Source organism: Bacillus sp. NPDC094064, assembly GCF_050279585.1.
GTDB lineage: Bacteria > Bacillota > Bacilli > Bacillales > Bacillaceae_G > Bacillus_A.
On the sequence record NZ_JBNNUI010000005.1, the window covers coordinates 1 to 114,368 of the forward strand.

General features: G+C 37.0%; 130 protein-coding genes, 5 pseudogenes, 1 riboswitch and 2 other annotated features (1 of these 138 running past the window's edge). Of the genes and pseudogenes, 51 read left to right on the forward strand and 84 right to left on the reverse strand.

The features are described 5' to 3' along the window. Positions 1–378 precede the first annotated feature (378 nt). Positions 379–1,059: an MgtC/SapB family protein gene (locus tag ACQKNI_RS12655; protein ID WP_088232184.1), complete on the forward strand. Its 681-nt coding sequence runs from the start codon at positions 379–381 to the stop codon at positions 1,057–1,059. Positions 1,060–1,153: 94 nt separating this feature from the next. After that, entirely contained in the window at positions 1,154–2,149 is a 996-nt protein-coding gene (locus tag ACQKNI_RS12660) for a potassium channel family protein (RefSeq protein ID WP_098841348.1), read from the forward strand. On the opposite strand, the gene ACQKNI_RS12665 is transcribed toward ACQKNI_RS12660, so the two are convergent. After that, entirely contained in the window at positions 2,136–2,549 is a 414-nt protein-coding gene (locus ACQKNI_RS12665; RefSeq protein WP_098253203.1) for a YugN-like family protein, read from the reverse strand. The two genes, ACQKNI_RS12660 and ACQKNI_RS12665, sit on opposite strands and share 14 nt — an antisense overlap. A gap of 107 nt (positions 2,550–2,656) precedes the next feature. After that, on the reverse strand, positions 2,657–4,009 hold the full coding sequence (locus ACQKNI_RS12670; protein ID WP_098253204.1) for a glucose-6-phosphate isomerase: 1,353 nt from the start codon (positions 4,007–4,009) through the stop codon (positions 2,657–2,659). A gap of 275 nt (positions 4,010–4,284) precedes the next feature. Between ACQKNI_RS12670 and ACQKNI_RS12675 the strand changes: the two genes are divergently transcribed. Then, positions 4,285–4,518, forward strand: a complete 234-nt coding sequence (locus ACQKNI_RS12675) for a DUF378 domain-containing protein (protein WP_000105788.1) — start codon at positions 4,285–4,287, stop codon at positions 4,516–4,518. A 112-nt stretch (positions 4,519–4,630) separates the two neighbouring features. On the opposite strand, the gene yugI is transcribed toward ACQKNI_RS12675, so the two are convergent. The 3 genes from yugI to ACQKNI_RS12690 form a co-directional block, all read right to left on the reverse strand. Then, entirely contained in the window at positions 4,631–4,975 is a 345-nt protein-coding gene (yugI, locus tag ACQKNI_RS12680; protein WP_000003765.1) for a S1 domain-containing post-transcriptional regulator GSP13, read from the reverse strand. A 255-nt stretch (positions 4,976–5,230) separates the two neighbouring features. Further along, a complete protein-coding gene (locus tag ACQKNI_RS12685; protein WP_088232179.1) occupies positions 5,231–6,421 on the reverse strand; it encodes an aminotransferase in 1,191 nt (396 codons plus the stop codon). Next, positions 6,418–6,915 carry an Lrp/AsnC family transcriptional regulator gene (locus ACQKNI_RS12690; RefSeq protein ID WP_141524794.1) on the reverse strand — a complete coding sequence of 166 codons (498 nt, stop codon included), beginning with the start codon at positions 6,913–6,915 and terminating at the stop codon, positions 6,418–6,420. Before ACQKNI_RS12690 ends, ACQKNI_RS12685 begins: the two co-directional genes overlap by 4 nt. A gap of 118 nt (positions 6,916–7,033) precedes the next feature. On the opposite strand from ACQKNI_RS12690, the gene ACQKNI_RS12695 reads away from it, so the two are divergent. Continuing rightward, complete coding sequence (locus ACQKNI_RS12695; RefSeq protein ID WP_427282415.1) at positions 7,034–8,026, forward strand: 2-hydroxyacid dehydrogenase; 993 nt, start codon at positions 7,034–7,036, stop codon at positions 8,024–8,026. A 109-nt stretch (positions 8,027–8,135) separates the two neighbouring features. Continuing rightward, positions 8,136–8,975 carry an alpha/beta fold hydrolase gene (locus ACQKNI_RS12700; protein WP_088232176.1) on the forward strand — a complete coding sequence of 280 codons (840 nt, stop codon included), beginning with the start codon at positions 8,136–8,138 and terminating at the stop codon, positions 8,973–8,975. Positions 8,976–9,006: 31 nt separating this feature from the next. On the opposite strand, the gene ACQKNI_RS12705 is transcribed toward ACQKNI_RS12700, so the two are convergent. After that, positions 9,007–9,258 carry a YugE family protein gene (locus ACQKNI_RS12705; RefSeq protein ID WP_061680261.1) on the reverse strand — a complete coding sequence of 84 codons (252 nt, stop codon included), beginning with the start codon at positions 9,256–9,258 and terminating at the stop codon, positions 9,007–9,009. 116 nt (positions 9,259–9,374) lie between these two features. Between ACQKNI_RS12705 and ACQKNI_RS12710 the strand changes: the two genes are divergently transcribed. Continuing rightward, positions 9,375–10,526, forward strand: a complete 1,152-nt coding sequence (locus ACQKNI_RS12710) for a MalY/PatB family protein (RefSeq protein WP_088232175.1) — start codon at positions 9,375–9,377, stop codon at positions 10,524–10,526. A 97-nt stretch (positions 10,527–10,623) separates the two neighbouring features. On the opposite strand, the gene sodC is transcribed toward ACQKNI_RS12710, so the two are convergent. Continuing rightward, complete coding sequence (gene sodC / locus ACQKNI_RS12715; RefSeq protein WP_088232174.1) at positions 10,624–11,163, reverse strand: superoxide dismutase [Cu-Zn]; 540 nt, start codon at positions 11,161–11,163, stop codon at positions 10,624–10,626. A 68-nt stretch (positions 11,164–11,231) separates the two neighbouring features. Next, positions 11,232–11,408, reverse strand: coding sequence for a hypothetical protein (locus tag ACQKNI_RS12720; RefSeq protein ID WP_088232173.1), 177 nt, complete (start codon positions 11,406–11,408; stop codon positions 11,232–11,234). Between the two features lie 165 nt (positions 11,409–11,573). Here ACQKNI_RS12720 and ACQKNI_RS12725 point away from each other — a divergent pair, with 165 nt between their 5' ends. Beyond that, a complete protein-coding gene (locus ACQKNI_RS12725) occupies positions 11,574–11,957 on the forward strand; it encodes a kinase-associated lipoprotein B (protein WP_088232172.1) in 384 nt (127 codons plus the stop codon). 40 nt (positions 11,958–11,997) lie between these two features. Here the strand turns inward: ACQKNI_RS12725 and kapD are convergent, their stop codons facing one another. Next, positions 11,998–12,621: a 3'-5' exonuclease KapD gene (kapD, locus tag ACQKNI_RS12730; protein ID WP_088232171.1), complete on the reverse strand. Its 624-nt coding sequence runs from the start codon at positions 12,619–12,621 to the stop codon at positions 11,998–12,000. Between the two features lie 289 nt (positions 12,622–12,910). On the opposite strand from kapD, the gene ACQKNI_RS12735 reads away from it, so the two are divergent. Beyond that, positions 12,911–14,236 (forward strand): ArsB/NhaD family transporter, encoded by a 1,326-nt coding sequence (locus tag ACQKNI_RS12735; protein WP_140417456.1) that lies wholly within the window; start codon positions 12,911–12,913, stop codon positions 14,234–14,236. A 55-nt stretch (positions 14,237–14,291) separates the two neighbouring features. Here the strand turns inward: ACQKNI_RS12735 and ACQKNI_RS12740 are convergent, their stop codons facing one another. Beyond that, positions 14,292–14,759, reverse strand: coding sequence for a hypothetical protein (locus tag ACQKNI_RS12740; RefSeq protein WP_088232169.1), 468 nt, complete (start codon positions 14,757–14,759; stop codon positions 14,292–14,294). 118 nt (positions 14,760–14,877) lie between these two features. Between ACQKNI_RS12740 and ACQKNI_RS12745 the strand changes: the two genes are divergently transcribed. Continuing rightward, the gene (locus ACQKNI_RS12745; protein WP_088232168.1) at positions 14,878–15,591 is read left to right on the forward strand and encodes a DNA alkylation repair protein; all 714 of its coding nucleotides are present in this window, start codon (positions 14,878–14,880) and stop codon (positions 15,589–15,591) included. A gap of 346 nt (positions 15,592–15,937) precedes the next feature. After that, the gene (locus tag ACQKNI_RS12750) at positions 15,938–17,314 is read left to right on the forward strand and encodes a glycine--tRNA ligase (protein ID WP_000287143.1); all 1,377 of its coding nucleotides are present in this window, start codon (positions 15,938–15,940) and stop codon (positions 17,312–17,314) included. A 38-nt stretch (positions 17,315–17,352) separates the two neighbouring features. On the opposite strand, the gene ACQKNI_RS12755 is transcribed toward ACQKNI_RS12750, so the two are convergent. Next, complete coding sequence (locus ACQKNI_RS12755) at positions 17,353–17,736, reverse strand: hotdog fold thioesterase (protein ID WP_088232166.1); 384 nt, start codon at positions 17,734–17,736, stop codon at positions 17,353–17,355. A 95-nt stretch (positions 17,737–17,831) separates the two neighbouring features. On the opposite strand from ACQKNI_RS12755, the gene ACQKNI_RS12760 reads away from it, so the two are divergent. The 3 genes from ACQKNI_RS12760 to ACQKNI_RS12770 all read left to right on the forward strand — a co-directional run bounded on the left by ACQKNI_RS12760 (position 17,832) and on the right by ACQKNI_RS12770 (position 20,204). Then, on the forward strand, positions 17,832–18,575 hold the full coding sequence (locus tag ACQKNI_RS12760; protein ID WP_088232165.1) for a DUF3298 and DUF4163 domain-containing protein: 744 nt from the start codon (positions 17,832–17,834) through the stop codon (positions 18,573–18,575). Positions 18,576–18,625: 50 nt separating this feature from the next. Further along, the gene (locus ACQKNI_RS12765; protein WP_088232164.1) at positions 18,626–19,219 is read left to right on the forward strand and encodes a biotin transporter BioY; all 594 of its coding nucleotides are present in this window, start codon (positions 18,626–18,628) and stop codon (positions 19,217–19,219) included. A 148-nt stretch (positions 19,220–19,367) separates the two neighbouring features. After that, positions 19,368–20,204: a hypothetical protein gene (locus ACQKNI_RS12770; protein ID WP_088232163.1), complete on the forward strand. Its 837-nt coding sequence runs from the start codon at positions 19,368–19,370 to the stop codon at positions 20,202–20,204. A 111-nt stretch (positions 20,205–20,315) separates the two neighbouring features. On the opposite strand, the gene galU is transcribed toward ACQKNI_RS12770, so the two are convergent. Next, positions 20,316–21,194 carry a UTP--glucose-1-phosphate uridylyltransferase GalU gene (gene galU, locus ACQKNI_RS12775; RefSeq protein WP_088232190.1) on the reverse strand — a complete coding sequence of 293 codons (879 nt, stop codon included), beginning with the start codon at positions 21,192–21,194 and terminating at the stop codon, positions 20,316–20,318. A 108-nt stretch (positions 21,195–21,302) separates the two neighbouring features. Then, positions 21,303–23,027: a phospho-sugar mutase gene (locus ACQKNI_RS12780; protein ID WP_088232162.1), complete on the reverse strand. Its 1,725-nt coding sequence runs from the start codon at positions 23,025–23,027 to the stop codon at positions 21,303–21,305. 143 nt (positions 23,028–23,170) lie between these two features. On the opposite strand from ACQKNI_RS12780, the gene cdaS reads away from it, so the two are divergent. Beyond that, complete coding sequence (gene cdaS / locus ACQKNI_RS12785; protein WP_088232161.1) at positions 23,171–23,776, forward strand: sporulation-specific diadenylate cyclase CdaS; 606 nt, start codon at positions 23,171–23,173, stop codon at positions 23,774–23,776. 133 nt (positions 23,777–23,909) lie between these two features. Here cdaS and pepA read toward each other — a convergent pair whose 3' ends face one another. From pepA to ACQKNI_RS12805, 4 genes are all read right to left on the reverse strand, one after another. Then, the gene (pepA, locus tag ACQKNI_RS12790) at positions 23,910–25,394 is read right to left on the reverse strand and encodes a cytosol aminopeptidase (protein ID WP_088232160.1); all 1,485 of its coding nucleotides are present in this window, start codon (positions 25,392–25,394) and stop codon (positions 23,910–23,912) included. A gap of 165 nt (positions 25,395–25,559) precedes the next feature. Then, positions 25,560–26,186, reverse strand: a complete 627-nt coding sequence (locus ACQKNI_RS12795; RefSeq protein WP_140417455.1) for a 3D domain-containing protein — start codon at positions 26,184–26,186, stop codon at positions 25,560–25,562. A gap of 86 nt (positions 26,187–26,272) precedes the next feature. After that, positions 26,273–26,590, reverse strand: coding sequence for a YuiB family protein (locus ACQKNI_RS12800; RefSeq protein WP_000027019.1), 318 nt, complete (start codon positions 26,588–26,590; stop codon positions 26,273–26,275). Beyond that, the gene (locus ACQKNI_RS12805) at positions 26,587–27,093 is read right to left on the reverse strand and encodes an NUDIX hydrolase (protein WP_088232158.1); all 507 of its coding nucleotides are present in this window, start codon (positions 27,091–27,093) and stop codon (positions 26,587–26,589) included. Before ACQKNI_RS12805 ends, ACQKNI_RS12800 begins: the two co-directional genes overlap by 4 nt. A gap of 317 nt (positions 27,094–27,410) precedes the next feature. Here ACQKNI_RS12805 and ACQKNI_RS12810 point away from each other — a divergent pair, with 317 nt between their 5' ends. Continuing rightward, positions 27,411–28,457, forward strand: a complete 1,047-nt coding sequence (locus ACQKNI_RS12810; RefSeq protein ID WP_088232157.1) for an FUSC family protein — start codon at positions 27,411–27,413, stop codon at positions 28,455–28,457. Positions 28,458–28,775: 318 nt separating this feature from the next. Here the strand turns inward: ACQKNI_RS12810 and ACQKNI_RS12815 are convergent, their stop codons facing one another. Beyond that, entirely contained in the window at positions 28,776–29,984 is a 1,209-nt protein-coding gene (locus tag ACQKNI_RS12815) for an NAD(P)/FAD-dependent oxidoreductase (RefSeq protein WP_140417453.1), read from the reverse strand. Between the two features lie 460 nt (positions 29,985–30,444). Here ACQKNI_RS12815 and ACQKNI_RS12820 point away from each other — a divergent pair, with 460 nt between their 5' ends. From ACQKNI_RS12820 to ACQKNI_RS12830, 3 genes are all read left to right on the forward strand, one after another. Continuing rightward, a complete protein-coding gene (locus ACQKNI_RS12820) occupies positions 30,445–31,434 on the forward strand; it encodes an NAD(P)/FAD-dependent oxidoreductase (protein ID WP_427282420.1) in 990 nt (329 codons plus the stop codon). Positions 31,435–31,555: 121 nt separating this feature from the next. After that, entirely contained in the window at positions 31,556–32,032 is a 477-nt protein-coding gene (locus tag ACQKNI_RS12825) for a GyrI-like domain-containing protein (protein ID WP_088232153.1), read from the forward strand. Positions 32,033–32,196: 164 nt separating this feature from the next. Next, positions 32,197–33,444 carry an MFS transporter gene (locus tag ACQKNI_RS12830; protein WP_088232152.1) on the forward strand — a complete coding sequence of 416 codons (1,248 nt, stop codon included), beginning with the start codon at positions 32,197–32,199 and terminating at the stop codon, positions 33,442–33,444. Between the two features lie 17 nt (positions 33,445–33,461). Here ACQKNI_RS12830 and ACQKNI_RS12835 read toward each other — a convergent pair whose 3' ends face one another. Next, positions 33,462–34,343: a helix-turn-helix domain-containing protein gene (locus tag ACQKNI_RS12835; protein ID WP_088232151.1), complete on the reverse strand. Its 882-nt coding sequence runs from the start codon at positions 34,341–34,343 to the stop codon at positions 33,462–33,464. 80 nt (positions 34,344–34,423) lie between these two features. On the opposite strand from ACQKNI_RS12835, the gene ACQKNI_RS12840 reads away from it, so the two are divergent. Next, positions 34,424–34,885: a DUF523 domain-containing protein gene (locus ACQKNI_RS12840; RefSeq protein WP_088232150.1), complete on the forward strand. Its 462-nt coding sequence runs from the start codon at positions 34,424–34,426 to the stop codon at positions 34,883–34,885. A 30-nt stretch (positions 34,886–34,915) separates the two neighbouring features. Here ACQKNI_RS12840 and ACQKNI_RS12845 read toward each other — a convergent pair whose 3' ends face one another. Then, positions 34,916–35,269, reverse strand: a complete 354-nt coding sequence (locus tag ACQKNI_RS12845) for a YxeA family protein (RefSeq protein ID WP_088232149.1) — start codon at positions 35,267–35,269, stop codon at positions 34,916–34,918. Between the two features lie 106 nt (positions 35,270–35,375). Next, positions 35,376–35,517: pseudogene (locus ACQKNI_RS12850) on the reverse strand (methyltransferase); the annotation flags it as partial. A gap of 237 nt (positions 35,518–35,754) precedes the next feature. Here ACQKNI_RS12850 and ACQKNI_RS12855 point away from each other — a divergent pair. Continuing rightward, complete coding sequence (locus tag ACQKNI_RS12855; protein ID WP_088232148.1) at positions 35,755–36,318, forward strand: GNAT family N-acetyltransferase; 564 nt, start codon at positions 35,755–35,757, stop codon at positions 36,316–36,318. Positions 36,319–36,423: 105 nt separating this feature from the next. Here ACQKNI_RS12855 and ACQKNI_RS12860 read toward each other — a convergent pair whose 3' ends face one another. The 3 genes from ACQKNI_RS12860 to ACQKNI_RS12870 form a co-directional block, all read right to left on the reverse strand. Further along, complete coding sequence (locus ACQKNI_RS12860; RefSeq protein ID WP_000573825.1) at positions 36,424–36,777, reverse strand: HesB/IscA family protein; 354 nt, start codon at positions 36,775–36,777, stop codon at positions 36,424–36,426. 41 nt (positions 36,778–36,818) lie between these two features. Continuing rightward, positions 36,819–37,685, reverse strand: a complete 867-nt coding sequence (gene dapF, locus ACQKNI_RS12865; RefSeq protein WP_088232147.1) for a diaminopimelate epimerase — start codon at positions 37,683–37,685, stop codon at positions 36,819–36,821. Between the two features lie 245 nt (positions 37,686–37,930). After that, positions 37,931–38,170: a YuzB family protein gene (locus tag ACQKNI_RS12870; RefSeq protein WP_000595025.1), complete on the reverse strand. Its 240-nt coding sequence runs from the start codon at positions 38,168–38,170 to the stop codon at positions 37,931–37,933. Positions 38,171–38,538: 368 nt separating this feature from the next. On the opposite strand from ACQKNI_RS12870, the gene ACQKNI_RS12875 reads away from it, so the two are divergent. The 4 genes from ACQKNI_RS12875 (at position 38,539) to ACQKNI_RS12890 (ending at position 41,522) form a co-directional block, all read left to right on the forward strand. After that, positions 38,539–39,609 carry an NAD(P)/FAD-dependent oxidoreductase gene (locus ACQKNI_RS12875; RefSeq protein WP_088232146.1) on the forward strand — a complete coding sequence of 357 codons (1,071 nt, stop codon included), beginning with the start codon at positions 38,539–38,541 and terminating at the stop codon, positions 39,607–39,609. A 234-nt stretch (positions 39,610–39,843) separates the two neighbouring features. Beyond that, positions 39,844–40,017: an aspartyl-phosphate phosphatase Spo0E family protein gene (locus ACQKNI_RS12880; protein WP_088232145.1), complete on the forward strand. Its 174-nt coding sequence runs from the start codon at positions 39,844–39,846 to the stop codon at positions 40,015–40,017. A gap of 64 nt (positions 40,018–40,081) precedes the next feature. Beyond that, positions 40,082–40,741 carry an ABC transporter ATP-binding protein gene (locus ACQKNI_RS12885; RefSeq protein WP_088232144.1) on the forward strand — a complete coding sequence of 220 codons (660 nt, stop codon included), beginning with the start codon at positions 40,082–40,084 and terminating at the stop codon, positions 40,739–40,741. Next, positions 40,725–41,522, forward strand: coding sequence for an ABC transporter permease (locus tag ACQKNI_RS12890; protein ID WP_088232143.1), 798 nt, complete (start codon positions 40,725–40,727; stop codon positions 41,520–41,522). Before ACQKNI_RS12885 ends, ACQKNI_RS12890 begins: the two co-directional genes overlap by 17 nt. Before the next feature lie 216 nt (positions 41,523–41,738). On the opposite strand, the gene phnA is transcribed toward ACQKNI_RS12890, so the two are convergent. The 5 genes and pseudogenes from phnA to ACQKNI_RS12915 all read right to left on the reverse strand — a co-directional run bounded on the left by phnA (position 41,739) and on the right by ACQKNI_RS12915 (position 44,665). Continuing rightward, on the reverse strand, positions 41,739–42,080 hold the full coding sequence (gene phnA / locus ACQKNI_RS12895) for an alkylphosphonate utilization operon protein PhnA (protein ID WP_000212737.1): 342 nt from the start codon (positions 42,078–42,080) through the stop codon (positions 41,739–41,741). Positions 42,081–42,315: 235 nt separating this feature from the next. After that, positions 42,316–43,098, reverse strand: coding sequence for a DUF2628 domain-containing protein (locus tag ACQKNI_RS12900; protein ID WP_170952779.1), 783 nt, complete (start codon positions 43,096–43,098; stop codon positions 42,316–42,318). 293 nt (positions 43,099–43,391) lie between these two features. After that, positions 43,392–43,472, reverse strand: a pseudogene (locus ACQKNI_RS12905) (CPBP family intramembrane glutamate endopeptidase); the annotation flags it as partial. 37 nt (positions 43,473–43,509) lie between these two features. Next, a complete protein-coding gene (locus ACQKNI_RS12910; protein WP_098841354.1) occupies positions 43,510–44,388 on the reverse strand; it encodes a nucleotidyltransferase domain-containing protein in 879 nt (292 codons plus the stop codon). Beyond that, on the reverse strand, positions 44,357–44,665 hold the full coding sequence (locus ACQKNI_RS12915) for a YuzD family protein (protein ID WP_000248590.1): 309 nt from the start codon (positions 44,663–44,665) through the stop codon (positions 44,357–44,359). The genes ACQKNI_RS12910 and ACQKNI_RS12915 overlap by 32 nt, the downstream gene beginning before the upstream one ends. A gap of 206 nt (positions 44,666–44,871) precedes the next feature. On the opposite strand from ACQKNI_RS12915, the gene ACQKNI_RS12920 reads away from it, so the two are divergent. Beyond that, positions 44,872–45,108 carry a NifU family protein gene (locus tag ACQKNI_RS12920; RefSeq protein ID WP_000431159.1) on the forward strand — a complete coding sequence of 79 codons (237 nt, stop codon included), beginning with the start codon at positions 44,872–44,874 and terminating at the stop codon, positions 45,106–45,108. A gap of 316 nt (positions 45,109–45,424) precedes the next feature. Beyond that, positions 45,425–45,640: a carbonic anhydrase gene (locus ACQKNI_RS12925; RefSeq protein WP_088232141.1), complete on the forward strand. Its 216-nt coding sequence runs from the start codon at positions 45,425–45,427 to the stop codon at positions 45,638–45,640. Positions 45,641–45,701: 61 nt separating this feature from the next. On the opposite strand, the gene yutH is transcribed toward ACQKNI_RS12925, so the two are convergent. After that, entirely contained in the window at positions 45,702–46,703 is a 1,002-nt protein-coding gene (gene yutH / locus ACQKNI_RS12930; protein ID WP_088232140.1) for a spore coat putative kinase YutH, read from the reverse strand. A 120-nt stretch (positions 46,704–46,823) separates the two neighbouring features. On the opposite strand from yutH, the gene ACQKNI_RS12935 reads away from it, so the two are divergent. Further along, complete coding sequence (locus tag ACQKNI_RS12935; protein WP_000665105.1) at positions 46,824–47,315, forward strand: phosphatidylglycerophosphatase A family protein; 492 nt, start codon at positions 46,824–46,826, stop codon at positions 47,313–47,315. A gap of 19 nt (positions 47,316–47,334) precedes the next feature. Here ACQKNI_RS12935 and ACQKNI_RS12940 read toward each other — a convergent pair whose 3' ends face one another. Next, entirely contained in the window at positions 47,335–47,814 is a 480-nt protein-coding gene (locus ACQKNI_RS12940; RefSeq protein ID WP_098253210.1) for a GNAT family N-acetyltransferase, read from the reverse strand. 599 nt (positions 47,815–48,413) lie between these two features. Between ACQKNI_RS12940 and ACQKNI_RS12945 the strand changes: the two genes are divergently transcribed. After that, positions 48,414–48,995 (forward strand): NAD(P)H-dependent oxidoreductase, encoded by a 582-nt coding sequence (locus ACQKNI_RS12945; protein WP_098253211.1) that lies wholly within the window; start codon positions 48,414–48,416, stop codon positions 48,993–48,995. A 32-nt stretch (positions 48,996–49,027) separates the two neighbouring features. On the opposite strand, the gene ACQKNI_RS12950 is transcribed toward ACQKNI_RS12945, so the two are convergent. The 4 genes from ACQKNI_RS12950 to ACQKNI_RS12965 all read right to left on the reverse strand — a co-directional run bounded on the left by ACQKNI_RS12950 (position 49,028) and on the right by ACQKNI_RS12965 (position 51,703). Further along, complete coding sequence (locus ACQKNI_RS12950) at positions 49,028–49,558, reverse strand: iron ABC transporter substrate-binding protein (protein ID WP_088232137.1); 531 nt, start codon at positions 49,556–49,558, stop codon at positions 49,028–49,030. 117 nt (positions 49,559–49,675) lie between these two features. Then, entirely contained in the window at positions 49,676–50,440 is a 765-nt protein-coding gene (locus ACQKNI_RS12955; protein WP_098253212.1) for a TIGR01457 family HAD-type hydrolase, read from the reverse strand. Between the two features lie 108 nt (positions 50,441–50,548). Then, positions 50,549–51,181 (reverse strand): helix-turn-helix transcriptional regulator, encoded by a 633-nt coding sequence (locus ACQKNI_RS12960; RefSeq protein ID WP_098253213.1) that lies wholly within the window; start codon positions 51,179–51,181, stop codon positions 50,549–50,551. Between the two features lie 81 nt (positions 51,182–51,262). Further along, positions 51,263–51,703, reverse strand: coding sequence for a DUF86 domain-containing protein (locus ACQKNI_RS12965; RefSeq protein WP_088232134.1), 441 nt, complete (start codon positions 51,701–51,703; stop codon positions 51,263–51,265). A 147-nt stretch (positions 51,704–51,850) separates the two neighbouring features. Between ACQKNI_RS12965 and glpX the strand changes: the two genes are divergently transcribed. From glpX to ACQKNI_RS12980, 3 genes are all read left to right on the forward strand, one after another. Then, complete coding sequence (glpX, locus tag ACQKNI_RS12970; RefSeq protein WP_088232133.1) at positions 51,851–52,822, forward strand: class II fructose-bisphosphatase; 972 nt, start codon at positions 51,851–51,853, stop codon at positions 52,820–52,822. 17 nt (positions 52,823–52,839) lie between these two features. Next, positions 52,840–53,106, forward strand: a complete 267-nt coding sequence (locus ACQKNI_RS12975) for a DUF3055 domain-containing protein (RefSeq protein ID WP_088232132.1) — start codon at positions 52,840–52,842, stop codon at positions 53,104–53,106. Positions 53,107–53,481: 375 nt separating this feature from the next. Then, positions 53,482–53,979, forward strand: a complete 498-nt coding sequence (locus ACQKNI_RS12980; RefSeq protein WP_088232130.1) for a cytoplasmic protein — start codon at positions 53,482–53,484, stop codon at positions 53,977–53,979. A 44-nt stretch (positions 53,980–54,023) separates the two neighbouring features. On the opposite strand, the gene ACQKNI_RS12985 is transcribed toward ACQKNI_RS12980, so the two are convergent. Next, positions 54,024–54,332: a YutD family protein gene (locus tag ACQKNI_RS12985; protein WP_140417451.1), complete on the reverse strand. Its 309-nt coding sequence runs from the start codon at positions 54,330–54,332 to the stop codon at positions 54,024–54,026. Positions 54,333–54,450: 118 nt separating this feature from the next. Here ACQKNI_RS12985 and ACQKNI_RS12990 point away from each other — a divergent pair, with 118 nt between their 5' ends. Next, entirely contained in the window at positions 54,451–55,029 is a 579-nt protein-coding gene (locus tag ACQKNI_RS12990; RefSeq protein WP_088232128.1) for a YhcN/YlaJ family sporulation lipoprotein, read from the forward strand. Positions 55,030–55,055: 26 nt separating this feature from the next. On the opposite strand, the gene ACQKNI_RS12995 is transcribed toward ACQKNI_RS12990, so the two are convergent. Further along, on the reverse strand, positions 55,056–55,790 hold the full coding sequence (locus ACQKNI_RS12995; protein ID WP_088232127.1) for a MerR family transcriptional regulator: 735 nt from the start codon (positions 55,788–55,790) through the stop codon (positions 55,056–55,058). 108 nt (positions 55,791–55,898) lie between these two features. Here ACQKNI_RS12995 and ACQKNI_RS13000 point away from each other — a divergent pair, with 108 nt between their 5' ends. Further along, the gene (locus ACQKNI_RS13000) at positions 55,899–56,729 is read left to right on the forward strand and encodes a YhfC family intramembrane metalloprotease (RefSeq protein ID WP_098253219.1); all 831 of its coding nucleotides are present in this window, start codon (positions 55,899–55,901) and stop codon (positions 56,727–56,729) included. 23 nt (positions 56,730–56,752) lie between these two features. On the opposite strand, the gene ACQKNI_RS13005 is transcribed toward ACQKNI_RS13000, so the two are convergent. Next, on the reverse strand, positions 56,753–57,196 hold the full coding sequence (locus ACQKNI_RS13005) for a hypothetical protein (protein ID WP_140417450.1): 444 nt from the start codon (positions 57,194–57,196) through the stop codon (positions 56,753–56,755). 131 nt (positions 57,197–57,327) lie between these two features. Between ACQKNI_RS13005 and ACQKNI_RS13010 the strand changes: the two genes are divergently transcribed. Continuing rightward, on the forward strand, positions 57,328–57,882 hold the full coding sequence (locus ACQKNI_RS13010) for a histidine phosphatase family protein (protein ID WP_088232125.1): 555 nt from the start codon (positions 57,328–57,330) through the stop codon (positions 57,880–57,882). 74 nt (positions 57,883–57,956) lie between these two features. After that, positions 57,957–58,436: a YbaK/EbsC family protein gene (locus tag ACQKNI_RS13015; RefSeq protein ID WP_088232124.1), complete on the forward strand. Its 480-nt coding sequence runs from the start codon at positions 57,957–57,959 to the stop codon at positions 58,434–58,436. 20 nt (positions 58,437–58,456) lie between these two features. Here ACQKNI_RS13015 and lipA read toward each other — a convergent pair whose 3' ends face one another. Further along, positions 58,457–59,353: a lipoyl synthase gene (gene lipA, locus ACQKNI_RS13020; protein ID WP_088232123.1), complete on the reverse strand. Its 897-nt coding sequence runs from the start codon at positions 59,351–59,353 to the stop codon at positions 58,457–58,459. Positions 59,354–59,542: 189 nt separating this feature from the next. On the opposite strand from lipA, the gene ACQKNI_RS13025 reads away from it, so the two are divergent. Next, positions 59,543–60,526 (forward strand): M23 family metallopeptidase, encoded by a 984-nt coding sequence (locus tag ACQKNI_RS13025; protein WP_098858895.1) that lies wholly within the window; start codon positions 59,543–59,545, stop codon positions 60,524–60,526. A gap of 35 nt (positions 60,527–60,561) precedes the next feature. On the opposite strand, the gene yunB is transcribed toward ACQKNI_RS13025, so the two are convergent. The 3 genes from yunB to ACQKNI_RS13040 form a co-directional block, all read right to left on the reverse strand. Beyond that, entirely contained in the window at positions 60,562–61,293 is a 732-nt protein-coding gene (yunB, locus tag ACQKNI_RS13030) for a sporulation protein YunB (RefSeq protein ID WP_098858894.1), read from the reverse strand. A 54-nt stretch (positions 61,294–61,347) separates the two neighbouring features. Continuing rightward, positions 61,348–61,650: a YunC family protein gene (locus ACQKNI_RS13035; RefSeq protein WP_000248467.1), complete on the reverse strand. Its 303-nt coding sequence runs from the start codon at positions 61,648–61,650 to the stop codon at positions 61,348–61,350. A gap of 65 nt (positions 61,651–61,715) precedes the next feature. Further along, on the reverse strand, positions 61,716–63,131 hold the full coding sequence (locus ACQKNI_RS13040; protein ID WP_427282475.1) for a bifunctional metallophosphatase/5'-nucleotidase: 1,416 nt from the start codon (positions 63,129–63,131) through the stop codon (positions 61,716–61,718). A 186-nt stretch (positions 63,132–63,317) separates the two neighbouring features. On the opposite strand from ACQKNI_RS13040, the gene ACQKNI_RS13045 reads away from it, so the two are divergent. Continuing rightward, entirely contained in the window at positions 63,318–63,443 is a 126-nt protein-coding gene (locus ACQKNI_RS13045) for a hypothetical protein (RefSeq protein WP_427282421.1), read from the forward strand. Between the two features lie 415 nt (positions 63,444–63,858). On the opposite strand, the gene sufB is transcribed toward ACQKNI_RS13045, so the two are convergent. From sufB to ACQKNI_RS13120, 15 genes are all read right to left on the reverse strand, one after another. After that, the gene (gene sufB, locus ACQKNI_RS13050) at positions 63,859–65,256 is read right to left on the reverse strand and encodes a Fe-S cluster assembly protein SufB (RefSeq protein WP_088232119.1); all 1,398 of its coding nucleotides are present in this window, start codon (positions 65,254–65,256) and stop codon (positions 63,859–63,861) included. A 48-nt stretch (positions 65,257–65,304) separates the two neighbouring features. After that, positions 65,305–65,736: a Fe-S cluster assembly sulfur transfer protein SufU gene (sufU, locus tag ACQKNI_RS13055; protein WP_000009523.1), complete on the reverse strand. Its 432-nt coding sequence runs from the start codon at positions 65,734–65,736 to the stop codon at positions 65,305–65,307. Beyond that, positions 65,726–66,946, reverse strand: coding sequence for a cysteine desulfurase SufS (gene sufS, locus ACQKNI_RS13060; protein ID WP_001020767.1), 1,221 nt, complete (start codon positions 66,944–66,946; stop codon positions 65,726–65,728). The genes sufU and sufS overlap by 11 nt, the downstream gene beginning before the upstream one ends. Further along, entirely contained in the window at positions 66,946–68,238 is a 1,293-nt protein-coding gene (gene sufD, locus ACQKNI_RS13065; RefSeq protein ID WP_088232118.1) for a Fe-S cluster assembly protein SufD, read from the reverse strand. The genes sufS and sufD overlap by 1 nt, the downstream gene beginning before the upstream one ends. Before the next feature lie 15 nt (positions 68,239–68,253). Beyond that, on the reverse strand, positions 68,254–69,039 hold the full coding sequence (sufC, locus tag ACQKNI_RS13070) for a Fe-S cluster assembly ATPase SufC (protein WP_000929160.1): 786 nt from the start codon (positions 69,037–69,039) through the stop codon (positions 68,254–68,256). Positions 69,040–69,277: 238 nt separating this feature from the next. Further along, on the reverse strand, positions 69,278–70,084 hold the full coding sequence (gene metQ / locus ACQKNI_RS13075) for a methionine ABC transporter substrate-binding lipoprotein MetQ (protein ID WP_000722401.1): 807 nt from the start codon (positions 70,082–70,084) through the stop codon (positions 69,278–69,280). A gap of 72 nt (positions 70,085–70,156) precedes the next feature. Beyond that, positions 70,157–70,969 (reverse strand): methionine ABC transporter substrate-binding lipoprotein MetQ, encoded by an 813-nt coding sequence (gene metQ / locus ACQKNI_RS13080; RefSeq protein ID WP_098841360.1) that lies wholly within the window; start codon positions 70,967–70,969, stop codon positions 70,157–70,159. A gap of 22 nt (positions 70,970–70,991) precedes the next feature. Beyond that, positions 70,992–71,657 carry a methionine ABC transporter permease gene (locus ACQKNI_RS13085; protein ID WP_000359553.1) on the reverse strand — a complete coding sequence of 222 codons (666 nt, stop codon included), beginning with the start codon at positions 71,655–71,657 and terminating at the stop codon, positions 70,992–70,994. Then, entirely contained in the window at positions 71,650–72,675 is a 1,026-nt protein-coding gene (locus ACQKNI_RS13090) for a methionine ABC transporter ATP-binding protein (protein ID WP_088232116.1), read from the reverse strand. The genes ACQKNI_RS13085 and ACQKNI_RS13090 overlap by 8 nt, the downstream gene beginning before the upstream one ends. A 298-nt stretch (positions 72,676–72,973) precedes the next feature. Further along, a riboswitch (SAM riboswitch) is annotated at positions 72,974–73,081 on the reverse strand. 125 nt (positions 73,082–73,206) lie between these two features. After that, positions 73,207–73,551 carry a hypothetical protein gene (locus tag ACQKNI_RS13095; protein WP_088232115.1) on the reverse strand — a complete coding sequence of 115 codons (345 nt, stop codon included), beginning with the start codon at positions 73,549–73,551 and terminating at the stop codon, positions 73,207–73,209. Between the two features lie 152 nt (positions 73,552–73,703). Beyond that, positions 73,704–74,012: a thioredoxin family protein gene (locus ACQKNI_RS13100; RefSeq protein ID WP_002008881.1), complete on the reverse strand. Its 309-nt coding sequence runs from the start codon at positions 74,010–74,012 to the stop codon at positions 73,704–73,706. 3 nt (positions 74,013–74,015) lie between these two features. After that, positions 74,016–74,360, reverse strand: coding sequence for a toprim domain-containing protein (locus ACQKNI_RS13105; RefSeq protein WP_000640869.1), 345 nt, complete (start codon positions 74,358–74,360; stop codon positions 74,016–74,018). A gap of 826 nt (positions 74,361–75,186) precedes the next feature. Further along, entirely contained in the window at positions 75,187–75,570 is a 384-nt protein-coding gene (gene gcvH / locus ACQKNI_RS13110) for a glycine cleavage system protein GcvH (RefSeq protein WP_000026896.1), read from the reverse strand. Positions 75,571–75,611: 41 nt separating this feature from the next. Then, a complete protein-coding gene (locus tag ACQKNI_RS13115) occupies positions 75,612–75,977 on the reverse strand; it encodes an arsenate reductase family protein (protein ID WP_002129756.1) in 366 nt (121 codons plus the stop codon). Between the two features lie 479 nt (positions 75,978–76,456). Continuing rightward, positions 76,457–76,987, reverse strand: a complete 531-nt coding sequence (locus tag ACQKNI_RS13120; RefSeq protein ID WP_088232114.1) for a hypothetical protein — start codon at positions 76,985–76,987, stop codon at positions 76,457–76,459. A 146-nt stretch (positions 76,988–77,133) separates the two neighbouring features. Here ACQKNI_RS13120 and ACQKNI_RS13125 point away from each other — a divergent pair, with 146 nt between their 5' ends. After that, the gene (locus tag ACQKNI_RS13125) at positions 77,134–77,781 is read left to right on the forward strand and encodes a phosphatase PAP2 family protein (protein ID WP_098253518.1); all 648 of its coding nucleotides are present in this window, start codon (positions 77,134–77,136) and stop codon (positions 77,779–77,781) included. Between the two features lie 66 nt (positions 77,782–77,847). Here the strand turns inward: ACQKNI_RS13125 and ACQKNI_RS13130 are convergent, their stop codons facing one another. From ACQKNI_RS13130 to ACQKNI_RS13170, 9 genes are all read right to left on the reverse strand, one after another. Then, positions 77,848–78,861: a PTS transporter subunit IIC gene (locus ACQKNI_RS13130; protein ID WP_088232112.1), complete on the reverse strand. Its 1,014-nt coding sequence runs from the start codon at positions 78,859–78,861 to the stop codon at positions 77,848–77,850. A gap of 22 nt (positions 78,862–78,883) precedes the next feature. Beyond that, positions 78,884–79,834, reverse strand: coding sequence for an L-lactate dehydrogenase (locus ACQKNI_RS13135; RefSeq protein WP_088232111.1), 951 nt, complete (start codon positions 79,832–79,834; stop codon positions 78,884–78,886). Positions 79,835–80,083: 249 nt separating this feature from the next. Further along, positions 80,084–80,332, reverse strand: coding sequence for a spore coat protein (locus tag ACQKNI_RS13140; protein ID WP_001002991.1), 249 nt, complete (start codon positions 80,330–80,332; stop codon positions 80,084–80,086). A 13-nt stretch (positions 80,333–80,345) separates the two neighbouring features. Then, a complete protein-coding gene (locus tag ACQKNI_RS13145; protein ID WP_001180552.1) occupies positions 80,346–80,531 on the reverse strand; it encodes a hypothetical protein in 186 nt (61 codons plus the stop codon). 626 nt (positions 80,532–81,157) lie between these two features. Further along, positions 81,158–81,877, reverse strand: coding sequence for an MBL fold metallo-hydrolase (locus ACQKNI_RS13150; RefSeq protein ID WP_088232108.1), 720 nt, complete (start codon positions 81,875–81,877; stop codon positions 81,158–81,160). 115 nt (positions 81,878–81,992) lie between these two features. Beyond that, a complete protein-coding gene (locus ACQKNI_RS13155) occupies positions 81,993–83,795 on the reverse strand; it encodes an acyl-CoA dehydrogenase family protein (RefSeq protein ID WP_276307242.1) in 1,803 nt (600 codons plus the stop codon). A 48-nt stretch (positions 83,796–83,843) separates the two neighbouring features. Continuing rightward, positions 83,844–84,038 (reverse strand): hypothetical protein, encoded by a 195-nt coding sequence (locus ACQKNI_RS13160; protein WP_176548514.1) that lies wholly within the window; start codon positions 84,036–84,038, stop codon positions 83,844–83,846. Between the two features lie 129 nt (positions 84,039–84,167). Then, positions 84,168–85,340: an acetyl-CoA C-acetyltransferase gene (locus ACQKNI_RS13165; protein ID WP_280147347.1), complete on the reverse strand. Its 1,173-nt coding sequence runs from the start codon at positions 85,338–85,340 to the stop codon at positions 84,168–84,170. A gap of 21 nt (positions 85,341–85,361) precedes the next feature. Then, entirely contained in the window at positions 85,362–87,743 is a 2,382-nt protein-coding gene (locus ACQKNI_RS13170) for a 3-hydroxyacyl-CoA dehydrogenase/enoyl-CoA hydratase family protein (protein WP_088232105.1), read from the reverse strand. A gap of 235 nt (positions 87,744–87,978) precedes the next feature. Here ACQKNI_RS13170 and ACQKNI_RS13175 point away from each other — a divergent pair, with 235 nt between their 5' ends. Next, a complete protein-coding gene (locus tag ACQKNI_RS13175) occupies positions 87,979–88,125 on the forward strand; it encodes a YuzL family protein (protein WP_001096344.1) in 147 nt (48 codons plus the stop codon). An 87-nt stretch (positions 88,126–88,212) separates the two neighbouring features. Then, on the forward strand, positions 88,213–89,052 hold the full coding sequence (locus ACQKNI_RS13180) for a D-alanyl-D-alanine carboxypeptidase family protein (protein WP_098357249.1): 840 nt from the start codon (positions 88,213–88,215) through the stop codon (positions 89,050–89,052). Between the two features lie 21 nt (positions 89,053–89,073). On the opposite strand, the gene ACQKNI_RS13185 is transcribed toward ACQKNI_RS13180, so the two are convergent. The 4 genes from ACQKNI_RS13185 to ACQKNI_RS13200 all read right to left on the reverse strand — a co-directional run bounded on the left by ACQKNI_RS13185 (position 89,074) and on the right by ACQKNI_RS13200 (position 91,150). Further along, the gene (locus tag ACQKNI_RS13185) at positions 89,074–89,991 is read right to left on the reverse strand and encodes a proline dehydrogenase family protein (RefSeq protein ID WP_088232103.1); all 918 of its coding nucleotides are present in this window, start codon (positions 89,989–89,991) and stop codon (positions 89,074–89,076) included. A 311-nt stretch (positions 89,992–90,302) separates the two neighbouring features. Then, on the reverse strand, positions 90,303–90,548 hold the full coding sequence (locus ACQKNI_RS13190) for a YusU family protein (RefSeq protein WP_088232102.1): 246 nt from the start codon (positions 90,546–90,548) through the stop codon (positions 90,303–90,305). Between the two features lie 48 nt (positions 90,549–90,596). Next, complete coding sequence (locus ACQKNI_RS13195) at positions 90,597–90,899, reverse strand: MTH1187 family thiamine-binding protein (RefSeq protein WP_001018860.1); 303 nt, start codon at positions 90,897–90,899, stop codon at positions 90,597–90,599. 77 nt (positions 90,900–90,976) lie between these two features. Continuing rightward, complete coding sequence (locus ACQKNI_RS13200; protein ID WP_140417446.1) at positions 90,977–91,150, reverse strand: V-type ATPase 116kDa subunit family protein; 174 nt, start codon at positions 91,148–91,150, stop codon at positions 90,977–90,979. 363 nt (positions 91,151–91,513) lie between these two features. Here ACQKNI_RS13200 and ACQKNI_RS13205 point away from each other — a divergent pair, with 363 nt between their 5' ends. Beyond that, positions 91,514–92,272 (forward strand): TrmB family transcriptional regulator, encoded by a 759-nt coding sequence (locus ACQKNI_RS13205; protein WP_088232101.1) that lies wholly within the window; start codon positions 91,514–91,516, stop codon positions 92,270–92,272. Positions 92,273–92,351: 79 nt separating this feature from the next. Here ACQKNI_RS13205 and ACQKNI_RS13210 read toward each other — a convergent pair whose 3' ends face one another. From ACQKNI_RS13210 to ACQKNI_RS13240, 7 genes are all read right to left on the reverse strand, one after another. Continuing rightward, a complete protein-coding gene (locus tag ACQKNI_RS13210) occupies positions 92,352–92,864 on the reverse strand; it encodes a TerB family tellurite resistance protein (RefSeq protein ID WP_088232100.1) in 513 nt (170 codons plus the stop codon). A 105-nt stretch (positions 92,865–92,969) separates the two neighbouring features. Beyond that, positions 92,970–93,137: a hypothetical protein gene (locus ACQKNI_RS13215; RefSeq protein WP_088232099.1), complete on the reverse strand. Its 168-nt coding sequence runs from the start codon at positions 93,135–93,137 to the stop codon at positions 92,970–92,972. A 79-nt stretch (positions 93,138–93,216) separates the two neighbouring features. Then, positions 93,217–94,401: an MFS transporter gene (locus tag ACQKNI_RS13220; RefSeq protein WP_427282422.1), complete on the reverse strand. Its 1,185-nt coding sequence runs from the start codon at positions 94,399–94,401 to the stop codon at positions 93,217–93,219. Positions 94,402–94,508: 107 nt separating this feature from the next. Next, positions 94,509–95,825, reverse strand: coding sequence for an APC family permease (locus ACQKNI_RS13225; protein ID WP_088232097.1), 1,317 nt, complete (start codon positions 95,823–95,825; stop codon positions 94,509–94,511). Between the two features lie 65 nt (positions 95,826–95,890). Continuing rightward, positions 95,891–96,127 (reverse strand) — a binding site (T-box leader). 290 nt (positions 96,128–96,417) lie between these two features. Beyond that, positions 96,418–97,233, reverse strand: coding sequence for a hypothetical protein (locus ACQKNI_RS13230; RefSeq protein ID WP_088232096.1), 816 nt, complete (start codon positions 97,231–97,233; stop codon positions 96,418–96,420). A 130-nt stretch (positions 97,234–97,363) separates the two neighbouring features. Next, a complete protein-coding gene (locus ACQKNI_RS13235) occupies positions 97,364–98,146 on the reverse strand; it encodes a membrane protein insertase YidC (RefSeq protein WP_088232095.1) in 783 nt (260 codons plus the stop codon). 28 nt (positions 98,147–98,174) lie between these two features. Then, on the reverse strand, positions 98,175–98,459 hold the full coding sequence (locus ACQKNI_RS13240; RefSeq protein WP_088232094.1) for a hypothetical protein: 285 nt from the start codon (positions 98,457–98,459) through the stop codon (positions 98,175–98,177). 276 nt (positions 98,460–98,735) lie between these two features. Here ACQKNI_RS13240 and ACQKNI_RS13245 point away from each other — a divergent pair, with 276 nt between their 5' ends. Then, complete coding sequence (locus tag ACQKNI_RS13245) at positions 98,736–99,629, forward strand: YitT family protein (RefSeq protein ID WP_071712722.1); 894 nt, start codon at positions 98,736–98,738, stop codon at positions 99,627–99,629. 262 nt (positions 99,630–99,891) lie between these two features. Beyond that, positions 99,892–100,278 (forward strand): DUF3938 domain-containing protein, encoded by a 387-nt coding sequence (locus tag ACQKNI_RS13250; protein WP_088232093.1) that lies wholly within the window; start codon positions 99,892–99,894, stop codon positions 100,276–100,278. Positions 100,279–100,675: 397 nt separating this feature from the next. Here the strand turns inward: ACQKNI_RS13250 and ACQKNI_RS13255 are convergent, their stop codons facing one another. From ACQKNI_RS13255 to ACQKNI_RS13275, 5 genes and pseudogenes are all read right to left on the reverse strand, one after another. Then, positions 100,676–100,816 carry a DUF3985 family protein gene (locus tag ACQKNI_RS13255; protein WP_000404781.1) on the reverse strand — a complete coding sequence of 47 codons (141 nt, stop codon included), beginning with the start codon at positions 100,814–100,816 and terminating at the stop codon, positions 100,676–100,678. Between the two features lie 96 nt (positions 100,817–100,912). Continuing rightward, positions 100,913–101,995, reverse strand: a complete 1,083-nt coding sequence (locus tag ACQKNI_RS13260; protein ID WP_088232091.1) for a M50 family metallopeptidase — start codon at positions 101,993–101,995, stop codon at positions 100,913–100,915. Between the two features lie 12 nt (positions 101,996–102,007). Continuing rightward, positions 102,008–102,112, reverse strand: a pseudogene (locus ACQKNI_RS13265) (DUF3169 family protein); the annotation flags it as partial. Beyond that, a pseudogene (locus ACQKNI_RS13270) lies at positions 102,113–102,220 on the reverse strand (helix-turn-helix transcriptional regulator); the annotation flags it as partial. It lies immediately after the preceding pseudogene. Between the two features lie 999 nt (positions 102,221–103,219). Further along, entirely contained in the window at positions 103,220–103,834 is a 615-nt protein-coding gene (locus ACQKNI_RS13275; protein ID WP_088232088.1) for a DedA family protein, read from the reverse strand. A gap of 387 nt (positions 103,835–104,221) precedes the next feature. Between ACQKNI_RS13275 and ACQKNI_RS13280 the strand changes: the two genes are divergently transcribed. The 5 genes from ACQKNI_RS13280 (at position 104,222) to ACQKNI_RS13300 (ending at position 108,643) form a co-directional block, all read left to right on the forward strand. Then, positions 104,222–104,665, forward strand: coding sequence for a DUF3978 family protein (locus tag ACQKNI_RS13280; protein WP_088232087.1), 444 nt, complete (start codon positions 104,222–104,224; stop codon positions 104,663–104,665). Positions 104,666–104,694: 29 nt separating this feature from the next. Further along, positions 104,695–105,156, forward strand: a complete 462-nt coding sequence (locus ACQKNI_RS13285; protein ID WP_088232086.1) for a L,D-transpeptidase — start codon at positions 104,695–104,697, stop codon at positions 105,154–105,156. A gap of 366 nt (positions 105,157–105,522) precedes the next feature. Then, the gene (locus ACQKNI_RS13290) at positions 105,523–106,188 is read left to right on the forward strand and encodes a response regulator transcription factor (RefSeq protein ID WP_000148837.1); all 666 of its coding nucleotides are present in this window, start codon (positions 105,523–105,525) and stop codon (positions 106,186–106,188) included. Then, the gene (locus ACQKNI_RS13295; protein ID WP_098357395.1) at positions 106,166–107,602 is read left to right on the forward strand and encodes a sensor histidine kinase; all 1,437 of its coding nucleotides are present in this window, start codon (positions 106,166–106,168) and stop codon (positions 107,600–107,602) included. The genes ACQKNI_RS13290 and ACQKNI_RS13295 overlap by 23 nt, the downstream gene beginning before the upstream one ends. Positions 107,603–107,740: 138 nt before the next feature. Further along, positions 107,741–108,643: an EamA family transporter gene (locus ACQKNI_RS13300; protein WP_098253508.1), complete on the forward strand. Its 903-nt coding sequence runs from the start codon at positions 107,741–107,743 to the stop codon at positions 108,641–108,643. Between the two features lie 41 nt (positions 108,644–108,684). Here the strand turns inward: ACQKNI_RS13300 and metG are convergent, their stop codons facing one another. Continuing rightward, complete coding sequence (gene metG / locus ACQKNI_RS13305) at positions 108,685–110,319, reverse strand: methionine--tRNA ligase (protein WP_088232083.1); 1,635 nt, start codon at positions 110,317–110,319, stop codon at positions 108,685–108,687. Between the two features lie 50 nt (positions 110,320–110,369). After that, positions 110,370–110,640: a binding site (T-box leader), on the reverse strand. A 113-nt stretch (positions 110,641–110,753) separates the two neighbouring features. Here metG and ACQKNI_RS13310 point away from each other — a divergent pair. The 3 genes and pseudogenes from ACQKNI_RS13310 to ACQKNI_RS13320 all read left to right on the forward strand — a co-directional run bounded on the left by ACQKNI_RS13310 (position 110,754) and on the right by ACQKNI_RS13320 (position 112,761). Beyond that, the gene (locus ACQKNI_RS13310; RefSeq protein WP_088232082.1) at positions 110,754–111,572 is read left to right on the forward strand and encodes a class I SAM-dependent methyltransferase; all 819 of its coding nucleotides are present in this window, start codon (positions 110,754–110,756) and stop codon (positions 111,570–111,572) included. A 484-nt stretch (positions 111,573–112,056) separates the two neighbouring features. Next, a pseudogene (locus ACQKNI_RS13315) lies at positions 112,057–112,299 on the forward strand (CHASE3 domain-containing protein); the annotation flags it as partial. Positions 112,300–112,443: 144 nt separating this feature from the next. Next, positions 112,444–112,761 (forward strand): metal-sulfur cluster assembly factor, encoded by a 318-nt coding sequence (locus tag ACQKNI_RS13320; RefSeq protein ID WP_144559751.1) that lies wholly within the window; start codon positions 112,444–112,446, stop codon positions 112,759–112,761. Between the two features lie 121 nt (positions 112,762–112,882). On the opposite strand, the gene nprB is transcribed toward ACQKNI_RS13320, so the two are convergent. Beyond that, positions 112,883–114,368, reverse strand: partial view of a neutral protease NprB gene (gene nprB / locus ACQKNI_RS13325; RefSeq protein WP_140417444.1) — the 3' portion only. Its footprint extends 164 nt past the window's final position; the window shows 1,486 of its 1,650 coding nt (coding positions 165–1,650); its start codon lies beyond the right edge, outside the window; its stop codon occupies positions 112,883–112,885.

Sequence of the window (114,368 nt, forward strand, 5' to 3'; positions counted from 1 at the left end):
AAAATTGACGTTTCACGTTGTTTGTTTCGTTCAGTTTTCAAAGAACTACTTGGTCGCTCATTTGCGACTTCCTTATGTTAACATCTTCGTTTTTCAATGTCAACTAAGTTTTTCAATTTCTTTTTTGTCGTTTTCTGCGTTTCCGCATCAGCGACGGTTATTAATATATCATGCAGAAAAATGAAATGCAACACCTTTTATAAACTTTTTTTAAAACTACCCACATTTCTTTTTTAATATCATATACTTAAACGAAATATCTCTTTCATGTATGAGTAATTTCTACATATATTCTATATAAAGTCACTCTATCCCAAAACGTTTCTTTCTATAATAAACGTTTTATTCATATACCATATCATACAAGGAGGAATACATATGGACTATACCGATTTATTAATCAAACTAGGTCTTTCAGCTATTTTAGGATTCGCTATCGGTTTAGAGCGCGAATTAAAACGAAAACCACTCGGTTTAAAAACGTGCTTAGTTATATCTATTATTAGTTGCCTCCTAACAATCGTTTCTATTAAAGCAGCTTACAACTTACCACATACTGATCATATGAATATGGATCCGCTTCGCCTTGCTGCTCAAATTGTGTCTGGCATTGGTTTTTTAGGTGCCGGCGTTATTTTACGAAGAGGAAATGATAGTATTGCAGGACTAACAACTGCCGCTATGATTTGGGGGGCTTCTGGTATTGGTATTGCCGTTGGAGCCGGATTTTATATCGAAGCAATTTTCGGAATGTGCTTCCTTATGATTAGTGTAGAACTTATACCACTCACGATGAAATATGTAGGCCCTAGATCATTTCGACAACGTGATATCGCGGTGAAACTTGTTGTGCGAAATATGGACAATATCCCAATTGTCATTGAAGAAATAAAAGAAATGGATATAAAAGTTAAGAATATGAAGCTTAAAACATTAGAAAATGGTTCTCACTATTTACATCTTAAATTATGTATCGATCAAAAAAGACATACTGCTGATGTTTACTACGCTCTCCAACATCTTGAAAGTGTCCAACAAACTGAAGTGGAAAGTATGTAATGTAAAACAAACTCTCTTTTAAATTAGAGAGTTTTTCTTTTTTCTATAATGGTAACAATGAATGTAGTCCTGCAAAGTAAGGAGGAATAAGCAATTGAAATCCCGTCCGAATTTAGTAGATACATTTCGTGATTCCATTATTTTTCGTTTAATTTGTTTTATTGTTGTACTTACTACTTTTTCTGGCTTTCTTATACATAAGTCAGAGCCATCTCATTTCATCACGTGGTTTGATGGCATTTGGTGGTCTATTGTTACCATTTTCACTGTTGGGTATGGTGATTTCGCACCACATACAACGGTAGGAAAAATTATTGGTATGGGCATTATTTTATTAGGAACTGGATTCTGTTCTTATTATATGGTTCTATTTGCTACAGACATGATCAATAAACAATATATGAAAATTAAAGGAGAAGAAGCTGCTACCTCTAACGGTCATATGATTATCGTTGGCTGGAATGAGCGAGCAAAACATGTTGTAAAACAAATGCACATATTACAACCAAACCTTGATATCGTTTTAATTGATGAAACACTTTCTTTACTCCCAAAACCATTTCATCATTTAGAATTTATAAAAGGTTGTCCGCATCATGATCAAACTTTATTAAAAGCGAATATTACAACTGCTCACACTATATTAATAACAGCCGATAAAGAGAAAAACGAAAGCTTAGCTGATACAGAGTCTATTTTAAATATTTTAACTGCAAAAGGACTGAACCCAAACATTCACTGCATCGCTGAACTTCTTACTACGGAACAAATCCAAAATGCAACGAGAGCTGGCGTATCAGAAATTATAGAAGGAAATAAATTAACGAGCTATGTATTTACCGCTTCTCTTTTATTCCCTACTATTTCAGGTGTACTCTTCTCCCTTTATGATGAAATCTCTGATAACAAATTACAACTGATGGAGCCATCCCAATCCTGCATCGGACAAACTTTCGCAAATTGTAGCTACACCCTTTTAAAACAAAACATTCTCTTACTTGGTATAAAGCGTGACGATCAATATATGATTAATCCAGTTCGTTCCTTCATTCTTATCGAAAGCGACATACTCATTGTTATTCACCATTAAGAAAATGATTTTCTAGTTCCTGTATAAGCACTTTCCCAATATTGATATATTTTCTCTTCACATCTCCATCTGGATCTTTCGGCTCAGCAAATTGATCAAACCCACTCGTTCCAGCTGTTAAAGTATTTACATTATCATCTAGTTCGTCTTGATATACATGAGAAAGAATATATGGCGTTTCAAGACGAACCACTACACCAGGTACATCTAGTTCTCCATCTACTGCTGTGAACGGGACTCGTAAAAATTGATACCCATCTTCTTCATCAATTTTATAATCAAAGCACCCTTTATCGTAATCCCAATTGCCACCGATGCTATATCCAAGTGGTTTCATAACCTCTTCTAACTTATATAACGCATATGTACGTCCTGCTAACTTTGATTGAATCGGAATCAAGTCCATCCCTCCTAGACTTTTCCTTTAGCATACCCATTCTAGTTTAAATATACCGATGGACTTTTCGATAAAATAATAAAAAGCGACCGGGTTACGGTCGCTTTTTATTATTTTAAACGCTCTTCTAATTCCGCTTTTAATTCTTCAAATCCTGGTTTACCAAGTAAAGCAAACATGTTTTTCTTGTATGCTTCTACTCCTGGTTGGTCAAATGGATTTACGCCTAATAAGTAGCCGCTCATCGCACATGCTTTTTCGAAGAAGTATACAAGGTAACCGAATGTGTATTCATTTAATTCAGGAATGTTTACGATTAAGTTTGGTACTCCGCCATCGCTATGTGCAAGTAATGTACCTTCGTATGCTTTCGTGTTTACGAAGTCTACAGTTTCACCAGCAAGGTAGTTTAATCCATCTAAATCGTTTTCTTCTGATTCGATTGTTAGTTCATGTGTAGATTTACCTACTTTTAGAACTGTTTCAAATAAGTCACGACGACCTTCTTGAACGTATTGACCTAATGAGTGTAAGTCAGTTGAGAAGTTTGCTGAAGATGGGAAAATACCTTTTTGATCTTTTCCTTCACTTTCACCAAATAACTGTTTCCACCATTCAGAGAAGTATTGAAGTGCTGGCTCATAGTTAACAAGCATTTCAATTGTTTTCCCTTTATTGTATAAAGCGTTACGAACTACTGCGTATTGATACGCTGGGTTTTCTTCTAGTTCTGATGTTCCGAAGTCACCATGACCAGCAGCTGCACCTTTCATCATCTCTTCAATATTTAAGCCACTTACTGCGATTGGTAATAAACCAACTGGCGTTAATACAGAGAAACGTCCTCCAACATCATCTGGAATAACGAATGTTTCGTAACCTTCGTTATCAGCTAACGTTTTTAATGCACCACGCGCTTTATCTGTCGTTGCATAAATACGTTTGCGAGCTTCTTCTTTTCCATATTTCTCTTCTAATAACTTACGGAAAATACGGAATGCTAGTGCCGGCTCTGTTGTTGTACCTGATTTTGAAATAACGTTAATAGAGAAGTCTTTCCCCTCTAATACATCCATTAAATCTTTCATGTAAGTGGAGCTAATGTTTTGTCCAACAAATAGCACTTGTGGAGTTTTGCGTTGTTCTTTAGAAAGCGTATTGTAGAAAGAATGGTTTAGCATTTCGATTGCTGCACGTGCTCCTAGGTAAGAACCACCGATACCTACAACAAGTAGAATGTCAGAGTCATTTTTAATTTTTTCTGCACATTTTTGAATGCGAGCGAATTCTTCTTTGTCATATTGAAGCGGAAGCTCTACCCACCCAAGGAAATCGTTCCCAGCTCCTGTTTTTTCGTGGATTGCGTGATGTGTTACTTTCACTGCATCACGTAAATAAGTTAGTTCATGTTCACCGATGAAGGATAACGCTTTAGAATAGTCGAAAGTTACATGTGTACTCATCTTTTTCCCTCCAATTATGTATATGTATCTCTGTATTCACTTTAGCGAAACTAAAGTTGTAAATCAAGCGGTTCAACAATTGTAAACGTAACCAATGTATATTTTTTAGAAAAAGTTCATTTTTTGCATAAAAATTCGCATTTTTCGGTATAGATGTATATACATCTATTTTCACATATTTTTTATGTATAAAAACAACATAACTACACCATTCTATAAAAGAGTTAATTAACTCATCGCTTGCTCATGCTTCAAAATTAAGGGGGGACTTTTTCATGAGTACTCTGCAACGTATCGCATTAGTCTTTACTGTTATTGGCGCCGTGAACTGGGGACTGATCGGATTCTTCCAGTTTGACTTAGTAGCTGCCATTTTCGGTGGACAAAACTCAGCTCTCGCACGTATTATTTACGGCATCGTTGGTATCTCTGGGCTTATCAACCTTGGTTTACTCTTTAAACCATCTGAAAATCTTGGTACGCACCCAGAAACAAACGAAATTCGCTAGTCAGTATGTCTTTATTTCACCTCCGACATACGAATATGATTGCATGCAATCATATTTGCAAATATATATCATAATATAAAGTAAAAGAGGAACGCTCATACGCGCTCCTCTTTTACTTTGTTAACTCCGATTCTTCAATCCATTCTGTTAGCTTTTCTCGCAGCGTATTAAATCCATTTTCAGATGGATTCGGTATAAGAATCCGTCCTTGTTTTCTTTTCGCCGCTTTTAACGATAAACTCATTTTTCTGTGTTCTTCATCAATTGAAAGTACTTTTACTTCTACTGTATCGCCGACTTTTAAAAAATCATGAATATCCTTTACATACCCATTTGTAATTTCAGATATATGCACAAGTCCTTGCGTTTCTGCATCTAACGCTACAAATGCACCGTAATCTTGAATTCCAGTTACTTTCCCTGTTACAACCACTCCTGTTGTATATTGTTCTGACATATGAAACACTCCCATACGTTTACCATTTTCTCTACAATTGTAGATAGCAAAGCAGATGTATTTATTGTTAAATATCCGATTGGTTAGTACGTACCGTAAGTAAAGCTACTCAGGATACGCATACCTTATATTAGTAAATTATACCACTATGACTGAACTCATTCAAAAATCATGAAAAAATTTCCTTGTACAAGTATAATTCTCCAATATTGGGATAGAATACTAACACATGGCTTTCTAGTATTCCCCCCCCTTTTATGGACAAAACGTATTATGTTTTGTCCTTTTTTTATTCTCTACGAACCGTTCCATTCTCTTCATCGCTTCGAGAAGTTGTTCAAGCGATGTCGCATACGAACAACGAATAAACCCTTCACCACTCCCGCCAAATACACTTCCAGGTACAACAGCCACCTTTTCTTCTAATAATAACTGTTCTGCAAATTCCGCCGAAGATAGTCCAGTTGAAGAAATAGAAGGAAAAACATAAAATGCTCCGCCCGGCACATGACATGTTAATCCCATTTCATTGAAAGATGTCGTCATAAAATTACGACGTTTCTTATAGCTATCTCTCATCCGAATGACTTCATCATTCCCCCCACGTAACGCTTCAAGTGCTGCGAACTGGGACATCGTCGGTGCACACATCATGGAATATTGATGGATTTTAAGCATCAATTCTGAAAATTGAACAGGAGCTGCAATCATACCGAGGCGCCACCCTGTCATCGCAAATCCTTTTGAAAATCCTGAAATTAAAATCGTATGTTCCCGCATGTTTTGAATGCTCGCGAAACTCGTATACACTTCGTCATATACGAGCTCTGCATAAATTTCATCAGATAATACGATTAAATTGTATTTCTCCACAATCACTGCTATTTCTTCCAGTTCGGATGTATTTAACATTGCACCTGTTGGGTTATTTGGTGAACAAAGTAAAATTGCCTTTGTTTTTGCGGTAATAGCTGCTTCAATTTGCTCTGGTTGTACTTTAAACTCGTCTTCTAAAATAGTCGCCACAGGAACTGGAACTCCTCCAGCTAACGTTACAAGCGGCGCATATGAAACGAAGCTTGGTTCAATAATGAGCACTTCATCATCAGGATTTATAATGGCACGCATCGCTACATCTAACGCTTGGCTCGCTCCAACTGTAACAATGATTTCTTCGTTCGGATCATAAGATACTGCAAATTGTTTTTTTAGATACTTTGCTATTTCTTGACGGAGCTCCAATAATCCTGCATTTGCTGTATATGACGTATATCCCTGTTCTAAAGAACGAATACATGCTTGCCTTACATTCCAAGGTGTAACAAAGTCTGGTTCTCCTACCCCGAGAGAAATAACACCTTTCATATTTGCTGCTAAATCAAAAAACTTTCGAATACCAGATGGTTGTAAAGACTCTGCTACTCTAGATAGTTCAAACCGCTTCATGGCGTCACCACAATTCGCTTATCATCATCGTTCCTTTCATAAATAATCCCCTCATGTTTATACTTCTTCAAAATGAAATGAGTTGTTGTAGAAACGACAGATTCAATTGTTGCTAATTTCTCTGAAACAAACATCGCTACTTCTCCCATCGTCTTTCCTTCTAATGTAATAGAAAGATCATATGTCCCTGACATTAAATACACGGATTTCACTTCTGAATAACGATAAATTTGTTCGGCAACTGCATCGAACCCAACGCCATGCTTTGGTGTAACTTTCACATCAATCATCGCTGTTAAGCCAGTATGTTCTTTTACTTTTGTCCAATCGATATGTGTTACATAGTCCACAATAATCTTCTCACTTTCTAATTTCGCAACTATCTTCTTTACTTCTTCTACTTCTATATTTAACAGCTTCGCTAATGTATCTACAGATAAACGACTACTTTTTTCAAGACAAGCTAATAGTTCTAATTCTTTCTCCGTCACCATATCAATCACCCTTCCTTTTCTCTTGTGTCTAAATTATACAAATACCTTTTCCAGTTTGAAAAGAAGCTTTTTTTAGAGAATTATGTCAAAATAAAGTGAAACTTTAATCAGTGGAAAAATGCAGAATAAAGTGAAAGGGGATGGAACCGTGAAACCAAAAGTTTATATTGCTGAACCAGTTCCAACATTTGTAGAAAACTATTTATCAGAACACTGTGATTATGAAAAATGGGAGCAAAATGAGAAAGTACCTCGTGATGTTCTATTGGAGAAAATACAAGATAAAGATGGGTTATTAAATTTTGGATCTGCTATTAACGATGAATTATTGGAAGCAGCCCCCAACTTAAAAGTAGTAAGCAACATTTCTGTCGGTTACGATAATTTTGATTTGCAAGCAATGGCCAAGCACAATGTTATCGGAACGAATACACCATACGTACTAGATGATACAGTAGCTGACCTCGTTTTCGCTCTTATGTTATCTGCTGGGCGCCGCGTTTGCGAACTCAATTCCTATGTGAAAAACGGGGAATGGAACGCTGAAATCGGAAAAGAACACTTCGGACTAGATGTGCACCATAGTACAATCGGTATTATCGGAATGGGACGCATTGGAGAGGCCGTTGCCAAACGAGCGAAATTCGGATTTGATATGAATGTTCTTTATTATAACCGTCGCCGTAAAGAAGAAGCTGAGCAAAAATTTGATGCTACATATTGTGATTTACAGACGCTACTAAAACAGTCTGACTTTATTGTCCTTCTTACTCCATTAACAGATGAAACATATCACCTTATTGGAGAAAAAGAATTTTCATTCATGAAAGAAACGGCCACCTTTATTAATGCTTCTCGCGGGAAAACAGTAGATGAAGATGCGTTAATTCATGCGTTAATAGAAAAGAAAATCTTTGCCGCAGGCATCGATACTTTTACACAAGAGCCGGTCCAAAAAGATAATCCGCTCTTATCATTACAAAATGTTGTAACTTTGCCGCACATCGGATCTGCAACATTAAAAACTAGGCAGCAGATGGCTATGACCGCTGCTGAAAATTTAGTCGCAGGATTACAAGGAAAGACACCGCCTAATATTGTTCGCGGCTAATATTAAATAACGAAAAGGCAAGATGACATCGTCATCTTGCCTTTTTTTGTTAACATATTTTTTTCGTGCTTGGAAATGATATGAACAAAAATCAATGGAGTGACAAAAAATGAATCACGAATATACTTGTCCTTATTTCACTTTTTCCACTCGCGGCACTACAATTCATTACGAATTGTATGAACATAATAACAAAACGGAATGTCCTACTTTCGTACTCGTTCACGGCTTTTTATCTTCCTCATTCAGTTACCGTCGTCTCATTCCTTTACTATCAAAAGCAGGGACAGTACTGGCTCTTGATTTACCACCGTTCGGAAAAAGCGATAAGTCTCATCTCTTTAAGTATTCTTATCACAATTTAGCAACGATTATTATCGATCTAATTGAACATTTATCTCTCTCAAATATTGTGTTAGTTGGGCATTCTATGGGGGGACAAATTTCTCTTTATGTAAATCGTATACGCCCTGAACTCATCTCAAAGACGATTTTACTATGCAGCTCTAGCTATTTAGCACGCGCAACCCTACCTTTACTATATTCTTCTTATTTACCGTTCTTTCATTTATACGTAAAGAACTGGATTATACGGCGCGGCATTGTTCACAACTTAATGAATGTCGTTCATGATCACTCATTAATCGACGATGAAATGAAGGAAGGTTACTCCGCTCCTTTTTATGACAACCGTATATTCCCCGCTTTAACTCGCATGATACGAGACCGTGAAGGTGATCTCTCGTCGACTGAGTTACAAAAAATCAAAACACCTACACTACTCATTTGGGGTGAAAAAGATCGCGTCGTCCCTGTACATGTAGGTCATCGTCTACACAAAGATTTACCGAATTCGAAATTTATTTCTTACGAAAATACAGGACATTTACTACCTGAAGAAAAGCCTGAACACGTTTATGAAGAAATCATCGCGTTTTCCGCGCAATAATATAAAAAGGGCTGTCGGAAATTCCGACAGCCTACAATGAACAACTTCCACCTTCTTTTACTACAAGTAACTCCACAGCTAACTTCTCACATTTTTCAAGCGCAGGCACTTCCTCAAAAGACATAAAGTATATATGTTGAATCTTCTTTGCGATATATTTTGGATCGTCAAACACACTTACGACGTTCACAACATCGCTCGCCTCTGTTTCATAAAACTCCGGTCCCATTTGAAACGGATCCCAATTCTTCACAACCTCTATCATCTTTTCATATGTACCCATTCGCTTCCCGCCTTTTCACTTTTTAATGCTTTTCTTTATCCTATCACATCAGCTATTCTATAAGAAGAGAGAGAACTTTCTAACTTAACGGTTTTACAGAAGAAGGGGGCAAACTTATGCAACTATTTCATAAAACAGTAAATCGACGTGGAACACATAGTACAAAATGGGATACTTATAAAAATGAAGAACTTCTTCATGCTTGGATTGCGGATATGGATTTTGAAGTACCAAAGCCCATTCAAACCGCTTTGAAGAAACGTATCGAACATCCTATTTTCGGCTATACACTTCCACCTGAAACTATTGGGGATATTATTTGTAATTGGGCAAAGAAACAATACAACTGGGATATTCAAAAAGAATGGATTGTCTTTAGTGCAGGAATCGTTCCAGCTCTTAGTACGAGCATACAAGCTTTCACAAAGGAAAACGAAGCCGTTCTCGTACAACCACCTATTTATCCTCCATTTTCCGAAATGGTTACAACAAACGACAGACAATTATGCTTGAGTCCATTATATAAACAAGATGGCACATATATGATAGACTTCGATCATTTAGAAAAACAATTTCAACAAGGGATCAAACTCATGCTTCTTTGTAGTCCTCACAATCCTATCGGACGCGTTTGGACGAAAGACGAGCTAACGAAGCTTGGAGCGTTATGTGCAAAATATAATGTAATTGTTGTCTCAGATGAAATTCATGCCGATATTATTTACGGAGATCGTACGCATACACCATTTGCCTCTTTATCTGAAGAATTAGCAGCACGTACCATTACTTGTATGGCTCCAAGCAAAACGTTTAATATAGCTGGATTACAAGCATCTATCGTTATTATTCCGAATGAAACACTACGTAATACCTTTACGTCTATTCAATATCGACAAGGGTTCCATGGGTTAAATACATTTGCTTATACCGCGATGCAAAGCGCCTATACAGAATGTAATGATTGGCTAAGTGAAATCCGTTTATATGTAGAAGAGAATGCTCGTTTTGCATGTGAATACATTGAAACGCACATACCTACTCTTTCTGTTACAAAGCCAGAAGGTAGCTTTTTATTATGGATTGATTGCTCTCGCCTAAACCTTTCTCAACATGAGCGCACCACATTACTTGAGGAAAAAGGAAAACTAATCGTTGAACCTGGTGAGAAGTACGGATTAGGTGGCGAAGAACATATTCGAATTAACATCGGTTGCCCAAGATCTGTTTTAGAAGAAATTTTAAACAGACTGTGCCATACATTTTCATAATAGCGAAGGAGGCTGTTCCATTTTTTTAGAACAACCTCCTTTTATTTATAGTTACTACTACGTCATTTCACAAAAAAGCTACCTTTCGCGGTAGCTTCTACTTTTTCTTTATATCCGATGCTTTTTTCACAATTACACCACAAGCAATTCGATCACCTGATTTACCTGTCGGTTGTGTCATACCATCATCCGGATTTTCTGTAATAATAATAGACGCACCATCTTTTCTATGGATCGTCATTTTTCCTTCTTCAATCGTTATATGCGGTGCATCGATTTCCGCTTTAATCTTTCCAGAACCGTCTGCAATTACATTCGGCAAATCTCCATTTTCTGCACCCTTCGGATTAAGAAGCCCATGCTTTTTATCATCTGGATTAAAATGATTCCCGGCTGATTCAAAATTAGGCGCTTTACACTCTCCAATTTCATGTACATGTATACCATGCGGGCCCGGCGCGAAACCTTCCCCTTTAATCGCAATTTTCACTCCGCTTGTTTGCTGAGTTACTTTTGCAGTCCCTACTTCATCTCCTGAAGCATTATGTAATTTCACATCAATTTCTTTCGGCTTTCCTTGGTCACAACCCGCCACCAGAAATAATAAACAACAACTGAAAAAAAGCCGTCTTTTCATTCTATTCCCTCCAAAATACATTCTGCCCTTAGATTGTCCGAGCAGAGAGGGAAACATACAAAAATGCATTACGGTTTCTTTTTAGCTAAAAGTTTTTCTTCTACTTTCTGTAATTGCTCCGCTTCGCGTTTTGAAACGCGAATAAACATGCGCCACGTCGCAACCGCACCGATAATAAATAGCACGCAAACGATCCCTGGAATAATATATTCTGTTTTATCTTCCGGAAAATATAAAGGCATCATATTAGAACACTCCTTATTATAGGATTTAAAAAACATCAGAATTTTCTGTTATATCAATTTAAATTATAGTGTAACCTATCCACATTCTCAAGGGGCGTTCCGAAAGCGAATGATTTCTTTGACTCCTTCTCACACTTTCCTTACTATAAACTTGAGGTGAAAAATATGAGAGAAACACTTGAAATTGGTGAAATCGTTACTGGTATTTATAAAACAGGAAAATACATCGGCGAAATTACAAATAGCCGCCCTGGCAGTTACGTTGTAAAAGTACTAGCTGTTGTAAAGCACCCGGTACAAGGCGATCTACATAACGTAAAACAAGCTGACGTACCATTTTTCCATGAAAGACGCGCTTTAGCTTTTCGTGAACAAACGAACATTCCAGCACAAATGGTGAAAAAGTATGACGGAGAAATCCCCGATTATACAGAATCACTACAGTTAGCATTAGAAACTCAAATACATTCATTTTCTGAAGATGATTCACCTTTTGCAGCACGTAGTCTTGAAACACTAGCGCAATTGAAACAAGATTACAAACTTTAAAAAACAAAACGACCAAATTACATGTTGTGCAATTTGGTCGTTATTGTGTACTTACTTTCTTTAATACTTTTGAAAAATCAACAAGTTCCCCTAATGTTGGAGGTGCCGGTTTCACTAAATACTCTTTATCTTTTTCTACTAATTTAAAAATATTATAGGTCGTCATCGCATCATCCAGCGCACAATGATGCTTCCCTGTCCCTACTTTTCCATATGCCTCAATTGCTTTCCATAACCCCGTTTGATTTCTTTCTCCAAAAAACTTCTTATACTCCAGTGATAAATCACGACATTGTCCGAAGAATGGAAAGGGTACTCCCGCCATTTCGCAATTATGCTTCAGCACTTTCATATCCATATTTCCCCACGTTACAATTGTCGGTTTACATTTCTTTTCATATTCAGCTAGCTTCTCAATAAGTTCAGGGAAAGAAATTCCTTTATCCACTACTTCTTGCTTAATCCCTAAAAATTTTTTACACCGATCCGTTAAAGATGGAAATGTTTTTGGCCTAACATGTGATGAATACGTATCTTCTACTTTACAACCAACAACCGAAACGAGTCCGACCTCAATAATCTCTGGGAAAAATCCTTTCGGTTTCTTTCTATGCTGGGGCATCGTAAACTCAAAATCTAAAAATAAAAATCGTTGTTCATCCATACGATCCCTTCCTTATCATCTTTGTCATTCCTTTCTAATTGACAATCCTACACGAACAAGCTCGAATGCTCATTCTATTTCAAATATTCAGATTGGATGTATCTTATATATATGTCAAATGCCCATAAATATTTTTAAAAATAAGAAAAAATGACCAATGCAGAAAATATGACAAAATCCCCCCTTTCATTTACATACGCCATTTTCCTACTTTATAATGACGTTATGTGTGTTTCTTTGAGAACATTTTTGAAACACTAAGAAAAGTAAACGAAAGGAGATGAGAGTTTTGCATGAAACAACGCAAGAGCTCGCAAACTGGCAGTATTATTTTGCTATCGCAGTCTTTTTAATTACATATGCCATTATTATTTCTGAAAAAATTAATCGCGCTGTAATCGCACTTCTTGGTGCAGCACTTATGGTAATTGTGGGGGTCGTTGATTTACACAACGCCTTTACGAAACATATTGAATGGGGAACGATTACGTTACTCATCGGTATGATGATTTTGGTGAACATTACGAGTAAATCAGGTGTTTTCCAATACGTTGCCATTAAAGCAGCAAAAGGAGCACAAGGAAATCCAATTAAAATTTTAATTTCACTTTCCTTACTTACTGCACTTGGTTCCGCATTTTTAGATAACGTTACAACTGTACTTCTTGTTGTTCCAGTTACTTTATCTATTACGCGCATACTGCAAGTAAATCCTGTTCCATATTTACTTTCGGAAATTATTTTTTCAAATATTGGAGGAACAGCAACGTTAATTGGTGATCCCCCTAACATTATGATTGGTTCTGCAAATAAGCATTTAGACTTCAATGCATTCTTGCTAAATCTAGCACCAATCGTAATTATTATCATTGCAGTTACAGCAACAATGCTTTACTTCATGTACCGTAAACAGTTAATTGCTGATCCTGTACAAATTAAGAAATTAATGAGCTTAGATGAAAAACAATACATTAAAGATCCAGTTTTAATGAAAAAATCTTTAACAGTACTTGGACTTACGATTGTAGGTTTCATGACGCATTCTATTTTCCATATCGATGCAGCTATCATTGCTTTAACTGGCGCTACGATCCTTATGTTAATTGGTGTGAAAGAACATGAAATTGAAGAGGTATTTGCAAGCGTAGAGTGGGTAACAATCTTCTTCTTCGCAGGGCTATTCGTGCTCGTTGGAGGACTTATTGATATCGGTCTGATCAAGACGCTTGCTCAAAAAGTAATTGGTATAACAGGCGGAGATATTTCTCAAGCATCTATCCTGATTTTGTGGGTATCTGGTATCGCCTCTGCAACAATTGATAACATTCCATTCGTTGCAACAATGATCCCGCTTATTAACGATATGGCAGTTGGGCTAGGTTTATCACCTTCTGACGCACAAATCGATGTATTATGGTGGGCATTAGCATTAGGTGCTTGTCTGGGCGGAAACGGAACACTAATCGGCGCTTCTGCTAACGTAATCGTTGCAGGTATCGCGAGCCGTGAAGGACATAAATTTAGCTACATGGAATTCCTAAAAGTCGGCTTCCCAATTATGATCGTTTCATTAATTATTTCTCATATTTATATTTATTTACGCTACCTTATGTAGTAGAAAAAAGCGCCCTGAAAGCAGGGCGCTTTCTCTGTCTCAAATATTGCGTATACTACTCATTGTACCTCACCGGCTCATTTCGAATGATAAATAGATGAATCGGCAAGAAAACTGAAAATGTGATTACATGAATAATCGTAAATAATATAGAGTTCGTTCCGTATCTGTCTAAAATAGCGTAGATGAGATAAATAGACAGCACAATCGATACAGCCGTTGCTACTAAACTTATAATCGGTACGAAATTAAAAATGAAACATGCGACATATATACCGAATACTTTCCATCCTGCTTCTTCTTTCAAGAAATCCGGTAATTTATCCTTCGCTAAGTCCCCCCACGTCTTACTATTCAAAAAAGGAATAAACGCAAGAACACCATCAGTTGCACCATCATTTTTCGCCATCGTATAAAGTGCAAAAGCCGTTAACAAATACGAAATAATTGCCCAAATACATATAACAAGAATAAACGCAAAACTAAGAGCAAAGAAACCTGCTAGCACATCTTGATTTTCCATCTTATCCTCTCCTCTCTACTTTCAACATATTTCATTACAGTGCAAGTTATGTTTTAAAAATTAACCAAACTCTCTGTATAATGATATGAGAAAGATAATGAGAGAGGAGAAAACACTTATGCACCCATTTGTAAAAGCATTACAAGAGCATTTTACAACTCATCAAAACCCTGAAAAAGCAGAACCGATGGCACGTTATATGAAAAATCACTTCCCGTTTCTCGGTATTCAAACTCCCGAGAGAAGACAATTATTAAAAGATGTCATTCAAATACATACTCTCCCAGATCAAAAAGACTTCCAAATTATCATACGTGAACTTTGGGACTTGCCAGAACGTGAATTTCAAGCAGCCGCACTCGATATTATGCAAAAATATAAAAAGCATATAAACGAAACGCATATCCCCTTTTTGGAAGAACTTATTGTCACGAAATCTTGGTGGGATTCTGTTGATAGCATCGTCCCTACCTTTTTAGGTGGTATCTTTTTAAAACATCCAGAATTAATTTCTGCCTATATTCCAAAATGGATTGCATCAGACAACATATGGTTACAACGCACCGCTATTTTATTCCAACTGAAATATAAAGAAAAAATGGATGAAGAACTTCTTTTCTGGATTATTGGACAACTACATTCTTCAAAAGAATTTTTCATTCAAAAAGCGATTGGCTGGGTCCTTCGTGAATACGCAAAAACAAATCCAGATGTCGTTTGGGAATACGTGCAAAATAACGAGCTTGCCCCGCTCAGTAAACGTGAAGCAATTAAGCATATTAAACAAAATTATGGAATAGATAATGAAAAAATAGGCGAGACTCTATCATAGATAGACGCGTTCCTCTATTGAGATTTAAAAAAGAACGTGTTAGAATATGTTCATTATTATTAATATAAGTAGCGATGACGGACTTATAAGTACTTGCACAAAAGCGATTCAGGGATAGTGAAAGCCTGAAGCCGCAAGGAAACGGCAGTCTCGAGCAATACGTGATAAAGTGGATGCACCTTTTGTGTATCAACTAGGGTGGAACCGCGGGCAAACGCTCGTCCCTAGGCAATTAAGCCTTGGGATGAGCGTTTTTTTATGTTTTTCAAAGCATATACTGCGCGTTTCACAAGTTACCTGAGCACGTCATCGCCAATACGTTAACTTTCAAAAGGAGGATTTTCTTATGTATTCAATGGAACAAGTTGTAAACTTAGCGAAACATCGCGGTTTTGTTTTTCCTGGTTCTGAAATTTACGGTGGTCTTGCAAACACTTGGGATTACGGTCCACTTGGAATCGAATTAAAAAATAACGTTAAAAAAGCTTGGTGGAAAAAATTCATTCAAGAATCTCCACATAACGTTGGTTTAGACGCAGCTATTTTAATGAACCCAAAAACTTGGATCGCTTCTGGTCACGTTGGTAACTTCAACGACCCAATGATCGACTGTAAAAAATGTAAAGCTCGTCACCGTGCTGACAAATTAATTGAAGATGCATTAGATGCAAAAGGCATCGAAATGGTTGTTGACGGTCTTACTTTCGACCAAATGGCTGACTTAATGAAAGAGCATGAAGTAAAATGTCCTGATTGTGGTAGCGAAGAGTTCACTGAAATCCGTCAGTTCAACTTAATGTTCAAAACATTCCAAGGTGTTACAGAGTCTAGTACGAACGAAATCTTCCTTCGCCCTGAAACAGCACAAGGTATTTTCGTAAACTTTAAAAACGTACAACGCTCTATGCGTAAAAAGCTTCCATTTGGTATTGGCCAAATCGGTAAGAGTTTCCGTAACGAAATCACACCTGGTAACTTCACATTCCGTACACGTGAATTCGAACAAATGGAACTTGAATTCTTCTGTAAGCCTGGCGAAGATTTAGAGTGGTTCGCATTCTGGCGTGAAACTTGTAAGAACTGGTTACTTTCACTTGGTATGCACGAAGAAAGCATGCGTCTTCGTGACCACGGTGAAGAAGAATTATCTCACTACAGTAACGCAACAACTGATATTGAGTTCAAATTCCCATTCGGTTGGGGCGAACTTTGGGGCGTAGCATCTCGTACAGACTTCGATTTAAAACGTCACATGGAACACTCTAACGAAGACTTTAACTATATCGATCCACAAACGAATGAACGTTACGTACCATACTGCATCGAGCCATCTTTAGGTGCAGACCGTGTAACATTAGCATTCTTATGTGATGCATATGAAGAAGAGCAATTAGAGAACGACTCTCGTACAGTTCTTCGTTTCCACCCTGCTTTAGCACCATATAAAGCAGCTATCTTACCATTATCTAAAAAACTATCTGAAGGTGCTACTGAAGTATTCGCAGAATTAGCTAAAGACTTCATGGTAGACTTTGATGAGACTGGCTCTATCGGTAAACGTTACCGTCGTCAAGACGAAATCGGTACTCCATTCTGTATCACATACGACTTCGACTCTGTTGAAGACAAAGCTGTTACAGTACGTGACCGTGACACAATGGAACAAGTTCGTATGCCAATTAGCGAACTAAAAGGTTTCTTAGAGAAGAAAATCCAGTTCTAATTATAAAAAAGAGGCCGCTCTACTGAGCAGCCTCTTTTCTATTTTTCACGTTTTTCTTTAATTGCTACTGTACATCTTGAAATACATAATAAGTCATCATTTTCATCAATGATACGAATATCCCAAACCATCGTTGAATTCCCTCTATGTATTGGTGTCCCGATTGCTGTTACAATTCCATCTTGCTTTGAACGAATATGATTTGCATTAATTTCTAAACCGAAACAAATACATTTCTCTTGATCAATTAAATTGTATGAACCAACACTTGCCACTGTTTCCGCTAACGCAACAGATGCACCCCCGTGTAAAAATCCAAACGGCTGATGCGTCCGCCCATCAACAGGCATCGTAGCAACCACCTTATCTTCTGTCATCTCTAACAACTCAATTCCAAGCGAATCCATTAAAGTTTTTCCCATCTCGTTTCCCCCTTCTCTTACGTTAATCGAATGTATAATTTTACCTATTTATTTTCAAACTACCTATAACACTTATATAAGGAGGTTTCACCTAAATGAAACAGAAATTTTGTATACTACTGCTCATGTTCTCCTTGCTGACTATTGTACCAAATTGTGCACTAGCAGCCAAAGCATCCAACCTGACAATCGATGTGAAGACTGTCACGCAAAAAGGTAAGAAACCTTATATAGAATATCAAATTAACAGGCCTTCCTTTCACAACTTTTCCGATTCTAAATTTCAAAACAAGCTCAATTTCTATTACAAAAAATCTACTGACAAGTTTAAAAACAAGTTAGAAAAAGACGCAAAAAAATATTATGAAGAAACAGAAGGATCTAGTACACCCTTTCATCCGTACGTGGCAAATGTTGATTATAAAGTCTCTTTAAACAAACCACCTTTTCTCAGCTTATATGTGAATTACTATCAATATACAGGCGGCGCACACGGTCTTTATACGTGGAAGGCAAACACATTTGATCTAAACGAAAAAAAGTTACTACACTTAGACGATTTATTTCAACAAGAAGATAAATACAAAGAAGTAATACGCGCAGAGATTGTAAAACAAATTAAACAAAATGAAAGCATTTATTTTCCTGATGCAACGGAAAAAGTAATGAGCGCTACAAAGTTCCACTTCTTTTTAGAACCGGACAATCTCGTAATTTATTTCCCTTTATATGAGATTGCTCCTTATTCAAGTGGAATTCCGCAATTTCGTATTCCGTATACGTTGCTAAGAGACTATATTAAGCCTTCTTATCAAAATATTTTGATTGACAACAAGTAAATAGTTTCGCTACGATAATGTTAACCTAAAAACAACAGGAGGTTAACATTATGAGAAGATTTCACGTTTTAGATTTAGCATTAGCTGCCATGTTCGTTGCTCTTATGGCCATCGGTGCAAATATTGTATCTTGGGCACCATTCTTACAAGTAGCGGGCGTCCCATTATCTATGCAACCATTTTTCGCGATTTTAGCAGGACTTCTTCTTGGAAGTAGACTTGGTGCATTATCAATGACAGTATATATGCTCGTTGGCGTAGCCGGCGCACCAATCTTCGCTAACTTCAAAGCTGGATTCGGGGCACTTTTAGATCCTACTGGTGGTTTTATTATCGCATTTATTATCGTTGCTTACGTATCAGGAAAATTAGTAGAACAAAAAGAAAGACCAACATTCAGTACATTTGCGATTGCCTCTTTCACTGGAATTATTTTAACTTATATTATCGGTACTACTTACATGTACGGGGCGGTCAATCTCTTCATGGGCGGTAATATGAGCTATAAAGCTGCTTGGATGATTATGATGTGGTTTGCAGTAAAGGATATTGTATTTACAATTATCGGTGCTATTATCGCACCTCGCATATACTATGCTGTACGTCGCTCTGCTTATCAGCATTCTCATTCGACGATTTCATAAGAAAAAAGAGTTATCTTAGTATTCTAAGATAACTCTTTTTTATATTTCGACAATATACGACACATATTGAAAATAAATTCTGTTATGCTAGTTCAGCAAATCTTGCATTTTGCACATATAATTAAAACAATGTTTTGGAGGAAAATCAGTGAAACTATCAAAAAACACACTTATTAAACTAAGTGTCGGAGTACTATCTTTATTTTTCATACTAAGTATGAGCATAAGTTACAATTTATATGGAAATAGCGAGTTAGGAATGCCATACACGCTTGGAAATGGCCTAGCATTTTTCTTTTTAATTCTTACTATAGTTAGTTTCTGCGCGGCTTTAATCTTTATTGTGATAGGATTAATAAAAAAAATTCGAAAATCACCAGCAAAAAAGTCCTTAGTGACATCTATAACACTATTTCTTACATCAGTTATATCAATCATTGTCCTTCTCTTTACTATAACAAAAGTAACAAATATGGAGGAGGAATATCAAGCTCTTCAAGCCCAAAAGAAAAAAGAAGCTAGTTACTTAATTGCAGCAGCATCCTTTTATAATAATATAAATACTTTTAAATATGCAGCATCTTACGTCTTATCCGAGTATTCAACTACATGGTCAAATGCAATAGATAACAGACATGACTTCAACAATGCACTAAGTTCTAAGAGAAAAGAAATTGATGGAACAATTGTAGCTGTAGATACGTTTTACAGCAACATGGGGAACGATTTAAAGTTAGTATCTGAAGCTGCAAAAGAACAACCAAATAAATATAAAGAAACCTATGAAGAATATAAAAAAATATATGGTATTATAACTGCCCTCAATGAACAAGCGCAATCCCCTAGTGGAAGCTTAATTTCATTTAATCAAAACGTTAATGCATTGATTCAGGAATACCAAAAAGCAGCAGGAAATATTAATATCGCTATTACTGATGAAATTAAATCCAAAGCAGATGAGCTGAAACCTACCGATCAAAATTAAAGACACTCTCTCCAGAGTGTCTTTTTTCTCAAAAAAATCCCCTTAGATTAAACAATACATTCATTTCTCTACTGCTTATCAAAAGGGGATCATATCACTATATTAAGACTCTTAGTTCGTCTGTTCTTCTAAAATTCTCTTCATCATTGTAACCATGTCATCACGTAATTCTGGGTGTTGCAGGGCCATTTCGATTGTCGTTTGAACGAATCCTAGTTTTTCACCTACGTCGTAGCGTTTTCCTTCGAAATCGTAAGCAAATACACGTTGAATTTCATTTAAGTTTTGGATCGCATCTGTTAACTGAATTTCACCGCCAGCACCGACATTTTGCTGTTCTAAGAACATGAAAATTTCAGGCGTTAAGACGTAACGTCCCATAATTGCTAAGTTTGAAGGCGCTGTACCTGCTGCTGGTTTCTCAACGAAATTGCGAACTTGGTAACGACGTCCCTCTTGCTCTAATGGGTCAATAATTCCGTAGCGATGTGTTTCATCTTCTGGAACCGTTTGTACACCAATAACAGAAGAAAGCGTTTTATCATATTCTTCGATTAATTGGCGTAAACATGGTTTTTCAGCTTGAACGATATCATCACCTAGTAAAACAGCAAATGGCTCATCACCGATGAATTTACGTGCACACCAAACAGCGTGTCCTAATCCTCTTGGTTCTTTTTGACGAATATAATGAATGTCTACCATTTTTGAAGAAGCCTGTACTTTTTCAAGTAACTCATACTTTTTCTTTTCTAATAAGTTTTGCTCTAACTCAAATGCATTATCAAAATGATCTTCAATAGAGCGCTTTGTTTTACCAGTAACGATAATAATATCTTCGATTCCTGATTGTATTGCTTCTTCTACGATGTATTGGATAGTTGGTTTATCTACTATCGGTAACATTTCTTTTGGCATTGCTTTTGTAGCTGGTAAAAAACGTGTTCCTAATCCAGCTGCTGGGATTATGGCTTTTCTTACTTTTTTCATCACAAAATACCCTCTCTTCTGTCAGAATCAATAACGATCATTTCCTTACATAGAACAAAAGGGAGATTTCGCTCCCTTTTGTTCCCTACCACTTAAAATTACTTTATATTATAAACGATTCATAATATCTTCTTTAATAGTAAGTAACTTTTGTTCACTATTTTGTAAAGAATTATCTTGTACACCAAAGTAGAACTTGATTTTCGGTTCTGTTCCAGATGGACGTAAGCAGAACCAAGAACCGTCCTCTAATTGATATTTTAACACATTTGATTTCGGTAAGTGAATCTCTTCTTTATGTCCATCTTGTAAAGATGTAACGATGCTTGCTTTATAATCTTCAACTGCTACGACTGTTAAGCCAGCTACTTCCTTCGGAGGATTTTCACGGAATGTTGCCATCATCTCTTGGATTTGTTCCGCTCCGTCTTTTCCTTTTAACGTTAACGATACAAGATCTTCACGGAAGAAACCGTACTTCTCAAATACTTCTAATAGACCGTCGTATAACGTTTTGCCTTGTGCTTTGTAGTATGCAGCTACTTCACATGCAAATAAAACAGACTGTACTGCATCTTTATCACGGCAGAATGGACGGATTAAATAACCATAGCTTTCCTCATAACCGAATTGGAATTCATATTGTCCGCTTTCTTCGTACTGTTTAATTTTCTCACCGATAAATTTAAATCCAGTTAACGTATCAACTGTATCTAAACCGTATGCTTTTGCAATTGTACGGCCAATTTCAGACGTTACGATTGTTTTTAATACAACACCGTTCTCTGGAAGTGTTCCGTTTTCTTTCTTTTGAGACAATAAGTAATCAAGCATTAATGCGCCTGTTTGGTTTCCAGTTAATACTTGGAACTCACCATCATGATTACGAACAGCTACACCAAGACGGTCTGCATCAGGATCCGTTGCGATTAACACATCAGCTCCAATTTTTTCACCGTCACGAATCGCATACTCAAAAGCAGCATGTTCTTCTGGGTTTGGTGATTTTACTGTAGAGAAGTTCGGATCTGGTAACTCTTGCTCTTTTACAACTGTTACATCTGTAAATCCAACTTCTTCTAAACCACGGCGTACAGAAATATTTGATGTTCCGTGTAGTGGTGTAAAGACGATTTTTAAGTCTTTACCAACCTTTTGCACCATTTCTTTATTAATGATGACATTGTTTAATTCTACCGCGTATGCATCATCTACTTCTTGTCCAATGATATGTAATAAACCGTCAGCTTTTAATTGCTCCACATCAGCAACCTCAACTGTTAATTCATCTTCTACTGCATCTACGTAGCTAATTAATTCATCAGCTTCTTTTGGAGGCAACTGCCCACCATCTTCACCGTACACTTTATATCCGTTATATTCAGGTGGATTATGACTTGCCGTAAGAACGATTCCACTCACTGTATGTAAATGACGAACTGCGAAAGAAAGAACTGGCGTTGGACGTAAGCTTTCAAACACATATGTTGTAATACCGTGTGCACCAAGTGTAGCAGCTACTTCCATTGCAAACTCAGGTGATTTATGACGAGAATCATACGCTACAACAACACCGCGCTTCTTCGCTTCTTCACCTAATTTTCCGATAAACTTCGCTAATCCTTGCGTTGCTTTACGAACTGTATATACATTTAAACGGTTCGTACCAGCACCAAGTTCACCACGCATACCACCTGTACCGAACTCTAGATTTTTATAAAAGCTGTCCTCGATTTTCTTCTCATCTTGCTTCATGTTTTCTAGTTGTTCTTTTAATTCTACGTCTAATTCTGCATATGAAAGCCAGCGACTAAATTCTTGTTTCCAATTCATAATTCTATCTCCTCTCACTTTTCATACCTTTATTATATGAAAAAAACAACCTGTGTCTCAATATTTTTTACAATCTAACAGGATTTTACTAGGAATATTTGTATACACTATGATTAAATACTCTACCAAAGGGAATGAGGATTATGCAAGAATGGGGCTTGTCAGAAGAGCTCAAAATACAAACAAAGCAAATGATTGAAATTGCTGAAAAAGAACTATCAATCATGAGACAAGCAATCGATAAGGAAGATGAATGTATTTTGTGTAAAATGGAAGATATTCATCATATGTTAGCAAATGTACAAACATTGGCAGCTACATACTATATTCAAGCTTATTTATCACCTTATACGGAAAGCTCACAGTTCATTACAACAGCTGTCCAGCATTTAAGCGCCCGAAAACATGGTGCTCTTATTGTTGTGGAACGAAACGAGACACTTCATCCTTTCATTCAAACTGGAACAACGTTAAACGCTCATTTAACCGCACCATTACTCGAATCGATTTTTTATCCAGGTAACCCTCTTCATGATGGAGCCGTTCTCGTTAAAAACAATCATATTGTCTCAGCAGCTAATATTCTTCCATTAACGAAAAGTACAGAAGTTGATCCTGAGCTAGGAACACGTCACAGAGCTGCAATTGGCTTATCAGAACAAAGCGATGCACTTATATTAGTTGTCTCTGAAGAAACCGGACGCACTTCCTTTGCTTTAAACGGGACTTTATATACGATTTCTTTATAGGATCAACTTTCACTCTGTAACAGTACGATAGTAAATGAACTTATATCGACTTACCGACAAAAACTGACAATAAGTATACTGTATCAAGAAAAAAGGCTGTTCCAACGTGTTGGAACAGCCTTCTTACATAATCTTATTCTTCCTCGAAACGTTCAACAAGTGTTGCAAGTGTACGTACCATTGCACCAGTTGCACCAGCCGGTCCTAAATCATGCGCACCTGTTGTTTCAGATGTTCCAGCGATATCTAAATGTACCCAAGGTGTATCTTCTGCGAATTCACCTAGGAATGTACCCGCCATCACTGCATGCCCTTCACGGCCTGGTGAGTTATTTAAATCAGCAAATTTACTATTTCTCACACGTTCTTTATCGCGTTCAAAAATCGGTAATTGCCAAATTGGCTCATCCGTTTCCATAGAAGCTTCTAACACTTGTTCAAATAGTTCTTCATTATTTGTCATTGCACCTGTCGTATGATTTCCAAGGGCAACAATTACACCACCTGTTAATGTTGCAACATCAATAAGGTAGTTTGCACCAAGTTTTTTCGCATACGTAATACCGTCAGCTAACGCTAAGCGACCTTCTGCATCTGTATTTAATACTTCAATTGTTTTTCCGCTCATAGATGTAATCACATCGTCTGGCTTAAATGCTGTACCACTTACAACGTTATCAGTTGAAGGAATAACAGCAATCACGTTTTGCTCTGGGCGAAGTTCTCCGATAATTTCCATCGCGCCTAAAACAGCAGCTGCACCGCCCATATCACCTTTCATACCTACCATGCCTTCACGTGGTTTTAAAGAATAACCACCTGTATCGTATGTAATTCCTTTTCCAACAAATCCAATTACATCTGTCCACTCTTCTTTTCCTTTATAAATAAGGGCGATCATTTTCGGTGGCTCTGTACTACCTTGGTTTACTGCAAGTAATGCACCCATACCAAGATCTTCCATCTCTTCTTTCTCAAGAACTTTATAATCCATATCATATTTTTCCGCTAATTCAACAGCATACTCAGCAAGTTTCGTCGCTGTTAATACGTTTGGCGGCATATTTACAAGTGTACGAGCTGAATTTGTTGCACGTCCATGTACGTATCCAACTGTTAATGCTGCTTCAATTTCTTGTGCATCTTCCGCTGTAATAGCCGTGAACTTCTCTAGCTCTACATAATCCTTTTTATCTGTTTTATACGTTTGCAATTCATATGTACCAAGGCCTTGTACTTCTGCCGCAATATGAGCTACATCAATCGCATCCAATTTCTCTGTTACGAAAGAATCTAGTAAGATTGCTGCATCTTGTACTTTTGCTGCTTGCAGTGTTTTAAACGCCTTACCAAGAGCTGCACGTAACGTTTCTGTCGTGTAAGACTCTTTCTTACCTAAACCGACGAAATAATAACGTTTCACATTTGTTTTCCCTAAACTATGTACTTTTGAAATAGCTTTTTTCTTCGTAGAAAGTTCTTTTTCTTCTAATAAAACTTGTAATTGCCCTTCAAACGCCTTATCCAATTCTTGTACAAAACTACTCGTTTTATCTTCTTCAAATAAAGCAACAATTACCGCTTCATGACCTGCTAATTCTTTTTGTACTTGAAACATGTTCAGACCCCCTAAATTTCTCTACTCTACCTGTATTATAACTTTATTTTCGATAAAATGCGACAATTCTAACTTCTATTTTGTGACATGTAACATCCATGCCCATCCAATTCCTTCTATTATGAAATATGAAAAGAAAAAAAGTCTAGTGCTATTCCCACTAGACTATCTTTGCTTTAAATATTGCCCTCGAAACACTTGCATCGTTTCGTCTTCATTTAACATCGTTAACTCTTCTTCTGTAAACTTACCATTTCCTATTTTCACTACGTATACATTTACCTTTTTCTTACCCCATTGGCTATAAACATCTTTCACCGTATCATAATATAAATCAAGACGGTTTCCTTTTATAGCACCGCCCTTATCGGCAACGACCCCATACCCGTAATCTGGCACAAATAGAATCGTTCCAATCGGGAATACGCGTAAGTCCGCAGCGATTGTCGAATATAAATCCCGTTTCGCTTTCACACCTGAATATGTAATACCATACTCCGGATGTCCCGGACTCTTACCAGTTGACTCCACTCCTGACGTATAACCCGTTGCCGTCATTTCAATTGTACGATATTTAGACCAGTCATTTGCCTGTTCTAAAGCATTTATCACTTCTTTACTCGGAGCAACATTGTTCTTCATTTCTGCTGCATGTACTTCTTTTGCACTCGTTTCCTCATATTTCTTTACAATCTCTAATAAAGAAACGCCAGTGAAAGCATTCCATGTTACGCATAATGCGGAAACAAGTAAACAAGTCATCATAATGCGAATACAATATCGTTTTAACATTTTTATATTCCACACTCCTTCATCGTTAATCATTCCCTATACGATGAAGGAATATGCAAAAAAATAATCCCCAAGCGAATTGGAGATTAAAACATTTGATATCCACTTTTCCGAAGTTTCTTAATGACGATTCCCGCTAAAGCAGCTCCTACTAATCCAGTAGATAAAATAAATACATCTGCTTGTCCTAAGTGCGATACACTTGTCCCAAATGAAGAAAATGTTTCTTTTGGCTTTGAAAAGTAATCCCACACACTCGCTTTATTAATAATGAGCATACAAACAATCGGATACACAATAACCATTACCCATGTAGCTCGCAATATCATATTTAGTAAAAATCCAATTCCAAAAAACAAAATAAAGAATAGCATCATTGAAATAAGTAGTACCGGTATACTCACTTCTTCTCCCTCTCCTTCGCATGCGCCGTAAATACGTGATAGGCCGTATAACCAAATTGCTCTCCTGGATTTAATGTTTTGTCCATTTCAAGATGTAGCTCTGATCTTCCTTCTAACAAATATTGAATAAGTACAGACGTATTTGGATCGCCTGCTATAGTCTCTGGATGTAAAAACGCTACTTCAGACAATTCCTTCTCCTGCACAATAATAGTTTCTCCTTCAGGCTCCAAAAGGAAAATAATCATATTATCACTAATCTCATTACGAATAACGCCCGATCGAACACCAATGATTCCCTTCACGTGAGCGACAATGCCTGTCTCTTCTAACACTTCACGCTTCACAGCTTCATCAACCGTCTCACCTTCATTCACAAAACCAGCCGGTAACGACCATTTCCCCTTTAATCCACTGTATTTCTTCTTAACGAATAGCCACCTGCCATCTTTTGTAGCTACTAAGCCACTAACAGCTAACCATACTTTCCCGCGCTTCCCCATGATGCAACCTCCTCCACTAGAGAGAACAGAATATTCTTTCTTTTTTATATATTATACTATATTTTTAAGTACACTGTGACTTTTCCTTTCTTAGGGTAATGCACCATTGCCATCAACTTAAAAAATTGGCATTTCCCCATATCGAAAAAGAATAAGCTGAATTATTATAACTAACTCTGGAAAGATAAAACTTTCATTTTGGGGATACTTCAAAATATCAGCCTGATGGACATAGGTATCACCACATGTCCATGGATTAAAGAAAGAGCCTATTATTAAACTGTGCCCTACTCTTTGGGTCGGAAGAGGTGCTATAGATGAATGCAAAGATATATAGAGCTCAACTGTTTTCTTGGTCTAAAAAGGACAAAGTAGAAATAGTAGAACTCATTTCTGCCGGCATAGGTATGGCCGGACCTGTTCTGTTCGCCACAGTTCTAGGCTATCCTGATCTTGGTTTTGTTGCATCGATCGGCAGTTTGGCAGTCAGTAGCGTGAAAGTCGGTTCGAGTTTTATAAATCACGGGGAAAAGTTGGCGTCAGCACTCATATCAGTAACGCTCGCTGCGATTGCTGCTGTTCTCTCTTTCGGACATGGCTCTCTGACATTCGGTGTCTTGCTCCTGCTAGTCAGCTTTGCTGCGTTAATTGGCGGATATAGTCGCGCCTTGGCGGTGGCAACAACACGCTTTGTCATATTCCTAATCATCATCCTCAACATGTTCGACCAGACGGAGTACCGGATGGAACTAATTTTTTCAATCTTAGCAGGGGCCATTTGGACCGGCAGTATCAGCTTGGTGCTAGGCATATGGGTACACCGTTGTTTTAAATCATCGCTGGACGGGGCTGTGAAAGAGCCAACATCGAAAAAAATCATTCTATGGTGGCATTCTCTTGCACACCTATCCAGTTGGCAATTCCCAATCAGGCTCGTATTATGTCTAGGTATAGCTGAGGGATTGCGAATACTTTGGCCCGAGCACCACTTCTATTGGATTGCAATTACCGTAGCAATCCTTACTCAGCGGAAAATAGAACTCTTTCCAATCAAAACAACACAACGAGTGCTTGGTACAGTAATCGGTGTGATTGTTGCGAGCTTGCTTCTCGCAACGAGTCTACCAATTTGGGGATTAGTTATAAGTATCGGGCTATTCGCAAGTGTTCGACCTCTTCTAAAGGTTCGAAATTATCTTGTATACTCTGCAACCATGATTCCGCTCATTATTTTGATTATGGAAGCCGGCAAGCCGTTTCATTCTAGCATTCTGTTTGACCGTGTATTTGCAACCCTTATCGGTGCAGTCATCGTTATTACAGTGAACTTGATATTCAGTAGAGCGATGGTGAAATCAGTGTAAAGATACTTTAATATTTCGGCTATCTTTTCCAGTTGAACAAAATCGCCGCTAAAATGAAAAAACACGCTATTCTTTCTGTAAAATCATAAGAAAGGATGGCGTTTTTGTATGTCTATTTCTGTATCCGATGAATTACAACTATTTGCTAAAGAATTATATAGAAGGAAAAGGAAGTACGAAGGAAACGAAACAGTGGTCTTGCGAATCTGCATTTTCTTTCTTCGGAAACGCAATTATTTTTTATTCCTATATCGAAAAGGTGTATTATACAAAAAAACAGAAACAGCTCATAGCCGTTTCTGCTTTTTCTACTATATATTAAAATAACTTCAATTTACCTTTTTTAAGAACTAATAAAGGCCCACCTAATAAGAATAGGTAACGGTTATCGATCACTTTCTTCATGAAAGAAGCTTTCCAACCTGTTAATTTTTTGCCCATAACAACGCCCATTGCATCGTCATGACCTAAAGAACATACTGATCCTTTATTGTCGAATGCGAATGTTTTCATTTCGCCTTTGCCACGAACTAACACAGTTAAGTTGTGTGCAATATTGTAACCTTGTTGAATTGCAATTTGTGCTGTTGGTGGGTATGGACGGTTAATTTCTTCGTTAATGATTAACGCTGCGTCACCAACCATAAATACATCTTCGTATCCTGGAGCGTGCATGTACTCATCAACTTTAACGCGGCCGCGCATTGCTTCAAAGCCAGACTCTTCCACAATACCATTACCACGAACACCTGCAGCCCAAACCACTGTTTCAGACTTAAGTAATTCAGTATCATCACCGTTTGCAACGATAATACCTTCTTCAGTTGCTTCTTTAATTGCTGTACCGATGCGGAATTCTACACCTTTTTTCTCAAGTTGTTTTACAGCATATTCTACTAATGCTGGATCAAAACCAGGAAGTGCTGTTGGAGCAGCTTCTACACAAATAATACGTGCTTTTTCACGTGGTACATTGTACTCTTTGCAAAGTTCAGGAACACGGTTCGCAAGCTCACCTACGTACTCGATACCAGTAAATCCAGCACCACCAACAACGATTGTTACTAACTCATCGCGTTGTTCAGTCGCATATTGAGCAAATTTAGCTTCCATGTGCTCACGAATTTGACGAGTTGCATTAATGTTAGCAATTGAGAATGCATGCTCTTTTAATCCTGTAATGCCGAACGTTTCTGATTCGAAACCAAGACCGATTACTAAGTAGTCATACTCTAACTCGCCGTCTTTTAAGATAATGCGTTTTTCAGCAGCTTTAATTTCTACTACTGTATCTTGTACAAAGTTCACTTTATTTGTATCGATAACGTCTTGAATATCTAGACAGATTTTTTCATCTTGTAATGTACCAGCTGCGCTCTCGTGTAACCAAGTTGCTTGGTAGTGATAGCTGTTGTTGTTTACTAACGTAATTTCAGCTTCATTTACAGATAATGCTTTTTGCAGACGAACAGTCGTAATCATTCCGCCATAACCTGCACCTAAAACTACGATTTTTGGAGTCTTCACCAAATCACAACCCTTTTCTTTATATAATAGTAATAAAATAATACCAAGTACTAAAAACTCTATTTGTCAAGAATGTGGAATTTATCACATTCTATATCGTAACAAAACGCAGTCAAAAAATCGTACGAATTTTGTCATAGAAATTTAACATAACACTACCCTATATTAGTCGGTTTTATTCCAGAATTCAAGCGTCTGGAGAATTATCAATATTTTAAAATAACATAGCGTTTTCAAGGGTTTTTCAGCCTTTTTTTCATGTATTTTCCTTTCCCTATATTTTATATAATTACAAAAGCATCTATGCAAAAACTTACACACAATTCAGTCGTTTTCAGAAGTATTATGAACTCAAATATGCTATCATTTATTTGAAAGTGTCATCATTTGCAGGATTTTCGTGTACATATGAACAATATATGAAATCAATATTAAAATTCCATCTATAGGGGGAATGAAAGTGGCAGAAAATCAAAAAGTTTACGACATAACAATTATTGGTGGTGGTCCAACAGGACTATTCACAGCATTTTATGGCGGTATGAGACAAGCAAGTGTCAAAATCATTGAAAGCTTACCTCAACTTGGAGGACAATTATCCGCGCTCTACCCTGAAAAATACATTTATGATGTAGCTGGATTTCCAAAAGTGCGTGCACAAGAGTTAGTTGATAACTTAAAAGAGCAAATGAAGAAGTTTGATCCAACCGTTTGCTTAGAAGAAGCTGTTGATACGCTTGAAAAACAAGCTGACGGTATATTCAAGCTTGTTACGAATAAACAAACTCACTATTCTAAATCAGTCATTATTACTGCTGGCAATGGTGCTTTCCAGCCACGTCGCTTAGAGTTAGAAGGTACAGCAAAATACGAAAAGACAAACTTACATTATTTCGTTGATGATATGAATAAATTCGCTGGAAAACGCGTCGTTGTATTTGGCGGTGGTGACTCGGCAGTAGACTGGACAATGATGTTAGAACCAATCGCTGACAAAGTTACAATCGTTCATCGCCGTGATAAATTCCGCGCACATGAACATAGTGTAGAAAGCTTAATGAATTCTCGTGCAGAAGTAAGCACACCGTACGTTCCAGTTGAACTCATTGGTGATGCCAAAATTGAACAAGTCGTTCTTCAACACGTAAAAACGGAAGAAAAAGTTATTATCGATGTTGATGACGTAATTGTAAACTACGGCTTCGTTTCTTCTCTTGGCCCAATTAAAAACTGGGGCTTAGATATTCAAAAAAACAGCATTCTCGTGAACTCGAAAATGGAGACAAATATTCCTGGTATTTATGCTGCTGGTGACATTTGTACATATGAAGGAAAAGTAAAACTCATTGCTTGCGGCTTTGGTGAAGCACCGACAGCAGTAAACAATGCAAAAGCTTACTTCGATCCAAACGCAAAACTTCAACCGATGCATAGCTCAAGTATGTTTTAATATAGAAATGAAAAGAACTCCTTTTACATGAAAGGAGTTCTTTTTTATCGCGCTACCTTCCCCTTCCAAAATATGTTACAATAAATAAGAACATACGTTTCGTTTATAGGGGGATTATAAAATGAAAGAACCTATTATCGTAAAGAAAGAAGCTTTCCAAGCAATCGGTGTTTCAATTACGACGACAAATGAAAAAGAGGCATCTACTGAAGGAGAAATTCCAAAACTGTGGAACCGCTACTTCCAAGAACAAATGATACATCACATCCCAAATCAACAAACGAAAGAAACATTCGCTTTCTATTCAAACTACGAATCAGATGAAACGGGTGTATATCAATTTACAATTGGTATGCCCGTTTCTTCGTTAGAAAACGTTCCTGAAAATATGACAACTTTAACAATACCTGCTGCTACATACGCGGTATTTACAACGAGAAAAGGGCCAGTTGCTGAAGTTGTTTGCGAGGCTTGGGAATATATTTGGCAATGGTCGAAAGAAAATAAACGCGCTTTTACAACCGACTTTGAGCTTTATGATGAAAAAGCGGTAGATCCAAATAACGTACAATTAGATATTTATATCGCCTTAGCTTAAAAAAGATGCCTCTTCGGCATCTTTTTTTGTCGTTAAATAGCTACTGTGCAAATCCAACATTATTGTCTACAATGAGAAAGTGCAGTATAGAAATATTAGAAACTGTATAAAACGATTGTTAACAGGTTTTTTAGTTTAAATTTGTCACATAGAAAGGAAGCAATATGGAGGAACTACAACAAAATAAATCTGCTTTAGAAGCAAATGCGAAACCACTATTAAAAAATACGAATTTCCTTTTTCTTTGGGCAGCTACCCTTTTTTCAAGTTTTGCTTTAGCCTTTTTTACATTTTCACAAACATGGTACATAGCAAAAACATTAAACCTTGAAGCTTCACTCGGTGTTGTTTTCGTGGCTCTAAGTGTCCCAAGGCTTATTTTTATGATTGTTGGCGGCGCTGTAGCTGATAAATTCCCGAAAAAAAACATAATGTTTTACTCCAACATTATTCGAGCGATTCTTGTCGCAACCATTCTCACATGGTTTATCGTTGGTGATGTAACACTATATACATTTGCTTTATTCGCTTTATTCTTTGGACTTGCTGATGCTTTCTTCTGGTCCGCAGACGGATCTATTCTGCCGGAACTTGTAGAAAAAAGCCGTTTAACACAAGCGAATTCACTTACACAAATGACAAACCAAGCATCGGTCATCTTGGGCCCTGTACTTGGCGGAATTCTCATCAAATTTACGAACTATGAAACAATCTTTTCAATTACGATTTTGCTGTTAATCGTCGCAGCCATACTCGTTCAAAAAATACAATTTACGATATCAGAACAAAAAGATACAGACAAAGGCATGTTCACTTCTATAAAAGAAGGAATCTTATATGTAAAGGAATCACCTTTCCTTTCAACTTTCCTTATTTGTAGCGCCTTTCTAAACTTATTTTTAATCGGTCCGATGCAAGTCGGCTTCCCCCTATTTGTTAAAAACGTTCTGCACGGTGACTCGCTCCAGTTTAGTTACTTAGAAGCATCTGTAGGCGGTGGAATGGCAATAGGCGCTGTCATTGTCGGATTAAAAAATATTAATCGTAGACGTGGTCTATTTTGTATTATCATGATGCTACTGTCTGGTGTATTCTTCTTATCCATCAACTTTAGCACCGTACTTTGGCAAGCATTATTAGCCGGCATGTTTTACGGTATTACAATCGCAATGGCGATCGTCCCGCTTATGGCAATGATTCAATCTACAGTAAAAGAAGAAATGATGGGACGCGTAATGAGTTTACTAATGCTATCATCAATGGGCTTTATTCCGCTCTCTTATGCATTCACATCCATTGCGCTTGCAATAGGAATTCCAATCGTAACCGTTATGAAAAGCGGTGCAATCGCTGTTATCGTCTTCGTACTATTTGTAGCGATTCGTGTTCCGGTTGTAAGGAAGTTTGATTAGCTAATTAGAGTCATGTGTTATACGCATGGCTCTTTTTTAAATGGATCAAACAGCGATATCCCCTTACTTCTCCTTAATGCTGCTCCCCACTCTAATCCAACCTCTAAAAATAAATCTCTCACTGTACTGTATAAAAGTGCCCCAATGTCTTTACGGATTTCCCCATATTTATCTGCCCTCACAACACTTTTCACACGCCAAATGAAATTTCCGTTCACTTCTTCATCAGCTAATATTTGCTCCAGTAAAACACCTTGCTCTAGTAACCCGCTCTTTTTATAAGCAAGCTCCACCTTACTCCACAGTATGTTAATCTTCTTCGGATTACTCGTCATTGGCACAAGTGCGTATATAAAAGGCTTTGGTATATCATGACGACAGTACGTCTCATCAAGCTCGTACGTTCCTTTTCTCTTCTCTTTTATTTGTGGAATGTTTTTAGAAAGAATTGTTTCCCCCTCGCTTTTTTGCTCCTTTCCGCTACAGCCAGCTGCATCATCTTCACTTTCACAAGCGGACATTTTCATACGGTCATCCATGCGGTCAATCGCAGATGCAAGAAATACATATAAGTTCGCACTATACCCGCCGCGCTTACGTCTTTCTTTTGTCGCAACACGCTTAATAATTCCTAATTCCTCTAACTTTGCAATGGAGCGGCGCACCGTACGAATACTCTTTCCAACATTCGTCGCAATCGTCTCCATTAACGGACAAGCAACTCCTACTGTTTTTTGTTTCTCATTCACTGCATACTTTCCTAAAAAATGAATAATGATAGAATCAGTTTTATTCAATTGAAATCGATAGCACTTCAAAACTTGTTTTTGATATGTATTAAACTCTTCTTTACTTCGAAATTCACTATATGGTTTCATTAAATTATATAAGCTTCCCATTTATATCACCTCACTTATAAGTAAGAGGTAGGAAGTAAAATTGGCGTGATAGTTAATATTTTTTTACTGGAGATGAAAATATGATCGTAATTAGCGCTTGTTTAGGTGGTATCGCTTGTCGGTATGACGGGAATGACAATCTTGTTTCAAAAATAGAGGAGCTTCTGCAAAAAGAAGATACAGTCCTCATTTGTCCTGAAGTATTAGGAGGATTACCAACGCCTCGTCCTTCCGCTGAAATTATTGGTGGGAATGGCGATGACGTTTTAGATGGAAAAGCGAAAGTGATGACAAAAGATGGGGAAGATGTCACAGAAGCTTTCGTACGTGGTGCTTATAAAGCATTAGAACAAATTAAAGATTTACACCCGGAATATATTATTTTAAAAGAACGTAGCCCGTCTTGTGGTAGTACTACGATTTACACTGGGGAATTTAACGGTAATAAACAAACTGGTTACGGGGTAACAACTGCTTTATTTAAAAGACATGGCTTTACAGTGGTTTCAGAAGAGGATTTTGAGAACGAAAAAAGGAATTGACCCTGTTCGTCAATTCCTTTTCTATCTGTCTTATTTCACGCCTAATTTTTCTTTCACTTTCGCTGGAAGCTCGTCTTTCTTCACTTCTTCCCAAGCTGATACACCTTTTTTATCTGAATGATATACACGCAGGAATGCTTCTTTACGTAAGTTTTTTTGAGCTGTGAATTCTAATTCTTTCTCTTTACCTTCTTTATCAAATCCAGTTAGCTTATATTGGTAATCTTTATAAGGCTGACCATTATCAGCTTTACCATTATACTCTTTTCCATCTACTGTAATTTGAACGTAATACTCATCTTTCCCCATACGGTTAATATCACAACCAACTAACAAACTTGCAAAGACAACTAAAATACTAAAAAGTGCAATATATCTTTTCATTTCCTTCACCTCATGTGTTTTTTCTTATACTCTTATCTTAAAGTCCGGGGCTCAAAGAAGAAATTCAAAAACATGACATGAACATTACACTTTTGTAAGATAATAATTATCGCTTCACTCTAGACACCGTCATTCCATCACCAATTGGAAGGAGTACACATTCTAACCTCGGATGATTGGCTACTAACTTCATTAAACTTCTTCATCATTTCTGTATACCGTTTTTGTTTTGCACTTTCATCTGCCACGACACTTGTTACGGATTTCATCACGCAATCTCCTTTAACGCATGCATTAGTGGAACAACCTAAGGTATGCTTCGGTAGCCATTGTTGTACCAACTGGCGATTTCGTTTTCAATATGTGAAAAAGGATTTCTAAATGATGAATTGAATATATATTTATTGTTCTCTAACTTTTGAGCGAAAGTTTTTTACATACGTTTCATTCTGTCCTAATTTAAAGTTTTCGAGGGGAGAAATAATATGGATCCTATTTTATTAGATGTTCCGTTACAAATAGAAACAGACAGACTCATTCTTCGAGCACCACTTCAAGCTGGTGAAGGTAATGTAGTACATGAAGCTATTAAAGACTCAATTCGTGAATTAAAGCAATGGTTGTCTTTATTTCAGTCAATTCCTACTGTTGAAGAAACGGAAGTTCTCCTGAGAAATGCGCATATAGATTTTTTGAAAAGAGAAAGCTTTCGCTATCTTATCTATCATAAGGAGACTCATGATTTTATTGGAACTGCTAGCCTTCACGGAATTAATTGGAAGGTTTCTAAAGGTGAAATTGGATACTGGGTTAACACGCAATTTAGTGGCAGTGGATATATGACAGAAACAGTACGTGCGTTAACAAACCTTGGATTTCAGTTATTCAAATTTAGAAGGATTGAAATACGATGTGAATGTAATAACACGAAAAGTCGTGCGATCCCTGAAAAACTAGGCTTTGAGCTTGAAGGGATATTACGTAATGAAGATCTTTCAGCTGATGGTAAACAACTAGTTGATACTTGCATCTATGCAAAGGTAAAGTGAAACTTTAATCCGCCCTCGCGAATCGGGCTTTTACAGCAAAAGAAAAGACCTTTTTAACGATGTATTCCATCGCTAAAAAGGTCTTTCTCTATTGCTACTAAAATCTTAGCACTCTTCCGGCTTACCAGCATTCGATGCTGTACGGAAAGATGATCCACATCCGCATGATGCGATTGCATTTGGATTATCGATTGTGAATCCGCCGCCAAGCATAGATTGTTTATAATCAATTTTTACTCCTTTAACAATGGGAGCACTTTCTGTATCAATAACAAATTCAACACCGAAAAACTCAAGAACTGTGTCGTCTTCTTTTGGTTCTACTTCAAATCCTAAGCCGTAAGAAAGACCGCTACATCCGCCGCCGTGTACAGCAAGGCGCACATACTTTTCTCCATCTTCAGCATCTTTTAACATATCTTTAATTTGAAAAGCTGCTTGTTCTGTTACTTCAATCATGAAATACACCTTCCTTTCTGTTCTCATTCTATTATACATCTTTACGCTTCTATCTTGTACTCATACACTCCGTGGCAAATTACTTCCGCAGGTCCTTTCATTAACACGTTTCCTTCTTCTGTCCACGCAATCATTAAGTCGCCGCCAGCTAAATGGACTGTAATTTCTTTACCACGTTCCATCTTCCCATTCAAAATAGCAGCAACAACCGAAGCACATGCTCCTGTTCCGCAAGCTTGCGTTACACCAGAGCCACGTTCCCAAACGCGGAAATTCATTTCTTCATCGTTTAAAATCTCGATAAATTCAACGTTCACTCGCTCTGGGAACATTTCATGTGTTTCAAGAACTGGACCAAGTGTTGTAAGAGGTGCTTTCTCTACATCATCAACAAAAATAACCGCATGTGGATTCCCCATTGAAACAGCTGTAAATGCATAACGATGGTTATTGTATAAGAAGTTTTCACGAATAAATGGTGTTTCACCTTCACCGAGCATCGGTATCTCTTCGCGTGTTAAACGTGGTGCTCCCATATCGATTTTCGCTAATGTAACTTTCCCTTCTTCTACCGTTACTTCCGCCGTTACAATGCCAGCTAACGTTTCAATTGTGAAAACTGTTTCCTCTACTAGTTTATGCTCATACGCATATTTCGCTACGCAGCGCAAACCATTACCACAGCTCTTGCCTTCTGAACCATCGTTATTAAACATACGCATTTTCACTGGAGCTACATCAGACGGACAAATTAAAATCATCCCGTCTGCTCCAATACCAGTATTAATATTTGAAACCTTTTCCGCCACAAAAGCTAAATCTTCTTCAGGAATTTGTTCTTCAAACATATTTACATATATATAACTATTGCCAAGACCATGCATTTTTGTAAAAGAAAATTGGCTCATTTATATTCACTCCAAAAATAATTTATTATTTTAAGTATAGAATGCATGCTTTTAGAACACAATATGAATGTCCCCCGTTTCTCATATTTGACAACGTTTGGCGATGAGCCACTCTTACACAAATTGTGTAGGAAAAAAGCCCTTCTAAAAGGGCCTTTTTTTATTTATCTATAGTCTTAATCTACCCTCCAAAATAACGTTTTATCTAAAATAAAATGAAAAAGGCGCTGCTCATTCGCAACACCTTAAAACATTGGATTTTCATCCAAATAATCATATACATTATTTACAAGTTCTTCTACTGTCGCACCTTGTACAACTTCACCATTCACAAGTGCAAATGGTCCTTCAAAACAAATACCACAATAACCTAAACAACCATATTCCATTACATCTAAATTAGGATCTTTTTCTAATTTCTCTAAAGCTGCTTGTGAACCACTTGCCAGGTTACCTACACAAAATTCAATTAATGGTTTAATCAAAATTCTCCCCCCTGTACTACAAAACAAATTACCTTCTGACATCTATAAGAAGAAAACTAAGCTGTTTCTCGTTGTTTTCGTTACACTTACTAAACTATTCAATTCCTTCACTGATTTACTTCAAAGTAAATATTCTTCTCTATATCAATATATTCACGGCAACGCTTTGCGGCCCCCGCAATGAAATAGTAACTAGAAAAGGAAAACAGTTTACTTTACTTTTCTTCTTATTGTACAACAGAGTATTCATTCATGCATTGTTATTTGTTCACAAATTCGATATAATTTGATTGAGTAAAGTCGAAATATTTTATTAATATAAAATTTTAGGATTAGGGGATATTTCAACAGAAAAGGGGTAATCCATCATGAAACACCTCGTAATACTAGGTGGCGGCTACGGTGGAATGAGAATTCTACAACGGCTACTTCCAAGCAACCAACTTCCAGATGATGTACAAGTGACATTAATCGACAAAGTACCATACCATTGTTTCAAAACTGAATATTATGCATTAGTAGCGGGTACAATTTCAGAAACGCATATTCGCATACCGTTTCCTGAGCACCCACGCCTTAATATTCAATACGGCACAATAACAAATATTGATCTCGAAGAAAAAGCTGTTCATCTTGATGGTGGCGAAGCAATCCAATATGATGATTTAATTATTGGACTTGGCTGTGAAGATAAATATCATAACGTTCCTGGGGCGAAGGAATATACACACAGTCTACAATCAATTGAACAAACACGTAAGACATATGAACAACTAAATAGCCTAGAACCTAACGCAACAGTAGCTGTCGTCGGTGCTGGCTTAAGTGGCGTTGAAGTAGCAAGTGAACTTCGTGAAAGCCGTTCGGATTTAAAAATCTATTTATTTGACCGAAAAGATAGAATTTTATTCCCGTATCCAGAGAAATTAAGTAGATACGTAGAAGAATGGTTTGTAAAGCATAAAGTTAACATTATTCGAAACTCTAACATTACAAAAGTAGAACCAAATATTGTATACAACCACGATGAGCCACTTGAATGTGATGCAATCGTCTGGACAGCTGGTATTCAAGCAAATGAAATTGTTCGAAACCTTCCAGTTGAACAAGATGGTAGCGGACGGGTTGTTTTAACAAAATATCACAATATTCCAAATAACGAGCACGTTTACGTTGTAGGAGATTGTGCAGCACTTCCACATGCACCATCTGCTCAGCTTGCTGAAGGTCAAGGAGAGCAAATTGTCCAAATATTATTAAAACGTTGGAATAATGAGCCACTTCCTGATGAACTACCTGTTATAAAATTAAAAGGTGTTCTCGGTTCTCTCGGCAAAAAACACGGATTTGGTTTACTAGCAAACCAACCATTAATGGGGCGTGTACCGAGATTATTAAAATCCGGTCTTCTTTGGATGTACAAACATCATAAAGGTTAATATTTTAAAGGCTGTCTACTACGTAGGCAGCCTCTTTGCATCCATGAAAAATAATTATCAGACATATTTTTCTCAACATGAATCATGTTTTATTTTTCATTTTTATATTAAAAACTACGAATGAAAAGTGTATGCTATTTATAAGTTGTTTTATTATTTCCGTTAAGACCGAATTCATTCGGTCTTATTTTTTTATGTAATACATACTTTTTTAGGAGGCATTACAATTCACTTATGAATGTAACGAAACTCAACGATCGAATAGAAATGAAGAAGAAAGAATTGGTCTATCTTGTTGAAATGTACGGATTCACTCATGATAAAGTAATTTCTTTCAGCCAAGAATTGGATCGCTTACTTAACTTGTTACTAGAGATTAAAACGAAAAAGAAACGTTGCTCTTTATAACCTTATTTTTCTATTTCTCTCTCTTTTTTGATACGATATAACTAGAATCAGAAAGGAGCAATTTATGTTTATATTAAAAGACATTACATATAGAGATATACTAAGTATTCCTTATTTACAGATTCAAAAAGAAAAAATCACATGTATTATCGGGGAAAGCGGGAGCGGAAAAAGTACATTACTCCGCATGCTAAATGATTTGCAATCTCCAACATCCGGTACAATTGAATATAACGGAAAATTAATTTCTGATTATCCCCCTATTCAATTACGACGGGACGTAGTCATGCTTGGGCAAACTCCACCTATTTTTGATGGCACGATTAAAGATAATCTATTAATGGGACTCCGTCTTTCTGAAAAACCCTTTCCAAATGATGATGCCCTGCGAAGCGCATTAACGACTGTTAGCTTAGAAAAAAAATTAGAAGACAACGCTAATTCATTATCAGGCGGGGAAAAACAACGACTTGCTTTTGCACGTATTGTACTTATGGATCCACCTGTCTATTTATTAGACGAACCAACCTCTGCGCTAGATAGTGATACAGAACGCCGCGTTATGAAACAATTTTCTACGCTGGCAAGAGAAAAGAAAAAAACAGTTATCTTCATCACACACTCACAACAACTTCCAGAAGAAATTGCAGACGATATTATTGAAATTAGTAAAACAAACGGTGCAATTAGAAAGGGAGTGCTCTCCGTTGAAGGGCGTTATTGAACTCCAAATTTGGCAACTTGCCGCTGCATATATTTTCATTCTTATTTTAATCGGGCTTGTAAAATTAAAGGGAATACCTCGCGAAAAACAAATCGCGCTCGCAACATTCCGTATGACGATTCAGCTCGTACTTGTTGCCTATGTTCTTACATACGTATTTGAAAATAGTAATCCATTTTATACAATTGCTCTTATTACTTCTATTACTACCTTTGCAATTTTTAATATTTATAAACGAGTCAACATCCCAATGTCGAAAGAATTAAAACGAGTAGCCGCCCTTTCCATGGTCGCCGGATCAATTGGGCCACTTCTACTATTTATCTTTGTTATTATCGGGCACGACCCTTGGTATGCGCCGCAATATATCGTTCCGATTACCGGAATGTTAGTTGGAAACGCGATGACAGGTGTTTCTCTCGGTGCAAATACGTTCTTAAACAGTATGAAATCGCAAAGAGGGCAAATTGAAGGAGCACTTATGCTCGGCGCAACACCGAAAGAAGCAGCTGCTCCGCTCATTCGGGACGCCTTTGACTCTGCCATTTTACCAACAATCAACTCTATGGTCGGAATGGGAATTATAAGCCTACCAGGCATGATGACTGGTCAAATATTATCCGGTGTATCACCGTTCACAGCCATCCAATATCAAATCGCCATCATACTCGGCATTTCAGGAAGTACCGCTTTCGCTGTCATTATCTTCTTGCAGCTCGGATATAAAACGTTCTTTAATAAACGGTGTCAGTTGAAAGAAGTAGATTATGGTGCGAAGTGAATCGTACCTCTCGCTCAGCAAATGATGCACAGTTCTCGGTGAATGAAATTATACCGGCGATTTTTCGAATATATCGATCGTAACTCACATTATATCGGCGATTTTTCAAATATATCGATCGTAACTCACATTATATCGGCGATTCGACAAGGAATATCGACTTACCGACAAAAAATGACAATAAAAAAGAGGAGGCTACTCGCCTCCTCTTTTTACTTACGCCTTCTTAACGAACTGTGATTTTAACTTCATAGCTCCGAAACCGTCGATTTTACAATCAATATCGTGATCGCCATCAACTAGACGAATGCTCTTTACTTTCGTACCGATCTTCACAACTGAAGACGTTCCTTTTACTTTTAAATCTTTAATGACAGTAACAGCATCACCATCTTGAAGAACGTTTCCGTTCGCATCTTTTACAACTTTTGCACCATCATTATTTTCAGCTTCTGCTTCTTGGCCCCACTCATGAGCACATTCTGGACATACGAAAAGAACGCCATCCTCATACGTATATTCTGAATTACATTTTGGACAATTTGGTAAAGTAGCCATAAATTTATTTCCTCCGTTCATTATTTATACGTAAAAATCAAAATTGATGTTTACATCTCGATAAATAAAATTTGTATAGCATTTCTTTATAGTGCCACAGTCTCACGTTATTGACAAGCCTACCTCAAATTCTCATTTTTTATTGTATTTTACAAAATTTCAATTCATATGGTGTTTCCAGTAAAAAAGAAGAACCTTCACAAGATTCTTCTTTTCCAACTAATCGAGTTTCTCTCTAGAAAAACCACATATTTTCTTCAACATAAATTTGATACTCTTCTGCTTCTTCTTCACTTAACTTTTTATTATTTAAATAAATTTCTTGCCATTCAAAGTAATCATCATTTAAATATACAGCGAATTTAATTTTCACATTCTTTTTTTCTTCATAATCATAACCAGTAAATTCTACTACGTCATAATCTTGTTCTTTCTTTACATACTTCCAATTTGGTTTGTCTGCGATAGACTCTAAAGCTTCTCCTTCAAGACTTAAGCGAACAACGTTTTTAATATTAGGTTCAGTTGGTACATAAGATAAACCGAAACTAGCACCTGCAAACAATACAAATACTATCACTTGTAAACCAATCATAAGCCCGATATGAGCGCCACCTTTTGATTGTAAATAATACTCTTTCTTATACTCAGGCACATCTTCTACCTTATGTAAAATACGGATAACATGCTTATAATACAATCGATTTCCTTGCCATCCAGTAAATAGCATCGTTCCAGCATATAGGATAAAATCTATCCACATTGGTATATCAATAAAAGTAGCTATAATTAAAGTAGGTATCGCCAGTAATGTAAGTATAATAAATAACTTATACATTTTACGATACGCTAACCAAAAATGTGGAAATATAAATGCTACCCAGTTCCACGTATTCCCTTGCGCTGGATTTTCTACTTTGCCCCATTTAAAGTCATAATAAGCTGTATTCTTTTTAACAACTTTATGTAAATCTTGCGTAGAAATTGTTTCTTGTAAAACAGTGTCCTTCACGTACATCATCCTTCTCTTATTTCTATATAACTTTATTGTATATGTACAAAACGAAGGAATCTAACAAAAAAGACATATATTTCACAAAAGTGAACGGAAATCGAATATATTCCGACAATTACCCGTTTCTTATTCCATTTTACTTTTAAATATATTAGAATACTTATGAATGATACGTTTAATACACTAAGTTAAACATTTTGTAATAAAGAATGTTTCACATGAAACTATCCATATTTCGTATTACCTTTTCTATCTGCTACAAAATAAAAAGACGCCCTTTTCAAAAAGGCGTCTTTTTATAGTTGAAAATTTACTAGTAAATAAAACAAATTGTTTAATAAATGAATGCCCCATGGAACGAGTAATTTATTTGTTTTCTAATAATACCCCATATCGTATTATCCTTGTTCTTTCCTACCATTTCTCTCTACACTCTTCAATCAAACTTAGCAAATACCTCTTCGTCATATCCGCTCTTCTCCAAACAGAGAGTTTCTTCTTTTCCTTTGGATTTTGCTTCATTCGCTCTACTTCTTTTAATAAAAGTTCCCATTCTTTTGCTGAACGCTCTAACAAGTATTGTAATCCTCTATCTTTTGAAACGATTGTTTTATGGTCTAGTGTATATAAAATACGCCCCATCGTAACGACAGCCGATTCTACCCATTCTTCTATGAAAAATAAATAGGGGCGCTTCGCTTTTTCACTCCAGTAATGCTCGACGTTATATTTCATTGTTTGTACTACATCGTCCCATTTTATTTGAAATGGAAGGTCCCCTGCCTCTTTCCCCATCACTGTAATGCCTTCGTTCTTTAATGTCCACCACGTGACTGCATTAATGTCCCAATAACCAATAGCCGCTTTTCCCTCTGCGCAATATACATACTCGTTCATTGCATCATTGTATTTCCCTAAATCAGCGAGCGGAATATACATGCCATCCATTCGTTTCCCTAACGTACTACTACTAAGTTTCTTATGTAGTTCTACAAGTTGTTGTTTTTCAGCTTCATTCACAGAATCACTTATTACCGTAACAAAATCTACATCGCTCGTTTCTATATGAAATGCTCCTAGCGCAATAGATCCGTAAACGTATACCCCAACTATTTTTTCATCTAAAAAAATCTCTTTTAATTCTGCTATGTACTGCCCCATTAACTTTTTTACTTCTTCTGGTAGAGCATGTTTTACTCCATTCTCCACATCTATCCCTCCATTAAAAAAAGCCTTTGCTAATTTGCAAAGACTTCTTGTTTTATAAATATTTCTCGATTTCTTCGTAAACATCCTTCAAACGAGGGTTTCCTTCTCCAACAATTTCTCCATTTACAAGAACGACTGGATAGAATAAATCTTCCTCCACTACGCGCTCTGCGAATGCTTTTTTATCTTCATCTTCTTGTTCTTCTTGAAAATCAATATACTCGAAATTAAATTTATTTTCTTGTCCTTCATATTTACGACCAATCGCCGCTTGTAACCATTCAAACGTTTCTGTTGAAGATGGCATTCCAACGCAGCTCGCACAAATTACTTTCGTCCCATACACTTGCACATTAACCATTTCTTCTCCCCCACTTCTTGTTCTAACAGTATATTCAGATGTCTTATTACATAAGCACATCATTTTACAAACTTATTCCATACCCCTATACTGAAAAAACACGTTATAAACATGATAAAATATTTCGGCAATAAAACAAGAACAGAAAAAATAGATTTTCCCCTCTATCTTGATTATAATAAAACTGATGAAAGGAGTCGATAAAAATGGAAAACCCACATATGCAAGAACAAGTACTAGAAGTATTAGATAAATTACGTCCATTCTTACTTCGCGATGGCGGAGACGTTGAATTAGTAGACATTGAAGAAGGTATCGTAAAATTACGCCTTATGGGTGCATGCGGAAGCTGCCCAAGTTCTACAATCACACTAAAAGCTGGTATCGAGCGCGCGTTACTTGAAGAAGTACCAGGCGTTATCGAAGTAGAACAAGTATTTTAATTTAAAGCGGAAGCGGCTCGTTCAGAACAGGAGGTCATTGGAGCTCCTGACGAAGAGGCGCTTTTTGCCTCACAGGAAGGCGCGAAATGGCCGACTGTTCTAGCCGCTGGAGCTGGATATTACTAAAAGCGGAGGCGGCTCGTTCAGAATCGCTTGCTAAAAAGAGACCAAAATTGGTCTCTTTTTTTTATTCACATAACTATTCTGGTTTAACATCATAAAACAAAATTGGAAATCCTTCTCAAAAAATGCGATAATTGATACTATATAGTGAATCGTTCACACATATAAAGTAAAAAACATAGGGGGACGACACATGCCAAAAATGGGGAACACTTTTTTAACAATTCAAGAACTAGAAAAGAAAAAAGAATATTTATTAGACCTTTCATCCGCTATACCGACATGGAATGCGAGCTATCAATTTTTATTTAAAGAAATCCAGCAAGAATTATTGAGTAAAGTAAATGAAAAAATCGAAAGACATCAATTCATTTTAAATATATGTGCAGATCAACAAGTAGGGGCATAATGTATTACATACAATTGTGGTATATAAAAAAGAGACCTCACTCGGTCTCTTTTTTATATTTTTAAGATAGCCAATCTAATTTCCGAATCCCTAACTTATCAATTGGTAAACGAAGTGAGCCATAAAAATGCCTCATAAATTGCTCGGAGCGGTTCACATCATGTAAAATGGCTTCTAAGCGATCTCTATATATGCTTTTTTGTTCTTCGTTTCCTGTTTGGTAATATCGTTCGACTGTTTCAAAATAGTGGAGCGGGAACAGAAGCCTTGCAAATAATAAGCGCCAACCAAATGAGGATAGCGAATAATTCCGTTCATAATCTGTAACAAATTGAACGATTGTTTGCTCCCAGTCTTTCTTTTTTTCTATCATCATATAGCGAATCAATTCTGCTATATCTCTAGTTGGGTGATCATACACCCACTCAAAAGGCAGTTTTAGACGCTTCGTTTGATGCCATAATAAAGGTGTAAAGCGTTCTTGGCAAATTGTTGCCGCATCACTCATTTGCGGTGTATCATCCATCTCTGTATCGACAACGTACTGAATTGCATTTTCTGCAACTCCTAAGTAATACGGGAAGGATTCGATAAACAATTGATCGAATACATCTGTAGGGTGATTCATCACTTGTGATTGCCAAAACCTTTCTAATTGATCGAGCCTTTTTTCCCATAATGCCTTCCATTCACCAATGCGGCTTAATTGCTCGATTTCTTCTGGAAAGAATGCACCACGTTTATGAAATATAGAAAGCTCGCTGCCTAATGATATAGCATGTCGCTCTAACGCGCGCATACCTTTTAATAAGCAGTAATTTTTTTCTTCTATCTCACTTACATAGTAACCGTGTATAGTCGGAACGAAAGTCGCAACAGTTATATCCCCTTGCTGGTTCATATAATCACTGAGCTTTTTCATCTCTACAAGTACTTCTTCCTCCATTTCTCCAATTGGAACAAGTACATAAATTTTGTTACGAATCCAAAAGCTTTTATAGGGGCCAAGGGGGATTAATTCTTTAACATGCATGTGATAATGCTCATAAATATGCTGAATCATCGCAGTCGCCACCTATGGTTTTTCTATATATATATGAGCTTGTGCTCGCCTTTCATTCCTATGCACATGATAAAGCAACGAAACGTATACAAATACTAAAAAGAAGAAAAGGTGATAAACATGAAAGAATCTAATCAACTACAAGAAAGAGCATTACAACTATTACAAGAACGCGGTGTAACAATTGACGACATTGCTGAACTTGTTCATTTTCTTCAAAAGAAATACCATACAAATCTAGAGATGTCAGAATGCCGTTATAACGTTGAGCGTGTACTATCAAAACGTGAAGTACAAAACGCACTTATTACAGGTATTGAACTTGATGTCCTCGCTGAAAAAGGAATGCTAAGTCAGCCATTACAAGATATCGTAAAACGTGATGAAGGCTTATACGGAATTGATGAAGTTATCGCACTTTCTATCGTTAACGTGTACGGCTCTATCGGTTTCACGAACTTTGGATATATTGATAAATTAAAACCTGGTATTTTAGAATACTTAAATGATAAATCATCTGGAAAAGTGCATACATTCCTTGATGATATCGTTGGCGGAATTGCTGCCGCTGCTTCAAGCCGTTTAGCGCACAGAGCTGAGCACTCAGAATAAAGTATCTAGGCCGTCAGTTTCATACTGACGGCCTTTCATATTCCATAAGCATAAATTCTCTTCCGCGACTCAAAAATATAGGTCCTTGTTGAAAGCCTATGTTTTTATATAGCGTAATCGCTCTTTTATTAAATGTTGCTACACTAAGTCGAAATATTTTTGGATGCCATTCCTCAGTAGCAAACACTATCCCAGCTTGAAAGAATGTTTTTCCCATCCCTTTCCCTGTTAAATCTGGCTTCATGCCAATTCCGATATCGACTACATCTTCTCCCGTATATAAATTAGCATCTCTTCCACCTGGCACTTGTGCATTTTCTCCAAAACAAAAATAACCGATGAGCCCTCCCTTATCGTTACAACAACCATAATATGTTCCGTCCAGCAACTCTTCTATTACTTCTTCCTCTTCTGAAAAACTATATAAATTATACGGCTCCTCGTACGTCCACATCGCTATCTCCATCGCTTCTTCTTCTGTTAACTTATGTATATTCATCCCTCTCGCTCCTTATTAAGTATTCTATATATGTACTCATTCACTTTTCACATTAGATTTCCCTTTAATCGTAATATGCATAATTACATACGCATGCTCATTTCAAACATGCTAAAATTTACTTAAATCGCTGTTGTTACACTTCTTGATTAAGAAAGGCCGTTAATCGGAAAATTAACGTCTTATCAAATTCAAGCATTTGGCACATTTTGTCATCATGAAAGACATTCGAAAGAGTGTCTTTTTTTCTATATTTCACAAGGACTTACTCATTTCAAAATATAAACACATACAATAATGTAACTCTTTACACGCATGAATCCCTTTCTAAAAGTTATGAAGTAGATTCAAAATAAAAAAGCACTCTTTCGCTAGAGTGCTTTTTACTTTCAAACAAGGAGGTTACATATATGGATAGTACTCTCATATTTAACTTCGGCATTGGTATTGTCATCATTTTATTTGTCTTCTTTGTTCTTTGTATGAGCGGGGTATAGAAAGGCGATTTTGAGCGTCTTTTTATACATACATATTTATTATTTGACTATCATAACAAAGGTAACCATACTAGTTACACAAATACAAATAGGAGGAAGACAATGAAACATGTAATCGTTTATGCACACCCGAATACAGAAAGCTTCAACCATGCGATTTTAGAAACAGTAAAAAGTGAATTAGAAGAAAAAGGTCATGAAGTACGTGTTCGCGATCTATACGAATTAAACTTCAACCCAGTATTAGGCGCTTCCGATTTCACCTCATTTTCTCAAGGAAACACACCAGAAGATATTAAAGAAGAGCAAGAGCATATCTCTTGGGCAGATAGCATTACATTCATTTACCCAGTTTGGTGGGCGGGACTTCCTGCTATTTTAAAAGGATACGTTGACCGCGTATTTAGCCATGGCTTCGCTTATGCTTACGGTGAAAATGGTATTGAAAAGTTATTAAGCGGTAAAAAAGGCTTATTATTATCTACAATGGGAAATTCGAAAGAAGCATACACAGCAGGCGGTATGTTTGACGCAATGAAGAAAACAGCGGATGTTGGTATTTTTGAATTTACAGGTATTGAAACACTTGAGCATACATTTTATACAAGCGTTCCTTCTGTGGATAACGATGTGCGTAAACAATATCTTGAAGAGGTTAAAGATGTTGTGAATCGAGCGTTTTAATAAAAAAACTCCGGTTATAACAACCGGAGTTTTTATTTCATCATCAATTTCGGAATATACCTTTGAAGAATGTTTTCTAATTCATTCATATCTTCCTGTCTAATAAGTAAATTCACATTGTCATTCATTTTTTCTCGCCCTCGATATAAAAATATATTTTCTTTTGGATTTTCCCACGTTGATGTTTTATAGCCCTTTAATTCTTCGTATGAATAAAAGTTCAATCCGTCTATTACACCCTTTTCATATATTTGTACACTTTTAATAAGATGGATCGCTATTAAAGTCATAAAACAACTTGCTACAGCATGAATACCTAACTGAATGAGAAACTGTTCAATTGTACCAATATCACCACTTACGTACTGAGCACATATATACATACACTGTCCGATGAAGTACGCTGGTCCAAGTAATGCAATCCAACGTCGTTTCACCCGAGGATATGTTGCAATAAGTTTTCCCGCGCCTTTTTTCATTTCATTTATTTTGTATGTCTTCCATAGAACAAAGAACAAAACACATAATGTAAAAACAAACATAATACATGACATCCAATACACTTTTATTCCCTCCCCTTTCTATATCACCACATATAAATTTTACATTTTATACAACTATATTACATATGCAATTATGCATAAAAAAACAGGTAACGACTTCCGGTTACCTGCATTTCATTACATCTTCTCAATCCACTCCGTCAAGTTATGCACAACTTGCGTCGGTTGTACTTCATATTCTGTTAACTTCTCCACAGTTGTGACTCCAGTGTGGACAAGTAGGGTATGCATGCCAGCATTTATTCCTGCTAAAATATCTGTATCGTAGTTATCCCCAACCATTAACGCCTCATCTTTTTCTATGCCAAGCACTTTTAACGCTTGTTCCATAATGATTGATTCTGGTTTTCCGATAAAGATTGGTTCCACGCCTGTTGATACTGCTACAACTGATGTTAATGAACCGTTACCTGGTAATAATCCTCGCTCAGTTGGAATGGCAATATCCCCATTTGTAGAAATGAACGTCGCACCGTTACGCACAGCAAGACACGCTTTTGCTAATTTTTCATATGTGATGTCGCGATCTAAACCTACAATAACGAAATCAGGATTTTCATCCACAAGTTCAAATCCTTTTTCCACAAGTGCATCGTGTAAGCCTTCTTCACCAATCATATATACAGTTGCGTCTTGTTTACGTTCATAAATGAAGTTTGCTGTCGCCATGCTCGTTGTAAATACTTGATCCGCTTTTGCTGGAATATCGAAACGAACAAGCTTTTCTGCCACTTGTTCTGGTTTACGAGTAGAGTTGTTTGTAACGAATAAATACGGAATGCCGCGCTCTCCTAATGCTTTTACGAAGTCGCTTGCTTCTTCAATTTGTTCTTCTCCGCGATACATCGTACCGTCTAAGTCAATTAAGTAACCCTTATACATCGATTATGTCTCTCCTTCTACGCTAACGTTCTCACCTATCATACCACTCTTATATTACCCGCTTTTTCCAAAGAAAAAAACGCTTTACCTTAAAGCGCCCCATAACGTTCATTTTTTCTCTTTTACTTGGTAAGAACAACTACAATCGCCCTCACACATGTTTGCTAGCGTCTTTACATCTGCATCCACAAATATACGCTTATACATTTCTTTTTCATCTTCACATACTTGCGGGAATCTCTCTGCAATTTCTTTTAACGGACAGTTTTGTTTTTCCATTACGAAAGAATTATCCCCATCTCTCTTTATTTGAACCATATACCCGTTTCTCTCTTGCATAGCCGCTATCTCTTGCACTTTATATGCTAAATTCTTTTGGTTACTCACTCTCTTTTGCAACTGTTCTTCCATTCGCTTCGTTCTCTCTTTTAAAACGTAACGAAGTACTTTTTCATCGCCCATACGAGCTAAATCTTCTAGCATATCAATCGCAAATTGCTTATACTCTTTTGGGAATGTGTCTTCTCCCTTTTCACTTAATCCATACAAATAAGTTGGTCTTCCGACATTTTGCCTTACCATCTTGGAATAAATAAGTCCGTCTTTCTCAAGATTACTTAAATGTCTTCGAATCGCCATTTCTGTAATCTCTAAAACGTCAGCCAATTCCGCTACTGTGTGCTCTCCCTTTACTTTCAACAAATGTACAATCTCGTCTTTCGTCGTACGTGCTTCCCCCATGATTCAACCTTCTCCCTTGTCTTTCTCCCATACAATATAAGATCCCCAAAAGATATTCCCTTGGGGATCTTATACGCATAATTATTCTGGTACAAATGCAGATACAGGTCCTAATTCCTTTTCTAAATAACTACGAATATTCGCTGGGTATTTCTCTACCACTGCAATATGTTTTTGAATCGTCGTATATAATTCATCATGATTCATTTGAATATAATCTTGCGTAAGCATTTTTCGAAGAAGGATTACTTCTTTCATTCCTTGTCCCTCTTCTGCACTTATCACTCGCTCGTCCATTAAAATATCGATAATATCTTCGTAACTTCCTGGATCGCGCATAATAAATCCATCAATCATCGCATTCCCTACATCTAGTACACAATCAATCATAAGATGAGCTATGCGTTCTAATGCGTAAAATTCAAACTCGGTTTCATATATCTTTTTCTCTTGAAATGTACTTGTTGCTCGTTCTAAACATACTAGCATTTGTTCTATTTTCTTTCTGTCTACAAAATACATGAATGTCACCTACCTGGAAATTAAAGCATTTACATTTTAATTGTAACGCTTTCTTCTGAAAAAATCGACAATTTTTCGAATTCACCTTTTCTCCATTATTTGTTATAGTTATACCTGTATGATTTTTGAAATTGGAGGAATGGAATCTTGGAACGTGAACTCGCACTAGAAATTGTCCGTGTAACAGAAGCAGCAGCATTAGCATCCGCACAGTGGATGGGCCGCGGAAAGAAGAATGAAGCAGATGATGCAGCAACTACAGCAATGCGTGATATGTTCGATTCAGTAAACATGGCAGGTACAGTTGTAATTGGTGAGGGAGAACTTGATGAAGCACCGATGTTATATATTGGTGAAGAACTAGGAACGGGTAACGGTCCAGAAGTAGATATCGCCGTTGATCCATTAGAGGGTACAAACATCGTTGCAAAAGGTCTTGCAAATGCAATGGCAGTTATTGCAATCGCGGATAAAGGAAACCTTCTTCATGCTCCTGATATGTACATGGAAAAAATCGCGGTTGGTCCAAAAGCAGCTGGTAAAATTAGCTTAGATGATCCAATTGAAAAAACAATTGAAATTGTAGCAGAAGCTAACAATAAAAAGATTCGCGATCTAACGGTTATCGTTCAAGAACGTGAACGTCATCAAGATATTATTGACCGTGTTCGTGCAAAAGGTGCACGCGTAAAATTATTTGGTGATGGTGATGTTGGTGCTTCAATTGCTACAGCACTACCTGGAACAGGTATCGACTTATTTGTAGGTACTGGCGGAGCTCCAGAAGGCGTTATTTCTGCAGCAGCATTAAAATGCCTGGAAGGTGAAATGCAAGCTCGCTTAGTTCCAATGAACGAAGAAGAAGAAGATCGTTGTCGTGAAATGGGACTAGAAGATCCTCGTCAACTTCTTATGTTAGATGACTTAGTATCTGGTGATGATGCAATCTTCTCAGCAACAGGTGTTTCTGCTGGTGAATTATTAGACGGCGTGAAATTCCTTGGCGGAGATTTAGCTGAAACATATTCTATCGTAATGCGCTACAAAACAAGAACAGTGCGATTCATTAAAACGCACCACCATTTAGATCATAAACCACACTTAAACTTAGATATTTAATAAAAGGAGCCATGTGTATGGAAGAACGTTTCTTTCTGTACGACGATACAGTCGCTACAAGAACTCGTTTCGTTAGCTTTATGGGGGAAAATGAGCGTCATGACTTAGCGCTTTTATACTCTGATCGTCATTACGGTAAAACAATTGTGCTTGATATGCAGCGCAATAAATTTGCTATCATCGGTCCTGACGATTTAAACGAACCAGGCTACTTAGAGCACGCATTTTCTATGTCTGAAGAAATTGCAGAAGAATTACGCTCATTTTTATTTGAACTTATATAATTTATCGTATGCACCAGCTATTTTAAGCTGGTGTTTTTTCGTTACGAGAGTTTTGAATTTTCAATCTTCTATGTTATAATGAGGAATAAATCTATTTGGATAGAAAGGACGTTTACGACGTATGCCAACATTTACTTTGTAATGGACCAGCAATTGGATAGCATTACTCTCAAAAAAGCACCACGCTTTTTCAAGGGAGTAGTCTGCCCATTCCCATTACAAAGGAACGTATTGCATCTGTAGTATGATGTTTACGGAGGTTCCTCTTTGGGGGAACCTCCTTTTATTTTTGTCTACTTCTCCTGTCTTCATACTACAAGACATCCAAATAGCTGTATTACGTTCTTTTGCCACTAATATAAGAGGTGAAGGAAAATGCAGAAAGTACAACTTTCTTGGAGTTTATATGAAAACGAGCAAAACACAATCGAAAAGTATTGTAAAAATTGCAGAAGCACTACCCTATTTACCGACACAAATATTCGTAGGCATAACGCCAATGGAAAAAACATATACCGCTTTGCCATTTATAAATGTCCGAAAGATCATACGTGGAATCAAAAACTGCGTATTTATAAAGCATTTACTGATCACGTTGAAACAGTCGATATGACTCAGCAAGATCAAATAGAAACAACTACTACCATTTCCATTATGCAACATAAAGAAAGCGGCATAGCCGAAATCACAATCGTATTAGATCTCATTTTCGGTTCCCACCGAATCGATAAAGCCTTATCCACATATATTTCCGACTGGAGCCGTACACTCATTGTGGATAAAATTAAAAGTGGGGATATTCAATTGAACGGACAACAAATGAAACCAAATACACTCCTTTCTGAAGGCGATCATATCTCGATTTGTTTGTGAACGAGAATATGCAAAAATCCTCTTACAATCGTAAGAGGATTTTTTTATTTCTTCACTTTTCGTAATACAAAATGTGCACAACCGAAGTTACAGTACTCGTATAAATACTCCGATAACGTACTAATTTTCGTATCATATGTCGCACGTTGGTTACTATCATCAAAGAATCCGCGCAATCTAAGTTGCTCATAACCCCAGTCCCCAACGATGTAATCATATTTATTTAAAATTTCTGCATAGCGCTCTTTAAATGCTTCTTCACTAAAACCGTCACGAAAGTTTTTAATTACTTCGTACTGAACATTATTAATGCTCACCGTAGCATGAATCTCTTGCTCTTGCTTTTGCTCCATTATTAACTTCCTCTCTAAGCATTCTTCTTTTTATCGTATCACAAAGCATAACAACCAACAATTTCAAATACAAAAAATTGCAAATTAGTACATGCTATGGAGAAGGAGGTGATACATCGTGAAAAAACAAATTGTACTTTCCCTTCTCACTCTTTCCTTATTTGCAGGCTGCCAAACAAATAATAAAGCCGAAATGGAACGCGAAGAAGGAAGCCGTGTTCTTGTTTCCAATAAAAACGACATGTATCATACAGAAAATACAAATACAAGACTCACGAGAGTCGGTTATTCATCGAAACAAAAACATGAAGTGTCTAACAAACAAGTAGGGGCCATTAACCGTGAGAAAGTTGCTGAGATGATTACAAGCATGACAGTCCAACTTCCTGACGTTACAAATGCCGCTACACTCGTTACCGATGATGAAGTGTTCGTCGTATATCGTGCAAACACAACGGATCAGAAACTCGTAGCAGATCAAGTATATAAAACCGCTTTGTCCATCGTCCCTCGCTATTATAAAGCATATGTATCAACAAACCAAAAGTTGATTTCTCAAATTCAAGGGCTTCAATCTGGCTCATTAAATGATACAGAATATACACAAAGCCTCGATATGTTAAAACGTGAAATGAGTAAAAACCCTCATTTAAACAATACAGAGAATCAAACTTTGAATGATATGATACAAAAATAAAAGGTGGAGAAAACCTCCACCCTTTTTTACTTTTTATTACGATCCGCATAAACCTCCATCGCATCACACATAAACTGCGCTAACCCTTCGCCGAACTTATCGATATTTTTCGTGAAGCGCTCATCCGCGACGTACATTTGGCCGAGCCCTTTAAAAGCATCTAATGAATATTCTCCAAAGTTTTGCAAGTAATCGTACCATACTTTAATAGCGTCCTGCGCCTCTTTAGAATCAGGTGCACCGTGTCTAAGCGTCGCTAAATTTCTATAAATATCATTAAATTCTTCTTGCTTCTCTTTTGACATGCCTTTCGCATATTCATTCGCTTTATCTACAGCTGTATCTCCCCATCTTTCTCGTGCTTCTTCTTCATATGGGTTATGGCTGAAATCGAATCCTTCAAATTTCTCTTTGTTCGTCATTTCAATCTCTCCTTTTGTATGCTGAATTGTTTTATCAATCGTCGCAATCACTTTATCTAACCTAGCTCGCTTTTCAAGAAGCATTTTCTTATGAAGCTGTAGTGCTCCTTCGCGATCAAATGACGGACTGATGATAATTTCTTTAATTTTCTTCAAAGGGAAGCCAAGCTCTTTAAAAAATAAAATTTGCTGCAATGTCTCTAAATTTTCATTGGAATACAGACGATATCCCGACTCTGTCGTCTCGTCTGGGGTTAACAACCCAATTTCATCGTAATGATGCAGTGTGCGCACACTAATTCCAACTAAACTAGCTACTTCTTTTATCCTCATTGTCATTTGTATCTCCCCCTTAGTACATACGATAAAGTATGACGCAACGTTAGAGTCAATAAAAACTTCATGTTGTTTTTGAAAGATTCATCTCTCCACATTTCCCTCCATTTCATGCATAATATATATGTACATATATTAGAAAGCGGTGAAAGTATGGTTTCAAATACGGTAATTGCCAGCATCACAATTCAGCTTGTGCTTTCAGTTCTGGTACCAATTATTGCGCTCGTTTATTTTCGTAAAAAATATCATATTAGTTGGAAAGTCGTTGGAGTTGGTGTCCTTATCTTTATCGGATTTACCCAAATTCTCGAAACACCTTTCCACCTATTTATGCGCGGTAATCCAGCGATAGCTCCATTTTTAGAAAACCCATTTATTTTTGCAATATACGGCGGATTAACTGCTGGTATTTTTGAAGAATTAGGACGCTTCGTTGCCTTTTACTACTTACTAAAAAAATATCAAGAATATAAAGATGGTTTCGCTTACGGAATTGGTCATGGCGGAATAGAGTCCATTTTAATCGGCGGATTCTCTGCTTTGCAAGCACTTATATTCGCGAATTCAATTAACAACGGTAGCTTCGCTCAAATGGTTGAAAAACTACCAGCAGAACAACTATCGCAATTAAACTTGATAAAAGACATGTTAGTTGAACAACCTGCCTATTTACACCTCCTTGGTAGCCTAGAAAGAATTATGGCACTAGTACTGCAAATCGCCTTTACAATGCTTGTCTTATACGCGGTAAAACAGAAGAAGTACATCTTCCTTGTATACGCTATACTATTCCACGCATTGGTAGACTTCTTCGCGGCACTTTACCAAACAAAAACAATCAATATCTTTGTTGCAGAAGGCATCACCCTTCTCTTCACAATTGGTGCTGTCGTTCTTATTCGCAAAATGAAAGCGAAATTAATGAGTGTGCCGCAGTAAAAAATAACCCACCAATTGGTGGGTTATTTTTTATAAGAATCATCACAATGATGATAACTTTTACCCGCTTGCAGCTCCCTTTTTGTTTCTGCATCTATAACGATATATTTATGCAACTCCTCTACTTCATTTTGAGAAAAGGAAGCGAAAAAATATACTTGGCGATCTGGATGAATAAATGAATCATGCAGCACCACTCTACTCCGACAGCCGACAGCTGTTTTTTGCTGGAAGATAAATGTCTCATCGGCCACTTCTTTAAATGATATTTTTTTCCGAACGCTGTATGCTGCATTTTTGTACTCTTTATAGATTTTCTTATCTAACTGTTCATAAAACACATCCTCACTCACAAATGGTTTATTTCGATTGCTTGGATAGTCTATTTTTGGGTTGGATGCTGCATATGTTGTGGACAATTGCATAAGAAAACAAATAATAAATACAATACCTATTATTTTTTTCATAATGACACCTCATTTTTTTATCCACATTACTTTTCCACATATTCAGATCACTATGCCCTTTCCAAGAAAAAGGAATATTTTCCACTTTTGTCGAAGTATATAAGCGTCAACTTGAAAGATGGGGATGAATTATGAAAAAAATTATTGTAATACGACATTGTTCCGCAACTGGCCAAGAACGTGATGCCGAATTAACGAACGTAGGAAGAGAACAAGCAAACAGCCTTGCTACATTCCTCTTAGAAAATCATCTACAAATAAATCATATTATTTCAAGCCCATTTGTCCGAGCTATCGATTCCATTCGGCCCTATGCGCTTCAAGCTAATTTATCTATCCACGAAGATGAGCGACTAGCTGAGCGCATATTAAGCAACGTTCCAATGGATGATTGGATGCAAAAATTAGAATCTACTTTTACAAACATAGATATTTCCTTTTCAGGCGGAGAGTCAACAAAACAAGCAACAGACCGTGCCATATCGCTTATCCAAGACGTTTTAAAACTAGAGCATGACACAACAGTACTCGTTACACATGGCAACTTACTTACATTAATTTTAAAGCACTTTGATCCTTCCATTGGCTTTCATGAATGGAAAACTTTAACCAATCCTGATATGTACGAAATTACATTAGATGAACAATCGATTATAAAACGATTATGGGAAGTACCATCCAAGTAATATCCCTTTCCAAAACATTCAGTTGACGCCGCGAGAAGAGACTGTACTAACAATAGAAAGGGGTATCATTCCATATGTACGAAGACGTACTTGCTTTACTACATAAAACAAATGTTTCTTATGAGAAGTTTGAACACGAGCCAGTACTCGATTATGAAACAGATCGTATCGTGCGTGAAAGGCTTGGCTTACGAGGTACTCCAAGTAAAAGTTTATTTTTAAAATCAAAATCCGGGGCATATTACGTATTTTTCACTTTAGAAGGCACTCGGCTTAACCGAGGAGAGATGAAAGAAATAACTGGCGAGCACTTATCACTCTATTCTCCTGATGAATTAAGAATGGAAATGGGCTGTACTCCAGGATGTGTAGCTCCTTTCGGTTATTCACAAGATGTGACAATTATTGTGGACAGTTCCATTTATACGTACGATAAAATTTTAATTACACCTGGTGTACCTGAATTTACGATTGAATTATCCACAGAGGAATTAAAAAAGATTTTATTAACATGCCCAAATACCGTTTTAGAGTACAAACAAAAAGAGAGCTAATGATTAGCTCTCTTTTTTCATTATTTCGCTTCTGCTGTGTTTTCTTTTGCAGAACGTACCTGCTCGTCCGCATGGTAAGAAGAACGCACAAGTGGGCCAGCTTCACAGTGGCTAAATCCTTTGCTAAGTGCAATTTCTTTTAGCTCTGCAAACTCTGCTGGTGGGTAATATTTAAGAACTGGTAAATGCTTCTTAGACGGTTGTAGGTATTGTCCAAGAGTTAAAATATCCACATTGTTTGCACGTAAGTCATCCATTGCTTCAATTAAATCTTCTCTTGTTTCACCTAAGCCCACCATAATGCTCGATTTAGTTGGAATATCAGGCTGCATTTCTTTTGCTCGACGTAAAAACTCTAATGAACGGTCATACTTTGCTCTAGCGCGAACTCGGTCAGATAATCGACGTACTGTTTCAATGTTATGGTTCAAAATATCTGGTTTTGCATCCATTAACATTTTTAAGTTTTCTTCTACTCCACCCATATCAGATGGTAATACTTCGATAGACGTAAATGGATTTTTACGACGTACAGCGCGTACTGTTTCAGCAAAAACAGCTGCTCCGCCGTCCTTTAAATCATCACGTGCAACCGCTGTTATAACAACGTGCTTTAAGCCCATTTGTACAACAGAATCTGCTACGCGTTCTGGCTCTTGTAAATCAAGCTCATTTGGTAAGCCTGTTTTAACCGCACAGAAACGACAAGCACGTGTACAAACCGCACCTAAAATCATAAATGTTGCTGTTTTCCTTACAGCCCAGCATTCATGAATATTTGGACATTTAGCTTCTTCACAAACGGTATGAAGATTTTTAGAACGCATCATTTTCTTTAAGCCTGTATAGTTTTCATTCGTGTTTAACTTAATTTTCAACCATTCGGGCTTGCGCTTATATTCTGTTTGTTTTGTCATGGTTATCAACTCCGCACAATATGAAATAGTTTACCGTGTTCGCTTCTTTCAATGTAACATATCTATTCTAACGTATGAAAGCGATTTGCTCAAATGAAGATTCTAAGATTTTTTCCAATCGTTCCCTATAATGAAATACTCCGTATATCCCACACTAAAAAGAGTGATGTTGCGAAAGGAGTCTATTTCATGCTTCGAAAAATTTCTCTTTTGCTTTCGATTTGTTTTCTTCTTCACCAAAACATCGCTTACGGTGAAGATAATCAGCAAAGCATATACGAAAAGCGCATGGCACTCTATAAAGAAACCGAGCAATCTTCAGGCATTCCGTGGTATTACTTAGCTGCAATGGATCAATATGAAAGAAATATACGGAGCGTAAGAAAAGATATTCCGAAAAAACCAGATGCCATCATTTCCCTTTATTTCAAACCAGAAATATGGGCTGGACCTGTTAATAGTAACGATACTCTCCCCCATACAATTTCTCTATTTGGCGGGTTAGGTTTAGATGGTGACAAAGATGGATTTGCAAATCCAAATAGCGATCGTGATCTTCTGCAAACTGCAGCGACCATTTTAAAGAAGCAAGGAACGTCAGAAGACCGTATAAAAATTATGCTTTGGGAATATTATAGACGTGCGAAAACAGTTGATTTAATTACCGAATACGCCCAAATTTATAAACAGTATGGACGTATTAACTTAGAAGGAAATGCCTTCCCTCTTCCGATTCGTAGTGATCATAGCTACCGGAGTACATTTGGCGCTGGAAGAAGTTTTGGCGGCAGAAGGATTCATGAAGGAACAGATATTTTTGCCCGATATGGCGTACCAGTTAGATCTACTTGCTATGGCATTATTGAAACGAAAGGCTGGAATCGTCTTGGTGGATGGCGCATCGGCATTCGCGACCTTCATAATAATTACCATTATTACGCTCACTTAGGTGGGTTCTCAAAAGAAATACAGCTTGGACAAATTGTCGAGCCAGGAAAAGTAATCGGATTTGTTGGCAGCACTGGATACGGTCCTCCTGGCACAGCTGGAAAATTCCCACCTCACTTACATTTCGGCATGTATAAAGACAATGGTTATACAGAATGGGCTTTCGATCCATATATGCATTTAAGTCTGTGGGAACGAAAAGAACGAGCAAATACAAAACGATAACCGTAGCATATTGCTACGGTTATTTTTTATATGCACTAACTATCTGTTTTCTTCTTATCAGGTACAACAACACTTCCGCTTCCGTAATAAGTAGGTACTTCTCCTTGGACGATACGCGTTGCAATTGGGACATCTTTCTTCACCGTTATTTCTTTCGTATGAAATGGAATAATCACTTGCAATGTTACTTCCATCTCCATAACAATTTGAATGGCTGTCGTATTAATCCCATGTGGCTCAATTTTTTGTTTAATATCCGTATTCACATGACCAATTGTAGTGAAATCAATAGGAATATCTGGTCCTATATTTCCAAGAAGCGCATTATCCGTTACACGCCCAAAAGGAATCGACATCTTTGCCCCGTTTTTTTCAGAAAGCCCTAGCTCCTTCAAATTCCCTTGCTCTACTTGCTGTAAATATTTTTCTATGTATGTGGTCGTTGATGTTACGATTTCATTTACTTGCTTTGTATTTAAATTAATTGTGGATACTTTCCCATTTTTATCATTTTGTACTTTCATTAATGAATCGACATCGAATCCTTCATCAATCCTGTCTTTTACCGCCTTCGTCATAACCGCTGTTGCCATTTTATGCGTCTCTACTTCTCCATATTTAAGTAAGGTCGGCTGAATGCTACTATTTACAATCCATAATCCTTGCACAAGTAATATGACAAAAAGAATAAACGACATAAGCAGTATATACCGAAAGGAAATAGGCCCCCTTCGAAACCGCGAATTTCTCAAGCGAAATATACTCATAAAAAAACCTCCTTCTTATATCATTTCTATGCAAGAAGGAGGGACGATATATGCTTATCTCATTTTTAATAATGCTTCTTTTCCAATCGTTCCTACTGGAATACCTAACGCTTCAGCTCCAGTCGTTACCGATTCTAACGGTGCTTCAAGAAGTTGTTCAATCGTTCTTACGCCAACCGCACGGCCAGCAATAATTCCTCGATCTCCTAACTTCTCATTTAAAAGACCTACATCTAATGCACCGCACATAATATATCCTTTATCGCTCATTACAGCTAGCAAATTTGTCTTTGGAAGTTTGACGCTAACGGCAATAAACGTATAGTTATCAATTATAATAGGCTCTACATTAACCATAGTTCACACTCCTCTCTTTCTTATCTGTATGACAAGAGAAAAATGAGTGTTACAAGTTAACTAGCCTATAGTTTGACGGAAGATGTATGAGTTATTAACATGTCTGTTAACACATCTCTAAGTAGTTCTGGCATATAATATTGTTTGTCAGAAAGTGTGGATAGCTCTGGGTATAAGTATCCAAATGTAAACATATCAATCGTTCCTACCGTATATATACGATCTAACTCCAGCGATTCTCCGTTAACCAATACATCTTCGAGTAAAATTTTATTCCCAGGAATCGTGTCTGGAATGACTTCTACACCAGCGTAAATCATTTTCCCCATTACTTTCCCGCGAAATCCGAATCCTTTCACCTCAAGATTCTCCATATTCGGGCGGCGTGCTTTCAAAATAACTTCCCTTAACGTTTTCCCCGGCACTTTTAATAAACATGGATTAATTGGATGTGGACAAATTCTGTGAATGTCTCCGCGTGTCACAACACCTTCATTTAATCCTTCAAGAAGTACACCAGCGTTCACCATTCCAATCTCTGCACCGCACCACGTTTTCAGCGCACTTGCTAACATGTGCGAAAACGTCGTCTCATGAAACCAATCGACCGGTAATGATTCTTTTAAATGAACGACAGGCTCTGCCATAATATGTTTACTCTCTTCCTGCAGCGCTTCAATTGTGGATAACGGTTCACTATAAGCACCTAACCGTTCTGTATTAATCGCTCTACCATCTTTCTTCAACAGCTTCTTCGTCTCTTTATCCACAGTAAGCTGAACGTGTCCAACGTAACGTCCCCACTTTTCACAACAACAAAGCAAAGTATTATTCACAAGAACGCCTCGCTCAAATAAATGATGCGTATGCGCCCCTAAAATAACATCTATATCATAATGCTCCGCCATATACTCATCCATGCTTTTTCCAAGGTGAGATAGGACAACAGTAACATGCGCCTCATCTTTCACTTCTTCTAAAATGGATTCTAAATGCTCGATTGGATCTTCAATGTGCCAGTCTAACATTTGATAAAACTCTGGATACGCTACCGTTAATCCAATAAAGGCAATCGTAATCCCATCTGTCGTTGTATGCAATTTATAAGGCTGCGCCCACCCAGGACGTACCCCTTCTTTTTCAAATAAATTCGCTACAAGCACCTCAAACCCAGCATCATCATATAGACGATTCAAATGCTCCTTCGCTAACGTAATTCCTTCGTTATTTCCAATCGTTACATAGTCATATAATGCCTCATTTAAAAGCTTCGTATTTCCAAGCCCATTTGTCGCTTCCGAAATACTATGAAAACGATCCACATGATCGCCAATATCTACAGTTAAAACAGTCTCTCCCGCTTCCTGTCTTCGCTTTTTCTCCCCTTGTACAAACCGAGAAATTTGCGGCCAATTTTCAAAATGACTATGTATATCGTTTGTATGATAAAGGTGGATGATTGTTTCTTTATTTATATTCAGAGAAAAAACCTCCTCTCAGTTCCTTACTGCCATTTACGCTATACGTACGCAATAATCCTGTAAATACTTTTCGTCTTTTCTTGCTATTTTACATTGTACTCGCATTATGAGAAAAAGCAAAAGATTGCCCTTTTCATGCGAAAAACTTTATATTACTTTTTCTAGTTTGAGGAGATTTTCTGTGGAATGATTGTAGCTAGAGGAGAGGTTGGGGATTGGGGATTGGGGATTGGGGATTTGTCAGTATCTTTGCCTCACTTACCTGCTTTTCGTATAGTTGCCGGGTATACAGTCCTCTCTGCCATGTCGTAATTTGTTGGTAAATCGATATTCCTTGTCGAAACGTCGATATATTAAAATAATCGCTGATATATTCCAAGTTATGGTCGATATATTTGAAAAATCGCTGATATATTTAACCGAACACCCACCTGGGTATCCCGTCTCAGCCTAAACTGATCTCAACCAAGCAGAACACAAAAAAAGCGCCCTGCACAGCAGGGCGCTTTCTTCATACATATATTATCCAGTTCCAGCGGCTAGAATGTTCGGTGGCTTCACTTCTTCCCCCTCACATTCTGAACGAGCCGCTTCCACTTTAAATATTGTCCAGCTTCGCCTCCTAGACCCTCATGTCTAAGAACCTTCCGCACCAGAAGATAAAAAGCATCTTCTGTGCGAAAGAACCTTAGCCAACGGGTCTGAACAGTCGGCTCCGCATTTCTATTTAACCAATAGAACCTTCCATCTCAAACTTAATCAGGCGGTTCATTTCAACTGCGTATTCCATTGGAAGTTCGCGAGTGAATGGTTCGATGAAGCCCATTACGATCATTTCTGTAGCTTCTTGCTCAGAAATACCGCGGCTCATTAGGTAGAATAATTGTTCTTCTGATACTTTCGATACTTTCGCTTCGTGCTCAAGTGAAACGTAATCGTTTTTGATTTCGTTGTAAGGAATTGTATCAGATGTAGATTGGTTATCCATGATTAACGTATCACACTCGATGTTAGAGCGAGAGTTTTTCGCTTTTGGTCCGAATTGTACGATACCACGGTAAGTTACTTTACCACCATGCTTCGCAATCGATTTAGAAACGATTGTTGAAGATGTGTTTGGTGCTAAATGAATCATTTTCGCACCAGCATCTTGGTGTTGGCCTTTACCAGCAATCGCGATAGATAATGTTAAACCACGAGCGCCTTCGCCTTTTAAGATAACTGCTGGGTATTTCATCGTTAATTTAGATCCGATGTTACCGTCAATCCATTCCATCGTTGCGTTTTCTTCACAAACCGCACGTTTTGTAACTAGGTTGTATACGTTGTTCGCCCAGTTTTGGATTGTAGTATAACGGCAATATGCATCTTTCTTAATGATGATTTCTACTACCGCACTGTGAAGTGAGTTAGTAGTGTAAACAGGTGCTGTACAACCTTCTACGTAGTGTACGTGTGCGCCTTCGTCTACGATAATAAGCGTACGCTCGAATTGTCCCATATTTTCAGAGTTAATACGGAAATACGCTTGAAGTGGTGTATCAACTTTCACACCTTTTGGAACGTAGATGAATGATCCACCAGACCAAACTGCAGAGTTTAATGCAGAGAATTTGTTGTCTGTTGGTGGGATTACTTTTCCGAAATGCTCACGGAAAATGTCTTCGTTCTCTTTTAATGCGCTATCTGTATCTTTAAATACGATTCCTAGAGCTTCTAGGTCTTCTTTCATGTTGTGGTATACAACTTCAGATTCGTACTGTGCAGATACACCAGCTAAATATTTTTGCTCAGCTTCTGGAATACCTAATTTATCAAATGTCGCTTTAATTTCATCAGGTACTTCATCCCAAGACTTCTCAGATTTCTCAGATGGTTTTACGTAGTACGTAATTTCATCGAAATCTAAGTCGTTTAAGTCGCCGCCCCATTGTGGCATTGGCATTTCATAGAACTTATCCAGTGATTTTAAACGGAAGTCTAACATCCACTGTGGTTCTTCTTTCATACGTGAAATTTCTTCAACGATCTCTTTTGTTAAACCGCGTCCAGCACGGAAAATCGAAACGTCTTTGTCTTTGAAACCATATTTGTAATCGCCGATATCTGGCAGTTGCTTCGCCATGTTGGTGTGTCCCTCCTTAGATAACCTCGTTTTTAGGAACCTTTAACATTACTTATCTTCGTTTAAGCCCTTTTCTAACGCTTTCCACGCTAATGTTGCACATTTAATACGTGCAGGGAACTTGCATACGCCTTGTAATGCTTCAATATCTCCTAAATCGATGCTGTCATCGTACTCTTTTCCTAGCATCATGTCAGAGAAAATTTTCGAAAGCTGAAGTGCTTCTTCAATTTTCTTCCCTTTTACTGCTTGTGTCATCATTGAAGCTGAAGACATTGAGATGGAACATCCTTCGCCTTCAAACTTCGCTTCTTGTACAATACCCTCTTCTACTTTCATCGTAAGTTGAATACGATCGCCGCACGTTGGATTGTTCAAGTTAACGGTAACACTATCTTCTAACACGCCATGGTTACGAGGATTCTTATAATGATCCATAATAACTTGACGATATAACGTATCTAAATTATTAAATGACATTTGTGAAATACTCCTTTGTCTTGATTAGCGATTCAACAAATGTATCAATTTCTTCTTTTGTATTATATAAATAGAAGCTCGCACGTGCTGTTGAAGAAGCTTTTAGCCACTTCATAAGCGGTTGTGCACAGTGGTGTCCTGCGCGAACTGCAATGCCTTCTACATCTAATACAGTCGCTACATCATGAGGATGTACGTCTTCAATATTAAATGTAACAAGACCAGCGCGATGCTTTGGACCATAAATTGTAACGCCATCTACTTCTGATAGTCTTTCTAAAGCGTATTGCGCTAATTCATGCTCATGCTTTTCAATATTATCAAGACCGATTTCTTCTAGGAAATCAATTGCCGCACCAAGTCCGATTGCATTACCGATAATCGGTGTACCTGCTTCGAACTTCCACGGAAGCTCTTTCCAAGTAGATTCTTGTAAATCTACGAAATCAATCATTTCACCACCAAATTCAATTGGTTCCATATTGTTTAGCAATTCTTTCTTACCATATAATACGCCGATGCCTGTAGGTCCGCACATCTTATGAGCAGATAATGCGTAGAAATCACAGTTTAAATCTTGTACATCCACTTTCATATGAGGTGTACTTTGTGCACCGTCAACGACCATAATTGCGCCATTTTCATGTGCAATTGCACCGATTTCTTTGACAGGGTTAATCGTTCCAAGTACGTTTGATACTTGCATAATAGAAACGATTTTTGTATTCGGTGTAACTGTTTGACGAACATCTTCTAAAGAAATTGTACCGTCTGGTTGAAGCGGAAGGTATTTTAAAGTTGCACCCGTTTTCTTCGCAACTTGTTGCCACGGAATGATGTTACTATGGTGCTCCATGTAAGAAATAACGATTTCATCGCCTTCTTTTACATTTTCAAGACCATAGCTAGCCGCTACTGTATTTAATGCAGTTGTCGTCCCGCGCGTGAAAATAATCTCTTCCATTGATTTCGCATTGATGAACTTGCGAACTTTCTCACGTGCACCTTCATACGCGTCGGTAGCTTTCGTACCGAGCGTATGAACACCGCGATGCACGTTAGAATTATATTCTTTATAATAACGTTCTAACGTTTCAATGACTTGAATTGGTTTTTGAGAAGTTGCTGCACTATCGAAATAAACAAGTTGTTTGCCGTTCACTTTTTGATCAAGAATTGGAAACTGTTTGCGTATTTCATGAATATTCATTAGCGAACTTTCCTTTCAATTACCTCAACAAGCTGTGCTTTTACTCCTTCAATTGGAAGCTCATTTACTACTGGTGCTAAGAATCCATGGATGACTAAACGTTCTGCTTCGCGTTTTGGAATACCACGGCTCATCAAGTAGTATAGTTGGATTGGATCTACGCGACCTACTGAAGCTGCGTGACCTGCCATTACATCATCTTCATCAATTAAAAGGATTGGGTTTGCATCGCCGCGAGCTTTTTCGTCTAGCATAAGAACGCGAGAAGATTGTTGTGCATTTGATTTAGATGCACCGTGTTCAATCTTACCAATTCCGTTAAAGATAGATGTTGCACTATCTTTTTGTACACCGTGTTTTAAGATCCAACCTTCAGAGTGTTTACCGAAGTGAACAACTTTAGTTGTAAAGTTTTGTGTTTGGTTACCACGGCCAATTGTTACTGTTTTCGTATCAGCATATGAACCGTCGCCCATTAAGTTCGTAACGTTCTCTGAAATTGTGTTTCCGTCATTCATAAGGCCTAGAGCCCAATCAATACGGCCGTCGCGTCCTACTACTCCGCGGCGGTTCACATAAGTTGTTACGTCTTGTGCTAATAGATCAACCGCACCGAATTTCACTTGTGCGCCTTGTTCCACGATTACTTCTGCTACGATATTTGCAATACCTTTAGCATTTTCATTTGCAACGTAGTTTTCTACATAAGTTGCAGTACTGTTCGCATCAGCTACGAATAATACGTGGTTATATACGTTAGCTTCTTCGCCGTCTACTAAGAATACAGCTTGAAGTGGAGTTTCAAGAACAACGTTTTTCGGAACATATACGAATGCACCGCCGTTGATTAATGCAGCATGAAGTGCAGTTAAACGATGCTCGTCTACTTTCACGCCGTCTTTCATTAAGTACTTTTGTACTAGTTCAGCATGCTCTGTTGCAGCTGTTACGATATCTGTAAAAATAACACCTTTTTCTTTTGCTTCGTCTGCTAAAGAAACGAACGCAGTTGTACCAGTACGTTGCACTAATACGCTGTTATTTTCATCGATTAAGTTTTTCACTGCTTCTGGAAGTTCAGTTAAAGAACTTACAGGCTCTTGCTTAGCAGCGTCGCCTTTTCCGATAAAGTCCCATTTGTCAATTTTCGTTTTATCAGGCGTTGGCATTGGAAGTTCAGTTGCTTGTGCAAGAGCTTGTAAGCGGAACTCAGTCAACCAAGCAGCTTCGTTTACTTCGCTTGCGCGTTGACGGATTGTTTCTTGATCGAAAGGTAATGTACCGATTGTCATGTTTATGCTCCTCTCTTACGCTTCTTGCTCTGTTGTTTCGTCTTCAATACCTAATTCTTTTTTAATCCAGTCGTAACCTTCAGCTTCTAGACGTTGTGCAAGCTCAGGGCCACCAGATTTAACGATACGACCGTTCATCATAACGTGAACGAAGTCTGGAGTGATGTAGTTTAATAAACGTTGGTAATGCGTAATCATTAGGCAACCGAACTCTTCGCCGCGCATTTCGTTAATACCTTTAGATACAACTTTTAACGCATCGATATCAAGACCAGAGTCGATTTCGTCTAAGATTGCGATTTTTGGCTCGATCATCATTAATTGAAGAATTTCGTTACGTTTTTTCTCACCGCCAGAGAAACCTTCGTTTAAGTAACGTTGTGCCATTTCTGGATCCATTTCTAGGAATTCCATGTTTTTATCTAACGTACGGATAAATTTCATAAGAGAAATTTCATCGCCTTCTTCACGACGTGCGTTAATTGCAGAACGTAAGAAGTCAGCGTTTGTAACTCCGCTAATTTCACTTGGATATTGCATTGCTAGGAATAGACCTGCTTGTGCGCGCTCGTCTACTTCCATTTCTAATACATCTTCACCGTCGATGATGATGCTACCTTCTGTTACCTCATACTTTGGGTGACCCATAATTGCAGAAGATAAAGTTGATTTACCTGTTCCGTTAGGTCCCATAATTGCGTGGATTTCTCCACCCTTTACTTCAAGGTTTACACCTTTTAAAATTTCTTTGCCATCAATTGATACGTGTAAGTCTTTAACCGTTAATGTAGAACCAGCCATCTCAATACCTCCATTAATCCTATATATACATTTTAAAAATTCCTAAAACGTTCATATTCTCATTTTATTCTCATTCTAATTTTATATCAAATAAAATGATATCGCAAACGACGAAAAAAAGTAACAATTTTTTCACAAATGTATATAAGTATTTCCTTTTCACCTTTATATGATACACCTTTCTTCTTATATATATAAAGAAAAAAGGACCGGAAAATTACCAGTCCTTTCCTTATTTTCATTCACTTACCGGAAGTACAGCACCTTTATATTCTTTATTAATAAAATCTTGAATTTCTTTTGAATGTAGTACTTCTACTAGCTCTTTAATTTCTTTTTTCTTCTCGTCACCTTTACGAACTGCAATAATATTTGCATATGGAGAGTCTGATCCTTCGATCGCAATTGCATCCTTTGTTGGGTTTAATTTCGCGTCAATTGCGTAGTTTGAATTAATAAATAAAGCATCCCCTTCATTATTTTCATACAGCTTCGGTGAAAGTCCAGGTTCCACATCTGTTTTAAACTTTAAGTTCTTCGGATTTTCCACAACATCTTTTACTGTCGCCTTAACAACGTCTACTCCATCTTTCAGTTTAATAACGCCACCTTTTTGTAACAGTGCTAACATACGGCCACGCTCCGCTACGTTATTACTCATAATAACTGTCCCGCCATCTGGCAAGTCTTTTAAGCTTTTATATTTCTTAGAATAAATGCCCATTGGTTCTAAATGGATTTTTCCTGCGTTTACAATTTTATATCCTTTTTCTTGAATTTCTTTATCTAAATACGGAATGTGCTGGAAATAGTTCGCATCAATCTCCTTATCCGCTAACGCTTTATTTGGTAACACATAGTCTTGGAATTTTTTAATCTCTAACTTAATACCTTTTTTCTCTAATATCGGCTGTGCCTTCTCTAAAATAACAGCGTGCGGCACGTTAGAAGCTCCAACGACAAGCTTATTCTCCTCTTTCCCCCCGCAGGCAGCTAATGTAAATACAGATAGTGCTGTAACAACTGACAGTAGAATCTTTTTCATATGACGTCCCCTTCTCCCCTATAGTTATGTAGTTATAAAAAGGGCCGGCATACACCAGCCCTCCCGCAGCAATTATTCTTTTACAGGAACAACTGCCCCTTTATATTCTTTGTTAATAAAGTCTTCGATTTCTTTAGAGTGTAATACTTCTACAAGAGCTTTAATCTCTTTCTTATCTTTATCGCCTTTACGAACAGCTACTACGTTTGCGTACGGTGAATCATTTCCTTCAATCGCAATCGCATCTTTTTCTGGATTTAATTTCGCATCAATCGCATAGTTCGAGTTAATTAGAACAGCATCGCCTTCTTTATTGTTATACACTTGCGGTAATAAACCAGGCTCAATATCCGTTTTGAATTTTAAATTTTTCGGATTATCTGAAATATCTTTTGGCGTTGCTTTAACTGGATTTACTCCATCTTTAATTTTTAAAATGCCTTCTTTTTGTAAAATCGCTAAACCACGTCCATGGTCCGCAACAGAGTTACTCATAATAATTGTCGCTCCGTCTGGAAGCTCTTTTAAGCTTTTATATTTTTGAGAATATACGCCAATTGGTTCTAAATGAATTTTTCCTGCTACTTCAAAATCATATTTTTTATCTTTCATTTCTTTTTCTAAATACGGAATGTGCTGGAAGTAGTTTGCATCTAATTCCTTATCCGCTAACGCTTTATTTGGCAACACGTAATCTTGGAATTTTTTTACTTCTAATTCAATACCTTTTTTCTCAAGTAACGGTTTTGCCTTTTCTAAAATTTCAGCGTGCGGTACGTTAGAAGCTCCAACAACAAGTTTATTTTCCTCTTTATCTTTTCCCCCGCAAGCAGCTAACCCAAAAATAGAAGTTGAAATAAGTGCTGTAAGTAATAATTTTTTCATTTGAAACATCCTCCCGTTTTCATTATCTTTTATCTATACGAGTCGTTACACGATCACCAATCCATTGAATGAAAAATACAACGAGTAATACACAAATTGTCGCAACGATTGTTACATCGTTATTTCCTCGCTGGAATCCTTCTAAGTAAGCAAGTGTCCCGAGGCCACCTGCACCAACAACTCCTGCCATTGCCGTATAGCCTACTAAAGCAATTGTCGTTACCGTAATACCAGATACTAGTGCTGGTAATGATTCTGGAATCAATACTTTTAAAATAATCGTGCTCGTTTTTGCCCCCATTGCTTTTGAAGCTTCAATTACACCTTTATCAATTTCACGAAGTGCGATTTCAACCATTCTTGCATAAAATGGTGCCGCTCCGATGATTAAAGCTGGCAGTGCTGCACTCGCTCCAAGAATTGTTCCAAGGAGGATTTTTGTGAATGGGATTAATAAAATGATTAAAATGATGAACGGTATCGAGCGGAAAATGTTTACGAACGCTCCAATTGCCGTATTAACCGCTTTGTTTTCCCATAAATTATCTTTCGCTGTCATGAAGAGTAACAATCCTAAAATAAGTCCTAAAATAAATGTGGCAAGAGCTGCGATTGCCGTCATATATAACGTTTCACCAGTTGCTTCTAACATTTGATTCCAATCAACATTTGTGAGTAACTTATCCATGTGCAATCACCTCCAGCTCTACTTGATCTTGATGAATTCCTTCTATCGCTTGCTGGATCGCTATTTCCTCACCATTTAAATGAACGACTAAACTACCGTAAGAGCCGTTATTCGTTTGTGCGATATTTCCTTGCAAAATGCTTACTTCTATATCACTGCGCTGCATTAACCTTTGAAGTACCGGCCTTTCTACAGCCTCACCGATAAACTGCAAACGAATTACTTTTCCATCTGGATATTTTTCAATTAAACTTTCAATCGTTTCATTTGTATCTTCAGAATCCGTTAACTGTTGTACAAAACGTTTCGTAATGTCCTGCTGCGGATTACGGAATACGTCAAGTACTGGACCCGTTTCTACAATCTTTCCTCTCTCCATTACCGCAACGCGATTACAAATCTTTCGAATTACATGCATCTCATGTGTAATCAGTACAATTGTTAAACCGAGACGCTTATTAATATCTAGGAGTAAATCTAAAATTTGATCTGTCGTTTCTGGGTCAAGAGCTGACGTTGCTTCATCACATAAAAGTACTTGTGGATTGTTAGCCAATGCTCTTGCAATCCCGACACGTTGCTTTTGTCCACCACTTAACTGAGATGGGTATGCGTCTCCTCTTCCCTCTAACCCAACAAGATGAATTAACTCATCAACACGTTTTCTTCTCTTCTCCTTATCAACGCCTGCAATCTCAAGTGGAAATGCAATATTTTCACGTACAGTTCGTGACCAAAGTAAGTTGAAGTGCTGAAAAATCATTCCAATTTCTTGCCTTGCCTTCCGAAGCTCACTTCCTGTAATTGCTGAAATCACGCGATTTGCAATTGTAATTTGGCCAGAAGTTGGTTTCTCTAACTGATTAAACAATCTGATTAAAGAACTTTTTCCGGCGCCACTATATCCAATAACACCAAAGATTTCACCTTTCTCTATTTTTAAATTGGCGTTATCTACAGCAGTGACATCACCGCTTTTTGCCTTATATATTTTCTTTACATTTTCTAATAAGATCATGATGTTCACCCCTTTTTTTAATAAAAAGCGTAAGCGGCTCGTTTAGAATGTGAAGTGGATGGAGCTTCTGACGTAGAGGCGTTTTTTGCCTCATAGGAAGAAGCGAAGCCATAGAACATTCTAGCCGCTGAAGCTGGATTTTTGATCGACTCCGCAATTTTTTATTTGTAATGCGTGTAGTCCACCGTTATCATTACTTTTATTATTTGAATGTCCTCCACATTCAAACAACAAAAAAACCTTTCCGCTTTAGAGAAGCAGAAAGGTTTATATGCGTATATAACAACATTATCCCTCTCTCTCATCTCTCAAAGCATTTGCTTTGCAGGAATTGGCACCATTTCAACATAAGTTGACGGTTGCCGGGCTTCACAGGGCACAGTCCCTCCACCTCTCTTGATAAGAGAAATCAGATTACATTTTCGTCTGATTTGTAATTTATGAAATTGTCTATATTTTATGAATTGAATTGTATCAACATCCACACACCGTGTCAACAGAAATTTTCGTAAAAAATGAACCTTCAGAATTTTAAGCACCTACTGACATCGGTTTACATATATGAAACATCGACTCGACTACTAGCATCGTTCGATACGTCCCCGAATAATGTACACGTCCATCGTTCATTAACATTTGTAATCGTATATTTCCGTTCACCAATTGTTCTACATCTTCTTCGTCTACACAAACGATTTGTTCTGTTCCTCTTTCCTCTTTCAACAACTCTATATAATCTCTTGAAATTTGTAACGAACAACATTCATCCCCAAAACGGAAGTTGACAATTCTTTCTCCTTGTCTTAGAAGTGGTTCTAAATGGTATTGACCATTAGCGTAATTTACAAATGATTGCAGCAAAGAATATAATTTCACCCTAAATCACATCCTTCATATCACTTTCTATTACATACCATTCCCTCTCACTAAAGAGCAATCCTGTTACTTTCGCTCGACAAATACTGTACCCACCCTGCATCTCGACATATTTCCCAAGAAATATGTCGAGGCGGCAAAAACTTTGCCGCCTACTTTAACTCCGTATATAAATATTCAACCGAATGAAATGCATATATCTTCTTCATTAGTGTCCCATTTTCAAAAACAAGTAAACACGGTACACTTTCGATTCCATACTCTTTCGCTAAATGCGGGGCATAATTTAAATCTAACATTCCAATTTTCAAATCCTCAATTGTCATCTCAACAACCGTTAACATCTTTTTTGCTAATTGGCATGTTCCACACATCGGAGTATATACATATAACACTGTTTTTTCTTCGTTCTCTATTAGGGCTGTAGCTTCGGCTCCTGTCCAGTCAATCACTTCTATCATTCCTTACCGTAAATATTCTGTATAGACGTCAATGTCAGCTCCCCATAATACATTTGCTAAGTGTGAAGACGGCGCAGTTGCCACTTCTCGGTACGAGCGATCGATATAAATATGCTCTGCTTGCGGAAATTCTTTTCGAAATTGTTTCCTTAACTTTTCTCCAGCATCATCAGCATCCACTAGCACATACACTTCCTTATCAAAAAACTGATCAACGAGCTCATCCATTTTCGACAAACCAATTGTACCATTTGTACAAACAATTTCCACCGGTTCACGAATAATAGATTCAATCTTTCTTCTATCTGATGTACCTTCTACAATAATGACTTTTTCTACATAAATCATATGTCATCACCCGATCACCATATACTATACAACCTTTAACTTAGTATATAGTATATTCGTTATTTTCATGTTGTTTCCTGTTTATTTTTGCAAAAGAAAAGCAGAAGCGGCTCGTTCAGAACAGGAGGACATTGGAACTCCTGAACTAGAGGCGCTTTTTGCCTCAAGTGAAGGAGTGAAATGACCGACTGTTCTAGCCGCTGGCGCTGGACAATAAAGAAAAGCGGAGCCGACTGTTCAGCCCTGTTGGCTAAGGTTCTTTCGCACAGAAGACGCTTTTTGTCTTCTCGTGCGGAAGGTTCTTAGACATGAAGGGCTAGGAGGTGGAGCTAGACAATGAAAAGCAGAAGCGGCTCGTTCAGATTGTGAGGGGGATGGAGCTTCTGACGTAGAGGCGCTTTTTGCCTCGCAGGAAGAAGCGAAGCCACCGAACAATCTAGCCGCTGGCGCTGGACAATAAGAAAAGCGGAACCGACTGTTTAGCCCTGTTGGCTAAGGTTCTTTCGCACAGAAGACGCTTTTTGTCTTCTCGTGCGGAAGGTTCTTAGACATGAAGGGCTAGGAGGTGGAGCTGGACAATGAAAAGCGGAAGCGGCTCGTTCAGATTGTGAGAGGGATGGAGCTTCTGACGTAAAGGCGCTTTTTGCCTTGTAGGAAGAAGTGAAACCACCGAACAATCTAGCCGCTGGCGCTAACCAATAAAGAATAACGAACAAGTTTTTCAAAAAACGTTCTCCTACACGATAATTAGTATATGATTCTACGTTCATTATTTTACACAAAATAAAAAAGGACAGCACAAAGGCTGTCCTTCAGTCGACTAAAATTAGTCTTGGTTTGTCATTTCTGCATATTTTTCTGCAGTTAATAACTTCTCAACTTGGCTTGCATCAGAAAGTTCAACTTTAACCATCCATGCACCTTCGTATGGAGATTCGTTAACAAGTTCTGGTTGGTCACTTAATTCTTCGTTTACTGCTACAACTTTACCGCTTACAGGTGCGTATAACTCAGAAACTGTTTTAACAGATTCTACGCTTCCGAATGGCTCGTCAGCTTCAATTGTTGCACCTACTTCAGGAAGTTCAACGAATACGATATCGCCTAGCTCACCTTGTGCAAAGTGAGTAATACCGATAACAACTTCATTACCTTCAGTTTTTACCCATTCGTGTTCTTCAGAGTAACGTAAATTATTTGGAATGCTCATGACTGTACCTCCAGTGAATGTATTAATTATGTAAAAATACCTTATTGGTACTTTTTCCACACACTTTCAAACTGCTCTTCGTTAAAACCAAGTGTTACACTCGTTCCATCTGTTACGATTGGACGCTTAATCAACATGCCATCAGATGCTAAAAGTTCATACATTTCGTCTTCACTCGCATCCTTTAACTTATCTTTCAGACCAAGTTCGCGGTAACGCATTCCACTTGTATTAAAGAATTTTTTTAATGGTAACTCACTTTTTTCATGTAAATTACGTAAATCTTCTTTTGACGGTGGATTTTCAACAATATGAATCATCTCATATGCTACATCGTTTGCCTCAAACCATTTCTTTGCTTTTTGACATGTGCCACACTTTGGATATGAATAAAATGTTACTGTCATAAATTCACCTACTTTTTTACTAACCTTTACCCTTATCATATAGAAAACGTTTTATTATTTCAAACGATTATTCGCTAAACTTTTACTTATTTCGTGATAAATTTTAATAATCCTGCGAATTTTTCTTATTTTTCCGCCATTTGTTAAGAAAAAAAAATAAATATATATTTTTTTAGATTCTCCTCACATTAAACCGAACATATATCTTAAACAAACGTTTGATTAGTTTCCTAGTTTCCTTCATTCCCTTTGAACTGCATTGATCCTTTCTTACCAAACATACATCTTAAACAAACGTTTGATTAATTCCCTATTTTCCTTTGTTTCCTTTGAACTGCATTGATTCCTTTCTACCGAACATACATCTTAAACAAACGTTTGATTAATTCCATACTCCTTCACATTCACTTTCAAAATGAAGCCTTACGTTCTTATCAAACATATTTAAATAAAAGAAGAAGCCCCTATATAAAGGCTTCTCATGATCTATTCAAATAGTCTGCAATTGTTTGAAACACTACGATATACATGTTGTGAATACTTTCTTCTGTATTTCCACCATTTGATAAACCAACTGCCCATTGCTGCCCTTCACCACTTCCGATATTCGCAAAACCTTGCGTATACATAGCATTTACATCTTTTTTTGCGCTGTTATACTCTATACCTTTTGTAATAAAAAGTGAATATGATTTATCTTGTAAACCGATAAAAAACACTGGTTTCTTTAGCGATGAAAATACATCTTTATACTGCTCTGTTGAGGCTTCTTGAAAGTGATCTTTCATTATTAGAAACCCGTCTACTTTCTTAGATTTCTTTTCCAGGTCCTCTAACTTAATTTTCTCAAACTTTACATTTCTAAACGTGTCTTTCGGCTCTTCTCCAACAACTCCAATTACGAGTGCTCTCCCGTTATATTCTAATTTCTCTCCTTCGTTATTCTTTGCACACCCCGCACCGACTAGGCATAACAATATAAAAACTAAGAAATACGATAAACGCTTCATTTAGCACCCTCCTCTTCTTTTTAGTCAAGTGACAAAAATGTAAGGTTAATTCAAGAAAATGTAAGTGAAATCAATAGCCCAATTGAATTTTCTATATTATAATCAATTGAATTTACTTACATTACTAAAAAACATAGGAGATTGTCATGAAGAAATTTAAACTTTCATCTTTTCTTCCGTTAAGTTATATACTTCTACTCGTACTCGTAAGTCCCCTTTACGATGTATTAAATAAATCATCTGTCCACGCAGTAGACGTCACAACAGTAGTAGATGAGTGGATTCCATTTGTAAAAGCATTTATTATTCCTTATTTACTTTGGTTCCCATACTTATACGGTGCACTTATTTATTATTGTTTTGCTGATCGAAAGCAATATTACGTTACTTTAAGCAGTGTCATTCTTGGCAAACTTGCTTGTTTTTCTATTTATTATTTTTGGCAAACAACAGTACCTCGTCCAACCGTCGTTGGAACAGACGTATTTTCCGAACTAGTCCGCTATATTTATAGTATCGATCAACCGGTAAACTGTTTCCCAAGCATTCACGTCCTTACTACATTTGTGATTATGTTAGCTGCCTTTAAACGTAGAGAACAGCACGCTTTTGAATATTACATTCTTACTTTCTTCGGCACACTGATCATTTTATCAACGCTATTTACGAAGCAACATGCATTTATAGATGCCGTTTCTGGAATGACGCTGGCAAGCATACTATACTTCGGTGTTCAGCTATTGTTAGCAAAAGAACCAATAAGGGTTCCAGTAAAACAAAATCATAAAATGTAACGCAACAAAAAAGCAGACTGTGGCTTCTTCAGTCTGCTTTTATCTATTAATAAGGAGATTTTCAATTTAAGATTGCGGTACAGTCATATCACCAGAATGAATACGACCTGATTTTTTAAGAGCGCTGTAAAGCATATAAGAAACAGCTACTGGAATGATGACATAAGTGATTATCATCGCTGGGACAACTTCCCATCCTTGGCTGGAAATTAAATTAATTGGTGCGATAAGAGAACTTAATCCAAGACCTGCAATTTCTTTTCCTGCTTCTAGCTGGAAAATGAGTGCCGATACTGGGCCGACTATGGCGCTGGCGACGACAGTTGGGACGAGAATCATTGGATTTTTAGTAATGTTCGGCAACTGTACTTTCGGAGTACAAAGGGCCTGAGCTAATATGCCGCCTAAATTATTTTCTTTCGCTGAGATGACAGCGAATCCGATAAACTGAGCAACACATCCTGCAAGAGCAGCACCACCTGCAACACCATCTAAGCTAAGTGCTATCGCTAACGCAGCTGATGAAGCTGGAGATATAAGTAACAGTCCCCAAACCACTGCAATGACGACAGAAGCGATGAATGGGCTACCAGCTGAGCTATCTTTAATGAATGCTCCAACTGCATTTAAAACCGGGCTAATATTTTGTGCTAACCAAATACCGACTACACCAGAACCTAATATTGCTGCAAATGGAACGAGCATCATATCTAAAGCAGTTTTTCCGCTTAAACGTTTACCAATATAAACTGCTAAAGTTGCTGTTAATAAGGCACCGATTGGTTCACCTGTTTTTATGATGAGACCAGCTTCAGTCATTGAAATGGATCCGGCACCAATCGCTCCAGCTACCATCGCTGAAAAGATGACAAGACCGTTTGCACCGAGCATAAAAGCAATCCCGGCTCCAATGGCTGGTGCCATAAGTGATTTTGCAACAACTCCGATTGTAATAAGTAATGGAATATCAACAATTCTTCCTATATTTTCGATTAGTAAACCAATTCCAAGGGATACGAAAATACCTTGCGCGATTCCAGCAGATGCTTTAAATACACGAGACATTATATATTCCTTCATTTGTTTCACCTTCTCCTATAAGTTAGTAACCAATTGTTTTCATATAATCGCGTAAAATATCGTTTGATTTTGCGAATCGAGCTTCTTCTTCCTCAGTTAAATTTAGTTGTACAACTTCTTTCATACCATCTCTAGTAATAATAGCTGGCACTCCTGTACAAATGTCATATTCACCATACTCACCATCTAAAATAGCTGATACAGCAATTACGCGATGGTCATCATTAAAGATTGAGCTCGCAATATATGCTAGAGAATTTCCGATTCCATAATAAGTAGTGCCTTTTCGTTTATAAATTTCCCATCCAGCTTTTGCAGTCTTCTCAACAATTTCATCTAAATCTATTTCACCGAAACGTTCTTTTTGCTCTTCTAAAATTTGTAGAATTGGCTTTCCTCCAACAGTTACATGTGACCAAGCAACCATTTGAGAATCTCCATGCTCTCCTAATGAATATCCATGAATGCTACGAGGGTCTACATGTAACATTTCAGATAAAATTGTTCTTAAGCGAGAAGAATCTAATGATGTACCTGTACCAATCACACGATTTCTAGGTAATCCAGATAATTTCCACACTTGATATGTAATAATATCAACCGGGTTCGATGCGAGTAAGAAAATACCATCAAATCCGCTTTCCATGACGCCGCCAACAATACTTTCCATAATTTTCGCGCTTGCTCCTAAAGTATCTAAACGACTTTGTCCAGGCTTTGGTGCTGGTCCTGCTGTAATAATGACAATGTCCATATCTTTGCAGTCTTCATAGTTTCCTGCATATACTTTTGTTCTTGTATTTGTAAAGTTAATGCAATGCGATAAATCCATCGCTTCCCCAACTGCACGTTCATGATTTATATCAATTAATAATAGTTCTTCGCAAATCCCTTGATTTACAATGGAATACGCACAACTTGATCCCACTAATCCAGTACCGATAATTGCAATTTTTCTTGTATTTCTTTTCATAGCAATCTCTCCTAATTGATCATAGTAATCTAGTTCTTTTGTTCTTTACACTCCTAATTATAGAGATTCCCACAATAGAAACCATGGATACTTTGTGAAATATCGAGCAAAGTTTTTGTCCTTTCTGTGAATTGTTATATTTAATTTTCGTCATATTTGTTACAACCGGAAAAATATTTATTATGTATTTATTGACATGTACAAAACAAAAAAACGAGCGACTTCATTCGCCCGTTTTTTTTCATCCGATTATTCCGCACTTAATTGACCTTTCAATTGCTGCACAATCATCGGATTCGCAGGTGCTGCCGGCTTATAATAACTTTTTTGCTTTGCGTACTCATACATATTACGTTGGCGCATCTCATCCTGATTACGAATTTGAATTAACGTTTGATGTAATTGTTCATTATCAGACTGAGAAATATAATTTGCATAACTCGTTAAACTTGCATTTAATCCTGCTAAATAATCATTTACCATATCTTTTTCATTCATCTTTCGCTTCCTCCTATCCTAAGAAAGTCATTAATTGTTGTTTCGTATTTCTTGCATCTTGTGCATCTTTTTGTAGCATTTGCTTTAGCTGCGGATCTGTACAAGCCTGTGCATACTGTTCTAACTTGTTAATAATTGTTGCGTGTCCACCAATTAAATGACGTAAATTTTCTACTTCAAGTTCTGTTAAATTTTGCATAGGATACTCCTACCTTTCTTTGTTCATTCGTCATTAGTATTTGGCTCTTTTTAAATCGTATTCATTAAAAATCATTCTTAAATTCATTTCATACTAAAATCAACAACATCTATTTATATAGACAAAAAAATGTTATAATTACAGAAAAATACAAATATTAAAAATGCATCCTTAACTTTATAATTCACAGATACAACATATTAAGAAGGTGTGCCTACGTAAAGAACATTTAAAGTCATCTTCTTCATCGCTTATGCGATCATTGATGTATTAACTTTAAAACCACTATCCACCTCTATACCTTTACACATGATATTTCTCATTTATTTTCTATTTATAGCACTGAACAATTATAAAAATCAGAACACTACATTTTTCTTATTATTTATTAATGCAGCTCTATTAGTAAGCGGTAGTTTTAAAAAACTCCCTTTTATAAATTCTACATAATAAAGGAGCAATACTCATGAAAATCCACGAATTTCTTACAAAAAGCCAAGAAGCTTATGATTCTGAGTCAAGCCACGACCCTTTCGTATTTACGTTTTTCAATTTTTTCTTAGCAATATATACATTTCTAAAGCCTGCTAAATAATATTATTTAAGTAGAAAGAGCCTCTAATGATTTAGAGGCTCTTTCTACTTAAATTCTGCTTTGCCTCTTCAATCGCCCGTTGCATGTGCACGAACGGCTCTTTCATCATCTTCCCATGCCCTGTCGCCAATATAGCTGGCTTATATTCCAGCAATTTTTGAGCACTTGTTAACGAAACTTCTGCATCCCAAGTGCCAAACACAGGAAACGGAAACAACCACTTTATTTGTCCTGCTACCGCCACGCCTCCTCTCGTTTGAAATGCATCTCCTACAATGAGTGCATCATTTCTCGTATCTAAAAATGACATCGAACCTGGTGTATGACCTGGAGTCGCAATCGCTACAAGTGAACCAATTCTATCTCCTTCTTGAAGAAGAATATCTGGAACCGTATTTATCTGTTTTGACACCCCTACTTTCACCTCTGTGCCCGGTTCCCCTAGTTGCAGTGACAAATCTCCTTCAAGTAAACAAGCATCTCTTTTAGAAATATAGACCGGAATATCCGGCAGCTCTTGTTTTATAGCGTCTAGCGCTCCAATATGGTCATCATGCGCATGGGTAATCACGATATTCGTAATCGGTTTTCCTATTTTTCGAGCCGATTCTAAAATTTTCTTTGCACAAAATGGTAACGCTGCATCAATTAAAGTTAATCCCGATTCTTCTTCGACAAAGTAACAGTTAATCGGAAATAGACGCGGTAAAAATGCGATTTGATGAACTGTTTCTACTCTTATTAACTGCATTCCCTTTACCTCCATCACAAAAAGCTGTTTACACATACATATGTAATACAGCTCTCTTCAAGAATCCACCAACAAAAAACCAGCAGCCAAAAGGCTACTGGTTCTCTTTCATCTATTAAACTGTATAACGCTCTTCTTCTAAAATTTTCGCAGCGATTTCACGTTTCTTCGGAATTACGTTAAGTGGTGTGTGGCGAGTTAATTTACGTAATGATGATAACATCATGCGCAGCATGTCGCCATTTTCAACTGCGATAAGTGTTTCTTTCGCATCTGCTTCGATTTCGTTGAATGCTTCTTGGCAGAATACTTCAGTGTATAACACTTTTTGTTTATTCTTTTCAAGACCAGTCGTTTTAATTGCTTTTTCTGTACGAAGAACAGCTGATTCCATTGCATATAAGTTGCTTACGATGTCAGCAATATTCACAAGAATTTCTTGCTCTTTATCTAATGCTTTACCGTATTTTTGAGCAGCCAATCCAGCTACCATTAAGCCGATTTTCTTCGCGTTACTTACTAAATATTTTTGAAGTGCTAATGGCTCATCGCCTACTTCTTCTGGCATCATCATCATTAACTCTTCTTGTAATTTTTGTGCTTTTTGAAGAAGTGGTAATTCACCTTTCATCGCTTTACGTAAGAACGTACCAGGTACGATTAGGCGATTAATTTCGTTCGTTCCTTCGAAAATACGGTTAATACGAGAGTCGCGGTACATTCTTTCAATCTCGTACTCTGCCATAAATCCGTAACCACCGTGGATTTGAACACCTTCATCTACTGTATAATCTAATACTTCAGAACCGAATACTTTATTTAAAGAGCACTCGATTGCATATTCAGCGATAGAAGCTGCTACTGCTTTACCGTCTTTTACTTCCTCTTCAGATAATGTGCTCATACGGCTTTCAAATAAACCTACTGTACGGTATACAGAGCTTTCAGCTGCATATGTTTTTGCTGCCATATTCGCAAGTTTCTCTTGAATTAATGGGAAGCGAGCGATTGGTTGTTTGAACTGTTGACGTTGGTTTGCATATTGTGCTGAAATTTCTACTGCACGTTTCGCAGATCCAACTGTACCAACACCTAATTTATAACGGCCGATATTTAAAATGTTGAACGCGATAATATGACCTTTACCGATTTCACCAAGTAAGTTTTCTTTCGGTACTAACGCATCTTCTAAAATCAACGTACGAGTTGAAGAACATTTAATACCCATTTTCTTCTCTTCTGGGCTTGTAGATACACCAGCATATTCTTTCTCTACGATAAATGCTGAGAAGTGCTCACCGTCTATTTTTGCATATACAACAAATACGTCAGCGAAAGCAGAGTTTGTAATCCATTGTTTTTCACCGTTTAATACGTAATGTGTACCTTCTGCATTTAAACGTGCAGTTGTTTTTGCACCTAACGCGTCAGAACCTGAACCTGGCTCTGTTAATGCGTATGCAGCTAATTTTTCACCAGTTGCAAGTAATGGTAAATATTTTTTCTTTTGCTCTTCGTTACCGAATAATACGATTGGTAAAGATCCGATACCTACGTGAGCACCGTGAGTAATTGCAAAACCACCAGCGCGAGAGAATTTCTCTGCGATTAACGCTGAACTTACTTTATCAAGGCCAATTCCGCCGTACTCTTCTGGTACGTCAGCGCCTAATAAACCAAGTTCCCCAGCTTCTTTTAAAAGACGAACAGAACGATCAAATTCGTGTTGCTCTAAATATTCAAGCTCTGGAAGAACTTCATTTACGATAAAGTCCTCTGTCGTTTTTGCAATCATTTTATGCTCAGATGAAAAATCTTCTGGCGTAAACACTTGATCAATCGTAATTTCATCAACTAAAAAGCTACCGCCTTTAACCGCACTTCCTACTATTTTTTCCATGAAAATTTCCTCCTCCATATTTTCATGAGCCGCTTCTCTCATTTTGAAAGAAGCTGGCTCTCAATTTTATTTTTTATAAACCTTTGTTGCTTCCATTCTTTGTATTGGCGGCGTCACGTTCTGAGCAAGCCACCTGCACTTTTTATCTAATCCAGTTCCAGCGGCTAGAATGTTCAGTGGCTTCGCTTCTTCCTCCGAGGCAAAAAGCGCCTCTTCGTCTGAAGCTCCATCCCCCTCACATTCTGAACGAGCCGCTTCCACCTTTTTTTCATAATCCAGTTCCAGCGGCTAGAACAGTCGGTCGTTTCATCCCTTCCTGTGAGGCAAAAAGCGCCTCTTCGTCAGGGCTTCCAACGCCCTCCTGTTCTGAGCAAGCCGCTTCCACTTTTTTTATAGTAATTCAAATACTCCCGCTGCTCCCATTCCGCCGCCGATACACATTGTTACGACACCGAATTGTTGGTTGCGACGTTTCATTTCGTGAATAAGAGATAGTGTTAGTTTTGCTCCTGTACAGCCAAGTGGATGTCCAAGTGCGATTGCACCGCCGTTTACGTTTACTTTATCTTCGTCTAAACCAAGCTCGCGAATAACTTGGATTGATTGAGAAGCAAATGCTTCATTTAGTTCGAATAGGCCGATATCAGATAGCTCTAATCCCGCTAGTTTTAACGCTTTTGGAATTGCAGCGATTGGACCGATACCCATTACTTCTGGTGGTACGCCAGCTACTGCAAATGAACGGAATTTCGCAAGTGGTTTCATGCCATCACTCACTGCTTTTTCACGGTCCATTAATAGTACAGATGCTGCGCCATCACTCATTTGTGAAGAGTTACCAGCTGTTACCGAACCGCGAACGTTAAATGCTGGACGTAATTTACCTAAAATGTCTAGCGTCGTTTCTGCTCTTACACCTTCGTCTTGTGCGAAAATGATTGTTTCTTCTTGCAGTTTGTTGTTTGATCCAACAGTACGTAACGTTACATCTACAGATACTGTTTCATCAGCAAAGTTTCCTGCAGCTAATGCTTTTGCTGCACGTTGATGACTTCTTACTGCAAATGCATCTTGCTCTTCACGAGAAATTCCATATTTCACAGCAACTTGCTCTGCTGTATGTCCCATACCCATATAATATTCTGGAGCCGCTTCTACAAGGCGACTATTCGGACGAACAACGTGTCCCATCATTGGAACTAAACTCATTGATTCCGCTCCGCCCGATAATACAGCTTCAGAGTGACCAAGCATAATACGCTCTGCTCCGTAAGCGATACTTTGTAAACCTGAAGAACAGTAACGGTTAATTGTAATAGCTGGCACATCGTAAGAAAGTCCTGCTAATCCGCCGATATTACGAGCCATGTTTAACCCTTGCTCTGCTTCTGGCATTGCACAACCGAAGATTAAATCATCGATTGGTCCTTCATAATTCGCACGCTTTAACGTTTCCTTTACTACTAACGCCCCTAGATCGTCAGGACGAACTGTTTTTAATGAACCCCTCTTTGCTTTTCCAATTGGTGTTCTTGCTCCCGCAACAATGACAGCTTCTCTCATGAACGATATCTCCCCTCGTTATTAGTTACGTAATGGCTTTCCTTTTACAAGCATGTGCTGCATTCTTGCTTGTGATTTCATCTCACTTACTAAGCTAATAAATGCTTCACGTTCTACATCTAATAAATACTGCTCATCAACTTCTGTTCCGTACGGCACTTTTCCGCCCGCAATGACATATGCAAGTTTCTTCGCAATGTGAAGATCGTGCTCTGAAATGTAACCAGATAAATGCATTGCTTCTGCACCAAGTGCAAGAGTTGCATATCCTGTTTCACCAACAACCGGAACCTTTTTACGGATCGGCGCTTTATAACCAGCTTCATATAAAGCAAGTGCTTTCTGTTTCGCATCGTATAGTAAGTGATCGCCATTCACACTAATACCGTCTTTATCACCTAAGAAGTTATGAGAAATTGCTTCTTGTCCTGAAGTTGAAACTTTCGCCATTGCTACTGTTTCGAACACTTTATTTGCAACTTTTTGCAGATCAAACTCTACACCGTTTGCCATTTTATTTAAGTGTTTAATGTATAACTCTTTGTTACCGCCTCCGCCAGGGATTAAGCCAACACCAACTTCTACTAAGCCCATATACGTTTCACTAGAAGCTTGAATGCTAGCAGCTGGTAAACATACTTCTGTACCTCCGCCAAGCGTCATACCATAAGGCGCTGCTACAACTGGCTTAGAAGAATACTTAATTTTCGTCATTGCATCCTGGAAGTTTTTCACAACCAACTCAATTTCAAAGTAGTTGTCGTCTTGTGCTTCCATTAAGATCATTGCAAGGTTCGCACCAACGCAGAAGTTCTTCGATTGGTTACCGATAACAAGACCTTTATAATTCTTTTCTACTTCATCAACAGCGTAGTTAATCATTTGCGTAATATCCATACCGATTGCATTGCTCTTCGAATGGAACTCTAAGCAAAGGATGCCGTCGCCTAAATCAATTAAGCTCGCGCCGCTATTTTTCTTTAATACGCCGTTTTTCGCTTTTAATTGTTTAAGAGAAATTGCTTTTTTATTACGTTCGATTAACTTATATTCGCCATTATCGTAATAGTAGCTATCACCGTTATCGTGTTTATAGAAAGTAGTGAAACCTTTCTCTAGCATTTCTTTCACCCAAGTAGGAATAACTGCGCCGTTTTCTTCCATCTTTTGAACAGATTTTTCAACGCCGATTGCATCCCAAACTTCAAATGGTCCTTGTTCCCAGCCGAAGCCCCACTTCATCGCTTGGTCAATTGCAACGATATCGTCAGCAATTTCTTTATGAAGCTTTGCAGAGTATAAAAGAGTTGGTGTAATGATGTTCCATAACAACTCTCCTGCGCGGTCTTTCGCGTATACAAGCGCTTTCAATTTATTCGATAAACCTTTTTCTTGTTTACTTAATTCAATAGATGCAGCTTTTAATTTTTTGCGTGCTTCGTATTCCATCGTTTCAGGATTTAATTCTAAAATTTCTTTTCCTTGTTTTAAGAAGAAGCCTTGACCTGTTTTACTTCCAAGCCACTTTTTATCAAGCATGTCATGCATGAAAGCTGGTACTTTAAACACTTCACGCTCTTCTTCTTGTACGTTTTCGTATACGTTATTTGCAACGTGTACGAATGTATCTAAACCGACAACATCTAATGTACGGAACGTTGCGCTCTTCGGACGACCGATAAGTGGACCTGTTACAGAATCAACTTCCCCAATGCTGTAGCCGCGTTTTATCATCTCTTGAAGAGTTACAAGTAAACCGTACGTACCAATGCGGTTTCCAATAAAGTTTGGTGTATCTTTTGCGATAACAACGCCTTTTCCAAGAACGTCTTCGCCAAATAGTTTCATGAAACTTAATACTTGTGGATCTGTTTCTTTCGTCGGTATTACCTCTAGAAGTTTTAAATATCGTGGTGGGTTAAAAAAGTGTGTGCCTAAGAAGTGTTTCTGGAAGTCGTCTGAACGACCTTCTGCCATTTTTTCAACTGAAATGCCTGACGTATTCGAGCTTACAATAGAACCGGGTTTACGAACAGCATCTACTTTTTCAAATAATTTCTTTTTAATATCTAAGTTTTCAACTACTACTTCAATAATCCAATCTACATCAGCTAGACGCTCAAGATCATCTTCTAAGTTACCTGCTTCAATCAGTGTTAAATTTCCTTTCACTGTCAGAGGAGCTGGTTTTTGCTTTAATAGTTTTTGCACAGCCGTATTACTAAAACGATTTCTCACACTTTTATGTTCTAATGTAAGTCCCTTCGCTTCCTCTTCTTTCGTAAGCGCAGGTGGTACAATATCAAGCAATAATGTCGGAATACCAATATTAGCTAAGTGTGCCGCAATTCCTGAACCCATTACGCCTGAACCTAGAACAGCAGCCTTTTTAATTTGGAACATCCAATTCTCCCCCTATTCTTGAATGAATGCTCATTCAATTTTTCGACATAAGTCGCAATCAATGAATGAGCCTCTACTAATAAATATATGTTATTGTTTAAATTTTCGCAATATATTTATTGATAAAATTTTCTGAAATAAATATATTTCTTTCATTTGGCTATGCTATATATGTATTTTCTTCATTCAAATACACTTTTCCTTTTTATAATCTGACGAAACTGGAGGAATATATATGGCAAAACTTAAGAAGAACCCTTCAAAGGCTGGAATTAGCGCAGCAAGCGTAACTGGAAATGCAGGTCCGCATAATCACGGTGTAGAAAAAGGCCGTCAAGGTAATAATCAACAATATAAAAAGCATAATATGGGCGAAAAATAACGCTATATTTTTGGGCAGAGAACGTGGCATAATGGGTAATGGCTGCTTTTTCTGCCCAATTTATTTGTAACAAATGAGGGAATTATAATGAAACGAACAATAGTTATGATTGTAATGATTGCTACACTATTTACAGGGATGATTTTCTTCTCTTATGCACAAAGACAACAAGCTGTAAGAGCGGATCAGCCTACTATTACAGGGCAATACGGCATTACAATCGATGCAGACACAGGTGAAATTTTGTATGGGAAACGCGAAGATGAACGCTCTTATCCGGCTAGTATAGCCAAAATGATGACAACGCTTCTCTTACTAGAGAATGTAAAAGAAGATGAAGAAATTACAATTACAGAAAACGCGATTAAAACAGAAAGTCAAAGTAAGAAGATTAAGCTTCACGCGGGTGAAAAATTAAAACGTGATGAGGCATTAAAACTTATGCTTATCATTAGTGCAGACCCAGTTGCCGAGTCTATTGCAGAACATATCGCAGGATCAAAAAATGAGTTTGTGAAAATGATGAATGCTAGAGCGAAGGAACTTGGTACAAAGCATGCGACTTTCAAAAACGCAAGTGGTGCTGATGCACTCGGAAATAAAGTATCACCATATGACATTGCTATTATTACGAAAGAAGCATTAAAGTATCCAGTTGTTTTAGAATATATGAATTCAACGCGTACAACTCTACATACTTCAGAACGCTCTCCCAAAATCGCAAACTATGGACGAGAAGAACTATATAATGATCCATATGCGATTGGAAGTAAAAGCGGTCTATCGACACTCGGAAAATATACGGTCGTAACAGTGGATGAAAAAGATGGGAAACGCGTCATTAACGTCGTATTATCCTCTACTCGCACGCAACTATATCCTGATACGAAGAAAATGGCACATTACGCATTTCAACAATTAAAATAACCAAGGAGCTAGTCTCCTTGGTTATTTTTTGATCATACCTTTTAATACGAACGCAACGTTTGCTGGACGCTCTGCTAGACGGCGCATGAAATATCCATACCAGTCGTTTCCGTACGGCACGTAAACACGCATTTTGTAGCCTTCTTTTACTAGCTCAAGTTGACGCTCTGTACGAATACCAAATAACATTTGGAATTCAAATTGATCTCTTGAAATATTGTGTTCTTCGGCAAGTTTTTTTGTATATTCAATAATCGCTTCGTCATGTGAAGCAATTGCAGTATAATTTCCATTTAATAAGTGCATTTTAATAATCTTTTTATAATTGTCATCTACATCTTTCTTGTCCGGGAACGCCACTTCTTCAGGTTCTTTATAAGCCCCTTTTACAAGACGTAAATTAGGATTATAAGAGTTTAAGTCCTCAATATCTTTTTCTGTACGATATAGGTAAGCTTGAATAACAGTACCAATATTATCGTATTCAGATTTTAATTGTTTAAAGATATCAATTGTTTTTCCGCAACGTGTATAGTCTTCCATATCAATGGTAACAAACACACCATTTTCTTTTGCAGCTTCTAAAATACGGCGCATATTGTTCATTACGATTTCATCAGAGATATCTAATCCCATAGAAGTCATTTTTAAAGAAAGCTGCGAATCAAGACCTTCTCTTCCAATTGCACGGATCGCTTCAATCGATTGGTTAGCCATTTCATTTGCTTCTGCTTCATTATCAACGAATTCCCCTAAATAATCGATCGTTACACAAAGACCTTGCTTGTTTAATTGTTGAATAGCAGCTGTCGCTAATTCAATCGTCTCCCCTGCGACGAAGCGACCTGCACCAAAGCGCAAACCGTACTTTTTAGCCAGTTTTGTTAGCGCTTTATTTTTAGATAAGAAAAGAAACGAATTTCGCATTAATTGTTCCATGTAATTCACCCCTATGACTGTACTTTATCTGTTTTTTACCCCTCTTCAAAATTATATCATTCTTTAAAATTATTTGATACAAATAATTATTTAGATAATTTATAAAATACTATAAAAACATTTAAAACCTTATATTCTCGCTTGTAAATATGAAGGAAATATTTTTCGACATTTAGAAAAAACGGGTTTACTAGGTACAAAATAGGCATGCCAAAAATATTCGACATGCCTATAAAACCCTTTATATTCCATGTAAATTATATAAGGATATTAATAAAAAAACCCTGAGGTAACATTACCTCAAGGTTTTCTCACTGCTCATTTCGCTTCTCTTCATTCAGCTTTTTAATATTCGTAATTAGCTGTACCATCTCTTCTTTTGCATCAGGATACGTCTCATTCCAATGCTTCACTAAAGCTGGCATCGTCTTCGCAATGTAAGAATACAGTGCCCACTTCTGCACCTGCTCTTTTCGCTCTTCATTGCTTTCTCCCAGTAATAGTTCCGTGTATTTCGCTAACAACCCATCAAATTGTTCGTTAAACTTTTCACTCATCTTATCTACCTCCTATATGAAAAAAGCAGCGAACATCGCTGCTTTTTCTTATAATTTTGATCGAACAGAGTTTAATTTCTTCTCCATTGTGCTTACTTTATCACGGCGATCATCGATACGAATCGTTGTCGCAACACGCTGTGCACCTTTCGTATATGGCACTTCATGCATTTGTTGAATAACTTCTAGAATGACAGGAAGATCTCCTTCAATAATTGTGTTCATCGGTGTTAATTGATACTTCACGCGATCTGCATTTTTCTCTAGCACCTTTTGTACTTCTGCTACATACTCACTAACACTTGGATTACCTGTTCCTACTGGAATAATCGATACGTCAACAATTGCCATAGTAACTTGCCTCCTATATTCACTTCTTATATATCCATTGTCTATTTTACCAAAATCTTTATCATTTTAATAATATGTTATTCCTCTACTTTAAACTGCTCAACCAGTCTTTCTAAATCGTTCATATGCTCTGTCAAACTTTCCATGGAGCTATTCATTTGTTCCACTGACTGCGCCATGTTCTCAAGTTGTGCTGAAACTTCATCTACACTATTAGCAAGAGTAGATGCTCCCCCGCTTACATCATCCATTGCACCAGAAACTTCTCAACATCTTCCCCCAAGCGTCCCCTTCTCGTTGTATTTTAATTACGTTAATCAATATATTAAGTATAATAGATAACATTAAAAAATTGAAATTAATTCTCATCTCTATCTGATGAAAAAACTTACTACCACTTGTGCAAAAACAAATAGTTCATTATCCTTAAGCTATATAAAGTGAAACTTTAATCAGTGGGATTTTATTCACCCCCACTGATTATTAGCCTTCACCAATCGGGCATTTACGGGCAGCAGAGCTCCCCCCCCAACTTCTTTGCTCCAGCCGAATTTTGAGGTGGGCATCTTACTGCCCGCAAATAGCGGGATAATCACATTTGTTCGGAGGGAACTATGTTACAAAAATTCGGTTTCTCACAATATGAAAGCCAAGCTTATGAAGTTGTCGTATCAAGCAATGAACCGTTAGATGCTACGACAATTGTGAAGCACTCTGGTGTTCCAAAAGCAAAAATATATGAAGTGCTAGCGCGCCTAATCGATAAAGGAATGGTAATGGATTCTGTTTCAGAAAAGAAAAAGTTGTATACAGCATTGCCACTCAAGCTAGCAATTGAAAAATTAACGACAGAATTCCAATCAAACATTCAAGAATTGGAAACGAATATATCGAAAAAATCATTTACAGATGACCGTGTATGGAGCCTAAAGATGCAATCTTCTATTCGAGTTCAAAGTAAAGAACTCATAGAAAGTGCAACAGAATCGATTCGTATTTCAGCTTGGAATGATACGCTTTTAGAATATCTTCCATTATTAGAACAAAAAGCAAAACAAGGTGTCTTGATTGAATCCCTCATAGTCGGAAACGTAGAAACAGAATTAGAAAATATGCATTTTCTAATTCCAACTGAAGAACCTAACGCACTAGAGCGTTATTTACTCCTTATCGTAGACGACCGCGAAATTTTATTCGCTGGTGTAGAGCAAGAATCATGGCAAGCGATGAAAACAATGTCACAACCTTTCGTGAAGTTCTTTACAGAATTCTTCTATCATGATGTTGCACTTGCAAAGATTACTCAAAAACATCATGATCTCTTTATGGAAGATGAGGAAATTAAAAGTTTATTGATGAAATTGAGATATTAACACATCCCAAAAGGAATTCCTCACACAAAAATAGCTGTACCAAAAGGAGTTTTATATACTCTTTTGATACAGCTATTTTTTATGATTTCGCTAATTCAACTTTATGTAGTTTGTTTTTCGGATGATTTTGATTTGTAAATACAGAACGGTCATTTTTTAATACAATTACTTCAAAGAATGGCTTAAATCGCTCCTCTGAAATGTCAAAGGCTTGTAAAAACTTCCCGAACATTACTTGCTCTTCACGTTCAGCCTCTCCATCAGAAAGAGATGAATCAATTAAGTTAACAAGAATACACATTTTTTGTGCATCTGTAAGAGATGGTGCTGCTTCTCTTAAAAATGTATCTACACTATTTTTACGAACATACTTAATCGCCTTCTCAAGTAGGTCATCGTTATTTCCACCTACATAAATCTTGCCGCCTTTATTTTTACCACCTAAAACAGATAATAATTGTCCTAATTCCTCATTATCATATTCTCCATCTGCACCCATCATGTAAAGTAAAGATGTAGCAAATGCAAAGTGTGGTTCCATCCCATTTTCTGTACGAGTTTTGTCACCTTTAAACATATCAAATAAACCCATTTGTGGCCCTCCTATATGAAACTATAATCTTCCTAAATATAACAGAAAGCGCTACAAAAGGATGTGTCTGTTTTGTAAAGTTTGCACTCGAATGATTAGGTCATTTCACGATTTTTTTTGCTCCTTTATCTCCATCAACAGCTCAATAATCTTCTCATTTTGCTCCACTTGTTTCTCAGAATTTTGATAGATAAAACGAATCCATCTAAGAACAAAAATAACCACAAATAACGGAAGTACCGTGAATATAAAACCAATAATTGAATACTCCATATACTATCACCTCGCTATATACCCCTTTCTCCATATCTCTCCTAACCCCTGCAATTTTTTACAAACAAAAAAGAACCTATCAAACGATAGATTCTTCTTTCGCAAACTGAGTAGAGCGCCCTCTCGTAATCGAGAAAATCGCACAAAGCAATGCTAATATAATAAAGCCGCCGCCTACCCAAGCGTTATATATAACAGATGATTTTTCAATAACAACTCCGCCTACTGTTGAACCGAGCGCAATTCCTAAGTGAAGAGCGGAGTTATTTAAACCTTGCTGAATACCAGCTGATTCCGGTGCAATTTCAATTAAATAGTTTTGCTGTGCTGGTGAAATAGCCCAGCTCAGCATACTCCAAAGCCCCATCATCATAATGAAAAGCGGGAATGAGAATGTCATCATTGGTAACATAAAGATTGCACATGCAAATAAGATAATGATGGAAATAATACTTTTCTTCGATCCCCATTTATCAGCAAGCCAGCCTCCGAAGCCGCCTCCAATTACTGCTGCGATTCCGAAAATGAAGTAAAACACACTAATCCAATTCGCTTCAACATGCATCACATCTTTTAAGAAAGGTGTTAAATATGCATATAGTGTTAAATGACCTGTTAAAAATAAGAATGACGTTAACTGTGCACTTACAATTTTCTTATCTTTTAACGTAGCAATTTGTTCTCTTATTGATAACACCGACGTCGCTGGTACTTTCGTTAAAAATAATGAAATACAAGCGATCGCCATAACTGTTAAAATCGAAATTAATACAAACGGCGCACGCCATCCGTATGCATTTCCTAACACAAGACCTAACGGTACTCCAAGTACAAGTGATCCACTAATTCCCATAAAAATAATTCCTATCGCACGCGCACGAAAATGCGGTTCTACTACACTAGAAGCAAGTGTTACAGATAGTGCAATAATAAGCGATCCACTCGCCGCACAAATAACCCTTGAGAACATTAACATTCCATAATTCAAACTAAACGCTGAAATAATATTTCCAATTAAGAAAATCGATAATGCCCCAATATATAATGTTTTTCTTTCAACCTTCCCTGTTACTGCTAATAAAACTGGACCTGACAAAGCAAATACTACCGAAAATATTGTGATAAGCTGACCAGCCGCACTAATTGATACACCTAAATCATTGGCCACTAAATCGAGCGTTCCTCCTATAATTAGCTCAACCGTTCCGACTACAAAAGCCGCAATAGCTAAAATATACACACGAAAATTCAAGTCTTTCCCCACACTTTCTATTTTGGTTACTACGACTATAGTAACCAAAATAGAAAGTGAATACAAGTACAATTTTTTCACAGCAAAAAAGGTAGGCGTATTATACGCCTACCTTTCAATCATGACACTTCACTTTTATTTTTCTTATTCAAATACCAATACACCGGAAGCCCCGTAAATACAATTCCAATCGATAAGAAGCAACTTACCGGATCGTTAATAATCGCACTACCGATTACAAAGAACGAACCTAAAATCGCAACGATTGGTACAATTGGGAATAACGGTACACTATACGCACGTTCTTTATTTTTATTACGTTTTCTTAAAATGAAGACACCAATAAACGTCATTACATAGAAAATATAAATGATGAATACGGAAATCTCAGATAGCTTATTCGGATCACTAATAAGCATTAAAATAATTCCTAAAATGATTTCAACAGTAATCGCATTTGCTGGTGTTTTAAATCTCGAATTTTCTTTTGCAATAAACTTAGCAAATGGAAGCTGTCCACGCTCTGCCATTGACATTGGAATACGTGGGAACGTTAAAATCTTTCCGTTTAAACAACCGAAAATAGAAATAATAATACCAATACTAATAATTTTCCCGCCATATTCTCCAAGTAGCATGCCCGCAGCTGTCGCTGTTGCATTTTCACCAAGATCTACAATTTGTGTTGCTGGTAATACATTCAGTAACGCCAAATTAATTAATACGTAAGCAGCCGTTACAATTAAAATCCCAACTGTCATTGCTTTCGGTAATAACTTTGTTGGATTCTTCATTTCTCCACCAATAGAAGCAAGTAGAATCCAGCCGTCATAAGCAAATAACGTTGCTAAAATTGCCATCCCGATACTTTGATTTTCTGATATCGGTACAACTACGTTAAAGATATCACTATTCCCTTTCCAAAAACCTAACACAACAATTAAAACGATCGGAATCATCTTCCCAACCGTCGTAACCGTTTGGACGATACCTCCATACTTTGTTCCCATACTATTTACAACGCCTAGGAACACAACTGTCCCAATCGCGATTGGTAAATTCCATACTTTATCTAAAGAGAAAAAATTAATCATTAAAGAACTAAAATACAAACCTAACGTTCCAATAATAGCTGGTCCATAAACAATTGTTTGCATCCAGCCTGATAAATACCCCCAAAAACTTCCGTAAATCTCCTCTAAATACGTATATAACCCACCATTTTTTGGGATTTGCGCTCCGATTTCAGCTACTGTTAAACCACTTGCTAGCGTCAACAGACCACCAATTACCCAAGCAAGAATAGCCATATTAGAACTCCCTGAGTAATCTAATACGCTCCCTGGTTTCATAAACACACCAGATCCAATAATAGTTCCTACTACGATAGAAAGTGCAACTGTTAAACCAATTTTGTTCTTCTCATCATGATGCATGCTGCGTATCCTCCTTCCAATTCTAGTGTGATGCAAAAATGAAATAAAAAAACACTCCTCCCTAAAAAAGGGACGAGTGTTGTATTCGTGGTTCCACCCTTGTTTCAATTCGTAAAGTTGCACACTTCACCAATTTCTCAAGTCTACATAACGGTTTTTGCCGGCAAGCAATTACTAGGTATCCGTTCACTGCTGCAGTTCAGAGGTGGTAATCCATTTTTCCGTATTAGGAAGCTCACAGCCAAAGACTTCCCTCTCTGAGAATCGTAAAAAATTGATCATGTCCTCATCATCACTTCTTGATGTCGAATTTTGTAGTTATTTTACATTATATTGAATTGTTAGAAAAAATCAATATATTTTTTATATAACATCAGAAATTTTTCTCTTCTTATATTATAACAGAAGATACAATACTTCTCTAATTCCCTTATACCTTCGAAGCAATATGATTGTAAAAAAATTATATCAACGGTTTCCGAAATATACCTATCCCCCCATCGAAAACGACAATAATAAAAGGAGGCTGTTTCAAGGACAGCCCCCTCACATACGTATCTTCCGATTGCCCCACGAAAGATACATAACTCAATTACTTATCTTCTTTTTTCATGAAAAATTTTTGATGCGGAAGATCCACATTCAATTCCTCTAATTGTTTCTTTTCATTTTCTAGAATGGCTTTCGCTTTTTCTTTCGTCTGATCGTCTAATCCCGCAAAGATGTCTTCATGCTTCGCTTTTTCTAGAAGTTTCACACCTAGTTTTGTTAATTCCTCTTTGGCTTGCTCACGTGTTAATTTCCCGGACTTTTCTTGCTCTAAGATCGACTTCGCTTTTTCTTTTGCCTGCTCGTCTAATCCTGCAAACATATCCTTGTGTTTACCCTTCTCCGGCAATTTCACACCTAGTTTCGTTAATTCCTCTTGCACTTGTTCACGCGTGAGCTTTCCTGATTTCTCTTGCTCTAAAATTGACTTCGCCTTTTCTTTCACCTGCTCATCTAATCCTGCAAACATATCTTTGTGTTTACCCTTTTCTGGGAACTTCACACCTAATTTTGTTAATTCCTCTTTGGCTTGCTCACGTGTTAATTTCCCAGACTTCTCTTGTTCTAAAATTGACTTCGCCTTTTCTTTCGCCTGCTCATCTAATCCTGCAAACATATCTTTACGTTTTTCTTTCTCCGGAAGCTTTACACCTAGTTCCTCTAACTGTTTCTTTGTATCATCCATAATTGTTTTCACTTTTTGTTTCGTAGCGTCATCTAAGTTCTTTTTCACCGTTTTTGTAGGCTGATCTGCTGCTGGAGTATTTGTTGCCGCAAATGCTGGGACACCCACTCCTCCTATAATTCCAAATGATAAAGCACCCGCAATTGCTAAATACCCAACTGTTTTCTTCTTCATAGGAAATTTCCTCCTTCATATTTCTAAAGCATGTACACTTTCGTATACAATACCCATAGTAATGTTGGTTTCTTAAAATTCCCTTAACGATTTAAATAAAAAAACACCGCTCGTGATGAGCGGTGTTTCTCTATGCATTTTGTAATTGTACTTCTTCACGTTCCATTATTTTTCTTAATACAATTGTTTGCGTCATTGTAAATAAGTTACCTGTGATCCAGTACAGTACAAGACCTGATGGTGCCGCAAATCCCATAAATAGAATCATGGCCGGCATCATAATTTGCTGTACTTTCATCATTTGCCCTTGCTCACCAGACGCCATATTTGATTGAAATACCTTCATTTGAATAAATGTCGTTAACGCTGCAATAATCGGTAATATATGATATGGATCTGCATGTCCTAAGTTCACCCATAAAAATGAAGATGTGCGAATCTCTTCCGTTCGGCTAATCGCATAATACAAAGCAGAGAAAATTGGCATTTGTATAAAGATTGGCCAGCAACCAGCAAGTGGATTCCAACCGCCTGATTTCATTAGTTCTGACATTTCTTTTTGATACTGCTTTTGTTTTTCAAGATCTTTGCTTACATCACCATATTTTTTCTTTAACTTCTGCAATTCAGGTTGCATTTTTTTCATTTTCGCTTGGCTACGATATTGTGAAACAGCTAATGGAATCATTGCTGAACGAATAACGAGCGTCATGATAATGATAGCAATCCCGAAGCTAGCTCCAGGTATATGATGAGCAACAAATTGAATCATATACGAGATTGGATATACGAAATAATGGTTCCAAATTCCCGTACTATGTGAATCTATTGTGCCTGCAGTACTACAACCAGATAAAACAAAAACAAGTACTAATGAAAAACTAATGAGCTTAGCTCGGTATGATTTTAACATGTTTATTCCTCCAATGTTTCGTAATTATTTAGCGAAACATTGGTGTATACGGACCGACCTCGTCACTCTCGTCACTCGATTCTTGTCTACGTACAGAACGAATCATTCCATATTTATAAAAAATGGAGAAAAGCGGTACAGTTCCGGTACCCTCTTCACACGTATCAACTAGTTTAAAAGCTCTTTGTCTACTGCTCGATGCTTGCTGACGCACAAAGCGAGAAACATTTGTGAGAAAGAAGACTTCTAATAAACAAAGCGCTGTCGTTACAAACGATATATATAGAATTGCATCCTGGAATAAAAACTCCATCGCTTCACATCCTTAATAAAGTCATTTTAGCACATTAGGCAAACATTCTCTATTTCCTTTTGTTTGCAAAAAATAATTTTGCATATTTTCTCAAAAAAATTATGCTAGGAAATTAATGTATTCGCTTTCTTTAGTATATTCACGCACATCAATGAATAGGTTTAATTTATTAGAAATTTATAAAATTTTTGCATTATAATAAAACTATTGCCAGTTTTTGAAAAAAGCTTTATTCTCTTCTTGTAATCAAAAATGAATATGGAGATGAAACATACTATGGGTCAACTAGGAGACGCCGATTACGTTCCCGACACCGCCTTTTTATCCTTCCCAGCAGCTAAAACATTTCATCTAGAATTTATCATACAGTTAATTGTTATTTTTATAGCTTCTATTTTGTATGCAATTTCTATGAATATGTTTTTTATCCCGCATAATATGATTAGCGGTGGATTCGCTGGTGTAGGGATGATTATCGGTTATTTAATGCACTACAATATCGGAGCACTTATCTTTTTACTAAACATTCCGCTTCTTATTTTAAGTCACTTTTACTTAGGAAAGAAGACAACCTTTTTAACAGCATACTTTGTAGCAGTATCATCTTTAGCGATGAATATTCTTCCCGTACACCAAGTTTCAGACGATATTTTACTTTCTTCTGTATTCGGTGGTGTCATCTGCGGTGCTGCTTCAGGAATCATATTCCGATTTGCTTCTTCAACAGGTGGTTTTGATGTCGTTGGATTGATTGTAGCAAAACATCGAGATATTTCGATTGGAGCAATCATCTTTGGATTCAACTTAATCTTACTTGTCGTAGCAGGATTTATTTTCGGATGGGATATTACGCTTTATACGTTAATTAGTCGGTTTGTAGTCAGCAAAGTGATTGATGCCGTGCATACAAAACATATTAAATTAACGATAATGACAGTTACAGAAAAAGGCGAGGAAATAAAAAGCGCACTACTACATCACGGCATACGTGGCGTGACAATGGTAGATGCTGTCGGCGGCTATACAAACCATAAGAAAAAAATGATTTACACTGTCGTAACTCGCTATGAGTTAGGCGAAATGAAACGTATTATCCGTCAAGTGGATAACAAAGCATTTATGAACATTACTGAAACAGTTGAAATTGTCGGCCGTTTCAAACGCATATAAAAAGGCGCAAGGAACTACCATTCCTTGCGCTTTTTATTTTTTACACTTATTACAAAATCAGATAATTCTATTATTATGCGCTCATTTATGTTATAATACAAAAAGAACGTATAGACTTTGGGGGTTTCTCTTAAGAAACGAGAAGTCAGGTATACACCAATCAACTTAGTTACTCTTCAATAACCTTTTAACAATTCACTTCAATTGACTATACCTACCTTTTTGACTTCCAAATCATCTTATTACACAGGGAGATGAACATATGAATCAATATATACGATATACAATAGCTGTCCTGTTTGCTATTATCGGCGGAACAATCTGCTTCTGGACAAACACTCAGCTTGGAGAGAATATCATTTTTAATGGAATCGAAACACTTGTAAGCGCTTCAATTTTAGGCGGATACATTTACTTCCTCTTCAATCCAGAAGAAAATGCACAAAAAACAATGTTATTAACAATGATCGGAATCGTTGGAGGATGTATTTCCTACTCAATGACAGACTATACAGTACCACTTCAATTAAGCTCAGCTTTCTTCCACGGTCTATGGACTTGGTTCATTGCATTCTGCTTAGCAGACATATTCAACCTATTACAAACTACTGAAGAAGATAGCGGTCGACAAATTGAAAGTAACTCGTAAGCTGGAAGATATTCTTCCAGCTTTTTTTGATTGATTTGCATACCCTAGTTGGTATTTACCAAAATATATCAGCGATTCTCCAAATATATCGAATGTTTCTCCACTTATATCAGCGATTTTTTCATTATATCGGCGATTCGACACAACTTATCGACCTACCGACATTTTTCGGCAACCTGTTCATCCTCTATGCCCGTCACCACAATAAAAAGAAGCTACCCCCACGGCAACTTCTTTTCCACATACCCCATCCAGTATTCACTGAAATATATCAACGATTTTTCAAATATATCGAATGTTTCTCCACTTATATCAGCGATTTTTTCATTATATCGGCGATTCGACACAACTTATCGACCTACCGACATTTTTCGACACTCAAAACGCACAATATACCCTATCCCCCAAGCAATTTACTGCCGAACTCTACGATTAAAAAGATAATTAATAGGATCGCGAGTATTTTTAATGCTACATACGCTACTTTAAAAACAGCATAAATAAGCAAGGCTATCAAAATAATCGTTAAAATTTCCATCTAGAATTCCTCCAAGCTTTGCTCTTCTTATCTTATTTTACTCGCCTCAGACTTTTTATGGAACGGCATAAGATGACATACAAAAAAGAGGATACCTCACCCATCGTAAGATACCCTCTCCTTTAGCCGCTCAAACCATTCTCTCTCTAATTGTAAATATCCCATTTCACTCCTCTCAGCATTCTTCAACTCTGTACCAGCTTTCTTCATATAAATACAAGAAGCTTCCATATCGCCCTCTAAATATTTAACAATTCCTTGTGTGCGATAATATCCGTTTAGATCCATTTTTGTAACGGCCTTCGCATATTTTTTTGCTTCTTGCAAAGAAAGGCTTTCCACCTGATAAAGAACTTTATATAAAAGATACCAACTATGAAAACTACTAACGAAAAACTTATTTTCTTTCGTCACAGGTAGTTGAACAATTTGTTCTACATACGGTATCGCTCTTTCCATTCCCTCTTGATCCGCTCTGGCATAAAAGACAAGCATAAGTCCGCTCATTGTCTCTCTTATACTTTTATTCTCTTTTAGTTTATCTTCGCTAAGTTTTACTAATCTCTCATCCCAATCTTTCGGCCTTTTATAATTAAATAACTCACTCGATACTTGAATCGTATATAAATGCTCTCTAGCCTTTTCATCATCTTTAATTAAAATAAGAAATTGCATACCATCGCTCATAAGCGTTCCTTTTATCGGCACGATTGTAACCGCGAAAATCACCAAATGGAAAACGGAAAAATATAAAAGATATTGATAATAACTTACCATGTATATGTAACCTGAAGTAATACCGAATAGTAAACTCACAATCGGTCCACCTAAAGTCATCCATGCCCATTTTTTTGAAAGATTCGGTGTCACTGTAGAAGGCGGTACTAACATTGCGACGCCACCAAAATAAGCCCATAATTTATTTTCTCGAATGCGTACTTTCCCCTTCTCTTTTTGAACAGTAATAGGCCCTACTGTCATAAATCTAAATTGTAAACCGCCTATTAAACCGAATATGACATGTCCTAACTCATGAATAGCTATCACTAACAATAAAATTCCAACTACTGCCCATATGTTCAACATCGTTTCTAATTTCTCGGTTCGGATTACTCCGTATAAAATGGACAGAACTAGCGCCGCTGTCACTGAACCAGCTGGCCTTTTTAAAATATCCACTTTTCTCTCTCCTTAATAAATCATTTTCCTATCTATTTCGTACATATATGTTACAACGTGTAAAACCAAAACAAATGAAGTCATAATGACCATAAGGAAGTTATTCCCATCTAACAACTTTACTTTGCTAATTGTTTGCTGCGATGAGCCAATCACTTTCCCTAAATCCCCTTGTGATAAACGATGCTTTGCTCGCAATTCTCTTACCCGATTTTGAAGCTTCATACCTTATCTCTTTTTTATGTATTTAATTAAAATTGTAAATAATATCCTTATTTTTATCAATTATAATTGTCATTTTGACGTGAATATATGTCAAAAAATATTATATATATTATGCTAGATATAACATATATAATATTTTTTAAGAACTACATAATTGAGGTGTCTCATGGATAAAAAAAGGATTTTTTCTTATGCTCTTATTAAATTTTCAGCGGCCTGTTCGCTCTTTTTTGCTTTTTTATTATTTTTCTTTATTAGAAATGATATGAACTTCTTTAAAACATCCGGATACTTAATTGGATTTTTATATAATTTTTGGCTTTACCTTCTTTTCTTCTACGCGATCTTATGCTCATTTGTAATTGATAAATTAAATTCAAAACATAATAGCACCCCAAGAAAAATTTCATTTTATATTTTATGTGGTTATTTATTCTTCCTCCCATTCCATATATACAATGGGGGAGATGTAATCGTAACTTTCATAATGGGATCTGTGGGGGCAATCTGTTCACTTTTCTTTTATTTATGTACCTGTATAGCAAATAAATACAAATGGTTTCGATATACAACCGCTATTATCATTCCTCTTCTATTCATTGCGCTATGCTCTATTGATTTTACTCAAAAAGAACAATGGGTTGAGCATAGTACAAAAAATACATTCGAGGCGAATTTCTCATATTTTAACGGTGCGCATAAAATACCCATTCATGTAAAAAAAGGAGAAACAATTGAGGTTAACGTAAACTTCCTTGTCACTGAAAATAGCGCCTACCAAGGTTATGGGACTTACTTTTCTAGTGAATTTAATAAATATGAACCCCTTTCCGAACGAAGTGACGATACGTACGAACTTTCACCTAGTAAAACGGGAACATATTATATAGTAGTGATTGGTTACGGTATCGAAGGAAAGATAAAAACAAATTGGAAAATAAAAAAGGCAGTGCCCAAAAGCACTGCCTTCCTAAATTCTGACATAGAATGGATTCCATATTAACTTGCGTTTTGTAAGAATACTCGTTTTAACTGTTTGCGGAAACGAACACCTAGCGTAATCGCTACAATCACAATAACCCCAAAAATAATTTTACCGATATGATCTTGTAAAACCCCAAAGATATCATGTAAGTTTCCACCTAACCAGTAACCACCGATTAAGAAGAATGATACCCAAAATAGAGCACCTGAGTAAATTGTAATTGCAAAACGACGGAATGGTAAATTAATGATTCCTGCAAAGTATCCTGTAAAATGGCGTACACCAGGAATGAAGAAACCAATAAAGATAAGGAAGTACCCATACTTATCAAACCACATTCTTGTTAAGTCGATTTTTCTTTGTGTTAAAAATACGTATTTCCCATACTTTTGAACAAAGGGCATACCTAATTTATTCCCTAAAAAGTATTGAATCGTCATTCCTACACTTGTCCCAATAAAGGATAGAATAATTAAAATTGGTAAACTCAAATCGCCCTTCTGTGCTAAAAATCCCGCATATGCTAATGTTGGCTCTCCCGGAAACGGAAGTGCAATATATTCTAACAGCAAGCCTACAAGTACAACATAGTACCCGTACTGCTGAAATAATTCATGAACCCATTCCATGTCATCTCTCCTTCCAATCACGTGCAACTTCTTACTATTATTGTATAAAAAAATTGTCGAAATAACTATCACAATAGCTTACATTTTTATTACATTTTTGTAAGGATTAAACTACAATTCGCCCTTTTTTCTTGAATGATATAAATTTTTTTCAAGGAGAGATAACAGCCAATCCGCCTAAAAATATACATTTTTCAACACTTAAATTACCTTTGTTTTGTTCTCAATAAAAAACCATCACAAACTCATACTAACTTCATATTAGCTTCATATACGTATTGTAAGATTATATCGGAATTTGTTGAAAAATTTAACTAATATATGACTAAACATGAAATTGAATAAATATAAGTCGCTTTTCGAAATTGAAAAAAGGGTGAATAAGAAATGGAAGCTTATAAAATGCACGATTTTATTAAAACAAATGTTGAATCTCATCAAAATGAAACCGTTTTTAATTTACACATATGTGAAACAAATGAGTTTGACGTAAGTTTAACAAAATCTACAACGCTGTCTTTTGTCGTTTCAAAAAAGAATATTAAGATTGCCACGAGAAAATGGATTAATTCAAATCAAGAGAGCATGGTTGGCAAAAGCTACATCATTCCAACGAAAGCGTTTCATTATTTCTTACCGATCATTTCTGAAACTGAAGATGAACTACATATTCAAGTTCAAAGTTTTGGACTACATGGTGAGCTTTTACTAAATGAAAGATTATTAATTGATAAAAACAACAAAAACAATGCAAAGATTACTACTTTCTTTGAAACATTAAATGAAAATGTAAATCAAGCATTACGAGGATTACAAATTCATTGTATGTAATACTACTACAATAATAAAAGGAGAATATAATGAAAAAATTATTATTAAGCGTTTTATTATCAGTAGTTTTTTTATCAGTCCCACATATTTCTGCTGAGGCATCATCAACGAACGATCAACTTATTGTGGACACAAACGCAAAGAAAATGGATTTTTATCAAAATGGAAAGTTTGTAAAAAGCTTTACTGTTGCGACTGGAAAAGCTGCAACGCCAACTCCAAAAGGCACTTTTAAGATCGTAAATAAAATTAAGAATCGTCCCTACTATACAGGAAAGATTAAAGGTGGAGATCCACGTAACCCACTTGGTGATCGTTGGCTTGGATTAAATATGGCAGGTACTTACGGAACTACTTATGCGATTCATGGAACGAACAATAATCAAGCAATTGGAAAGGCGACAACACTTGGCTGTATACGCATGTATAACAATGATGTACGCTGGTTATTTGAGCGTATTCCGGAGCAAGCTACTGTCACTGTAAAATAACTTAAGAACAAGATTTACGTGTAGCCAAGATTTTTAATATCTTGGCTTATTTTATTTCTTCATTTACAGTAGCAAAACGACTATACTTGCATATATAATGGGAATAGATTGTGTTAAACAATATTGAAACATTTATAAACATGGATATTAAAATTATACAGTTATAATATTTTATAAATTTTACAATACATACTATAATGGAATTACTGTAATTCCAAGATATTCAGTTAAGATAAACAATCCCCCCTTGCTACTTTTATGACTCTTTTATAGCGGGGGCTTATTATATGTATAAACAATCTGAGTCACTCGAAAAATGATGAATTTGAATATTGCAGTAAAAAGCGTTATTTAGGAGGTGTTACTATGACGCATATACTGGTGATTGAAGATAACCCAGATATACAAGAACTGATTCGTGAATTTCTAATGGCACAAAACTTTACCGTTGATGTTGTTGGCGCTGGAACAGAAGGTATACTTCTTTTCCAAAAAAATTCATACGATCTTGTCCTCCTTGATGTGATGTTACCAGATATAGATGGCTATAGTATTTGTAAAATTATGCGAGGACAATCTGATGTACCAATTATTATGTTAACAGGTCTACATAATGAGGAAAGTGAAATTAAAGGATTTGAATTAGGTATTGATGACTATATTACAAAACCTTTCCATTACACCGTATTTATTAAGCGTGTAGAAGCTGTATTAAGAAGGGCAGCAACGAAGGAAGCAGAAACTGCAACTATACTGCACTTCCATGAATTGATGTTAAATTCTACAGCATACGCCGCTTACGTTCATGGTAATCAAATTGAATTGACTACAAAAGAGTTTGAAATTATATATACTTTACTGCAAAACCGAGGAAAAGTATTATCAAGAAGTGATTTGTTGAATAAGGTATGGGGCTATGAACATTATGGTGATGTAAGAGTTATCGATACACATATTAAAAACTTACGAAAAAAATTAGGAATTCCTTATATTAAAACGGTGAAAGGCATTGGCTACAAAATCGAATCGTAGCAAAAACAACATCACCAAAAATATTTTCATCAAAACCTTATTATTTTGTATTCTTTTATCATTTTGTCTTTATCAAATTATTTATTTTCTAGCTTCAAACTATGATAAAGAACATTTTGCAAATGGAACGCAGACTACAGAACATGCGGATTCAGACAAACAAAACGAACAAAGTAAAACGAATCAAAATACAGCTGTTTCAGAGAGTAACATGTTTAATTTTCAATCTTCTATTATAGACTATAAAACACTCTCTAGAGCTATCAATCACCTTTTGCAGCCTAGCCAAACTGTAAAAGCAAAAGAACATGCACAAAGTATTTCGGGGGAAAATAGCGCTAATGTGCCACTTACAGAAGCGGAAAAGAAAGTCGCTAACAATGATGCCTTACATAAACAAACGGCAGCAAGTAAAACAAATGATACAAATGATAATCCAAAATTAGCAGATGCACTGCAGCAATTAGCTCCGCGTATTGGCGCGACAATGCTTGCATTATCTCTGCTCGGATCTTTAATTTATGCAAAACTAATTGCCAAACCTTTTCAATATATGAGCGATGCGTTAAAAGATATTATGAATCTTGATTTCTCAGATAAAAAGGCACTGAACCAACATACAGATCAAACAGATTTTAATTTACAAGTCGCTGCTTCACAAGTACCAAATATTGTGAAGAATTTACATGAAAGTAATCAAGATTTAAGAAATGAGCTCAAAAAGGAACAACAATTAGAACAATCTCGTAAAGAATTTATGTCTATGGTATCCCATGAATTAAAAACACCAATCGCAGCCGTTATGGGACAACTAGATGGCATGATTCACGGAATCGGAGCTTATAAAGATAGAGATAAGTATTTAAAACGCTCCTACGAAATGATGCAAGATATTAACGTATTAACGGAAAAAATGTCAGAATTATCCAAAATACAAAACCCTCAATTTAAACCGAATTTAGAAGTTATTTCATTAACTACTATTATTGAGGATGTTATGAAGAAAGTAGATTATTTTGTATCTGTAAAACAATTACATGTTCAATCTAATATTAAACAAGATGTACAAATTTTAGCTGACCCTAAATTTATTCAAACTGCTATTTTTAACATTATTTCAAATGCAATTCATTATACAATTGATCATCAGCATGTATATATAAAGCTTTATGAAAAGCCAAACGGTTACGCATTAGAAGTATTAAATACAGGTTCACAAATCGATGAGGATAAACTTGCTCATTTATTTGAGCCATTCTATCGCGCAAACCCTTGCAAACATGGATTAGTACAAGGTAGTGGTCTTGGGTTATATATTGTAAAACAAATATTAGATAAACATCAGTTTCCTTATGGAATACAAAACACACCTCAAGGTGTAAAATGCTCCATCGTATTCCCAAAAGCAATGTAAAAACCAACTCTAATTTCATACCCCAAATTCATACTTCGTATGAATGGCGGAATTTTGTAGAGTGTCTTACTCTGTTTCGTTCGCCCGTTATCCTTTTTGGATAGCGGGCGTTTTTTATTATTTATAAGGAGGATTTTTATGGAGAAGTTTAAGTATTCATTACTCGTTTTATTCGGCGCTTGTAGCTACGGCGTACTTTCAACTATTTTCAAACTTGGATTCATTGATGGCTTTTCAGCACAGCAACTATTAGGAGGACAATATGTCTTCGGATGGATTGGACTACTTTTACTCGTTCTTTTCTTTTCACGTCATACAGTAACAAAAAAGCAATTCTTTTCCTTACTAACAGTCGGAACAACGATGAGTATGACTGGGATTTTCTATGCTATTTCTGTAGAAGAACTACCAGCATCTATCGCTGTCGTCCTACTCTTCCAGTTCACTTGGATTGGTGTAGTTATCGAAGCAATTGCAAATCGAACATTTCCAAGCCGTGAGAAAGTTATATCTATCATTATTTTATTTACTGGTACATTGTTTGCAGGTGGTATCTTTGACGGCCTCGAACAAAATTTTTCTACAAAAGGGATTATCTTTGGACTATTAGCCGCTGTCTCTTTTTCATTCTATGTTTTTGCAAGTGGGCGCGTCGCTACAGATGTTCCGCCTTATACGAAAAGCTTTCTTATGACAACAAGCGCTACTCTGATCGTATGCCTATTCTTCCCGCCAACCTTTTTAACAGATGGTGCCCTACAAGCTGGTCTATGGAAATATGCGTTCTTCCTTGGATTGTTCGGTGTTGTTGTACCTGTCATTTGTTTTTCCATCGGTGTACCGAAAGTTGGAACAGGGCTTGGCACAATATTAGGAGCAGCTGAATTACCAACGGCCATTATCGCTTCTATTACACTTGTACATGAAGTCGTAACGTTCATGCAGTGGATTGGGATTATTTTTATATTGATTGGGATTTTCACTCCTCAGCTGCTTACAGCTAAAAAAAGAAAGAAACATAGTAGTGTGCATAGCGCATGACAAAAGACCTTTCATTTATTTGAAAGGTCTTTTTCTACATTTCACTTTACCGCTCCATGCAGCTTCTCTACCTCACGCTCAATTTGTTTTACATCGATTCGTTCAAATAATGGCTGCACGCTATCAATTCTATCCGGCAACGTATGTTGAGGTTCCCAATTTCGTTTTACAATCGACAATGTGTTTCGAACTCTTTCACTTGAAAATGGTAAAAATGGCTCAAGGAGATTTGCAAAATTAGCGATAAGATAAACACAATTATAAATGGTTTCTTCACATGAAGCTGGATCATCTTCCCTTTGTTTCCAAGGCTGCCTCTCATCAAAGTATTTATTTGCAAAACGTACTGCCTCAAATATTGTCTCTAACGCCACCTTGAATTTTGTTTGCTCAATCGCCTCTCCTACATTTTTATATAATCCTTCTACTTTATCTTTCAGCTCTACATTGATAGTTCCCTTCGGCACAATGCCACCATAATATTTTTCAACAAACTTTAATGTCCGGTTCACGAAGTTTCCATACGCCCCTAACAATTCACTATTATGGCTGTAAATGAATTCGCGCCATGAAAAGTCAGTGTCACGATTTTCTGGTGCATTGACTGTCAAAAAGTAACGAATAGAATCTGGATCGTATCGTTCCAATATGTCAGGTATCCATACTGCCCAGTTTTTACTTGTCGATAACTTTCTTTTTTCTACTGTTAAATATTCATTCGAAACGATATGGTGCGGGATTGCTTCCTCACCTATTCCGAGTAATACCGCTGGCCAAATGATGGAGTGAAATGGAATATTATCCTTCCCATGTACATAATATGTTTTTGCATCTCTATCCCAAAACTCTCGATCATCTTTTCCTGTTTCTTCAGCCCAATGTTTACTCGCTGAATAATAACCTGTCACTGCTTCAATCCATACGTAAACTTTCTTACCTTCATATCCTTCTACTGGAATTGGAACCCCGATTGGTAAATCTCGTGACACGGCTCTATCTTGTAACCCTTCCTTTACATATCTTTCTGTTAGCTGAATGGCATTGTCACGCCATGTTCCGTTTTGTTTTGCGATTTCTACAGCTCCTTTAATTTGCTCCTGAAATGTATGCAATGCGAAATAGAAATGCTCTGTTTCCTGTACAGATGGCGTACTACCACATAACTTACATTTCTTTTCTAACAAATCGAGTGGATCTAAAATGGCTGAACAAGCATCACATTGATCTCCTCTTGCTGCTTCATGACAATGAGGACAAATTCCTTCTACGTAACGATCTGGTAAAAACTGCGTACACGTTTCGCAATATGCTTGTTCCACTGTTTTTTTATGAATATGGCCTTCCTCTAATAAACGTAAAAAAACTTTTTGAACTGTTTCATGATGGTGCTCGCTATCTGTACGTGTATAACAATCATACGTAAAACCGAGATTCTGAAAACATCGCTGGAATTCTTCATGATACTTATCAGCAATTTCTTTCGCCGTTACACCTTCTTGTTTTGCCCGAATTGCAATTGGTGTTCCATTACAATCACTTCCTGAAACATACAACACATTCTCGCCTTTTGCCCTATAATAACGTGCTAAAATATCTCCAGGTAACAAACTAGCAATATGTCCAAGGTGTAACGAACCATTTGCATACGGCCAAGCGCCTCCAATAAAAGTACTCATCTTACACTCCTCCTTTACAATATAAAAAGCCCCACCCCTATCTTAAAAAAGATAAGGGCGGGGCTGTATAAACAGTCGCGGTACCACCTTATTTCGCCAATCACTCACATAATTAGCCTTAACAAGTACGGAGCTCTATGCTCTTATACTGTGGTTTTGATAACGAGTACCAACTCTCGTCGCCGCCTACTATTATCATGTGATAAGTTCAGGACGCAGCTCAAAGGCCATTGTTCAAATGAATATTCTTGCTTCTTCTCAGCTACCGAAGCTCTCTGGAAAGAATGTTTTCATCCTACTTTTCCTTTTCAACGCTTTTACGTATAACACGTATTTTACGACTAAATAACAGAAAAATCAAATTATATTTCAAAAAAACAGGAAATTCCCTCCACCCACCGAATACCTATACGTTCACGAAAGGAGTGATACTATTGAATCAAAAACAACTAAGCGCTATAAATGAAAAGAGCTGGAATGCAGCTGCTTATGAAGCTTGGACAAATCGCCACGGTGCACCAGCTGATTATGCTAAAAAGCTCATGGAAGATCCCGTGCGCGAAGTAGATCACTATTTACCTTACATACAATCTCCAAAAGGAAAACGTATTATTAATTTACTCGGGTCAAAAGGCAATAAAGCCGTTGCTCTCGCTCTCTTAGGAGCTGACGTAACGGTTGTTGATATTTCAGCAAGTAATGCAAAATATGCAAATGAGCTCGCAGAAGCTGCAGGTATCTCTATCCAGTATGTCGTTTCTGATATATTAAATGCGCAGCTCTCCGAATCATTTGATATCGTATTACTAGAACTTGGTGTACTTCATTACTTTCTAGATTTAAAACCGCTCTTTCAAAAAATTGCTACTTTACTAAAAAGAAATGGAACACTTATCCTTCGCGATTATCATCCAATGTATACAAAACTGCTAGGAGTAGACCACCCATCATTTCGGGCCAATGGAAATTATTTCGATGAAGAATTAATTGAAGATGATGTTGCTTACAGCATCCTTCTTACAGAAGCGCAGAAAGAATCGTTACCGAAAACAACCATCCGTCGCTGGACGCTAGGAGAAATTATTACAACACTTGCGGAAGAACATTTTAAAATTGAAAAACTAGTTGAAGAACACGGGTCTCATCAAAAGTGGGTATTCCCTTCTACTGCACCCGAAGGAATTGAAGAACGCGTGCCCGGTCTATATACATTAATTGCGACAGCATGCAAAAAAGGATCCCTTCACGGATAGGATCCTTTTTGCATGCTTACGCATATAAGTTGAGGTTGGAGATTACCATAATTCTGTAGAATAGGACACAAGATATTTCAACATTTTGTCTCTGACTTACGTCGTCAAAAAGGGGTATGACCAACATAACGAAGAGTAATGTCTTTAGTTGATACCGATAATCATTATCAACTAATTAGAAGTATACATGATGTTATTTCAAATTACAATAGCATTTTTAATATTTATTTATCAATCTCCAAATATACAAATATATACATTTCAAGAACAATTCCCCCTATCAATCTGTCACCTTTCACCCGCTTGAGGAAAGAGACCTTTTTCGGATAATGCGTTAAAATATATCTTTCTCTCTCTAATTCTGTCTGCTATAATGCCTAAAGGAAAGAAGAAAGCTTTATTCCAACTGGAGTAAAGCTTTCTTTTGATTTTACATCTATTAATTATAATACTAAGATTTTAAAAAGGAGGATTTTTTTATCACATGAATTTTTTCAGTATTAGAAAAAAACTTATGTTCATGATGGGAACGATTTGTGCTTTATTCGGCATCGTCTTAACTTTCATTTTATACTTCGCCATCGATCAGTCACATAAAGCTGAAGCATTACAACAAGAAATTTCACCTCTTGCAACTGAATTAAAAGAGCGCGGGGACGCTTATCAAGTACAGCTTTCTGCTTTAAGAGGTTATTTACTACAACATGATAAAGTCGAATTAGACCAACTCGTATCTCATTTTAAAACCGAATAGCTGTTCAAAAAAATATCCCTCCTCCAAAAGAGATATTTTTGAGCTCATTTCCTGCACATTATACACAATTCCGTTATAATGAGAATCGATATCATTAATATATAGGAGGTACTCCTTATGTCACAAGAGGCATTTGAAAATAAATTATTTGCAAACTTAGAGGCTGTTATTGACCCTGAACTAGGGGTTGATATCATCAATCTTGGATTAGTTTATGATGTTACCGCAGATGAAAATAATAATGCTGTCATTACGATGACAATGACTTCCATCGGTTGTCCAATGGCTGGTCAAATCATAGCAGACGTTAAAAAAGTATTAGCAACGAATGTACCTGAAGTAAATGAAATAGAAGTAAATGTCGTTTGGAATCCACCGTGGTCTAAAGAACGCATGTCACGTATGGCGAAAATCGCATTAGGTATTCGTGACTAAATAAAGTGAAACTTTAATCAGTCAGGGGTGTTCATCCCCCACTGATTATTAGCCTTCACCAATCGGGCGTTTGCCGGATAAAGAAAAGACCTGACGGCATAAGTCAGGTCTTTTTCTCTTATTATTTTACGCCTACAGCATCATAAGCTTTCGTTACAGCTTGTACAGCTTTAGAGTTTTTACCATATAAATCTTCTGCTGACTGAATTGCTGCCTGGCGCATCATTTTGAAATCAGAGTTTGCAGTTAAATATTTAGTAAGAGCACGGTAGTAAATTTTCTCTGTTGCTTCACGACCCACCCCAGTTACTTTCACATTGTAATGTGTGCCGCCCTCTGATACTAAATACGCAGCTTTATTGTTAATACTACTGTTAATATGAACGCCGCCATTATCAGCTGTTCCAGTATAGCGTTTATTGTAATGATCTGGGTAGCCTTCACTTGGTTTTAATGGGTTTGGAATAGATGCTGGATCTTTCAGAGAACGAAGTGCATCACCAGGTTTGCCAGGTGTATAAATGTCTGCACCTAAATCCCAGCTCTTCTTCTCAACCATAACACCCATAATATCAGATAACGATTCATTTAACGCACCTGATTCATTTTTATAAACAAGATTTGCTGTATGTTCAGTTACAGCATGTGTTAATTCGTGACCGATAACATCAAGTCCAGCAGATAACGGAATGAAAGTCTTTCCATCTCCATCACCATACATCATTTGTATACCATTCCAAGCTGCGTTATTCCAAGATTCCCCTACGTGAACAGTAGAAATAAGTTTCGCACCTTTATCATCGAAAGAGTTACGGTTAAATGTCTTTTTGTAGTAATCATATACTTTTCCTGCATTCACATGCGCATCAACTGCCGCTTTATCTTCGAAGAACTTAGATTTACTTTCAACTTCTTCTCCTGTATATCCAAGCCATTGTGAGAATAAATTAAACCAGTTTTCATCCATATTCTCTGCATCAAATGTATGGACACCTTGTCCTCGTTTCCCATCAAATAAGTTGAATGCTCCTGTCTTCTCATCTTGAGCAATTTCAAATGATTGTCTAGCGCCTAATACTCCATAGCCAAATCCTGTAATGTTATCTACAGCGTTATATTTCTCAATCACATTTCCATTTGTTGCATCTACAAAGTAGTGCCAATAGCCTGGAGCTGGTTTTGAAATCGATGCCTTAACTAAGTAAGCAAGATAGTAATTTCCATCTTTTTCATACACAAATAAATCTTTTTTCACACCATCATAATTCTTTACTTGACCAATCTCTTTCTCTATATCTGCCTTTGCAATTGTTTCTGCTTGCTCCGCACTAATACTTGCAAAGGTAGGAATATTTTTATCCTCTAAATTCGGAATAACTTGTCCGAAGAATGCCTTTACATTATTCTCTTTATCTAGCGTAACAGTTTGGTCTGAACCATACACAGGAATATTATTATGTTTCTCAACTAACTTCACATGTGTCGTGCCAGATTCAGCATCCTTCTCTTCCCCAACAACATTGAAATGTTTATCAATGTTTCCTGCTAGTTTAAACATATCTTTTTTACTTTCTAAATATTGAAAGACCGTTTCTTTTTTATCTAGG

Bases quoted from the DNA above. Each gene is read 5' to 3' on its own strand.
- ACQKNI_RS12655 (WP_088232184.1), top strand. From the start codon at position 379: ATGGACTATACCGATTTATTAATCAAACTAGGTCTTTCAGCTATTTTA.
- ACQKNI_RS12670 (WP_098253204.1), bottom strand. From the start codon at position 4,009: ATGAGTACACATGTAACTTTCGACTATTCTAAAGCGTTATCCTTCATC.
- ACQKNI_RS12675 (WP_000105788.1), top strand. From the start codon at position 4,285: ATGAGTACTCTGCAACGTATCGCATTAGTCTTTACTGTTATTGGCGCC.
- yugI (WP_000003765.1), bottom strand. From the start codon at position 4,975: ATGTCAGAACAATATACAACAGGAGTGGTTGTAACAGGGAAAGTAACT.
- ACQKNI_RS12685 (WP_088232179.1), bottom strand. From the start codon at position 6,421: ATGAAGCGGTTTGAACTATCTAGAGTAGCAGAGTCTTTACAACCATCT.
- ACQKNI_RS12690 (WP_141524794.1), bottom strand. From the start codon at position 6,915: ATGGTGACGGAGAAAGAATTAGAACTATTAGCTTGTCTTGAAAAAAGT.
- ACQKNI_RS12695 (WP_427282415.1), top strand. From the start codon at position 7,034: ATGCAGAATAAAGTGAAAGGGGATGGAACCGTGAAACCAAAAGTTTAT.
- ACQKNI_RS12700 (WP_088232176.1), top strand. From the start codon at position 8,136: ATGAATCACGAATATACTTGTCCTTATTTCACTTTTTCCACTCGCGGC.
- ACQKNI_RS12705 (WP_061680261.1), bottom strand. From the start codon at position 9,258: ATGGGTACATATGAAAAGATGATAGAGGTTGTGAAGAATTGGGATCCG.
- ACQKNI_RS12710 (WP_088232175.1), top strand. From the start codon at position 9,375: ATGCAACTATTTCATAAAACAGTAAATCGACGTGGAACACATAGTACA.
- sodC (WP_088232174.1), bottom strand. From the start codon at position 11,163: ATGAAAAGACGGCTTTTTTTCAGTTGTTGTTTATTATTTCTGGTGGCG.
- ACQKNI_RS12720 (WP_088232173.1), bottom strand. From the start codon at position 11,408: ATGATGCCTTTATATTTTCCGGAAGATAAAACAGAATATATTATTCCA.
- ACQKNI_RS12725 (WP_088232172.1), top strand. From the start codon at position 11,574: ATGAGAGAAACACTTGAAATTGGTGAAATCGTTACTGGTATTTATAAA.
- kapD (WP_088232171.1), bottom strand. From the start codon at position 12,621: ATGGATGAACAACGATTTTTATTTTTAGATTTTGAGTTTACGATGCCC.
- ACQKNI_RS12740 (WP_088232169.1), bottom strand. From the start codon at position 14,759: ATGGAAAATCAAGATGTGCTAGCAGGTTTCTTTGCTCTTAGTTTTGCG.
- ACQKNI_RS12745 (WP_088232168.1), top strand. From the start codon at position 14,878: ATGCACCCATTTGTAAAAGCATTACAAGAGCATTTTACAACTCATCAA.
- ACQKNI_RS12750 (WP_000287143.1), top strand. From the start codon at position 15,938: ATGTATTCAATGGAACAAGTTGTAAACTTAGCGAAACATCGCGGTTTT.
- ACQKNI_RS12755 (WP_088232166.1), bottom strand. From the start codon at position 17,736: ATGGGAAAAACTTTAATGGATTCGCTTGGAATTGAGTTGTTAGAGATG.
- ACQKNI_RS12760 (WP_088232165.1), top strand. From the start codon at position 17,832: ATGAAACAGAAATTTTGTATACTACTGCTCATGTTCTCCTTGCTGACT.
- ACQKNI_RS12765 (WP_088232164.1), top strand. From the start codon at position 18,626: ATGAGAAGATTTCACGTTTTAGATTTAGCATTAGCTGCCATGTTCGTT.
- galU (WP_088232190.1), bottom strand. From the start codon at position 21,194: ATGAAAAAAGTAAGAAAAGCCATAATCCCAGCAGCTGGATTAGGAACA.
- ACQKNI_RS12780 (WP_088232162.1), bottom strand. From the start codon at position 23,027: ATGAATTGGAAACAAGAATTTAGTCGCTGGCTTTCATATGCAGAATTA.
- cdaS (WP_088232161.1), top strand. From the start codon at position 23,171: ATGCAAGAATGGGGCTTGTCAGAAGAGCTCAAAATACAAACAAAGCAA.
- pepA (WP_088232160.1), bottom strand. From the start codon at position 25,394: ATGTTTCAAGTACAAAAAGAATTAGCAGGTCATGAAGCGGTAATTGTT.
- ACQKNI_RS12795 (WP_140417455.1), bottom strand. From the start codon at position 26,186: ATGTTAAAACGATATTGTATTCGCATTATGATGACTTGTTTACTTGTT.
- ACQKNI_RS12805 (WP_088232158.1), bottom strand. From the start codon at position 27,093: ATGGGGAAGCGCGGGAAAGTATGGTTAGCTGTTAGTGGCTTAGTAGCT.
- ACQKNI_RS12810 (WP_088232157.1), top strand. From the start codon at position 27,411: ATGAATGCAAAGATATATAGAGCTCAACTGTTTTCTTGGTCTAAAAAG.
- ACQKNI_RS12825 (WP_088232153.1), top strand. From the start codon at position 31,556: ATGAAAGAACCTATTATCGTAAAGAAAGAAGCTTTCCAAGCAATCGGT.
- ACQKNI_RS12830 (WP_088232152.1), top strand. From the start codon at position 32,197: ATGGAGGAACTACAACAAAATAAATCTGCTTTAGAAGCAAATGCGAAA.
- ACQKNI_RS12835 (WP_088232151.1), bottom strand. From the start codon at position 34,343: ATGGGAAGCTTATATAATTTAATGAAACCATATAGTGAATTTCGAAGT.
- ACQKNI_RS12840 (WP_088232150.1), top strand. From the start codon at position 34,424: ATGATCGTAATTAGCGCTTGTTTAGGTGGTATCGCTTGTCGGTATGAC.
- ACQKNI_RS12845 (WP_088232149.1), bottom strand. From the start codon at position 35,269: ATGAAAAGATATATTGCACTTTTTAGTATTTTAGTTGTCTTTGCAAGT.
- ACQKNI_RS12855 (WP_088232148.1), top strand. From the start codon at position 35,755: ATGGATCCTATTTTATTAGATGTTCCGTTACAAATAGAAACAGACAGA.
- ACQKNI_RS12860 (WP_000573825.1), bottom strand. From the start codon at position 36,777: ATGATTGAAGTAACAGAACAAGCAGCTTTTCAAATTAAAGATATGTTA.
- dapF (WP_088232147.1), bottom strand. From the start codon at position 37,685: ATGAGCCAATTTTCTTTTACAAAAATGCATGGTCTTGGCAATAGTTAT.
- ACQKNI_RS12875 (WP_088232146.1), top strand. From the start codon at position 38,539: ATGAAACACCTCGTAATACTAGGTGGCGGCTACGGTGGAATGAGAATT.
- ACQKNI_RS12880 (WP_088232145.1), top strand. From the start codon at position 39,844: ATGAATGTAACGAAACTCAACGATCGAATAGAAATGAAGAAGAAAGAA.
- ACQKNI_RS12885 (WP_088232144.1), top strand. From the start codon at position 40,082: ATGTTTATATTAAAAGACATTACATATAGAGATATACTAAGTATTCCT.
- phnA (WP_000212737.1), bottom strand. From the start codon at position 42,080: ATGGCTACTTTACCAAATTGTCCAAAATGTAATTCAGAATATACGTAT.
- ACQKNI_RS12900 (WP_170952779.1), bottom strand. From the start codon at position 43,098: ATGTACGTGAAGGACACTGTTTTACAAGAAACAATTTCTACGCAAGAT.
- ACQKNI_RS12910 (WP_098841354.1), bottom strand. From the start codon at position 44,388: ATGTTTACGAAGAAATCGAGAAATATTTATAAAACAAGAAGTCTTTGC.
- ACQKNI_RS12915 (WP_000248590.1), bottom strand. From the start codon at position 44,665: ATGGTTAATGTGCAAGTGTATGGGACGAAAGTAATTTGTGCGAGCTGC.
- ACQKNI_RS12920 (WP_000431159.1), top strand. From the start codon at position 44,872: ATGGAAAACCCACATATGCAAGAACAAGTACTAGAAGTATTAGATAAA.
- ACQKNI_RS12925 (WP_088232141.1), top strand. From the start codon at position 45,425: ATGCCAAAAATGGGGAACACTTTTTTAACAATTCAAGAACTAGAAAAG.
- yutH (WP_088232140.1), bottom strand. From the start codon at position 46,703: ATGATTCAGCATATTTATGAGCATTATCACATGCATGTTAAAGAATTA.
- ACQKNI_RS12935 (WP_000665105.1), top strand. From the start codon at position 46,824: ATGAAAGAATCTAATCAACTACAAGAAAGAGCATTACAACTATTACAA.
- ACQKNI_RS12940 (WP_098253210.1), bottom strand. From the start codon at position 47,814: ATGAATATACATAAGTTAACAGAAGAAGAAGCGATGGAGATAGCGATG.
- ACQKNI_RS12945 (WP_098253211.1), top strand. From the start codon at position 48,414: ATGAAACATGTAATCGTTTATGCACACCCGAATACAGAAAGCTTCAAC.
- ACQKNI_RS12955 (WP_098253212.1), bottom strand. From the start codon at position 50,440: ATGTATAAGGGTTACTTAATTGACTTAGACGGTACGATGTATCGCGGA.
- ACQKNI_RS12960 (WP_098253213.1), bottom strand. From the start codon at position 51,181: ATGGGGGAAGCACGTACGACGAAAGACGAGATTGTACATTTGTTGAAA.
- ACQKNI_RS12965 (WP_088232134.1), bottom strand. From the start codon at position 51,703: ATGTATTTTGTAGACAGAAAGAAAATAGAACAAATGCTAGTATGTTTA.
- ACQKNI_RS12975 (WP_088232132.1), top strand. From the start codon at position 52,840: ATGGAAGAACGTTTCTTTCTGTACGACGATACAGTCGCTACAAGAACT.
- ACQKNI_RS12980 (WP_088232130.1), top strand. From the start codon at position 53,482: ATGCAGAAAGTACAACTTTCTTGGAGTTTATATGAAAACGAGCAAAAC.
- ACQKNI_RS12985 (WP_140417451.1), bottom strand. From the start codon at position 54,332: ATGGAGCAAAAGCAAGAGCAAGAGATTCATGCTACGGTGAGCATTAAT.
- ACQKNI_RS12995 (WP_088232127.1), bottom strand. From the start codon at position 55,790: ATGACAATGAGGATAAAAGAAGTAGCTAGTTTAGTTGGAATTAGTGTG.
- ACQKNI_RS13000 (WP_098253219.1), top strand. From the start codon at position 55,899: ATGCATAATATATATGTACATATATTAGAAAGCGGTGAAAGTATGGTT.
- ACQKNI_RS13005 (WP_140417450.1), bottom strand. From the start codon at position 57,196: ATGAAAAAAATAATAGGTATTGTATTTATTATTTGTTTTCTTATGCAA.
- ACQKNI_RS13010 (WP_088232125.1), top strand. From the start codon at position 57,328: ATGAAAAAAATTATTGTAATACGACATTGTTCCGCAACTGGCCAAGAA.
- ACQKNI_RS13015 (WP_088232124.1), top strand. From the start codon at position 57,957: ATGTACGAAGACGTACTTGCTTTACTACATAAAACAAATGTTTCTTAT.
- lipA (WP_088232123.1), bottom strand. From the start codon at position 59,353: ATGACAAAACAAACAGAATATAAGCGCAAGCCCGAATGGTTGAAAATT.
- ACQKNI_RS13025 (WP_098858895.1), top strand. From the start codon at position 59,543: ATGCTTCGAAAAATTTCTCTTTTGCTTTCGATTTGTTTTCTTCTTCAC.
- yunB (WP_098858894.1), bottom strand. From the start codon at position 61,293: ATGAGTATATTTCGCTTGAGAAATTCGCGGTTTCGAAGGGGGCCTATT.
- ACQKNI_RS13035 (WP_000248467.1), bottom strand. From the start codon at position 61,650: ATGGTTAATGTAGAGCCTATTATAATTGATAACTATACGTTTATTGCC.
- ACQKNI_RS13045 (WP_427282421.1), top strand. From the start codon at position 63,318: ATGATTGTAGCTAGAGGAGAGGTTGGGGATTGGGGATTGGGGATTGGG.
- sufB (WP_088232119.1), bottom strand. From the start codon at position 65,256: ATGGCGAAGCAACTGCCAGATATCGGCGATTACAAATATGGTTTCAAA.
- sufU (WP_000009523.1), bottom strand. From the start codon at position 65,736: ATGTCATTTAATAATTTAGATACGTTATATCGTCAAGTTATTATGGAT.
- sufS (WP_001020767.1), bottom strand. From the start codon at position 66,946: ATGAATATTCATGAAATACGCAAACAGTTTCCAATTCTTGATCAAAAA.
- sufD (WP_088232118.1), bottom strand. From the start codon at position 68,238: ATGACAATCGGTACATTACCTTTCGATCAAGAAACAATCCGTCAACGC.
- sufC (WP_000929160.1), bottom strand. From the start codon at position 69,039: ATGGCTGGTTCTACATTAACGGTTAAAGACTTACACGTATCAATTGAT.
- metQ (WP_000722401.1), bottom strand. From the start codon at position 70,084: ATGAAAAAGATTCTACTGTCAGTTGTTACAGCACTATCTGTATTTACA.
- metQ (WP_098841360.1), bottom strand. From the start codon at position 70,969: ATGAAAAAATTATTACTTACAGCACTTATTTCAACTTCTATTTTTGGG.
- ACQKNI_RS13085 (WP_000359553.1), bottom strand. From the start codon at position 71,657: ATGGATAAGTTACTCACAAATGTTGATTGGAATCAAATGTTAGAAGCA.
- ACQKNI_RS13090 (WP_088232116.1), bottom strand. From the start codon at position 72,675: ATGATCTTATTAGAAAATGTAAAGAAAATATATAAGGCAAAAAGCGGT.
- ACQKNI_RS13100 (WP_002008881.1), bottom strand. From the start codon at position 74,012: ATGATAGAAGTGATTGACTGGACAGGAGCCGAAGCTACAGCCCTAATA.
- ACQKNI_RS13105 (WP_000640869.1), bottom strand. From the start codon at position 74,360: ATGATTTATGTAGAAAAAGTCATTATTGTAGAAGGTACATCAGATAGA.
- gcvH (WP_000026896.1), bottom strand. From the start codon at position 75,570: ATGAGCATTCCAAATAATTTACGTTACTCTGAAGAACACGAATGGGTA.
- ACQKNI_RS13115 (WP_002129756.1), bottom strand. From the start codon at position 75,977: ATGACAGTAACATTTTATTCATATCCAAAGTGTGGCACATGTCAAAAA.
- ACQKNI_RS13120 (WP_088232114.1), bottom strand. From the start codon at position 76,987: ATGAAGCGTTTATCGTATTTCTTAGTTTTTATATTGTTATGCCTAGTC.
- ACQKNI_RS13125 (WP_098253518.1), top strand. From the start codon at position 77,134: ATGAAGAAATTTAAACTTTCATCTTTTCTTCCGTTAAGTTATATACTT.
- ACQKNI_RS13130 (WP_088232112.1), bottom strand. From the start codon at position 78,861: ATGAAGGAATATATAATGTCTCGTGTATTTAAAGCATCTGCTGGAATC.
- ACQKNI_RS13135 (WP_088232111.1), bottom strand. From the start codon at position 79,834: ATGAAAAGAAATACAAGAAAAATTGCAATTATCGGTACTGGATTAGTG.
- ACQKNI_RS13140 (WP_001002991.1), bottom strand. From the start codon at position 80,332: ATGAATGAAAAAGATATGGTAAATGATTATTTAGCAGGATTAAATGCA.
- ACQKNI_RS13145 (WP_001180552.1), bottom strand. From the start codon at position 80,531: ATGCAAAATTTAACAGAACTTGAAGTAGAAAATTTACGTCATTTAATT.
- ACQKNI_RS13150 (WP_088232108.1), bottom strand. From the start codon at position 81,877: ATGCAGTTAATAAGAGTAGAAACAGTTCATCAAATCGCATTTTTACCG.
- ACQKNI_RS13155 (WP_276307242.1), bottom strand. From the start codon at position 83,795: ATGGAGGAGGAAATTTTCATGGAAAAAATAGTAGGAAGTGCGGTTAAA.
- ACQKNI_RS13165 (WP_280147347.1), bottom strand. From the start codon at position 85,340: ATGAGAGAAGCTGTCATTGTTGCGGGAGCAAGAACACCAATTGGAAAA.
- ACQKNI_RS13170 (WP_088232105.1), bottom strand. From the start codon at position 87,743: ATGTTCCAAATTAAAAAGGCTGCTGTTCTAGGTTCAGGCGTAATGGGT.
- ACQKNI_RS13175 (WP_001096344.1), top strand. From the start codon at position 87,979: ATGGCAAAACTTAAGAAGAACCCTTCAAAGGCTGGAATTAGCGCAGCA.
- ACQKNI_RS13180 (WP_098357249.1), top strand. From the start codon at position 88,213: ATGAAACGAACAATAGTTATGATTGTAATGATTGCTACACTATTTACA.
- ACQKNI_RS13185 (WP_088232103.1), bottom strand. From the start codon at position 89,991: ATGGAACAATTAATGCGAAATTCGTTTCTTTTCTTATCTAAAAATAAA.
- ACQKNI_RS13190 (WP_088232102.1), bottom strand. From the start codon at position 90,548: ATGAGTGAAAAGTTTAACGAACAATTTGATGGGTTGTTAGCGAAATAC.
- ACQKNI_RS13195 (WP_001018860.1), bottom strand. From the start codon at position 90,899: ATGGCAATTGTTGACGTATCGATTATTCCAGTAGGAACAGGTAATCCA.
- ACQKNI_RS13200 (WP_140417446.1), bottom strand. From the start codon at position 91,150: ATGGATGATGTAAGCGGGGGAGCATCTACTCTTGCTAATAGTGTAGAT.
- ACQKNI_RS13205 (WP_088232101.1), top strand. From the start codon at position 91,514: ATGTTACAAAAATTCGGTTTCTCACAATATGAAAGCCAAGCTTATGAA.
- ACQKNI_RS13210 (WP_088232100.1), bottom strand. From the start codon at position 92,864: ATGGGTTTATTTGATATGTTTAAAGGTGACAAAACTCGTACAGAAAAT.
- ACQKNI_RS13215 (WP_088232099.1), bottom strand. From the start codon at position 93,137: ATGGAGTATTCAATTATTGGTTTTATATTCACGGTACTTCCGTTATTT.
- ACQKNI_RS13225 (WP_088232097.1), bottom strand. From the start codon at position 95,825: ATGCATCATGATGAGAAGAACAAAATTGGTTTAACAGTTGCACTTTCT.
- ACQKNI_RS13230 (WP_088232096.1), bottom strand. From the start codon at position 97,233: ATGAAGAAGAAAACAGTTGGGTATTTAGCAATTGCGGGTGCTTTATCA.
- ACQKNI_RS13235 (WP_088232095.1), bottom strand. From the start codon at position 98,146: ATGTTAAAATCATACCGAGCTAAGCTCATTAGTTTTTCATTAGTACTT.
- ACQKNI_RS13240 (WP_088232094.1), bottom strand. From the start codon at position 98,459: ATGGAGTTTTTATTCCAGGATGCAATTCTATATATATCGTTTGTAACG.
- ACQKNI_RS13245 (WP_071712722.1), top strand. From the start codon at position 98,736: ATGGGTCAACTAGGAGACGCCGATTACGTTCCCGACACCGCCTTTTTA.
- ACQKNI_RS13250 (WP_088232093.1), top strand. From the start codon at position 99,892: ATGAATCAATATATACGATATACAATAGCTGTCCTGTTTGCTATTATC.
- ACQKNI_RS13255 (WP_000404781.1), bottom strand. From the start codon at position 100,816: ATGGAAATTTTAACGATTATTTTGATAGCCTTGCTTATTTATGCTGTT.
- ACQKNI_RS13275 (WP_088232088.1), bottom strand. From the start codon at position 103,834: ATGGAATGGGTTCATGAATTATTTCAGCAGTACGGGTACTATGTTGTA.
- ACQKNI_RS13280 (WP_088232087.1), top strand. From the start codon at position 104,222: ATGGAAGCTTATAAAATGCACGATTTTATTAAAACAAATGTTGAATCT.
- ACQKNI_RS13285 (WP_088232086.1), top strand. From the start codon at position 104,695: ATGAAAAAATTATTATTAAGCGTTTTATTATCAGTAGTTTTTTTATCA.
- ACQKNI_RS13290 (WP_000148837.1), top strand. From the start codon at position 105,523: ATGACGCATATACTGGTGATTGAAGATAACCCAGATATACAAGAACTG.
- ACQKNI_RS13300 (WP_098253508.1), top strand. From the start codon at position 107,741: ATGGAGAAGTTTAAGTATTCATTACTCGTTTTATTCGGCGCTTGTAGC.
- metG (WP_088232083.1), bottom strand. From the start codon at position 110,319: ATGAGTACTTTTATTGGAGGCGCTTGGCCGTATGCAAATGGTTCGTTA.
- ACQKNI_RS13320 (WP_144559751.1), top strand. From the start codon at position 112,444: ATGTCACAAGAGGCATTTGAAAATAAATTATTTGCAAACTTAGAGGCT.